This is a genomic window from Flavobacterium psychrotolerans, assembly GCF_003097635.1.
GTDB lineage: Bacteria > Bacteroidota > Bacteroidia > Flavobacteriales > Flavobacteriaceae > Flavobacterium > Flavobacterium psychrotolerans.
In genome coordinates this window covers 1-107,222 of the sequence record NZ_QCZI01000012.1, presented here as the reverse complement: position 1 = coordinate 107,222, position 107,222 = coordinate 1, and the positions used below count along the sequence as shown (strand labels likewise).

89 protein-coding genes and 3 pseudogenes are annotated in these 107,222 nt (G+C 35.5%); 40 read left to right on the top strand and 52 right to left on the bottom strand.

The window, feature by feature from the left end:
* Positions 1-255 precede the first annotated feature (255 nt).
* A complete protein-coding gene (locus tag DB895_RS10445; RefSeq protein ID WP_243694661.1) occupies positions 256-5,265 on the top strand; it encodes a translocation/assembly module TamB domain-containing protein in 5,010 nt (1,669 codons plus the stop codon).
* 4 nt (positions 5,266-5,269) lie between these two features.
* Entirely contained in the window at positions 5,270-7,561 is a 2,292-nt protein-coding gene (tamL, locus tag DB895_RS10440; RefSeq protein ID WP_116725306.1) for a translocation and assembly module lipoprotein TamL, read from the top strand.
* Between the two features lie 49 nt (positions 7,562-7,610).
* Here tamL and DB895_RS10435 read toward each other — a convergent pair.
* Together DB895_RS10435 and DB895_RS10430 are read right to left on the bottom strand one after the other, a co-directional pair.
* Positions 7,611-7,721: pseudogene (locus DB895_RS10435) on the bottom strand (IS1595 family transposase); the annotation flags it as partial.
* Between the two features lie 129 nt (positions 7,722-7,850).
* On the bottom strand, positions 7,851-9,665 hold the full coding sequence (locus DB895_RS10430; RefSeq protein ID WP_116725305.1) for a hypothetical protein: 1,815 nt from the start codon (positions 9,663-9,665) through the stop codon (positions 7,851-7,853).
* A 251-nt stretch (positions 9,666-9,916) separates the two neighbouring features.
* On the opposite strand from DB895_RS10430, the gene nadA reads away from it, so the two are divergent.
* Both nadA and nadB read left to right on the top strand, forming a co-directional pair.
* Positions 9,917-10,846 carry a quinolinate synthase NadA gene (gene nadA, locus DB895_RS10425; RefSeq protein WP_116725304.1) on the top strand — a complete coding sequence of 310 codons (930 nt, stop codon included), beginning with the start codon at positions 9,917-9,919 and terminating at the stop codon, positions 10,844-10,846.
* Entirely contained in the window at positions 10,846-12,381 is a 1,536-nt protein-coding gene (nadB, locus tag DB895_RS10420) for an L-aspartate oxidase (RefSeq protein ID WP_116725303.1), read from the top strand. The genes nadA and nadB overlap by 1 nt, the downstream gene beginning before the upstream one ends.
* Before the next feature lie 77 nt (positions 12,382-12,458).
* On the opposite strand, the gene DB895_RS10415 is transcribed toward nadB, so the two are convergent.
* The 5 genes and pseudogenes from DB895_RS10415 to nirK all read right to left on the bottom strand — a co-directional run bounded on the left by DB895_RS10415 (position 12,459) and on the right by nirK (position 17,031).
* Entirely contained in the window at positions 12,459-13,736 is a 1,278-nt protein-coding gene (locus DB895_RS10415) for an alginate export family protein (RefSeq protein ID WP_166426963.1), read from the bottom strand.
* 12 nt (positions 13,737-13,748) lie between these two features.
* Positions 13,749-14,348 carry an SCO family protein gene (locus DB895_RS10410; protein ID WP_116725302.1) on the bottom strand — a complete coding sequence of 200 codons (600 nt, stop codon included), beginning with the start codon at positions 14,346-14,348 and terminating at the stop codon, positions 13,749-13,751.
* 24 nt (positions 14,349-14,372) lie between these two features.
* Positions 14,373-15,146, bottom strand: coding sequence for a formylglycine-generating enzyme family protein (locus tag DB895_RS10405; RefSeq protein WP_116725301.1), 774 nt, complete (start codon positions 15,144-15,146; stop codon positions 14,373-14,375).
* Between the two features lie 13 nt (positions 15,147-15,159).
* A pseudogene (locus tag DB895_RS10400) lies at positions 15,160-15,483 on the bottom strand (c-type cytochrome); the annotation flags it as partial.
* Positions 15,484-15,555: 72 nt separating this feature from the next.
* On the bottom strand, positions 15,556-17,031 hold the full coding sequence (nirK, locus tag DB895_RS10395; RefSeq protein WP_116725299.1) for a copper-containing nitrite reductase: 1,476 nt from the start codon (positions 17,029-17,031) through the stop codon (positions 15,556-15,558).
* Between the two features lie 992 nt (positions 17,032-18,023).
* On the opposite strand from nirK, the gene DB895_RS10390 reads away from it, so the two are divergent.
* From DB895_RS10390 to lpxD, 5 genes are all read left to right on the top strand, one after another.
* Entirely contained in the window at positions 18,024-18,455 is a 432-nt protein-coding gene (locus DB895_RS10390; RefSeq protein WP_116725298.1) for a hypothetical protein, read from the top strand.
* Between the two features lie 284 nt (positions 18,456-18,739).
* Entirely contained in the window at positions 18,740-19,117 is a 378-nt protein-coding gene (locus DB895_RS10385) for a VOC family protein (RefSeq protein WP_116725312.1), read from the top strand.
* A 37-nt stretch (positions 19,118-19,154) separates the two neighbouring features.
* The gene (locus tag DB895_RS10380; RefSeq protein WP_116725297.1) at positions 19,155-19,547 is read left to right on the top strand and encodes a hypothetical protein; all 393 of its coding nucleotides are present in this window, start codon (positions 19,155-19,157) and stop codon (positions 19,545-19,547) included.
* A gap of 200 nt (positions 19,548-19,747) precedes the next feature.
* Positions 19,748-20,458, top strand: a complete 711-nt coding sequence (locus DB895_RS10375; RefSeq protein ID WP_116725296.1) for a YebC/PmpR family DNA-binding transcriptional regulator — start codon at positions 19,748-19,750, stop codon at positions 20,456-20,458.
* A 308-nt stretch (positions 20,459-20,766) separates the two neighbouring features.
* The gene (lpxD, locus tag DB895_RS10370; protein ID WP_116725295.1) at positions 20,767-21,768 is read left to right on the top strand and encodes a UDP-3-O-(3-hydroxymyristoyl)glucosamine N-acyltransferase; all 1,002 of its coding nucleotides are present in this window, start codon (positions 20,767-20,769) and stop codon (positions 21,766-21,768) included.
* An 8-nt stretch (positions 21,769-21,776) separates the two neighbouring features.
* Here the strand turns inward: lpxD and DB895_RS10365 are convergent, their stop codons facing one another.
* The 3 genes from DB895_RS10365 to DB895_RS10355 all read right to left on the bottom strand — a co-directional run bounded on the left by DB895_RS10365 (position 21,777) and on the right by DB895_RS10355 (position 25,384).
* Entirely contained in the window at positions 21,777-23,216 is a 1,440-nt protein-coding gene (locus tag DB895_RS10365) for a pyruvate kinase (protein WP_116725294.1), read from the bottom strand.
* A gap of 146 nt (positions 23,217-23,362) precedes the next feature.
* Positions 23,363-24,709 (bottom strand): inorganic phosphate transporter, encoded by a 1,347-nt coding sequence (locus DB895_RS10360; protein ID WP_116725293.1) that lies wholly within the window; start codon positions 24,707-24,709, stop codon positions 23,363-23,365.
* A gap of 30 nt (positions 24,710-24,739) precedes the next feature.
* Positions 24,740-25,384, bottom strand: a complete 645-nt coding sequence (locus DB895_RS10355) for a DUF47 domain-containing protein (RefSeq protein ID WP_116725292.1) — start codon at positions 25,382-25,384, stop codon at positions 24,740-24,742.
* Between the two features lie 191 nt (positions 25,385-25,575).
* Here DB895_RS10355 and DB895_RS10350 point away from each other — a divergent pair, with 191 nt between their 5' ends.
* The 3 genes from DB895_RS10350 to DB895_RS10340 all read left to right on the top strand — a co-directional run bounded on the left by DB895_RS10350 (position 25,576) and on the right by DB895_RS10340 (position 29,361).
* Positions 25,576-27,204: an acyl-CoA carboxylase subunit beta gene (locus DB895_RS10350; RefSeq protein WP_116725291.1), complete on the top strand. Its 1,629-nt coding sequence runs from the start codon at positions 25,576-25,578 to the stop codon at positions 27,202-27,204.
* Positions 27,205-27,213: 9 nt separating this feature from the next.
* The gene (locus DB895_RS10345) at positions 27,214-28,842 is read left to right on the top strand and encodes a M1 family metallopeptidase (RefSeq protein WP_116725290.1); all 1,629 of its coding nucleotides are present in this window, start codon (positions 27,214-27,216) and stop codon (positions 28,840-28,842) included.
* A gap of 93 nt (positions 28,843-28,935) precedes the next feature.
* Positions 28,936-29,361 (top strand): DoxX family protein, encoded by a 426-nt coding sequence (locus tag DB895_RS10340; RefSeq protein ID WP_116725289.1) that lies wholly within the window; start codon positions 28,936-28,938, stop codon positions 29,359-29,361.
* Between the two features lie 58 nt (positions 29,362-29,419).
* On the opposite strand, the gene DB895_RS10335 is transcribed toward DB895_RS10340, so the two are convergent.
* Both DB895_RS10335 and DB895_RS10330 read right to left on the bottom strand, forming a co-directional pair.
* The gene (locus DB895_RS10335; protein WP_116725288.1) at positions 29,420-30,466 is read right to left on the bottom strand and encodes an AMP-binding protein; all 1,047 of its coding nucleotides are present in this window, start codon (positions 30,464-30,466) and stop codon (positions 29,420-29,422) included.
* Positions 30,447-31,421, bottom strand: coding sequence for a CPBP family intramembrane glutamic endopeptidase (locus tag DB895_RS10330; protein WP_116725287.1), 975 nt, complete (start codon positions 31,419-31,421; stop codon positions 30,447-30,449). Before DB895_RS10330 ends, DB895_RS10335 begins: the two co-directional genes overlap by 20 nt.
* 91 nt (positions 31,422-31,512) lie before the next feature.
* On the opposite strand from DB895_RS10330, the gene arsC reads away from it, so the two are divergent.
* Positions 31,513-31,854, top strand: a complete 342-nt coding sequence (gene arsC / locus DB895_RS10325) for an arsenate reductase (glutaredoxin) (protein WP_116725286.1) — start codon at positions 31,513-31,515, stop codon at positions 31,852-31,854.
* 93 nt (positions 31,855-31,947) lie between these two features.
* On the top strand, positions 31,948-34,434 hold the full coding sequence (locus DB895_RS10320) for a TonB-dependent receptor domain-containing protein (RefSeq protein ID WP_116725285.1): 2,487 nt from the start codon (positions 31,948-31,950) through the stop codon (positions 34,432-34,434).
* Between the two features lie 28 nt (positions 34,435-34,462).
* Here DB895_RS10320 and DB895_RS10315 read toward each other — a convergent pair whose 3' ends face one another.
* The 4 genes from DB895_RS10315 to DB895_RS10300 form a co-directional block, all read right to left on the bottom strand.
* Positions 34,463-34,831, bottom strand: a complete 369-nt coding sequence (locus DB895_RS10315; RefSeq protein WP_116725284.1) for a VOC family protein — start codon at positions 34,829-34,831, stop codon at positions 34,463-34,465.
* A gap of 51 nt (positions 34,832-34,882) precedes the next feature.
* Complete coding sequence (locus DB895_RS10310; RefSeq protein WP_116725283.1) at positions 34,883-35,314, bottom strand: lysozyme inhibitor LprI family protein; 432 nt, start codon at positions 35,312-35,314, stop codon at positions 34,883-34,885.
* 285 nt (positions 35,315-35,599) lie between these two features.
* Entirely contained in the window at positions 35,600-36,670 is a 1,071-nt protein-coding gene (locus DB895_RS10305; protein WP_116725282.1) for a tetratricopeptide repeat protein, read from the bottom strand.
* 69 nt (positions 36,671-36,739) lie between these two features.
* Positions 36,740-37,225: a transposase gene (locus DB895_RS10300; RefSeq protein WP_262497404.1), complete on the bottom strand. Its 486-nt coding sequence runs from the start codon at positions 37,223-37,225 to the stop codon at positions 36,740-36,742.
* Between the two features lie 225 nt (positions 37,226-37,450).
* On the opposite strand from DB895_RS10300, the gene nirB reads away from it, so the two are divergent.
* The 7 genes and pseudogenes from nirB to DB895_RS14530 all read left to right on the top strand — a co-directional run bounded on the left by nirB (position 37,451) and on the right by DB895_RS14530 (position 46,116).
* Positions 37,451-39,958, top strand: coding sequence for a nitrite reductase large subunit NirB (gene nirB / locus DB895_RS10295; protein ID WP_116725280.1), 2,508 nt, complete (start codon positions 37,451-37,453; stop codon positions 39,956-39,958).
* A 122-nt stretch (positions 39,959-40,080) separates the two neighbouring features.
* A complete protein-coding gene (nirD, locus tag DB895_RS10290; RefSeq protein ID WP_116725279.1) occupies positions 40,081-40,458 on the top strand; it encodes a nitrite reductase small subunit NirD in 378 nt (125 codons plus the stop codon).
* A gap of 29 nt (positions 40,459-40,487) precedes the next feature.
* Complete coding sequence (locus DB895_RS10285) at positions 40,488-41,075, top strand: DUF4202 domain-containing protein (RefSeq protein WP_116725278.1); 588 nt, start codon at positions 40,488-40,490, stop codon at positions 41,073-41,075.
* Positions 41,076-41,086: 11 nt separating this feature from the next.
* Positions 41,087-42,895, top strand: coding sequence for a sensor histidine kinase (locus tag DB895_RS10280; protein ID WP_116725277.1), 1,809 nt, complete (start codon positions 41,087-41,089; stop codon positions 42,893-42,895).
* Positions 42,896-43,025: 130 nt separating this feature from the next.
* Positions 43,026-43,685 (top strand): response regulator, encoded by a 660-nt coding sequence (locus tag DB895_RS10275; protein WP_116725276.1) that lies wholly within the window; start codon positions 43,026-43,028, stop codon positions 43,683-43,685.
* Between the two features lie 142 nt (positions 43,686-43,827).
* Entirely contained in the window at positions 43,828-45,309 is a 1,482-nt protein-coding gene (locus DB895_RS10270; protein WP_116725275.1) for an MFS transporter, read from the top strand.
* Positions 45,310-45,472: 163 nt separating this feature from the next.
* Positions 45,473-46,116: pseudogene (locus DB895_RS14530) on the top strand (Eco47II family restriction endonuclease).
* Here DB895_RS14530 and DB895_RS10260 read toward each other — a convergent pair.
* The 6 genes from DB895_RS10260 to DB895_RS10235 form a co-directional block, all read right to left on the bottom strand.
* Positions 46,097-49,240 (bottom strand): DUF3427 domain-containing protein, encoded by a 3,144-nt coding sequence (locus DB895_RS10260; protein ID WP_243694659.1) that lies wholly within the window; start codon positions 49,238-49,240, stop codon positions 46,097-46,099. The pseudogene DB895_RS14530 and the gene DB895_RS10260 overlap by 20 nt on opposite strands.
* A 276-nt stretch (positions 49,241-49,516) precedes the next feature.
* Positions 49,517-50,323 (bottom strand): ABC transporter ATP-binding protein, encoded by an 807-nt coding sequence (locus tag DB895_RS10255; protein ID WP_116725273.1) that lies wholly within the window; start codon positions 50,321-50,323, stop codon positions 49,517-49,519.
* A gap of 21 nt (positions 50,324-50,344) precedes the next feature.
* Positions 50,345-51,232: a nitrate ABC transporter permease gene (gene ntrB / locus DB895_RS10250; protein ID WP_116725272.1), complete on the bottom strand. Its 888-nt coding sequence runs from the start codon at positions 51,230-51,232 to the stop codon at positions 50,345-50,347.
* Positions 51,233-51,330: 98 nt separating this feature from the next.
* Positions 51,331-52,566 carry a CmpA/NrtA family ABC transporter substrate-binding protein gene (locus DB895_RS10245; protein WP_116725271.1) on the bottom strand — a complete coding sequence of 412 codons (1,236 nt, stop codon included), beginning with the start codon at positions 52,564-52,566 and terminating at the stop codon, positions 51,331-51,333.
* A gap of 20 nt (positions 52,567-52,586) precedes the next feature.
* Positions 52,587-54,038 carry an alginate export family protein gene (locus DB895_RS10240; RefSeq protein ID WP_116725270.1) on the bottom strand — a complete coding sequence of 484 codons (1,452 nt, stop codon included), beginning with the start codon at positions 54,036-54,038 and terminating at the stop codon, positions 52,587-52,589.
* 506 nt (positions 54,039-54,544) lie between these two features.
* Complete coding sequence (locus tag DB895_RS10235; RefSeq protein ID WP_116725269.1) at positions 54,545-55,249, bottom strand: Crp/Fnr family transcriptional regulator; 705 nt, start codon at positions 55,247-55,249, stop codon at positions 54,545-54,547.
* 181 nt (positions 55,250-55,430) lie between these two features.
* On the opposite strand from DB895_RS10235, the gene DB895_RS10230 reads away from it, so the two are divergent.
* From DB895_RS10230 to DB895_RS10220, 3 genes are read left to right on the top strand one after another with little or no spacing between them, the layout of a single operon-like run.
* Positions 55,431-58,946, top strand: coding sequence for a nitrate reductase (locus DB895_RS10230; RefSeq protein ID WP_116725268.1), 3,516 nt, complete (start codon positions 55,431-55,433; stop codon positions 58,944-58,946).
* A 28-nt stretch (positions 58,947-58,974) separates the two neighbouring features.
* The gene (locus tag DB895_RS10225) at positions 58,975-60,414 is read left to right on the top strand and encodes a rubredoxin (RefSeq protein WP_116725267.1); all 1,440 of its coding nucleotides are present in this window, start codon (positions 58,975-58,977) and stop codon (positions 60,412-60,414) included.
* Between the two features lie 44 nt (positions 60,415-60,458).
* Positions 60,459-61,007, top strand: coding sequence for an acyl-CoA thioesterase (locus DB895_RS10220; protein WP_116725266.1), 549 nt, complete (start codon positions 60,459-60,461; stop codon positions 61,005-61,007).
* An 80-nt stretch (positions 61,008-61,087) separates the two neighbouring features.
* On the opposite strand, the gene DB895_RS10215 is transcribed toward DB895_RS10220, so the two are convergent.
* From DB895_RS10215 to DB895_RS10145, 15 genes are all read right to left on the bottom strand, one after another.
* A complete protein-coding gene (locus tag DB895_RS10215) occupies positions 61,088-61,555 on the bottom strand; it encodes a hypothetical protein (RefSeq protein WP_116725265.1) in 468 nt (155 codons plus the stop codon).
* Between the two features lie 63 nt (positions 61,556-61,618).
* Complete coding sequence (moaA, locus tag DB895_RS10210; RefSeq protein ID WP_116725264.1) at positions 61,619-62,626, bottom strand: GTP 3',8-cyclase MoaA; 1,008 nt, start codon at positions 62,624-62,626, stop codon at positions 61,619-61,621.
* A complete protein-coding gene (gene moaCB, locus DB895_RS10205; RefSeq protein WP_116725263.1) occupies positions 62,613-63,527 on the bottom strand; it encodes a bifunctional molybdenum cofactor biosynthesis protein MoaC/MoaB in 915 nt (304 codons plus the stop codon). Before moaCB ends, moaA begins: the two co-directional genes overlap by 14 nt.
* A 141-nt stretch (positions 63,528-63,668) precedes the next feature.
* Positions 63,669-64,106, bottom strand: a complete 438-nt coding sequence (locus DB895_RS10200) for a molybdenum cofactor biosynthesis protein MoaE (protein ID WP_116725262.1) — start codon at positions 64,104-64,106, stop codon at positions 63,669-63,671.
* A 1-nt stretch (position 64,107) separates the two neighbouring features.
* Positions 64,108-65,202 (bottom strand): HesA/MoeB/ThiF family protein, encoded by a 1,095-nt coding sequence (locus tag DB895_RS10195; RefSeq protein WP_116725261.1) that lies wholly within the window; start codon positions 65,200-65,202, stop codon positions 64,108-64,110.
* Between the two features lie 90 nt (positions 65,203-65,292).
* Complete coding sequence (locus tag DB895_RS10190; protein ID WP_116725260.1) at positions 65,293-65,529, bottom strand: MoaD/ThiS family protein; 237 nt, start codon at positions 65,527-65,529, stop codon at positions 65,293-65,295.
* A complete protein-coding gene (gene cobA / locus DB895_RS10185) occupies positions 65,526-66,323 on the bottom strand; it encodes a uroporphyrinogen-III C-methyltransferase (RefSeq protein WP_116725259.1) in 798 nt (265 codons plus the stop codon). The genes DB895_RS10190 and cobA overlap by 4 nt, the downstream gene beginning before the upstream one ends.
* The gene (locus DB895_RS10180) at positions 66,320-66,892 is read right to left on the bottom strand and encodes a molybdenum cofactor guanylyltransferase (protein ID WP_116725258.1); all 573 of its coding nucleotides are present in this window, start codon (positions 66,890-66,892) and stop codon (positions 66,320-66,322) included. Before DB895_RS10180 ends, cobA begins: the two co-directional genes overlap by 4 nt.
* Before the next feature lie 90 nt (positions 66,893-66,982).
* On the bottom strand, positions 66,983-67,723 hold the full coding sequence (locus DB895_RS10175) for a sulfite exporter TauE/SafE family protein (RefSeq protein ID WP_116725311.1): 741 nt from the start codon (positions 67,721-67,723) through the stop codon (positions 66,983-66,985).
* A gap of 6 nt (positions 67,724-67,729) precedes the next feature.
* Complete coding sequence (locus DB895_RS10170; protein ID WP_116725257.1) at positions 67,730-68,902, bottom strand: molybdopterin molybdotransferase MoeA; 1,173 nt, start codon at positions 68,900-68,902, stop codon at positions 67,730-67,732.
* Positions 68,903-69,331: 429 nt separating this feature from the next.
* A complete protein-coding gene (yaaA, locus tag DB895_RS10165; RefSeq protein WP_116725256.1) occupies positions 69,332-70,090 on the bottom strand; it encodes a peroxide stress protein YaaA in 759 nt (252 codons plus the stop codon).
* A gap of 209 nt (positions 70,091-70,299) precedes the next feature.
* Positions 70,300-71,418: a molecular chaperone DnaJ gene (gene dnaJ / locus DB895_RS10160; protein WP_116725255.1), complete on the bottom strand. Its 1,119-nt coding sequence runs from the start codon at positions 71,416-71,418 to the stop codon at positions 70,300-70,302.
* 100 nt (positions 71,419-71,518) lie between these two features.
* Complete coding sequence (locus DB895_RS10155) at positions 71,519-72,097, bottom strand: nucleotide exchange factor GrpE (RefSeq protein WP_116725310.1); 579 nt, start codon at positions 72,095-72,097, stop codon at positions 71,519-71,521.
* A 379-nt stretch (positions 72,098-72,476) separates the two neighbouring features.
* Entirely contained in the window at positions 72,477-73,802 is a 1,326-nt protein-coding gene (locus tag DB895_RS10150) for an ammonium transporter (protein WP_116725254.1), read from the bottom strand.
* 271 nt (positions 73,803-74,073) lie between these two features.
* A complete protein-coding gene (locus tag DB895_RS10145; protein ID WP_116725253.1) occupies positions 74,074-74,451 on the bottom strand; it encodes a PH domain-containing protein in 378 nt (125 codons plus the stop codon).
* 91 nt (positions 74,452-74,542) lie between these two features.
* On the opposite strand from DB895_RS10145, the gene DB895_RS10140 reads away from it, so the two are divergent.
* A complete protein-coding gene (locus DB895_RS10140; RefSeq protein ID WP_116725252.1) occupies positions 74,543-76,078 on the top strand; it encodes a YifB family Mg chelatase-like AAA ATPase in 1,536 nt (511 codons plus the stop codon).
* A gap of 384 nt (positions 76,079-76,462) precedes the next feature.
* On the opposite strand, the gene DB895_RS10130 is transcribed toward DB895_RS10140, so the two are convergent.
* From DB895_RS10130 to DB895_RS10105, 6 genes are all read right to left on the bottom strand, one after another.
* A complete protein-coding gene (locus tag DB895_RS10130) occupies positions 76,463-77,473 on the bottom strand; it encodes a 3-oxoacyl-ACP synthase III family protein (RefSeq protein WP_116725309.1) in 1,011 nt (336 codons plus the stop codon).
* Positions 77,474-77,610: 137 nt separating this feature from the next.
* Positions 77,611-78,885, bottom strand: coding sequence for a YCF48-related protein (locus DB895_RS10125; RefSeq protein ID WP_116725251.1), 1,275 nt, complete (start codon positions 78,883-78,885; stop codon positions 77,611-77,613).
* Positions 78,886-78,975: 90 nt separating this feature from the next.
* Positions 78,976-79,923 carry an ABC transporter ATP-binding protein gene (locus DB895_RS10120; protein WP_116725250.1) on the bottom strand — a complete coding sequence of 316 codons (948 nt, stop codon included), beginning with the start codon at positions 79,921-79,923 and terminating at the stop codon, positions 78,976-78,978.
* A gap of 153 nt (positions 79,924-80,076) precedes the next feature.
* A complete protein-coding gene (locus DB895_RS10115; RefSeq protein WP_116725249.1) occupies positions 80,077-81,396 on the bottom strand; it encodes an ABC1 kinase family protein in 1,320 nt (439 codons plus the stop codon).
* A gap of 53 nt (positions 81,397-81,449) precedes the next feature.
* Positions 81,450-82,121 carry a TetR family transcriptional regulator C-terminal domain-containing protein gene (locus DB895_RS10110; protein ID WP_116725248.1) on the bottom strand — a complete coding sequence of 224 codons (672 nt, stop codon included), beginning with the start codon at positions 82,119-82,121 and terminating at the stop codon, positions 81,450-81,452.
* A gap of 261 nt (positions 82,122-82,382) precedes the next feature.
* Entirely contained in the window at positions 82,383-83,324 is a 942-nt protein-coding gene (locus DB895_RS10105; protein WP_116725247.1) for a LysR family transcriptional regulator, read from the bottom strand.
* Between the two features lie 94 nt (positions 83,325-83,418).
* Between DB895_RS10105 and DB895_RS10100 the strand changes: the two genes are divergently transcribed.
* From DB895_RS10100 to can, 4 genes are all read left to right on the top strand, one after another.
* A complete protein-coding gene (locus DB895_RS10100) occupies positions 83,419-83,898 on the top strand; it encodes a Dps family protein (RefSeq protein ID WP_116725246.1) in 480 nt (159 codons plus the stop codon).
* A gap of 129 nt (positions 83,899-84,027) precedes the next feature.
* Positions 84,028-84,309: a hypothetical protein gene (locus DB895_RS10095; protein ID WP_116725245.1), complete on the top strand. Its 282-nt coding sequence runs from the start codon at positions 84,028-84,030 to the stop codon at positions 84,307-84,309.
* Positions 84,310-84,402: 93 nt separating this feature from the next.
* Positions 84,403-86,055, top strand: a complete 1,653-nt coding sequence (locus tag DB895_RS10090) for a SulP family inorganic anion transporter (protein WP_208012158.1) — start codon at positions 84,403-84,405, stop codon at positions 86,053-86,055.
* 91 nt (positions 86,056-86,146) lie between these two features.
* The gene (gene can, locus DB895_RS10085; protein ID WP_116725243.1) at positions 86,147-86,782 is read left to right on the top strand and encodes a carbonate dehydratase; all 636 of its coding nucleotides are present in this window, start codon (positions 86,147-86,149) and stop codon (positions 86,780-86,782) included.
* A gap of 64 nt (positions 86,783-86,846) precedes the next feature.
* Here the strand turns inward: can and DB895_RS10080 are convergent, their stop codons facing one another.
* The 3 genes from DB895_RS10080 to DB895_RS10070 all read right to left on the bottom strand — a co-directional run bounded on the left by DB895_RS10080 (position 86,847) and on the right by DB895_RS10070 (position 91,592).
* Entirely contained in the window at positions 86,847-88,049 is a 1,203-nt protein-coding gene (locus DB895_RS10080) for an LETM1-related biofilm-associated protein (protein ID WP_116725242.1), read from the bottom strand.
* Between the two features lie 206 nt (positions 88,050-88,255).
* A complete protein-coding gene (locus DB895_RS10075) occupies positions 88,256-89,845 on the bottom strand; it encodes a VWA domain-containing protein (RefSeq protein WP_116725241.1) in 1,590 nt (529 codons plus the stop codon).
* The gene (locus tag DB895_RS10070) at positions 89,838-91,592 is read right to left on the bottom strand and encodes an AAA family ATPase (RefSeq protein ID WP_116725240.1); all 1,755 of its coding nucleotides are present in this window, start codon (positions 91,590-91,592) and stop codon (positions 89,838-89,840) included. The genes DB895_RS10075 and DB895_RS10070 overlap by 8 nt, the downstream gene beginning before the upstream one ends.
* 153 nt (positions 91,593-91,745) lie before the next feature.
* Here DB895_RS10070 and DB895_RS10065 point away from each other — a divergent pair, with 153 nt between their 5' ends.
* Positions 91,746-92,018 carry a transposase gene (locus tag DB895_RS10065; protein WP_243694606.1) on the top strand — a complete coding sequence of 91 codons (273 nt, stop codon included), beginning with the start codon at positions 91,746-91,748 and terminating at the stop codon, positions 92,016-92,018.
* 66 nt (positions 92,019-92,084) lie between these two features.
* On the opposite strand, the gene DB895_RS10060 is transcribed toward DB895_RS10065, so the two are convergent.
* Positions 92,085-94,016, bottom strand: a complete 1,932-nt coding sequence (locus tag DB895_RS10060) for an amino acid permease (RefSeq protein WP_116725239.1) — start codon at positions 94,014-94,016, stop codon at positions 92,085-92,087.
* A gap of 226 nt (positions 94,017-94,242) precedes the next feature.
* Here DB895_RS10060 and DB895_RS10055 point away from each other — a divergent pair, with 226 nt between their 5' ends.
* The 4 genes from DB895_RS10055 to DB895_RS10040 all read left to right on the top strand — a co-directional run bounded on the left by DB895_RS10055 (position 94,243) and on the right by DB895_RS10040 (position 97,193).
* Positions 94,243-95,724, top strand: a complete 1,482-nt coding sequence (locus DB895_RS10055; protein WP_116725238.1) for a catalase — start codon at positions 94,243-94,245, stop codon at positions 95,722-95,724.
* A 180-nt stretch (positions 95,725-95,904) separates the two neighbouring features.
* Positions 95,905-96,543: a peroxiredoxin gene (locus DB895_RS10050; RefSeq protein ID WP_116725237.1), complete on the top strand. Its 639-nt coding sequence runs from the start codon at positions 95,905-95,907 to the stop codon at positions 96,541-96,543.
* An 81-nt stretch (positions 96,544-96,624) separates the two neighbouring features.
* Complete coding sequence (locus DB895_RS10045; RefSeq protein ID WP_116725236.1) at positions 96,625-96,933, top strand: thioredoxin family protein; 309 nt, start codon at positions 96,625-96,627, stop codon at positions 96,931-96,933.
* A 2-nt stretch (positions 96,934-96,935) separates the two neighbouring features.
* On the top strand, positions 96,936-97,193 hold the full coding sequence (locus tag DB895_RS10040) for a DUF6952 family protein (RefSeq protein WP_116725235.1): 258 nt from the start codon (positions 96,936-96,938) through the stop codon (positions 97,191-97,193).
* A 49-nt stretch (positions 97,194-97,242) separates the two neighbouring features.
* Here DB895_RS10040 and arsB read toward each other — a convergent pair whose 3' ends face one another.
* The 5 genes from arsB to DB895_RS10015 form a co-directional block, all read right to left on the bottom strand.
* Positions 97,243-98,274 carry an ACR3 family arsenite efflux transporter gene (gene arsB / locus DB895_RS10035; RefSeq protein WP_116725234.1) on the bottom strand — a complete coding sequence of 344 codons (1,032 nt, stop codon included), beginning with the start codon at positions 98,272-98,274 and terminating at the stop codon, positions 97,243-97,245.
* A 72-nt stretch (positions 98,275-98,346) separates the two neighbouring features.
* The gene (locus DB895_RS10030; protein WP_116725233.1) at positions 98,347-98,958 is read right to left on the bottom strand and encodes a low molecular weight phosphatase family protein; all 612 of its coding nucleotides are present in this window, start codon (positions 98,956-98,958) and stop codon (positions 98,347-98,349) included.
* Positions 98,959-98,961: 3 nt separating this feature from the next.
* Positions 98,962-99,573 carry a class I SAM-dependent methyltransferase gene (locus DB895_RS10025; RefSeq protein ID WP_166426962.1) on the bottom strand — a complete coding sequence of 204 codons (612 nt, stop codon included), beginning with the start codon at positions 99,571-99,573 and terminating at the stop codon, positions 98,962-98,964.
* A 2-nt stretch (positions 99,574-99,575) separates the two neighbouring features.
* On the bottom strand, positions 99,576-100,049 hold the full coding sequence (locus DB895_RS10020) for a DUF6428 family protein (RefSeq protein ID WP_116725232.1): 474 nt from the start codon (positions 100,047-100,049) through the stop codon (positions 99,576-99,578).
* A 17-nt stretch (positions 100,050-100,066) separates the two neighbouring features.
* A complete protein-coding gene (locus DB895_RS10015) occupies positions 100,067-100,390 on the bottom strand; it encodes an ArsR/SmtB family transcription factor (RefSeq protein ID WP_116725231.1) in 324 nt (107 codons plus the stop codon).
* 127 nt (positions 100,391-100,517) lie between these two features.
* Between DB895_RS10015 and tpx the strand changes: the two genes are divergently transcribed.
* The 6 genes from tpx to ribB are packed head-to-tail and all read left to right on the top strand — an operon-like array spanning position 100,518 to position 107,148.
* Positions 100,518-101,015: a thiol peroxidase gene (gene tpx, locus DB895_RS10010; RefSeq protein ID WP_116725307.1), complete on the top strand. Its 498-nt coding sequence runs from the start codon at positions 100,518-100,520 to the stop codon at positions 101,013-101,015.
* A gap of 8 nt (positions 101,016-101,023) precedes the next feature.
* Positions 101,024-101,398, top strand: a complete 375-nt coding sequence (locus DB895_RS10005) for a diacylglycerol kinase (RefSeq protein ID WP_116725230.1) — start codon at positions 101,024-101,026, stop codon at positions 101,396-101,398.
* A 35-nt stretch (positions 101,399-101,433) separates the two neighbouring features.
* Positions 101,434-103,923 carry a DNA translocase FtsK gene (locus DB895_RS10000; protein ID WP_116725229.1) on the top strand — a complete coding sequence of 830 codons (2,490 nt, stop codon included), beginning with the start codon at positions 101,434-101,436 and terminating at the stop codon, positions 103,921-103,923.
* Between the two features lies 1 nt (position 103,924).
* Positions 103,925-104,566: a LolA family protein gene (locus tag DB895_RS09995; protein WP_243694658.1), complete on the top strand. Its 642-nt coding sequence runs from the start codon at positions 103,925-103,927 to the stop codon at positions 104,564-104,566.
* A gap of 6 nt (positions 104,567-104,572) precedes the next feature.
* Positions 104,573-106,006: an LptF/LptG family permease gene (locus DB895_RS09990; protein WP_116725227.1), complete on the top strand. Its 1,434-nt coding sequence runs from the start codon at positions 104,573-104,575 to the stop codon at positions 106,004-106,006.
* Between the two features lie 8 nt (positions 106,007-106,014).
* Complete coding sequence (gene ribB / locus DB895_RS09985) at positions 106,015-107,148, top strand: 3,4-dihydroxy-2-butanone-4-phosphate synthase (RefSeq protein ID WP_116725226.1); 1,134 nt, start codon at positions 106,015-106,017, stop codon at positions 107,146-107,148.
* The last annotated feature ends 74 nt before the right edge of the window (positions 107,149-107,222 follow it).

Here is a 107,222-nt window from a genome sequence, read left to right as displayed (position 1 = left end):
TACATCAATAAATTCATATTTGACAGGCCAATAAACAATATTAAAAATCAAACAATTTAATTACACCCAACGGGTTAGGTTTATAAATTGCGTTGTCTTTTTGTCAATAATCTTGTAACATTTAGATGTAATTATATAATAAAATTATGATATAAATACCCACCTTTACATCCAAATTCCATATACATGATTTATCCAGTAAATTGGAAATTTTATTTACATTAGTTACTTTTAGACCTTAAAAATCTTCGTCGTTTGAATTGGAAAAAGTACATTAAAAAAAGTGCAAAAATTACACTTTGGATTATTGCTACCCTTGTGGCACTATTTCTCTTAGTGGCACTTCTTATTCAAATTCCCTTCGTACAGAATAAAATTAAAGACAAAGCCGTTAGTTATTTAGAAGGAAAAATTCATACTAAGGTAACCATTGGCACCCTAGATGTAGAGTTTCCAAAAAATATTATTCTGGAAAAAGTTTATCTGGAAGGTCAACATAGAGAAACACTTTTGTATGGCGATAAACTGGAAGTTAATATTTCGCTTTTCAAATTAATGAGTAATGAAGTCGAAATTAAGACCATTAATTTGATTGGCATTAAAGCAAATATCAAACGAAATAAAGACTCGGTTTTTAATTTTGATTACATCATCAAAGCCTTTGCATCTAAAGAGAAGACCAAACCCGATGCAAAACCCATGACGATTTCGGTTAAAGAAATCAACTTGAATAAAATCAATGTGAAATTTGAGGATGCCATTACTAAAAATGATTTGAGCGTTTCTTTCAAACATTTTGATACTCAAATCGAAAAATTTGATCTGGACAATATGGCTTTTGAAATTCCAAAAATCAAACTCGATGGCTTAAAACTGAAATTGAAACAGGGATTATTGGTTCAGGAAATTGCTAAAAAAACAATTGAAGTCACCGATTCTCTAGCTAAAAACACCAATCTAAAATTGAAACTCGGCGACATTGCGCTGTCAAAAATAAACATCGGATACGATAATCTCGGAACGCAACTCAACACCGGGATGCTGTTAGAGCAAGCCTTGATTCGAGTGAACAGTTTTGATCTTCAAAACCAAAGCATTGATTTGGAAAGTCTCGACATCAAGACATTGAAGGGGAATTTAGTCATTGGGAAATTACAAACCAAAGCAGTTGACAAGCCAACGAATCCAGAAACAAATTCTTCTAAAAACAACTGGAAATTCAAGTTGAATCAAGCCAATCTAAAAGAGATTGCGTTCCGGTTTGACGATCAAAATGTGGCACCAACAAAAACCGGAATCGACTACTATCATTTGAATTTGAAAAACTTCAATCTCGATGGCGAAAAATTCAGCTATACTTCCAACACTATTTATGGAAAAATTTATGCATTTACGGTTCAGGAAAAAAGTGGACTTAATGTGCAATCCTTAAAAACCGAATTTTACTACGGACAAAAATCGGCCTACCTCAAAAAGTTATACCTCAAAACACCCCAAACGCTTTTAAAAAACAAAGTGATTGTCAATTATCCATCGATTGCATCACTGAGCAAAAACGTTGGTGAACTGGATTTAAATACCACGTTAATTGGAAGCCAAATAGGGTTTAGGGATGTTTTGATTTTCGCTCCTGGTTTAGCCGATACCAACCCTTTCAAAAGCAACCCGAATGCCATTATGAAAATCGATGGTTCCGTTTCCGGAAAAGTAAACAACATCCAAATTCCAAATCTGGAAATCAGCGGAATTGGAACTACCAAAATTGCTGCCAGCGGAAGCATTACCGGTTTGCCCGATATTAAAAAAACCTATTTTGATTTGAACATCAAAAATTTGGAATCCTCGGCAAATGACATCAATCAGTTTGCCCCAAAAGGCAGCATTCCCAATACTATACAGTTGCCTTCTCGGCTTGCCGCCAAAGGAACTTTTAAAGGTACCATTTCTCGTTTTTTCACTAATGTCAATTTGACCAGTAGTTTTGGGCATGCTAAAATTAAAGGGGATTTCATTAAGGAAAGAAAATACCAAGAGCGCTATCAAGCCAATGCCGAACTGGATAATTTTGATTTCGGAAAATTAATTAAAAATTCCGATGTTGGAAAAGTTAGTTTAAACGCCAAAGTAAATGGCAACGGTTTAAACCCAAAAACGGCAACGGCAACAGTGGACGGAAATATAATACGAGCCAATTACAACAAATACACCTATCACAATGCTAATCTTAAAGGGAGCATTAAAAACGGAGCTTTTCAGGCAACCCTAGTGATGAAAGATCCGAATCTGGCCTTTGATTTGGTGACCAATGGCCGTTTTAAAGACAAATATCCTGCAGTCAAACTCAAAATGAATGTAGATATTGCCGATTTGGAAAAACTCAATCTTCATGCTGGACCATTGAAATTAAAAGGACAAATTGATGCCGATGTTCCTACCGCCGACCCCGATTACCTCAACGGAATCCTTCATTTGCACCATTTTAAAATAGAAAATAGTAAAGGTGAATTTACCCTCGATACCATCAATCTTATCGCAACCGCAACACCGGAAAAAAATTTGATAGCCCTCAAATCAGAGTTTTTGGATGCGAATGTTACTGGGAAATACCAATTGACAAAAGTAGCAAACGCCTTAACCAACTCTATTGCGAAATATTATGACATCCATCCTTTATCCCAAAAAACAAAATCAGAACCGCAACAATTGGCCTTTCATTTATCGGTAAAAGACAGTCCAGTAATTTTTAAATTAATTCCGGGATTAAAAAGCATAGATCCCATTTCCGTTTCAGGTCGCTACAATTCCGTGAATGATTCCATTGTTTTGAATGGTTCAATTCCGAAACTCATTTACAACAAAATTTCCATAACCAATGCCATTGTTAAGGTGGACACGCAAAACGACGCATTGGTATACAATCTGGAAGTAAACAACATTCAAAATGCACAATTCAAACTACCACAAACCAATTTATCCGGGACGATCCAAAACAATACGGTTGCGTATGCCTTACAGTTAAAAGACGATAAAGACAAGGAGCAATACCTCATTTCAGGCGATTTAAACTCCAATGGTGGTGATACCGATATGGAACTGAATGATAATCTGGTTTTGAATTATGAAGTATGGAAAATAGATGCCGAAAACCGGATTCGTTTTGGGAAAAGTGGCATATTTGCCAATGCCGTCAACTTGAGCAAAGACGAAACTGCGATAACCATTCAATCAGAATCCGAGAAACCAAATGCTCCTTTAACTGTCGACTTCAAAGATTTCAAAATTGAAACCATCACTAATAGTATTAAGAAGGATTCGATGGCTTTTGGCGGAAAAATTAATGGGAATGCCCGAATTAAAAACAGCAATAAAAGTCCTCTTTTTACGGCCGATTTGGACATTAGCGATTTCAGTTTCAATACCGATACCATTGGAACCATCAACATCAAAGTCAATAACGAAGTCGCAAGTACTTATAACGCAAACATAAGCATCACCGATAAGGGAAATCAGGTCAATTTAGACGGTTTTTACAGATCCGACAACAACAGTTTCGATATGGATTTGGACATGCAACATCTGAATCTAAAAAGCCTTCAAGGCTTTACATTGGGTAATTTAACCCAAAGCAGTGGCTTTCTTTCGGGGAAATTCAAGATAAAAGGAACCGCAAAAGAACCCAAAATAAACGGGGATTTACAATTTAACGACATTGCTTTTAGAGTCACGCAGCTCAACTCTTATTTCAAATCCATGAATGATAAAGTGGTGGTTAACGAGAACGGAATTGTCTTTGACACCTTCACCATCAGTGATGAAGAAAACAATATTCTGGTGGTAGATGGCAAAATGGCAACCACCAATTTCAGGGATTATGGTCTCGATTTAACGGTCAATGCCGACAATTTCCGAGCACTGAATTCGAAAGCCAAAGACAATGAATTGTATTACGGTGAATTGTACTTAGACAGTCGATTGACCGTTAAAGGGGATTTGGAAAAACCAATTGTAGAAGGAAATATCAAAATAAATAAAGACACCAAACTCACGGTCGTGACGCCACAATCCGACCCGTCAATTGCAGACCGCGAAGGCATTGTTGAATTTATTGACCAAGACCATCCGGAATTAATCAAAACCGTCGTCCTAACCGATTCGATAAGCAAAACCAGATTTAAAGGAATCGATGCCTCGGTTAATATTGAAATTGACAAGGAAGCCGAATTGAGTTTGATTATTGACAAAGGAAACGGCGATTATCTGAAACTGAAAGGCGAAGCGCGACTCAACGGAGGCATTGATCCCTCAGGAAAATCAACACTGACCGGACGATATGAATTTACCGAAGGAACCTATGAAATGACCTTCAACCTAATAAAAAGAAAATTCGATATTAAAGCAGGGAGTTCTATTTTATGGACTGGCGAGCCAACCACAGCCGATGTAAATATTACTGCGGTTTATAAAACCAATGCGTCACCAATTGATTTATTGGATGACCAATTGGGTAATTTAACACCCGGACAAAGAAATACTTACAAACAAAAAGTCCCTTTTGAAACTGAATTAATCATGAAAGGCGATTTGATGAAACCCGAAATTTCCTTTGATATCGTGCTTCCGGAAGGCAACAATTCGGTAGCCGCCGAAATCATAAACAGCACACAAACCAAACTGGCACAACTGCGCCAGCAGCCTTCCGAGTTGAACAAACAAGTATTTGCGTTGTTGTTGCTCAATAGATTTATTGGAGAAAATCCTTTTGCCAGTGAAGCCGGCAGCGGTGCTGAGTCGTTAGCCAGACAAAGTGTGAGCAAAATGATGTCGCAACAATTAAACAATTTAGCTGGCGATTTGATTAAAGGCGTTGAAGTCAATTTAGATTTAGAAAGTAGCGATAATTACTCCTCCGGCCAACGGGAAAACAAGACCGATTTGAATGTGGGCCTATCCAAACGATTGTTAAACGACCGATTGAAAGTCACTATTGGCAGTACTTTCGGAATTGAAGGCCAACAACAGGTCAATCAGCAGGCTAATTCTATCGCAGGTGATATTTCTGCCGATTACCAGTTATCAAAAGACGGAAGGTACCGTTTGAGAGCCTACCGAAAAGACCAATACCAAGTGGCTTTGCAAGGTCAGGTAATAGAAACCGGTCTGGCTTTTATCATCACGATGAATTATAATGAATTCAAGGAATTGTTCCGCAAAGCGAAAGAAGAAAAGGCTAGATTAAAACCGAAGAAAACCTTTCAAAAAAAGTAACCACATGAAAGCGAAACCACTATTTTATACGCTCCTCTTACTCTTTTTGGCTTCCTCGTGCAGCAATACCAAATATTTAGCTGACGGGGAATTGCTTTACATTGGCGGAAAAATTAAAGTGGAAGATACTGCAATATCAAGCAAAGAACGCAAGAACCTTAAAAAAGAATTCAAGGCATTATTACGCCCTTTGCCCAACAAGAAAATCTTGGGCTTACGCCCGAAGCTGTATATTTATAATCTGGTGGGGCAACCCAAGAGAGAGAAGGGATTCCGGTATTGGTTAAGAAATAAAGTGGGTGAACCACCAGTTCTTTTCAGCAAAGTGGCTTTAGAATACAACCAAAGCGTGTTGCAAAACCACGCTGAAAATAAAGGGTATTTCAACACAAAAATCGCCAGTGATTCTACCCGAAAAGGCAAAAGAGCCTCTGCCGAATACATCATAAAACCGGGTTCCAATTATAAAATCAAACAGGTTCTTTTTCCGACGGATTCCTCTGAATTGGGAAAGAAAATTGCCGGCACGGGCGACAAATCGTTTCTAAAAATTGGCGAAAGCTATGATTTGGATATGATCAAAGCCGAGAGGATCCGCATAGATTCCTATTTAAAAGAGCAAGGCTATTTCTATTTCAGTGCCGACTATTTGAAAATTCAAGTGGATAGCACCGTGGGCAAATATCAGGTCGATTTGATTGTGAAGGTAAAGAACGAAACACCCGAATTGGCCCGGAAAGTTTACAAAATCAATGACATCATCATTTACCCGAACTATTCCCTGACGGCCGATGCCAAGATAAAAACCTCCGATTCGATACAGAAGTATCACGATTTTACGATTATCGACAGCGCCAATACTTTTAATCCTAGAATATTTGACCGCACCTTGTACTTTAAAAAGAACGATGTGTACAACCGAACCAACCACAATTTGTCACTGAACCGTTTGGTAAATCTCGGTACTTTTAAATTTGTGAAAAATCAATTCAAAGTGGCCGATACACTGGAAAATTATTTAGACGCCTATTATTATCTGACGCCACTGACCCGGAAATCCATTCGTTTGGAAGTCTTGGCCAAAACCAATTCGGCGAATTATACCGGAACCGAATTGAATGTCAACTGGAGCAATAGAAACACCTTCAAAGGAGCCGAATTACTCTCCATAAGTGCGTTTGGAGGATTGGAAGTCCAGATGGCAGGACAAAACAAAGGCTTTAACGTGTACCGTGTAGGAACTGAGGCCAGCTTAATTTGGCCACGCATCATTGCACCCATAAAAACCCATTCTTCAAGTGGCTATGTCCCAAAAACCAAAGTAACTCTGGGATACGAATACCAAAACAGGTCGCAACTATATTCCCTAAATTCCTTTAAAAGCTCATTTGGTTATTTATGGAAAGAAAATATTAGAAAAGAACACCAACTCAACGTGACCGAAATCAGTTTTGTAAGCCCAGCACACGTCTCCAATTTATACTATCAAAAAATCGATTCGAACCCTTCCTTGGCCAAAGTCATAGAAAAACAGCTCATCTTTGGCCCAACCTATTCCTATACCTACACCAACACGATGGAAATCGCCAAGAAGAATACCATTTACTTCAAAGGCGGTTTCGATTTGGCTGGAACCCTTACTGGATTAGCCACGGGTGCCAATGTCAAAAAGGGCGACACGGTTACGGTTTTTAAAGTCCCGTTCAGCCAATTTGCAAAAATGGAAACTGAGTTTCGCCATTATCTAAAACTGGGTGATCGTGCCCAACTTGCCAGCAGATTCCTCGTTGGCGCGGGGTACACTTACGGAAATTCTTCGGAGTTGCCTTTTATCAAACAGTTCTTTATAGGCGGGACTAATAGCATACGGGCGTTTCGAGCGCGATCTATAGGCCCGGGAAGTTTTAAACCTACGGTAGAAACCAACGCCTTTTTGCCCGATCAGTCCGGCGATTTGAAACTGGAATTTAACACCGAATACCGCGCCAAGTTGTTCAGCATTGTTCACGGTGCCCTGTTTATTGATGCAGGAAATATCTGGCTCGTCAATCCCGAAGTCAACAAACCGGGTTCGCAATTCTCGAGTAAATTTCTCCATGAACTGGCAGTAGGAACCGGTGCCGGGCTCCGGTTTGATTTCTCCTTTCTGATTTTGCGCACCGACTTTGCCTTCCCAATTCGCAAACCCTATTTGCCTGACGGACAACGCTGGGTTTTAAACCAAATCAATCTGGGAAATGGCCCTTGGCGGAGTGAAAACTTAGTGTTTAATTTAGCTATTGGCTATCCGTTTTAATACTTAACCCCTAACATGACTAAAATATCATTTGATTGTCCGTTTTCAGTCATAACCTTGTAATACTAGCTATCACTAGCCTGTCAAATAATTTTCCCTCAAAATATCGTCTATTAAGTTTATAAACGAACTCGTTGAGGTATAACTGGAGATATTTTCCTATCTTAAATTATGTGAAATTTTTGTCTGGTTTTTGGGATGCAGCATATTACGGACAATCAAATAAAAACAAGCCTACTTAAAATAAATTAAGTAGGCTTGTTTTTTAAGCAAAAATTGAAACTACGATTTATGCAATTGCTAATTCAGGGATTTTAATTTCAACTATTTTTGCTTTGTAGGATTGAAGTTGGTTTTGAACATCAGTAATATTGTCTTCCAAGAAATGCGAAGAAGCAAACATTGTTTGGTAATAGCCAATTCCTTCTATCAAATTGTTTTTGAATAGATTCCATTTTTTTATTTGTGCCGCGGTCAACTCAGCAGTGATTTCATTAATCTCGTTCTTCAAATAATCAATATACATTTTCAATTCCTTGATAAATAAATTTGGACGATTGGCATTCGTCATCACCGAGGCGTTGCCATAAATGTGCTGCACCATAGTGACAAGTGACAGTTCCTTATCAAAATAAGCCATATTAGGCCCAGGGCAAATAATCACGCCTTGCGATTGTCCTTTTATCTTGATATCATTTTCTAAATAGGATGCATTGGCCAATCCTACGCAAAGACAGGCTTTTTCAGTAATGTTAAATTTCATTTTTTCAAAAGTTGAAGCCGATAAAGTGTCTTTTATAGCTTCTAGTTCCTCTAGTTTTACATCTTGAAATTGTTTGGATGAGGTACATATCCCTTTCGCTCCAAACTCTTTACTTAACGCCAAGAACTTCTTAGGACAAGAACTTCCTGCCTTATTATCATCAATGCGTTTTTGTTTGAACATTTCATTGGTGGTTCCTCTCAATGTGTTAAAAGGGATTCCCAAAGGCGAAATGTGACTCAAATACAAATCTTCTTCTTTAGCCTTTATCAATAATTCACGTGTGGCTTTGTCAACAGATGTGGCTTCTGGAACCAATAAGAAAGGAGTACCCCACCCCACTGAATCTACATGGTAATGATCTAATAGAAAACTGTGTTCTTCGGCAGTTCCTACTCCACCCTGCACGGTAATTTTTAATTCCAATGGTTTTTCGGGAACATGCAATTCCTTTTGACCGAGAGCTTTCACCATTAAATCGTGTGCAGATTGGACTAATTGATCCTTTTTCTGTTTAAATTCCTCCAAAATGGGTCCTAATAAATAACCATCGGTGGCAAAAGCATGTCCGCCACAATTTAACCCAGATTCAATACGGTATTCGGAAACCCAAAGTCCTTTTTTAGCCAAAAAATTTCCTTGTATCATCGCCGAACGGAAATCGCTCACTTTCAGAATAATTTTCTTTTTTAAAGTGTCGTTTAAATCTGGAAAAAAACTGGAGAAATTTTCAAAATAACTGAACAGTCTTGGGTTCATTCCCGCAGAAAGCACTACCGAAGAGGATAAATTACTGTTGGCAAATCCACGAAGTGCAGCGTGTGCATCATTAAACTCAACCGGAAGTTGTTCGTCTTTAAGGAAATTGTCCTTATCTAGTTTGGTCATAATATTCACATCGATATCTCCGGGAGAGAGATTGTTTTCGAGATAATTTTTAATGTTATCTTTAAAAGCAATACCGTCCTCCATCAAACTTTCCAATCCTTTTTTGATTTCGGATTTGTTAGGCAACATGGCGATATAATTTTCCAAAGCCAATCTGCTTTCGGACAATTCTGTTTTGAAATTCACGAATTTTTCTTTGACAATTTTGTCAACCAAATTCAAATAGGAAGTAATTCGTTCTGCCCGATAATCGTGAATTTTTTGAGTGATTTCATGATAGGGAATATCGAATTTTTTGCTGTAAAAAGCATTCATCTTTTCAATAAGCTCATCATCCATAATCGAAATCACCGATGAAATGCCATACTTTGCCACCCGAATTGGACTGTCTATAGTATAAGCAAGACCCATTACAGGAATATGGAACGTATGTAGCGGTTTAGTTGTTGTCATGCATTAACTGTTTTTATTATAAATATGCCACAAATTTCGGGAAAGAAAACGGTAAAAAAACTGATAATTATCATACCCATTTGTCCGATATTTAAATTCTAACCCAGCCTTAAAGTAAATAAATCCACCAAAATGATAGGAAATAAGTGATTTTATATTGTGTTTATCGCATATAAGTGTGTCGTTTAGAAATATCATATTATATTTGTAGTGAAAATATTTAAATGCAAATAATTTTAATTAATTAAGGAATGAAGAGTCTTAAAGAGCGGATATTGGATTTAAAAAAAGAGAAAAATGTGGTGATTTTGGCCCATTATTATCAGGAAGCCGATATTCAGGATATTGCCGATTATGTGGGAGATAGCTTAGGATTATCTCAAGAAGCGGCTAAAACGGACGCTGATATTATTCTTTTTGCAGGAGTCCATTTTATGGCAGAAACTGCAAAAATTTTAAATCCAACAAAAAAAGTAATCCTACCCGATTTAAAAGCAGGATGTTCATTAGCTGAATCTTGTCCGCCTGAAGCCTTCAAGAAATTTACCGAGGCCCATCCCGACCATATCGTTATTACCTATGTAAATTGTTCCGCTGAAATTAAAGCGTTGAGCGATATTGTTTGTACTTCGTCTAATGCAGTAAAAATTGTAGAATCGGTACCAAAAGACACTCCTATTATTTTTGCGCCAGATAAGAATTTAGGGAGATATATCATTAACAAAACTGGGCGAGATATGTTGCTTTGGGATGGATCCTGTGTGGTTCACGAGGCTTTTTCATTGGATAAATTAATTGAACTTTACAAACAACACCCTGATTCCAAAATTATCGCACATCCCGAATCTGAAACTCACATCTTAGAAACGGCCAGTTACATTGGTTCAACCTCTGGAATGATTGATTTTGTAAAAACAAATCCTGGCACCAAATTTATTGTTGCAACTGAAGCTGGAATTTTGCATAAAATGCAGCAAGAAGTTCCTGATAAAATACTGATTCCGGCACCCGCTAAAGAAAACAATACTTGTGCTTGCAGTGAATGTGGCTACATGAAAATGAACACGTTACAAAAAGTATATGATTGTTTACTTAACGAAACCCCAGAAATCACTGTACCAGAACACATTAGAAAAAAAGCATTGATTCCTATTGAACGCATGCTTGAATTATCCAAATAATGATCCCTACAAATTACTTAATCATAGGTTCTGGAGTTGCAGGACTGACTTTTGCCATAAAAATTGCAGATCAATTTCCTGACAAAAAAGTCACCATAATAACCAAATCAAATGCCGACGAGTCAAATACAAAGTATGCGCAAGGCGGCATCGCCATTGTTACAGACGAGACCGGAGATTCCTATCAAAAGCACATTGAGGACACCCTAATTTGCGGTGATGGATTATGTGATGAGGACGTGGTAAAAATGGTCATTACCGAAGGCCCCAAACGATTAAAAGAACTCATAGAATGGGGCGCCAAATTTGATAAAAACGTCAAAGGAACCTTAGATTTGGGCAAAGAAGGTGGTCATTCTGAAAACAGGGTGGTGCATCATAAAGACCAAACGGGGCAAGAAATTCAACGTGCCATTTTAGATCAAGTGAGTCAAAAAGAAAACATTTCCGTTTTAGACCATTATTTTGCACTTGATTTAATAACTAAAAATAATTGTTGTTATGGTGCCTATGCCTTAAATGAAGAAACAAATGAAATTCTTACTTTTCAATCTGATTTTACGTTATTGGCTACTGGCGGAATCGGGCATCTATATGGCCACACCACCAACCCAATCATTGCAACAGGCGACGGTATTGCCATGGCTTATAGGGCTCATGCAGCGATAAAAGATATGGAATTTATTCAATTCCATCCTACGGCGTTATATGAAAATAAGGCTGGATCCTCCTCTTTTTTGATTTCAGAGGCGGTTCGCGGTTTTGGAGCTTATTTGCGCACTAAAAATGGGCATCGGTTTATGCTTGATTATGATTCTCGAGGCGATTTGGCCTCAAGAGACATTGTTTCACAAAGCATCGATTTAGAACTTAAAAAATCAGGTGATGAATGTGTTTATCTGGATTGTACTCATCTGGATTTAGAGGCCTTTACCACACATTTTCCGATGATTTATAAGCGTTGTCAAAGCATTGGGATTGATATAACAAAAGATTGGATTCCGGTAGTTCCTGCACAACATTATTTATGTGGCGGAATTGTAGTAGATAAAAACGGAAAAACATCTGTCAAAAATTTATTTGCTTGCGGGGAATGCTCCCGAACGGGCTTGCATGGTGCCAATAGATTGGCATCAAATTCGTTATTGGAAGCTTTGGTCTATTCCGATAAAATCTATGCCTATTTGGCCCATAATCCCATAACAATGAACGAACTAAACGGAGTGGTTTCAGACTGGAAAATAGTTACAAAACCAGCTTTCGATTCCCGTTACATCTCCGAAATTAAGGCAAAACTTCAACTATTGATGCGCCAAAATGCAGGAATTGTCCGTAACGATGCTGATTTGCTTAAAGCGAAAGAACAACTCATTCATTGGGAAAATGAAATTGACGAAATCACTAAAAACTACCAAATCAATACGGATCTATATGAGCTTAAAAATATGATTGCCATTGGGTATCTAATTGTTCAACAATCTATTGAAAGAAATGAGAATCGTGGTGGTTTCGTGAAACTGGCTTCCATAAAATAACTCCATCTAAATTTCATAAAAAAAGGCTGTGTTTTGATTTACACAGCCTTTTTCAGAACTAAACAAGTTGTAACCATTTATTTTGAAGTAAATATTCTCGGATTGATAGAAACCATCACAAAAACCCAGTTATTAGTATAACTATTATTAATTCCTCCTTTAAGAAATTTCAAGGTGCTTGATGCAAACATTTGAGAATATCCCGCAGTAAAAGTAATGTCTTTTTGAACGGCATAACTAGTTGTAAAATCAAGCTCTGTACCCAAATTACCACTCAATTTATTACCTGCCTTATATACTTTTGCAGGTGCAGAAAACAGGTGAGGCATTAAGTTAAACTGCCATTTGTTGTGAGTATAATTTAATTTCAAAAAAACATCTTGCAATCCTACACTGTTCAAGTGATTTCCAACATAGAAATAATCCATATAGCCGTTAAAACCATGATTCGTACCAAAAATGGGAGTGAAAGATTTGTTATCAGAGCTTGTATCATTTTGGTTTTTCCCAGAAAGTAATTCATATCCCAGCGTTGCTTTAAAATTAGGATTTACGGCATAGCCAAGGTTTAAACCCGCATAATAAGCGTTTAAGGTATTCGTGTCCGTCGATACTGCATTTATTTTTTTACCTGACTGCCCATATAAACCTAAATTAGTATCCCATTTTCCGGTTTTATAAGTAAGGAAAGTTCCGTATGTTTGACTGTTGGCAATGTTTAACTCAGTGGATGTCTTTGCGTATTGATAGCCAGTATTCAACACTAACAAACTCATTCCTAATTTACCGAATTGGGTATGGTACCACGCAAACTGCATTTGCTTGTAGTTTGTGGTGTATGCCGTTGCTGGTTCCAATAAATTTTCGGCATTTGCATTTGATGCAATTCCAAAATCCAGTTGATGATTCGTAGGATGGTACGAAAAAACGGCAGCATCATGGCTTTGCCCTTCCTGCGCCCAGTCTATTTCGCCAAAAATACGTTGGTTGTCATATGAGATAACTTGACGCCCAATACGGGCACTCCATTTGGCATTAAAATCATATTGTGCATAGGCTTCGAACAAACCTATTCCGTTTTTGTCGGCCGTAGTTTTTGTGGCTACATCGCCCCAAGTTCGAACGTTCTGCAGGGTCAATTTTACTTTTAACTTCTCCTGTTTGAAGTTAAAGTTAATACGGGAACGTTGGGAAATGAAAGAAGTGGGCAAATCATTATCTTTAAGCAATGTTTTGAAACCGTTTCGATATTCATAACGTGGCCGCAATTGAATGTTCGCGTCAAATTCTTGGCCATAAGAGCTTAAGCCTACTAATCCCAATAGGGATAGGCTTATTTTTATAATTATTTTCATCTATTATTTAATTTAATTTAGCTTTTCAGCTTCTTCGGTGATTTTTTTAATCGTTTCGTCTGAGTTTACCCCTAATCCTTCCTGTTGGTAGGCCAATTCACCTTCTGCATTAAAAACACTGATAATATTGGAATGTGAAAAATCCATAGGGGAAATTTTTTTGTAGTTTACTGCTAACACAGCCGCAAATTCTCTGGTATTTTCTTCTGTTGAACGCAAGAATACCCATTGGTCTGCATCCATTTTATTTTCAATAGAAAATGCTTTTAAACGTTCTGGAGTATCAACGGTTGGGTCGATGCTTACTAAAACAAGTTTAACGTTCTTCTTAATATTTTCGGGTAAACGACTTTCAATGTTACGCATATCGGCAACCAGTCTCGGACAAGCCGATTTACAGGAGGTGTATATCATTACCATTACCAGCACTTTACCTTTCATTTCTTTCATTTCTAAAGTTTTCCCATCCTGATTGGTCCATTTTGAAGGAAGATTATAGATAGATAAATCAGAAATACCTTTGGCTGTTGAAGAATTATTTACGTTTTTATTAGAATTGCATCCTTGCAATCCCAACAGAATCATCATTAATCCTAAAATTAATTTTTTCATTATTAAATTATTAAATTATTGAATCTATTTAAGATCCTTGGCACAACGAAACCCTAGATTTCGAGTCGTGAATCTTGCTTTTAAGCTGGCGCGGAAACCATAGCGCATAAAAGCGGCATAATTCATTAAATCGGAAGCATTAACGGAACCGCTACCACAAAAAAGATTCTTATCGGTATCCTTGTCTTTTCGAGATTCGCCTGACAAGAAAATACTGTTGAAATCGGAAGTCCATTCCCAAACTAATCCATGCATATCATAGACCCCCCAGTAATTTTTGAACGTTTTACCTACTGGGTTTACAAAGGTTTTAGGCTTTTCATACCAAGATAAAATATAATTGTTGAATTCTTCTTTTGATCGTGCATCAGCTCGTTTTTCATCGGCCATGGCCACATATTCCCACTCGTCCATGGTAGGCAATCTTTTTCCCTGACACTCACAGTATTTTTTGGCAACAAACCAAGAAACATTGGTTATAGGGGCATTACTTAAATTATTTTTGCCATAATTAAACTCACTTTCCCAATGGGATAAGTAACTCTTTTCGGCAAAAATGCCTTTCATTTTAGAGCGACTGAATTCTGGGCGTTTTTTTATGAAAGCTAAAAATTGCGCATTGGTAACAGGATAAACATCCATGCTAAAAGCATCAACTTCTACTGGTTTTTTATCCTTAGTCCCATAAAGGGGAACGTAAGCCCCCCTTTTTATGGCAACCATTTGACTTTCTTGAGCCAAAAGCGATGTTACAATCATTACTAAAAATGTGGATATTATAATTTTCAGTTGTAACATAACTCTTCCAATTTTATTTTCTTTGGGCTTTAACCATAGCTGGTGTTACTTTGGTTTTGTTGTTTCCCCAACTGCTATAAACATAAGTAAATGCATCAGCTATTTCCTGATCTGTCAAAGCAGCTGGTGGCATCGCCCCGTTAAATTTAGCTCCGTTTACAGTGATAGGACCTGTTAACCCCTTTACAACTCCTTTTATTGCCCGATTTACATCTTTATTCAAGTAATCTGATTTGGCTAAAGGTGGAAATGCACCTGGAATTCCAAGACCCGTAGCCTGATGACAAGCAACACACAATTTTCCATAAACCACTTTTCCTTTGTCTACTGATTGACTGAAACCTTGGAATGCAAACCCTAAAAACGCGATACTTAATATGTACTTTTTCATAATTGTTATATTTATAGATTAGTGACTGTTTTGATTTCTTTGAGCCTTAACCATGGCTGCTGTTATTCTTGTTTTGTTATTACCCCAACTATCATAAACAAAGGTTAATGTATTGGCTATTTCCTCATCGGTAAGGTTTTGACTGGTCATAACATTATTATATTTTTTACCGTTTACCGTAACTTCACCTGTTAAACCATGAAGCACTGCATTCATCGCCCTTTTAGAATCAGCGTTTAAATAATCTGATTTTGCCAATGGAGGGAAAACTGTTGGAATACCTTGCCCTTCAGATTGGTGACAAGCGAAACAAACTTTTCCGAAAACATCTTTACCTGCTTGGATTTGTTGTGGTATTGTTTTTGCCACTTTGGATACAGCTACTTCTTTTCCTTTTGGCATAGTTTGAATTGCACCACCTTCAGGTAAATAAATTCCTTCTTGGGTTGTCCCTGAGTAGATTGTTTTATCTTCGGGACCTTCCACTTTTAGCATACCTAATGCCCCTTTATTAAAGGCCCTAAATATGGAGTGATCAACCAAAATTAATGTTCCAGGTACATCTACTTTAAATTCAACTATTGCCGCTCCTCCTGAAGGAATCAATGTGGTCTGAACATTATGGTTAACCATATCACCTCCCTCAATCCGTACATTATCAAATATTTCACCAATAACATGGAAAGATGAAACTAAGTTTGGACCTCCATTACCTACAAACAAACGAACCGTTTCGCCCACTTTTGCCGTAATCGCTTTACTACCAACCAAGGATCCGGTTTTTCCGTTAAAGACAACATAATCTGGTTGTTCTTTAACTGCCTTATCCATATCAAAAGCTTGTAATCCCTGATCTCCATTTTTTCCTTTTGTATAGAAATCACCTTGCATAATGTAGTATTCTTTATCTACTGCTGGCAAACCTCCTTCTGGCTCTACTAATATCAACCCATACATACCGTTTGCAATGTGCATTCCTACGGGAGCCGTTGCGCAATGGTACACATATAAACCTGGATTTAATGTTTTAAAATTAAATACTTTTTCATGTCCCGGAGCCACAAGTGATGAAGCAGCTCCCCCACCTTGTCCTGTTACGGCATGTAAATCAATATTATGAGATAATTTATTGTCTGGATGATTTCTTAAATGGAATTCAACTTCATCCCCAACTCGGGTTCTGATAAAACTGCCCGGAACAGAACCTCCGAATGTCCAATAGGTATATTTTACACCATCGGCCAACTCGCTTTCCATTTCTTTGACTTCCATATTCACAATTAGCTTGGTGGCATCTCTGCTTCCAATTGGTTTTGGAACCAAGGGTGGAGCCGTTAATTCAGCCTCCATTTGGCCTTCTACCTCAATGTACTTGTTTCTGTCTGCTGAGCTAAAATCAGCTAATTGTTTGAATGCAAATAAGCCTAAAGAAAGTGCTAAGCATCCTATTAGCGCAATTTTAATTTGCTTACCATTTTTAAAAGTCGTTTTCATAATAATAAAGTTGTTAAGTTCATCTTAAATAATAAAGCAAATATAAAAGACAATTTTATCCTTTATCATGATAATTATCATGTTTGAAAAAATTGATTAGAAAAATGATTATTTATATTTATGAGTAATATAAATTTATGATTTAAATCATAAATTTAATACATTAATTTATATTACTTTATGACTTTAATCCATTTGCTTCTTTAATCAAATAAAAATACTAAAAAAAAAGGAATCAGTTATACAAATAGATTTATTTTATTTTTAGGTAGCGATGACGGAAAAATAGAAGGAAAAGCACCTATTTTTAACGAAAATGAAGCAGCCCCTTTTTCTATCAAATTCTTGAAGGAAGTGTTAGACTGTATAATTCAAATGATGACGGAAAAGAATTTACTCATGGTATTTTTCACATGAGAGAATGTTTTTGGTGAACCAATATTGTTAATTGAAAAACATAATATTTCTAAATCCATAACAATTCAGGACAGTATCATTATTAAGATGTCAAAAGAAAAATTTTTGAAAATTTTGGATGACTATCCTTTCATCTAAAAAGATTTTATGAATTTATTTACAAAAAAACATTCAAAAGTAAACACCCTTCATTTAACAAAATATTTTCAAAATAACTGTACAATCTAGGCAAATGTTAATCCCAGTTTACCTTGACCACATCAGTAAAAAGATAACTTAATTTCGAATCTATTTTGATTTTATCATAAAAACTTAAATAATTTACTAAACCCGTTACGAAGTCATTACATAATCTGAATTATCTAAAAAAACTATGTGTCTATCCTGGAAAAATTAGAACCTAAAACTACTATGACTTATAAACTTAATATTTACAACAGCAATTTACTAAAAGCTTGAATGGTTTTGTATGACTTTTTAATCATTATAAAGTAAATTGAATAAAATTTTGTTACACATTAAACCTTTCATACCTTTAATAGTCTTATTTCTATAACCCTTAAAATTAAAGTAAAATGAAAAAATTATTTTTAGCAGCATTACTAGTTGTTGGATTAACAACTTTTGCTCAAGAACAAAAAGACAAACCAAAAAGAGCTGGAATGGAAAATCTCACACAAGAGCAAAAAAATCAAATGCATTTGAAAAGGCTGACATCCGAACTAGATTTAAACGCGAAGCAGCAACTAGAAGTGGGAAAAATTATTGCTGAACAAGGAACTAAAAAAGAGGCTATGAAAGCCAAACATGAAGCCATGAAAGCGGAGCAAAAAAGACCTACAGACGAAGAACGAGCTGCTATAAAAAAACAAATGCTTGATGATAAAAATGCGATGAATGATAAAATGAAAGCCGTTTTATCTCCGGAACAATTTGTAAAATGGAATGAAATCCGAGAAAAAAACAAAGCGAAAAGAGGCGAACGAAAAGGAATGAAAAGAGAGTAATTTGAATAGAAAAATCTCATCTCAGCCTACAAACTGCAAGTACATTCTTTAATTGACAAAAATACAAAGTAGCTATTGTCACGAGATGAAAGATAAGCGATTAATGAATAGAGTCAATTCTATTTGTTAATCGCTTGCTTATTAATAGTGTTCATCAAATACATAGTTTGTCCAATGCGGATTTAGAAACCAATTTACTTATTTATTCAAATAACAATATCTCTTTTTATTTGATTAGTTCTAAAAAAATAGTACCTTTAAGTGGCTCATTAATTTTAAATGAAATGAAAATACCAAAGCAATATCTTCCTATAGTACCTTATTTAATTTTGAGCAATTCCAAGGGGTTTTTAGAATTTGTGAAAACCGTTTTTGATGCCAAAGAGCAATATATGGCAAAGCATGAAAATGACGACATACAGCATGGGGAAATAAAAATTCAGGATGCAGTTATTATGTTCTCTCAATCCAATGAAAATTGGGGAAATCGGCCTGCAGGAATGTTTATTTTTGTTGAAGATGTAGATAAAATCTATGACGCCGGATTAAGACACAACTGCATCAGCCTAATGATTCCCCAAAAGAAAGAATATGGCTATACCGCAGGTTTCGAAGACCCTTTTGGCAATCAATGGTGGTTAGTGGAGGGTGGAAAAGAATAGTTTCTTAAATAAATAAAAACAATTAAACACTAAAAAAATGAAAATAAAAACATTCACAATTCTCGCATTCTTATTGGCATTCCATTCCATAACTGCCCAGTCTATTTTCGATAAATGGCAGGCCGTTAAAGAATTTAATGAAGTATTATCACAAACTTATCCTCCCGCAAAAGGAGGAGATTTAGAACCCGTAAAAATTCGTTCTGAAGAAATGATGATAAAAGCTGAAGCTTTATTGAAATTGGATATTCCTGCTGAATATAGAACCAAAAGCATTCTCGCGTTTGCAGAAAAACTGCAACTTAAAAGTAAAATGCTACACAAATTAGTACTTGCTAAAGCTCCAGATGCAGAAATCCTTAAATCAGTAACCGAACTGAACAACACATTTCAGGATATTGTTGGAATTCCACCAGCTGAAAAAAAATAATCATCCCTTTTTTCAATTTATTAAATTCCTTACTTAAAAAAAATCATTTGGGAATATTTATAAAAAATAGCCGTTTTTTATAAATATTTCTATGTTTGCATGTAGTTATGAACTTACGTAACTTTCATATCATTATTAAAATAAAATCATTGGAAAAAATGCAGAATAATACTATTTTTGCATCGTAAAAAAAATCAGAAATGGGAAGAGCGTTTGAGTTCCGAAAAGGGAGAAAAATGAAGCGTTGGTCGGCAATGGCTAAAGCATTTACCAGAATTGGTAAAGATATTGTAATGGCGGTTAAGGAAGGTGGTCCTAATCCAGAAGCGAATTCCAGATTGAGGGCAGTTATCCAGAATTCTAAGGCAGCCAATATGCCCAAAGAAAATGTGGAACGTGCCATCAAAAAAGCAATTGACAAAGATACTGCCAACTATAAGGAAGTTTTGTTTGAAGGCTATGCGCCACACGGAATTGCAATTCTTGTAGAAACGGCTACCGATAATAATAACCGTACAGTTGCTAACGTAAGAAGCTATTTTAACAAATGCAATGGAACGATGGGAACACAAGGTTCTGTTGAATTCATGTTTGACCATACCTGTAATTTCAGAATTCCAAAAGGGGAAATTGACCCAGAGGAATTGGAATTAGAATTAATAGATTTTGGTGCCGAAGAAGTCTTTGAAGATGAAGACGGTATTTTAATTTATGCCCCTTTTGGAAGTTTTGGAACCATCCAAAAAGAATTGGAAAACAGAAAACTGGAAATCCTTTCTTCAGGTTTTGAGCGCATCCCTCAAATCACTAAAAAGTTGTCGGAAGCTGAAATGGCTGATGTAGAAAAACTAATTGAAAAAATGGAAGAAGACGATGACGTGATGAATGTATATCATACCATGGAGGAGTAGTTGATCTTTCTATACTAAAATAAAAACTGTTTGAAATTACTTTTCGAACAGTTTTTTTTATGCAAAATAGAAAAGCTATCACTCTAAATTGAATTACAGCAAACATTCAATTTAACTAGAGGAAAAACAAATTATCGCAACCATAAAACATGCTATATTTTTTTATCTGACAGGTAAAACTATTTTTATTCAAATATCATTAAAGCTTTTTGACTTGTTTTTAAAGCACATAAATCTGAAAATATATTAGGTATTTCAACTCAAATTTACTTTATTTGATATCTATACCACAAATCCAATTCTAAACAATGAAATCCTTTTCCATTCAAGAAATTAATGACATCCTTCAAGGAGTTCTCATAGGAACTACGAATCAAAAAATTACCGCTCCAGAGCAATTGGAAATGGCAAACGATACTGAAATTTCTTTTATTGGAAACAAGAAATACGAAAAATTTTGGGCTACATCAAAAGCATGCGCAGCTGTTGTTAATGATGATATTTCTATAGAACCCGGAGAAAACAGGGTCTTTATAAAAGTTAAGAATGCCGATTTGGCAATGTCGCAAGTATTAGCACTTTTTGCCCCACCTACCCCATTATTTGCAATAGACATCCATCCAACAGCCACAATTGACACTACGGCCAGTATTGGAAACGGAACTCGAATTGGTGCTGGGTGCTATATTGGTCCGAAAGTGCAACTTGGGGAAAACGTGACCATTTATCCTAATGTCACAATTCTTGACGAATGTACTATTGGTAAAAATACGGTGATTTGGCCTGGAGCCGTAATTCGGGAGCGTTGCCATGTGGGAAGCGATTGCATTTTACACCCAAATTCAACTATTGGTGCGGATGGTTTTGGATTCCGTCCTGATCCACAAAGAGGTTTGGTTAAAATTCCGCAAATTGGGAACGTCATCCTTGGAAACGGTGTTGAAATTGGCGCAAATTCTTGTGTGGACAGAGGTAAATTCAGTTCGACAGTATTAGGAGACGGTTGCAAAATTGACAATTTAGTTCAAATTGGGCATAACAGTAAATTAGGTAAATTTTGTATCATGGCTGGACATAGCGGCGTCGCCGGTTCAGTAACATTAGGAAACGGAGTCATCATTGGCGGAAGTGCTTCCATAAAAGACCATACCACTATTGGAGACGGAGCCACTGTAGGTGCAGGATCGGGAGTAACGGGAGATGTCCCCGCAGGAAAAGTAGTATTGGGTTATCCGGCAGTGGAAGCTCGTGATGCGCTGAAACAATGGGCAATTTTGAAAAGATTGGTTCGGGATTCCAACAATAAATAAAGCATCCCCTATTTATTCATGAACCGAGTCGCAATAGCAAGAGGACGGAACGTGAATCGCTTTTTGATATGGTGTCCGCCACTTCTGAACAAAATGTTTTTTAGAGTATCCAATGTTTGAAGCGTGTGTGCACCTTTGTTAATCATAACGCAGTCTGCTTGTGCGGCATGGGCAGCATCGGTGATTTCTGAACGGGTGGCTACTCCCGATTTATTTAGATTTTCCAATACTTGGGTAGCCCATATTACAGGGACATGAGCCGATTCGGATATCCACAGGATTTCTTCCTGAATTTCGCTCATCCGTTCAAAGCCTATTTCAACGGCCAAATCTCCCCTAGCAATCATCACCCCGATATTTTCCTGTTGCATGCCAGATAACAATAAATCGGGCAAATTTTTAACGGCTTGTGGCGTTTCAATTTTTATCACTAAATCCAATTGTTTATTGTTTCCTAACACGTGTTGTAATTGAAGTATGTCATTTGAATTGCGAACAAAAGAATACCCAACCATGTCTGCATGTTGGACAATAAAAGGAATGCACATTACGTCATAGTCCGTTAATGAAGGCGTCATCAAGTTTGAATTCGGAAAATTGACTCCTTTTTCGTTCTTAATGTATGGTTTTTTCGAGGAAACCCTAATTATCTGTAACCGAACTCTTTTTGGTTCAATTTTATCCACTCGAGCCTCGATAAGCCCGTCGTCAAATAAAACAATTTCACCCACATTCAATTGATTAAAAACGCCAACAATGGTACAGCCTACTGTTAGTTTCCTGTCATTAATGTTGTTTTCGTCCGTCAAATAAATCATTTGTCCCTCAACAACTTTAAGCCTCCCGCTCCTTTTTACAATAGTTCTAATCTTTGGCCCCGCAAGATCCATGTAAATTTTACATTGCAATCCAGTCGTTTTTATGGCTTTATCAATATTTTTAATCATTTTATACCAAATGGCCTGATCGTCATGTGCACAATTAATACGGGCAATATTCATTCCCGATTGCAATAAATTTTCAACTTTTAAGTAATCAGTAGCCAAGCTATTGTCAAAAGTTACCATGATGTAAGGAACAGAATCCGTTAGCTTTTTACCAAATAATCCAGTTAATTTTTTTGAAAGAGAAAGTTTACTGGTTTCATAACTAAAAATGTCTTCTGTAATTTTTTTCTTAATACCCAATCGTTCTAAAATAGCCAACAATTGTCCTCGAATGTGACTTTCGGAACTTGCCATAGAGGACAATCCGCAGGTATGCAAGTCATCCTGCAAGTCTCTTATGTCTTGGGACCGAAGGGCCAAATAATGCAGTAAATTTACGGCGCACTTCTTATTTTCCGGATGTATTTTTTCTAAAATATAATCAAAATCTTTCTCTACCTGAATCATAAAATCATTGATTTCATGAAGTCGTTCGGCAATTTTAGCCAAATTTTCAGACATAATTACTACTTTTTACAATTAATAACCCAGATAAATTTACGCATTATAATGGTTCATTTTAACGAAAACGAAACATTTATTTTGAATATAAACAGTCTGTTTTTATTGGCAAAAAGCAATCAAATAAAATATAGAAAATGAAAATATTAAAGGAACAAACTCAAAATATAATAAACAAAAGCCGCTAAAATAGCCGTAATTGGTATTGTAAGTACCCAAGCCCACACTAAACTTACCGTAACTCCCCAGCGTACCGCAGAAATACGCTTGGTTAAACCAACCCCTATTATTGAACCTGTAATGGTATGTGTTGTACTTACTGGTATTTTGAAGTGTTCAGTAATGTATAATGTCAAGGCTCCGGCGGTTTCGGCAGCAACTCCTTCAAAAGAAGTTACTTTAGTGATTTTTGACCCCATCGTCTTTACAATTTTCCATCCACCACTTAATGTTCCAATAGCAATCGAGGTATAGCACGCTAGGGGAATCCAATCTGGCATTGCTCCTTTTATTCCTTTATCATCGTCTGGAAGTATTACTTGTAACCAATCCGGTAGACTGGCAATAGCAACTCCACTTGTATGAATATAAACCGCTACCGCAGCGGCAATGATACCCATTACTTTCTGGGAATCGTTTCCACCATGACCTAAACTAAACGCAGCCGAGGAAACCAATTGCATTTTTTTTAACCAAGCATTCGCTTGATGTAAATTTAAACTGCTAAATATCAAGCAAAAAGAACTTACCGTTAATATAATAAAAGCAACCAAAAACCATTTTATATTATGGGATTCAAAAACGACACTCCAAAAATGAGACTCAAAACGAGGTTTTTCAATAGCTTCAAAATCTACCATTTGACCTTTCACAAACCAAATTGTCAAAACCATTAATCCAAACGTGAACATTTTAGGGTAGATACTTTTTTTAGAGGCATTGAGCAGCCAAATTGATATTATATATGAAATTAAAGCCCCCAGTAATGGCGCCAATACAATAAAAGCAATAATAATCACAACTCCTGAAGGCATTCCACCGTCTTTTCCTGCTTTATACCAACTTACTATATCATACCAATGTTTCGTTTGCGTTACTGCTCCATCAAGTATAGTGTAATCGGAAAATCCATGTATAGCAATGGCATGTGCAATGGCAGCTCCCGCAAAACCACCTATGAGCGTATGTGATGAACTTGAAGGAATCCCTTGCCACCAAGTAATTAAATTCCAAATGATAGCACCAATAACGCCAGCGAGTATAACGACAAGATTGATCTCACTTGTTTCTGCCGTTTTAGCAACGGTATTTGCCACTCCTAAACCAAAAACCCAATACGCTAAAAAGTTAAAGAAAGCTGCCCAAAGTACCGCTTGAAAAGGGGTAAGCACTTTTGTAGCAACTACCGTAGCAATTGCATTAGCGGCATCATGAAAACCATTTATATAATCGAAAATTAATGCCAAAACAATAATAACTATAAGTAGAGTCATAAAAGTAATTTCAAGATGAAAGAGATTGTTTTAAGAATGTTTTACAGAAATTGATTCTAAAACACTTGCTACACTTTTACATTTATCAGCAGCAGATTCTAAAACTGATAATACTTCTTTATATTTAATAATATTTTTAGCATCTGTTTCATTCTCGAATAAATCGGCCACAGCTTTGTCATAAACAGTGTCTGATTTGTTTTCCAATTTATTGATTCTAGCACATGCATCCGTAATGGTCTTGATTTTCTTCAAATTACGTAATTCTCTAATCGCCGCGTCAATATTCTGACAAGCTTCAAGATTAATCTCTGTCAATTTCCTGATCGATTTCGTGATTTTATCCACGTGGTACAATTTCATTCTGCTTGAAGCACCATGAATATTTCCCGCCACATTATCAATTGCCGTAATCAATGAATAAATATCTTCTCTGTCAAAAGGAGTGATAAAATTTCTGCTTAATTCAAGATTAGTCTGACGTGTAATTTCTTCCCCTAGTTGCTCTAACTCGTCTATTTTCAAGAAAAGGGTGTCTCTCTCTTTAATCGGCAAATTAACGGCTTCATGTAAAGTTGAAGCTAATAGAATCAGATTACCACTGGCTTGTTCAAGTAATGGGAAGAATTTTTTATCCTTTGGAACTAAAAACTGAAAAATACTGTTTAGTGACATATATTGAAATTTTATGGTGCAAATATAAACATTTGATAATAAAATTTAACCAATTATTAATACACTTTTACTTAAATCACATAACCACTTGACTCCTTTTTTTATATCAATCGTTTTCGTATTTTCGCAGTATAAAATCACAAAACTAAAACATAGCTTTTAATTTTTGGATGAATCAGAACCTCAACCCTATGGACTTAAACTTCAACAAAAACGAAGACCACAACAAGCTTTTACTCTCAAATTTAAAACAACAGTTTGCCAAAGTAAAACTTGGTGGTGGTGAAAAACGTATCGAGAAATTACATTCTGAGGGCAAAATGACAGCTCGGGAACGTATTGATTATTTGCTTGACGCCAAGGCCAAATGCATCGAAATTGGCGCCTTTGTTGGTGATGGAATGTATGCAGAACACGGCGGATGTCCTTCCGGTGGGGTTGTCGTAAAATTGGGGTATATTAAAGGAAAACAGTGCGTTGTTGTTGCCAATGATGCTACGGTAAAAGCCGGAGCATGGTTTCCTATCACAGCTAAAAAGAATTTGCGAGCACAGGAAATTGCCATGGAAAATCGCCTGCCAATTATTTATTTAGTAGATAGTGCGGGGGTTTTCTTGCCACTGCAAGATGAAATTTTCCCCGATAAAGAACATTTTGGAAGAATCTTTAGAAACAATGCCATCATGAGTAGCATGGGAATCACTCAAATTTCGGCCGTAATGGGCAGCTGCGTTGCCGGTGGCGCCTATTTACCCATCATGAGTGACGAAGCCATGATTGTAGATAAAACGGGAAGCATTTTTCTGGCAGGCAGTTATTTGGTGAAAGCCGCTATTGGTGAAAGCATAGACAATGAAACACTGGGCGGAGCAACAACCCATTGTGAAATTTCAGGTGTTACAGACTATAAAGCGAAAGACGACAAGGACGCACTAGACAGAATAAAAAATATTATAGGCAAAATTGGCGATTACAACAAAGCAGGTTTCAATAGAGAGAAATCAGAAAAACCAGCGTTGGACGAAAATGAAATCTACGGAATTTTACCCAAAGCCAGAAACGAACCCTACGATATGTATGAAATCATCAAGCGGTTAGTTGATAATTCTGAATTTGACGAATACAAAGCGGGTTATGGACAAACCCTAATTACAGCCTATGCCAGAATCGATGGTTGGGCGGTCGGAATTGTGGCCAATCAGAGAAAAATTGTGAAAACCAAAAATGGCGAAATGCAGTTTGGTGGTGTCATCTATTCGGATTCAGCAGACAAGGCAACTCGTTTTATTGCCAATTGCAACCAGAAAAAAATTCCTTTGGTTTTTATTCAGGACGTTACCGGTTTTATGGTAGGGAGCAAATCAGAACACGGCGGAATCATAAAGGACGGGGCGAAAATGGTGAATGCGGTTTCCAATTCGGTCGTGCCGAAATTCACGGTAATCGTAGGGAATTCATACGGTGCGGGAAATTATGCCATGTGCGGAAAAGCCTATGACCCCAGATTGATTTTTGCATGGCCAAGTGCTGAATTGGCTGTAATGGGCGGAACACAAGCCGCAAAAGTATTGGCCCAAATTGAAGCTTCTTCGCTTAAAGCAAAAGGGGAAATTGTTGATGAACAAAAAGAAACCGAATTATTCGATAAAATAAAAGCTCGCTATGATGCGCAAACATCTCCATATTATGCCGCGGCAAGATTGTGGACGGATGCCATTATTGATCCATTGGAAACCCGAACCTGGATTTCTATGGGGATCGAAGCAGCGAACCACTCGCCTATTGAGAAAAAATTTAATTTGGGTGTGATTCAAGTTTAATTTCAGATTATGAAAAAATTAATCATTGCGTCAATTCTTTTTGCGGGAACATCTTTATTCGCCCAAGAAACCTTCACCAGAAAAGATTCCCTTCGCGGTAGTTTGCGCTCGGAACGCACTTGTTTTGATGTTTTGCGCTATGATTTGAATATCAAAATCAATCCTTTAGAAAAATCGATTGTTGGATATAACGATATTACTTTTAAAGTCGTCGAAAACACAAGCAAAATTCAATTGGATTTGTTCGAAAATATGAAAATTGACAGTATTGTTTTGGATGCTAAGAAACTGAATTACAAACGAGAGTTTGGTGCCGTTTTTATCGATTTTCCTTCTCCCTTAATTCAAAATTCCGAACAACGAATTCGATTTTATTATTCTGGGAATCCAATAATTGCCAAAAATGCGCCTTGGGACGGCGGATTTGTTTTCAACAAAGATAGTAACGAAAAAAACTGGATTGGCGTTGCTGTGCAAGGAACCGGAGCTAGTCTTTGGTTTCCGTGCAAAGATTCCCAAACTGACGAACCCGATTGGGGCGCAACACTAAAAGTAGCCGTTCCAAACGGACTGATGGATGTTTCCAATGGAAGGCTCATCGGTTCCGAAGATTTAAAAAACGGATATACCCGCTGGGATTGGGAGGTGAAAAACCCAATTAACAATTATGACATTACGGTGAATATAGGAGATTATGTCCATTTTGGAGAAAACTATAAAGGATTGGATTTAGATTATTATGTTTTACGTGAAAACGAAGCCAAAGCAAAAATTCAATTTGAACAGGTAAAATCCATGATGGATTGTTTTCAATCGAAATTTGGCGCATATCCATTTGCTACCGATGGCTACAAATTAATCGAAACGCCTTATTTGGGAATGGAACATCAAAGTGCTGTGGCTTATGGCAATAAATATAGAAATGGCTATTTAGGAAGTGATTTATCAGGAACGGGAATTGGATTGAATTTTGACTATATCATCATTCACGAAAGTGGCCATGAATGGTTCGGCAACAGCATTACCAGCAAAGATATTGCCGATATGTGGATTCATGAGGCATTTACAATGTACGCTGAAGCTGTATTTATAGAGTGCCAATACGGTTATGAAAAAGCGCAAATTTACATCAATGGTTTAGGAAGAAATATCAGAAACGACAAGCCAATTATTGGGAATTATGGTGTAAACAATGAAGGCTCCGATGACATGTACTATAAAGGGGCACTGTTATTAAATACGTTACGGCATGTTATAAATGACGATGTAAAATGGTGGAAATTACTATTAGACTATTCCAACACCTATCGCCATCAAATTATAGATACTGAAATGGTTATTGCTTTTTTTAATCGGGAAAGCGGTAGAGATCTCACTCCAATTTTCAATCAATATTTAAGACATGCAAAAATCCCGAATTTAGAAGTTCATACAGACGAAAAAAGGTTTCTTTCACTAAAATGGAAAACTGACGAAAAGAATTTTGGAATGCCAATTGAAGTCACCATCAATGGAAAAATGCATCGGATTCTAGTTTCAGACAAATGGACTGAAACTAAAGAAAAAATCAAAGATACATTCGGGAGTAAAAATTTCAATACGAATGCGTTCTTATATGAATTTTCAATACATCCCTAATTCTTTTGTTTTTTAATATTGAAATTTTCAACACTTTTACCCTATATATCATTCACATTTAGTAACTTAGTATAAATTTTAAACTAAGCTATCATGGACACTACTGTAAAAGGGTTGAATAAGTGGGCTAATAAACACACTTCCTATTCGCTAGATATTTTGCGAATTACACTTGGAATATTTTTATTATTTAAAGGGGCTTCTTTTATAACCCACAATAGGGATTTTGAGGATTTGATTGCTCCAATTAGTAATTTTATGGGGGGTATGTTTACCTTTCATTATATTGCTTTTGCTCATATCGTTGGTGGAACAATAATTATTTTCGGTTTGCTGACCCGATGGGCAATTATTGCCCAACTTCCTATTTTATTGGGTGCTGTTCTTATTAATTTCCTTGGGGTAATGCATATCGGTAATTTTATTTTTGCAACAGTAGCACTTATCGTCAGTTTATTTTTCTTGTTTTATGGAAGCGGTAAACATTCTGCGGATTATTATTTCAAAATGGAAAAATAAATAAACACTATAAAAGAAAAACGCACTAAAAGGAAATCCTTAGTGCGTTTTTATATTTTTATAAAATACTTTGACTGGATTCTTTTCTCAAAATTTTCCCGTTTTCTGTTTGTTTGAATTTAGGAACAAAAAGTACTTCTTTTGGTTTTTCATATTTATCCAAAACCTCAAAAACGGTTTCGTCAATCGTTTGCTTTTCGCCTTCAACCACTAAAACTAATTTTTCTCCTAATAGTTCATCTGGTTTTCCAATCACAAAAAATCGAGCAGGTATTTTTCCTGCAAGTTTATCTTCAATTTGTTCTGGTATCAATTTTATTCCGCCACTATTAATCATGTTGTCATATCTTCCGATAAACACAAATTGATTTTCATCAACCAACTCCACAATGTCATTGGTAACAATTAAATCCTCGGAAATTCTTGGAGCATGAATCACCAAACAATTTCTGAAATCTTGAGAAATCGTTATGTTTGGCAAAACGGTAAATGCATGCTCCCCCAACTGTTTTGCAGCAATGTGGGTAATGGTTTCGGTCATCCCGTAGGTTTCATAAACCTTAGTTGGTAATTTTAATAATTTTTTTTCTAATACTTTACTAATCATTGATCCACCAATGATTAGTTTTTTTACATTTTTCAATTCATTCAATGAATTTTTCGCTTGCAAAGGCACCATGGCAACAAAATCATATTTTGTATCATTATTTTCCATGGGATGAGCACTAGGCGCAACAAAATCAATATCTAAGCCCAAAATAAAAGCTCGGATAAACATCAATTTTCCTGCGATATAATGTACTGGCAAACATTGCAATGCTTTATTTCCTGGACGCAGGTCAAAAAAATCTCCTGTAGCGATGGCCGATTCTACAATGGCTTGTTTGGAAGTTCGAATCGTTTTGGGGCCGCCTGTAGTTCCAGAAGTCTGCAAATCGATATAGGCGCGATCATCAAACCAATCCAAAAGAAATTCTCCAATTGGCTTTTGAAAATCTTCACCTTCCTTTATAAAACTATAGGCAACTCGCAATAAATTTTCACGGTCAAAATGGATACCATTTAGTTTAAAACTGTTGTGTACATTATGATAAGTCGGAATCATGTTTGTTTTCGTTTAAGATGTTAATTGTTATGATATTAGGATTCGCAATGGTTCCTGTAAGTTTTTCAACCCAATTGGTCCAATGGTATTTTTTACTAAAGATAAATAAAAGTATAGGATAAACAACAATAACGGGTAGAATTACATCAAAGCCGGCAGTGGGCTCTGAAATGTCTTTCAAAATAGAATTTGTTTGAAAAACGGACCAATCAGCCGTTACCAACAAAGCCCCCACAAGATTGTTGGCAGCATGAAAACCTAAAGAAAGTTCCATTCCTTCATCCATTAGTGTCATAATTCCCATTAAAAAACCGGTGCCAATGTAGTATACCAAAACAATATACCCCATTTTGTTTACCTCAGGATTTAAAATATGCATCGATCCAAAAATAACAGAAGTCATTACTAATGGAAACCATTTATTTAAGGCTAAATTTCCAAATCCTTGCATCAAATACCCTCTAAAAACATATTCTTCAGTGCTGGTTTGAATCGGAATCATTACGACAGCAACAAGTGCCAATATCAAAAATGGAATGGGTTTAAAATTCAATACAAAATTTTCCGGATTGTTATAATACATGATTACCGTAGAAACTATGGTAAACAAACTCCAAATGGAAAAAGAAAAGAGAATCCTGTTCCAATCTACCTTCTTTCTTGAAGTGGTCACTTCTATAAAAGGTTGCTGGTGGACATATTTAACCACTAGAAAAATACCTACGATAGCAAAAACAAAAGAAACCATGACAAGAAATAAGGTCAAATTAGAATCCAATAGGGTCATCCAATCCTCCGTATTTGAAGAAAAACCTTTACCGTCAGAAATATTTTTTATGAAAATGGCCAAAACCAAAGGGATTTGCCCTACCGTTGATGCTAAAATTATTAGTAGAGAACCTAAAATATATTTCCAAAATTTATTTTCTGGCTTCACGCCCTGTTCTATAAACATAGTCTTTTTTGTACATATTTTATAAAGGCCGAATTTAGTCTAATTTTTAAAATTAAAATCAATTCCTTTACAGAAATTTAAAACATAATTTATGATCCAAATCTTTCATAACTCCCGCTGTGGCAAATCTAGAGATTGTATTGCTTTTTTAGAACAATCGGGCAAAGAATTTGAAATTATTAAATACCTGGAAAATAGTCCCACTTTCAATGAATTGACTGAAATCATTCGGAAATTGAATATCCCTCCTTTAGCCTTAGTGCGGCAAAAAGAAAAAATTTGGATGGAAAAATTCAAAAATACCATAATGACTGATGAAGAAATTATTCAAGCGATGATTGAAAATCCAATTTTGATTGAAAGACCAATTGTCATTAGTGGAGAAAATGCAGTTATCGCAAGACCATTTGAAAAAGCAATTCCGCTAATTTAAGATTAAAAATCTTTCATTTAACAAAGCTTTGTGAGTTGATTTTTAAGTCAACACTTACTTTTGTGCTTTATTAGCACCGTAATCCCCCTATTCATGAAATTAATTCAACATTTATTGTCTGTATTGGCATTATTGGTTTCAATTGCCACTTTTTCGCAAAACAATCCAGAAAGAAAAAAAATAAAAATCACAGGTGCCATTACCGAAAAAATAAGTAAACAAGCTCTAGAATATGCCACAATAACGTTTGTAAACACTAAAAATCCCAAAGTGATTTTCGGTGGAATTACCAATGCTAAGGGCGAATTTGATGTAGAGGTTAATCCTGGAATTTATACCATAAAAGCCGAATTCATTTCCTTTAAACCCACCGAAATTAAAGAAAAAAAACTATTTGAAACTACAAACTTGGGCATCATTCTTTTAGACGAAGACGCCACCCAATTGAACCAAGTGGAGGTTCGCGCCGAAAAAAGCACCGTGGAGATTAAACTGGATAAAAAAGTCTATAATGTTGGGAAAGATATGATTGTAAAAGGAGGAACTGCAAGCGATGTTCTTGACAATGTACCCTCGGTAACAGTTGATGGAGACGGAAATGTGAGCCTTCGTGGCAATGAGAATGTCAAGATTTTAATTGACGGAAGACCCTCAAATGCCATAAATATTGCAGATGCCTTGCGAACCATTTCAGCCGACGCGCTGGATAAAGTGGAAGTAATTACAAACCCATCCTCAAGATATGACGCCGAAGGCGGAGCAGGAATTATCAATATCGTCCTTAAAAAAGGAAAAAATCAAGGGGTAAACGGAACCATTATTGCAACCTTGGGTGACCCTAAAAATTATGGTTTGGTTTCTAGCATCAACTACAAAACCGAAAATTTTAATCTTTTTGGATCCTTGGGATACAACGACAGTAAGGCTCCGGGGAAAACATTAACCGATTCAGACTATTTGAATCCCGATGGTTCCATCCAGAAAACAATCAACGAGAGAAGCACCCGCGAAAGAGGTCGAAAAGGATACAATTACAATTTTGGAATGGATTGGTTTTTAGACAAAACCCTGACTTGGACCAATGCATTAAGCTATAGAAAAAATGACGGTTCCAATCCAGACAATGTATTATTATACAATTATGAACCCAACAACATTTTTGTTCGTAACCGATTTAACAACCAATATACCAATACCAATGATGCGGAATACACTACCAATTTCACGAAAAAATTCAAAAAAGATGGTCATAAACTAACCGTAGACGCTTCATTTTCCAGAAATATTGATAACGACTCTTCAATCATTACCGATTTTGTAATTGGGCAAGAAAACAATGCCACCAAAGAATCGTCAAAAAACTTTCAAACCCAAAGTCGAAATTTAATCCAAACCGATTATGTGTTGCCTATAGGGAAAAATGGTCAGTTCGAGGCGGGTTACAAAGGAAATTTCAACGAATTATTGACTGATTACAACGTGGGGAATTTGGATCCTATGGGGAATTACACACCCAATCTCAACTATACCAACGTCTTCGATTACAAAGAAAAAATCAATGCCTTTTATACTCAATTTGGCTCTAAAATCAATTCGTTTTCCTATTTATTAGGCATGCGGTATGAAAATTCGAACATCGATATCAATTTATTGACCACGAATAATTTCACGAATAAAAAATACGACAGTTTTTTTCCAAGTGCTTTTTTGACCTACCAAATTAACGAAGAAAGCTCGCTATCCATCAATTACAGCCGAAGAATATCCAGACCCCGCAACCGATTTATCAATCCATTTTCCAATTATTCCAGCAATGTAAATATTTTTCAGGGAAATCCAGATATCAATCCTTCCTTTACGGATGCCATCGATTTTGGGTATATGACAAAATGGAAAAAAGTCACCTTATCCTCCTCTGCCTACTTCAACCAAACCAAGGATGTTTTTCAATTCATCCGACGACCAAACGGTGAAATCATAACTTCAATTGTAAATGGTGAAACCATAGAAACCCCGGTAATGCTATCTACTCCCATCAATTTATCAAATGAAAATCGCTTCGGTTTTGAATTCAACGTGAATTATTCGCCTTACAAATGGTGGCGATTGAACGGGAATTTCAACTTCTTTCAAAGTTCCATAACGGGCAATTACTCCTACACGCTTGCCAAGACGAATGAAATCGTGAATGAAAATTTTGACAATAAAGCTTTGGGGTGGTTCTCTAAGGTTTCATCAAAAGTAACCCTACCGCTCAAAATAGATTGGCAAACCAATGCCACTTATAATGCCCCTCAAAACAATGCACAAGGCAAAAGTCTGGGTGTTTTTAGCGCCAATTTGGCTTTCAGTAAAGATGTCCTAAAGGACAAAGCGACCGTGGCTCTAAATGTGAATGATGTTTTTAATTCCAGAAAACGAATTAACCAAACAAATTTGCCAACGTTGAATTCCTATTCTGAAATGCAACAACGCCAACGCCAAATAAACCTGTCATTCACTTACCGTTTCAATAAACTAAAAACGGAAAAAGACAAAACGCAAAAAAGAGATACCGAGAACGGCGGGGATGAATTTTAGTAAGAATTAATTCGAAATCTTATTGGGTTTATTTAGAACTAAATTCCCCAAAATGCCATAGAATTCCTGAAGGGTCAATTACAAAACATTCGCTTCCCCAGTCTAGCACTCGGGGAGGCATAAGTTTAACATTTTCATATTTGGAAGTAAGATTTAAGTCCAACAATTCGTTCCAAAACTGGTTCACGTCCTCGACTTCCATAAAAACCATGGTGTTGTCTATCCAATCTTTCACATACGCCTCTTGTAGATAAAAGCCGAAACCGTCCGTGCTGAAATAACTCATGTTAGAGGATAAAATGGCTTCCTGAAATCCAAGGTCCAAATAAAAATGACGCGATACTGTGTAGTCTTTAGCTCCTATGAAAGGCCGAATTGATTTTACTTTATGTTCCATTTTATCTATTAAATTTTCGTTTTTTCAAGGAGATTGTCTAATTTACAATAGTTATTTTCGATATATTTTATCCAATTCAATTATTCTATTTTTAACAAAGATTGCATTTTCATTTGTACAAATCATTTTGTAATCTTGAGATGAATTATCTCCGTCTAATTCTTCCGCGGTTTCTTTTTCCGTTTTCTTGAAATACTCAACTCTTTTTTTAAGCCAAACGATTTGCATTTTTTTTAATTTTTGCTGTTCCGTTTTATTTAATTTAAGCTTAATGCTTTTATAAGTAGTATTCAGCAAATTGTCCATTTTTGTATAAAATTCAAAAGTACAATTTGCCATATTGTTATTTACATTGTCTAAGCATTTTTGGTGCTCAATATCAAGTTTGTTTATAGTTTTAGCAATCTGTGAGAAACAAGTTAAACAATTGAAAAATGTAACTATAAAAATAATTTTTTTATTCATAACCAGTTTATTTTTCATTTTTTTTTAACTTCAATTCGTCTAAAAACCCTTCAGACGTTCTTACTTTTGTTTGATTCGCACGTAAATATAAAAGATTTAAACCCCAATAAAAGTCCTTTAATCAAATGACTTTTTGTCTGTTGCTAAAAATATGGATTCAATAATCCTCTTGGCAAATCCCTCTCTTAAACTTTACGATAACTCCATAGTGTTAACGGACTTGTAATCGGTTCCGTTCAACACGAGTTTTCTTTGTTCGTGCTACGCACGCAACGAAACTCTAGCCGTTATATGCCGTTTTTCTTAATATTGATTTTGATAAAATTTATGAGTTTCGTCCAAAATCAAATAATTATCATTTGACCATTTTCCAAATTTTGTCCAATTGTCACCATGTGTAACTTTCCACTTATCAAATTCAATAGTATCACCTTTTTGTAATAGCCAATAATTATATGCTTCAAGATGTCCGGCTTCTGAGACTTTTTTTAGATAGTCAAACAAAACGTTAGGATGTATCTCATTTCTCTTCATAAAAAAATATTCTTCAATAAATTTTTGTCTAATAGTATTTAATGAACTTAAATCAATTGTAGTAGTTTCAGGCGGAATAGCTAGAAGTAATGTTGATGCATAAGTCATGCAAAATGGAAATTGATTAGGTTGGTCAGCATACATTATCATTTTTGTACAAAAATCCACTTGAGATTTACCCCAACCAGTTATTTTTATTTGGCTTTTATATGTATCAAAAAGTAATTTACTTATTTCGACTGTTCTTCCTGTGTTCGATTCTAAGTTCATAAAAATTTCACCGTATATCATTCCCCAAATTTGTTCAGTTGATTTGAGATAATATAGTGCAGCACGATAATAATTTGAAGAAAAAGTTGGGTCGACTTCAATTCCTTTTTCAAAGTGAGGAATTGCTTTTTCCCCACTTACGCGGTCGTTATAAACATTTCCTTTTTCTAAGTACAAAACTCCAGCTTTTGGATTTAATTTTAATCCTAAATCATATATTTCAAATGCTTTTTTTGGGTTGTCAATAATATCATAAGCATTTCCCCACGTCTGGTATAGTGCAGCGCTTACTTTATTATACTTGTTTGTTTTTTCAAATTCTTTAATTGCTGATTCATAATTTTTAGCTAAATAATATGAATATGCAAATTCATATGAAAAAGTGTATTCTTCAGGATCAAGTTTTTGTGCTTCGAGCAACAACTTTCTACTATCTTCATATTGTCCTTTGTCCATTAGCTTAACAGCTTCTTTTGCTTTCGACCAAGCAATTTCTGAATTTGTTTGAGCGAAAGAAATATTGGTAATAATCAATAAAGAGAATAATATAATTTTGAAAGTTTTTGTCATGAATATCGGGTTTTTAAAATGGCATATAACGTCAGTTCGTCTAAAAACCTCTAGTGGAACTAATCTTTGTTAATCAGGAAGTAAATATAGTGGATTTAAGCCACAATAAAAGTTCCTTTTACAAAAAGACATATTGTTGGTTTCGAAAAACAAGGAGCCGCAAAAAGCTCTAAAAAAGGTTTTTATGATCCAAAAAAGTAAGGACAGTACTTTTAGATACCGTTTCAATTCATTTTGATCAATCAGGTTAAAAATCCGGTGCAGGTTGTAAGCTGTAAAAATCAATCCCACATAGGCCGAAGCGTGTTTTATGGTTCTTTTTGTCATGATATAATAAAAATCCCATTGCCGTTTGATGACGCCGTAAGGATGTTCTACAATGGCTTGTCTCCTGCGGTAAATTTCATAAATATTTTGGATTCTTACTTTGTTCTCGTGGATTAAATCGGCATGTTGGGAATGCTCTAGGAGTCTTCCTTTTTTGTTTTGGGTGCATTGGGAGAAAAATTCGCAAGCCAAACAAGCATTAGTTTTGTAATGCTTCATTTTGGTTATTGATTTTCTGTTGGTCTTGTTGTACTAATTGCCATTGATTATTAGGATGTGAATAAATGGACGCACGTATGAATCCAATATCAAACAACAAATAGGGATTACCGGCACAGCACTCATGATGACAAAATGCACTAATTATTAGGAACGGATAAAAAAAATCAATTTTAAGTACATTAATTAAGTATTAATACTTATATTTGCGTAGTAATACTTAATTTAGAAATCATGATTAGAGTAATAGTAGTCGGAAACGGCATGGTGGGATACAAGTTTTGCGAGAAATTCATCGCGAAATCAGGACAGGAACAATACCAGATTACTGTATTTGGTGAAGAGCCAAGACGTGCTTATGACCGCGTTCACTTGAGCGAATACTTTGCAGGGAAAAGCGCCGACGACTTGTCGTTATCTACCTCTAATTGGTATGAGGAAAATAATATTATCCTAAATACCTCTGAATTAGTTACGGACATCAACAGAGAACAAAAAACAATACATACACATTTAGAAAAAACGCATCCGTACGACTACTTAGTTTTGGCTACGGGTTCTTCGGCTTTTGTCCCTCCCATTGAGGGGGTAGAAAAAGAAGGCGTCTTTGTGTACCGTACCATAGAGGATCTGGATGCGATTATGGCCTATGCCAAAAAGATAAAACAAAATGGGTCAACGGAAGCTGCCGTTCTGGGTGGCGGATTGTTGGGACTAGAAGCCGCAAAAGCGGTATATGATTTAGGATTGAATCCGCACGTGGTGGAATTTGCACCACGATTGATGCCGAGACAACTGGACAAAGGTGCCAGTGACATGCTTCAGGCAAAAATTGAAGAGCTCAACATTGGTATCCACCTCAACAAAGCAACTCAATATATAGATGGCGAAAACCACATCACGGGAATGATGTTTGCCGAAAATGAATTACTGAAAGTGGACATGCTGGTGATTTCTGCGGGGATTAAACCACGCGACGAACTGGGCAGAGTTTCAGGACTGGAAGTGGGCGTTAGAGGCGGCATTGTGGTGAACAACCAAATGCAAACTTCCGATCCTTATATTTATGCCATAGGAGAAGTAGCTCTTTACAGCGGAATGATTTACGGTCTTGTGGCTCCCGGTTATGAAATGGCCGATGTCGCTGCCGAGCAAATCTTGAAAGGCACGAAAACGATGCGGGAAACCATAGACATGTCCACACAATTAAAATTAATTGGAGTTGAAGTGGCTAGTTTTGGGGACCCTTTTATTGAAAACGAGAATGTAACCGCCATTGTTTATGAAAATAAATTCAGCGGAATTTACAAAAGAATCAATGTTACCAAAGACGGGAAAACCCTTTTGGGCGGAATTTTAGTGGGAGATTCCAGTGACTATAATGGGTTGTTCCAAATTTACAGCAACGCTTTAGCGTTACCAATAAATCCGGAAGATTTGATTTTGGGTTCTCGTGGTGGCGAAGGATCTACGCTAGGTAGCGCAGCCGATTTGCCGGATACCGCCGTAATTTGTTCCTGCGAAAACGTGACCAAAGGTGCCATTTGTTGTTCGCTTATTGACGGAACTTCATCTACTTTTGCCGATGTGGTAAAACTGACTAAAGCAACTTCGGGTTGTGGCGGTTGCAAACCAATGGTAGTAGATATCGTAAAAGCCACTCAGAAATCGCTTGGAAAAGAAATAAAAGACACCATTTGTGAGCACTTTCAATACACCAGACAAGAATTATTTGACATTGTAAAAATTAATAAATACACCAACTATTACGAAGTGATTGATCATCATGGTAGTGGTGATGGTTGCGAAGTTTGCAAACCCATAGTGGCTTCCATATTCTCCAGTATCTATAATGACACTGCCAATAAACATGTTACGACCCAAGATACGAATGACCGATTCTTGGCTAATATTCAACGAAATGGAACCTATTCGGTAGTACCAAGAGTGGCCGGTGGTGAAATTACTGCCGAAAAACTGATTGTGATAGGAGAAGTTGCCAAACAATTTGATTTGTACACTAAAATTACTGGAGCGCAACGTGTCGATTTATTTGGAGCACACTTGAGTGATTTGCCTAAAATATGGAAAATATTGATTGATAATGGTTTTGAAAGCGGACACGCTTACGGAAAATCGTTACGGGCTGTAAAAAGTTGTGTGGGGAATGCTTGGTGTCGTTACGGAATGGACGATAGCGCCGGTTTTGCCATCGAATTGGAAGATAGATACAAAGGAATTCGTGCTCCCCATAAAATAAAAGGGGGCGTATCTGCCTGTATTCGAGAATGCGCTGAGGCAAGAGGAAAAGATTTCGGTTTAATCGCTGTTGAAGGGGGGTGGAATCTTTACATCTGCGGTAACGGCGGTGCCAATCCGAAACACGCTGTTTTATTGGCAGAACAAATAGATAAAGCAACCGTTATAAAATATTTAGATCGTTTTTTAATGTATTATATCCGTACTGCGGGACCGTTAGTACGTACGGCAACTTGGCTTGACAAACTGGAAGGCGGAATGGATTATTTAAAAGAAGTGATCATCTTTGACCGTTTAGGGATATGTGAAACCTTAGAAACCGAAATGGAATCTTTGGTAGGTACTTTCGAATGTGAATGGAAACAAGTACTTGAAAAACCAAGATTGATGAAACGTTTCAGCCACTTCGTGAATTCAGATGAGAAAGATGACAATATTGAATTTGTTCCGTTAAGGGATCAAAAAATGCCTAAACCTTGGTAATCAGCCGTTTTTTTTAAATAAAACAACTACTATACTATATTCACAACTCATTAACTATTTTCAACTGCTGATTCCTCTCTTTGGAGAGGGATTAGGAGTGAAAAAATTAAAAGATTATTCAAATGGAAAATATTCTAAATCAATACGAAACCGTAAACTTAAGTGATGTAAAAACGTGGTTCAAAGCCGGAAATATAAAAGACTTCCCTAGTAATCGTGGAGGGTGCATCAAATATAAAAACAAGCAAATTGCGATTTTTAACTTCGAAAGAAGAAATGAATGGTATGCTTGCCAAAATGCTTGTCCCCATAAAATGGAAATGGTGCTCTCAAGAGGCATGACAGGTTCTGTAGATGATGTGCCTAAAATTGCCTGTCCTATGCACAAAAAGACCTTTTCTCTTGTGGATGGAACGAATTTAAATGGTGATGATTTGAAAATTGCCACCTATCCCGTGAAAATTTTGGATGACGAAGTATTTATTGGCTTTTTGGAATAAATATGTATCTTTGAAAATATCCTTTTCAAATGACAATGACATCTTTTCAAAACGCCAGTGCATGGATTGACGCAGAAAATGCGCAAGATCCAAACCTAGAAACAGACCAATCTATTTCTTATCCAAAGGAATTATTGTATTCCAACAGAATGTACGCAAAGCTTATGGATTTTCATCCAAATGCCTCCGAAGCCGTACAGATTGCCTCCAAAGCGCAGCACATTTGCCGATGGAAAATAGCTCGGGAATCCTACCCCATGGATCGTGTAGGCTATTTAAAATGGCGCGAAGATTTGAAAAAATTTCATGCCAAAACTACTGCTGCCATCCTAGAAAAAGCAGGCTATGATGAGGCTTTCATTGCCCGAGTTTCTTTTTTAGTCGAAAAAAAACTACTCAAAAAAGACGAAGAGACACAACTCTTAGAAGATGTGATCTGCTTAGTGTTCTTGGAATTTTATTTTGACCCATTCGTTCATAAACACGATCGTGAAAAAATGAAAACTATCATTGAGAAAACCTGGAATAAAATGTCTGACAAAGGCCATCAGGAAGCCTTAAAAATAAGCTTTAGCCCCGAAAATTTTCAATTGATTAAAGAGGCACTGGGTTTATAATTCGATAAACGATGAAGAACAGTACTAAAGAGTCTGTCGATACCATTTCATTCAAAAATTTACGACGACTGTATCTTTTTGCGCTCTTGACCATTGCCGTAGCGGTAATATTGAGCCAACTGTTGATACAATACAATCTCAAAAGACAGTTGAGCGATTCCCGAATCATAAATATTTCGGGAAAACAAAGAATGCTGAGTCAAAAGCTTGTGAAAGAAATTTTGATTTTAAATTTCTTGACGGATACCACCCAGAAAAAACAAGGAATCTATCGCATCAACGAAACCGCCCAACTTTGGAAATTCACCCACTATGCCTTGGTAAACGGGAACGACAGCCTTGGTTTTCCAAAAGAAAAAAGCAATCTACTTGCCCGACTATATGTTGCTGTAAAGCCTAATTTTGAAAAAATTATTGGCTCCACCACTCTTTTTCTAGAGAACATCAAACAGCATCGAAATCAAAAAGAGAATCAAAAATTGGTTCAAACGATTTTGGACAACCAAGTGGTTTTCCTTTCTAAAATGAACGAAATTGTTGACGAGTATGACAAGGAAGCCCTAGAAAAAGTAACCTTGCAAAGCAAAACCGAATATGCAATTTTAGCATTCACCTTACTCGTTTTGTTGTTGGAATTCCTGTTCATTTTTAAACCTACGAACCATAAAGTAGAAAAATTGATTTCTAAACTTTTGTTCTCCGAAAAGAAGGCATTAAAACTAGCACACGACACCGAAATTCTGAGCGAAATAAAGGAAAATTCCGTCAAAGAACTTAAGTCACTCAATTACGCCATGGAAAACACCTTGCTCTATTGCCGTGTAGCCCCAAATGGTTCCATCATTCATATTGGCGAAAAATTCTCGAAACTGCTTCAGTACAACGCTTTTGTGTCTGATAAAATTTTCTCGCATGCCCTGACTCCAATTGAAAAAGAACAACAAATTATTGACAGAATCCTTCTTGAGAAACAACGTACGGGATGGCAAGGAGAAATCAATATTACCAATAGAAACGAGCAATCCATTTGGCTAGATTTGTCGATGGTACCGGTAACCATAAAAAAAGAGGAATCCGAGTTACTCATTATCTGTTTTGACATTACGGAACGGAAAAATGCCCAGGAGGAAGTCGAACGACTCAATACCGAAAACATCACCGATAAAATAAATCAGCAAAAAGTCATATCGAGTAAAATTGTCGAAAATCAGGAAAAAGAACAAAATAGGATTGCCAGAGAAATCCATGATGGCATAGGTCAAATGCTTACCGGACTAAAATTCAGTTTGGAGAGCATTAATCTGGAAGACAAAGAAAAATCTGCCCTGAAAATTGACTACTTGAGAAAACTTTCCTTAGACATTATCAAAGGTGTCCGCACTGCCACTTTCAACCTGATGCCTCCAGAATTAAGCGATCACGGCATCAATTCTGCACTTGCCAAATTGACCCAAGAATTATCCAAGCTTACGGGCAAAAATATTCTTTTTTACAATAAGACTAACTTCGATCAGCGTTTGGATTCATTAATTGAAGTCAACATCTATCGACTGACCCAAGAAGCGATCAATAATGCCATAAAATATGCTGATTCTTCCCATATTATCGTACAATTGTCGCATAGCAATAATCTTTTAAGCATTACCGTAGACGATAATGGCAAAGGCTTTGATGTCATTGCGTCAGAAAAAATGAGAAACAGCGAATCCGGAATGGGCTTGCTTTTCATGAAAGAAAGGATTCAATACATTAACGGACGCGTGTTTTTTAATTCTATACCCAACGAAGGAACACGCATTACTTTCAATATTCCTATTTAAAAAAGTATGAAAGGATAGAACTACTTTGCTATTTTCTTTTCTCAATTTTCTTTTTCTTTTTTTAATACGTATCTTAGCCGTTCTTTTTAGATGAATATACGTAAAAAATGAATTCAAAATTAAGTAAGTTATGAGTGATACTATTCGAGTAGTTCTGGCAGATGATCATGTATTTGTGAGAGATGGCATAAAATCATTATTAGAAAACGAAGCAAACATTGTCGTGGTTGGAGAAGCCACCGATGGATTGGAAGCCCTAACTATTGTAGATCAATTACACCCCGACTTACTGATTTTAGATATTAGAATGCCCAATTTGACTGGCATTGAAGTGGTTGAAAAATTAAGAAGCCAAAATAATTTGGTTAAAATTGTTATGCTTTCCATGCATGAATCCGAAGAATATGTTTTGAAGTCAATTAAAGCGGGTGCCGACGGCTACTTGTTGAAAGGTTCCAGTAAAGAAGAATTCCTTAAAGCACTTCACACGGTTGCAAATGGCGGAAAATATTTTAGTGGCGATATTTCTTCCATATTGATTGGACAACTAACCCATCCAACACTACCTTTAGAATCGAAACACTCTTTAGAGGAAGAACTGTTAATCACCAAAAGAGAAAAAGAAATCCTCAAACTTCTGTTATCGGGAAAAGGAAACAAGGAAATTGCGGAAGCTTTAGACATCAGCAAACGAACCGCAGAAGTTCATCGTTTTAATTTGATGAAAAAATTAAAAGTCAAAAACCTTATGGAACTTTCTAATAAAGCCAATGAATTTTCTTTGCTGTAACTTTATTTATTCAGCAAATATTTAAATATACGTATATGTACATTAAAATTAAGTATAAATACTTAATTATTATTTAAAAACTGCGAAAACGCAGGTTTATCCTCCACATAACTACTTATTTTTGTGTAAAAATATAAGTATTATGAAAAACCCAAATTCTTTATCCCAATCGCACGGAATTTTATTTTTAAACACACTTGCCTTTACCGTTTGTTTCGCTTGTTGGACATTAAATGGCGTATTGGTCACCTTTTTGGTAGACAATGGCATTTTTCACTGGAGCGTTGTACAAGTAGGCTGGCTTTTAGGTATACCCATTTTAACGGGTTCCATCATGCGATTACCAATCGGCATTTTAACTGACAAATTTGGCGGAAAATACGTATTTTCAACGTTGCTCCTCCTCTGTTCCATCCCTTTGTTTCTGCTTCCATTAGCTAACAGCTTTTTCCTATTCGCCGTGCTGAGCTTTTTATTCGGAATGGTAGGAACTAGTTTCGCCGTTGGTATTGGCTATACCTCCATTTGGTATCCAAAAGAATGGCAAGGAAGGGCATTGGGCATTTTCGGAATGGGAAATGCTGGTGCGGCCATTACCACTTTTATGGCTCCTTCATTACTGAATCATTTCTCTATAGCTGATCCGCAAAATGGCTGGAAAATATTGCCTATTATATATGGTTGCGCCTTAATTGTTATTGGTGTTGCGTTCTTAATTTTTGCCAAAAACAAAAAAATAGAAAACCAATCCAAAACTGTTTCCCAAATGTTAGGCTCATTAAAAAGCGTGAGAGTATGGCGATTTGGGGCGTATTATTTCTTGGTTTTCGGATGTTTTGTTGCCTATTCGCAATGGCTCTTGCCCAATTTCATGAACGTGTACCAAACCAGTCTGGTTATGGGCGGGTTGTTTGCCACCATGTTCAGTTTGCCTTCCGGAGTGATTCGTGCTTTTGGAGGGTATTTGTCGGACAAATTCGGAGCCCGAAAAGTGATGTATTGGGTTTTGTCATCTTCAGTTGTATTAAGTGCCTTGCTCATGGTTCCTAAAATGGATGTCACCACTACCGGACCTGGCGTGTTAGCCACTAAAAAAGGAACAATTACTACGGTTTCTAATACCAACGTAAAAATTGACGATAAGGATTTCCCAATTGTTCAAATGAATGAAAGCCCTCAGGAAAGTTCCATTTTTCCAATACGAACTTCTTGGCAAAAAGTGGTAGTAACCCAAAATCAAGAAGTTAAGAAAAAAGAATTGGTGGCCAAGGGAATTACCCATATTCATTTTGACGCCAACATGTGGGTGTACTTAGTTTTGGTGATTCTGATTGGAATTTCTTGGGGAATAGGAAAAGCGGCCGTTTACAAACACATCCCAGAATATTTCCCTACAGAAGTGGGCGTTGTGGGCGGAATGGTAGGAATGATTGGCGGATTGGGTGGTTTTTTCGGCCCCATTATCTTTAGTTATTTACTGACCGCAACTGGTATTTGGTCCAGTTCTTGGATCTTTATATTGCTGTTTTCTGCCATTTGTTTGATTTGGATGCATATTACGGTGACTAAAATCATGAACGAAAAAGAACCTAGCCTGTCTAGGGAAATGGACAGAAAAAAATAATTCCAATCAAAAAATAGGTTCTATAAAAAGGCTTTTGAATGCGTTCAAAAGCCTTTTTTGTGTATTGAATTTATTATTGGGAGTGTCTAATAATTAAAAACAGGAGTTTAAAAAATGAATGAAAAATCACTACTTTAGCTAAATAATCCTATTGCCAATATTTATGAAGAACAAGTATGTAAATTTTATTTCGGATGAACATTTTTTAAGTTGTGTAGCAAATCTTCACAAAGCATACTTAAAAGCTAAAAATAATATCACGAAGAAGAATTTTTACAGCAATAAAGTTGATACTATTAAGTTAACTTTTGATGCAAAATTTAATGATATCAATGAGGAAACCTTAATACAAGCAGAAGTATTACGTCAAATTGACAAGTCTATAAATAATTCAATCGGAACGTTTCACGAACAAATTTTGGGGGAATTAAGGGTTTTGAAGTTGGAAATTTAAGTGGATTTGATATAAAAGCTAACGATAATACTTTATTTGCTGTTTTTAAATTTAATGAAATTCCTAAAAATATTGAAGACTGTATTTTTGAAAAACTCTCAAAAGATGCTCAAATATTTAAAAAAGCAAAATTCTATTTAATTGATTTCACTATTGATACAAATTATTTTGAAAAATGGGTTATTGGAAATGAAGAGTATAAAGTAAGCCACAAAAATGTATTCAAAATATCTGGTCATAGTTTTTATGATTTGTTGAGTAGTAAAGTGAACTCACTTTCTAAACTCCAAAATAAATTGAAATTTGTAATCCAAGATTATTTAAAATCACATTCTATCCAACAGACATTTTAACTGTCGATTTCCATAAATAAGGAGGCAAAGGTTCGTTTAGTTTCCAATTAATACTCATGGGTTTTGTACCATAATGTTTTTGATAATTTACATCTCCCAAAAAGACATATCCCATTGTATTCCCAAACTGATTGGTATTTTGTTCTCTTACAAAAAGTAATATTTTCTTTTTGTTTTTTTGATGATTGATATATGATAATCCTTTTCCAATTTCTGGTTTTGATGAATTTTGTGATTGCCAGTGAAAAATTTCTTCATTAATGGCATAATCATTATACATTGTTGTTGGCGAATAATTTTTTTCTGCTTTTTCTAACGTTACTAACAGGAGCTCTGTATTCTTATCTTCCAAATTAACAACTCCTTCTCTATTGCTAGATTTTTTCAAAAAGGTACTATCTCCAAAAGCGGCTAAGATTTGTTCTCTAGTATAACGACTGTGTACTTTTAAAGGCTGTGAATAATCAAGTTGAACTTCTTTTTCAATAAAATCTATCCTATCAATTAATAATTCAAGTACTTCTATTATTTCATTTGTCAAGACTTTATTATTACCTATCAACCTAATACTTTCTTCTAGAGAATCTAAAGTTCCTACAGTTTGCCAAACATCATAATGAAGCATCAAACACATTAATTTTTCTTCATCAGAAAGTTTTTCAAAATCAATAATAAAATTGTCTTTAGCCAATTTTATTATAAATTGAAAATAAGAAAATGAATTACAAGAAAACCACTTTTTATTGATCGCTCTGTAAATTTCGGTTTCATTTATGGGTACGTAATTCTCAATTTGTTCAGCTTTCACACACAATCTTTTCCAATTTCCTTTTTTATAAATCAATTGTAATGGAATATGATAAAAATTCGAAAAGTTTTTTAATGTTAGTGGTAAAGTCGTTTGATGTTTATAATTACGGATTTTATTTAAAAGTTGATTGGTATTTAAAGCTGTAGCATTATGAATGTTTTTTAATATATAATCTTTTGCCTTTTTTTCTAAATTAATGGAACAGCCCAATGGCAAATGCGGAAAATTATCTTCCAATTCTTTTTGAATTGAGGTATTTGTTTTCCCTACCAGAGCTCTAAATTTACCTTCATAATCATATTCTGGTCTTGAATTTCCAACAAAATCTAACACTGTTAAACATTCTTTATCTTCTGCTAATCTCAAACCTCTACCAAGTTGTTGAAGAAAAACAGTTAAACTTTCTGTTGGCCTTAGAAATAAAACTGTATCTATTTCTGGAATATCAACTCCTTCATTGAAAATATCTACAACAAAAAGATAATTAATCTGTTTGCTAGAGAATCTTTTTCTAATATCATCTCTTATTTCATTTCTTGAACTCACTAAATAATCAGCCTTCAAACCTGAAAGTAAAAATTTCTCTGCCATAAATTGAGCATGTTCTTGACTGATACAGAAGCAAAGTGCTCTTACGTCTTTTATATTTGTAAGATACTTGTTTAGGTTTGAAATTATTTCACCAATTCTTTTATCACTTCTAGTATAAATATTTGTAAGCTCACTTGGTGAATATCTTCCATTTTGCCAAGTAACATTAGATAAATCAATACTGTCTGTAATTCCAAAATACTGAAAAGGACAAAGTAATTTTCTATTAAGCGCTTCAGGTAATCGTATTTCAGCAGCAATTACATTACAAAAATCCTTAAGAATATCTTCATTATCCATCCTTTCAGGAGTTGCGGTCAAGCCCAAAAGTATTTTAGGTTCAAAATGTTTTAGAATTGATCTGTAACTCGATGCGGCTATATGATGAACTTCATCTACAATAATGAAATCATAAAATGTATTAGAAAGTTGTAAAGAATCTATTCTATTATTCAACGTTTGAACAGACGCAAAAACACAATCATATTTTTCTGGTTCAATTCCATCAACCCATAATTCGCCGTAATTATTATCTTTTAAAACACCTTGGAATGTTGCCTGTGCTTGTTGTAAAATTTCTTTACGATGCGCAACAAACAATAATTTAGCACTTGGATTATTTTTCTTGAAAAATTTAAAATCAAAAGCTGAAATTACTGTTTTTCCTGTCCCGGTTGCTGCAACTATTAAATTTTTATATCGTTTATGTACAATTCTTTCCGTTTCTAATTTTTCTAAAATTTCTTCTTGAAATGGAAAAGGTTTTAAGTCAAAATAAGCTGATGAATTATTTTTTTCATACGATTTTTCCTTTTTTAAAGCGATTCTTAATTTTTCAGTATCTTTCGATTTGTCAAACAATTCAAATTCTTTGTCTTGCCAATAGGTTTCAAATGTTTTTTGAAATTTATCAATTATATGACCCACCTCTTTTGTAGTAACTTTCAAATTCCATTCTAAACCACTCGTTAATGCTGAACGTGAAATATTAGAAGATCCAATATAACCAGTATGAAAACCAGTATTTCTATAAAATAAATACGCTTTTGCGTGAAGTCTTTCATTTTCTGTATTGTATGAAACCTTGATTTCTGTATTTTTTAAAGTTGATAAATATTCTACTGCTTTCAAATCAGTAGCTCCCATATAGGATGTTGTAATGATTTTTAATTCACCTCCTCTTTCGGTAAATTCAGACAATTCTTTTTCAAAAATTCTAATACCTGTCCATTTAATAAATGAAACTAGGAAGTTTATTTTATCAGATGACAAAATTTCTTTTTTAATTTCACTTTCAAGTGAAATTCCAGCATTACTTCCTGTAAATAATTCACTTTGAGACAATCTTGTATATGGAGTAATCTCTTTGAGATGTTTTTCAAAATCAGAAAAATTAGCATTTAATTTTGAGAAAATTGCAGAAAGAATCCGTGCTTCAGTAGCTATTAAATCTTCGTCAAACTCATTATTATTTAATTCCTTCTTTAAAAGATTAATAATTTTGTTAGAAAGTTCAATTTGTTTTTCAACACTATCATCTCCGGAAATTAGGTTCAGAGCAAATCTAATTACTTCTGACAAATATTGTGAAAATAATCTTGCTGCTTCGTTTTTATCAATTTCATTCTGTTTGATATAAAACTTTGCTTTGTCTAAATCATTGATTTTTGAAAATACTAATTTGGTTATTAGTTGCTCATAAATGCCGTTTTGGTACATCATGCAATTTTATATTTTAAACAATAGAAAACATTTTTTATGGGACTAAATTGATACTGCCAATTTGACTTTTTGCTTATATATTCTGAATTACATTCTCAATCATAACCAAATAATTTACCCCTACTCATTAAATATAAATTTAAAAGAAAAAATGAATTAACCAAACAAATTAAAATATTATAAATTATTATTTTATTCGTAACCATTCCAAAACAAAAAAAAATCCCCATAATAGCAACTATTACAGGGATTCCTAACTAAACAAAATTAACCAAACTAATTTTTATACACCATTCCCATATCTTCAATAGAGAATTTATCGGTTAATAGGTGCAATAATTTATCCCTTAATTCAATATATTCAGGCATTTTCACGATTTCAATTTTGTTTCTTGGCCTTGGCAAATGCACCTCAACGATTTCTCGAATAGTAGAAGCGGGACCGTTATTTAACACCACAATTCTGTCTGACAAAAACAAGGCTTCCTCTATATCATGGGTAATCATGACAATCGTTTTATCTCTGTTGTTCAAGTTCCATAATTTCAAAACCTCCAATTGCATGGAGCCTTTAGTAAGGGCATCAAGCGCGCCAAAAGGTTCATCAAGCAATAAAACTCCTGGATTGATGGCAAAGGCTCTGGCAATGGCGACTCTTTGTTTCATCCCACCGGACAATTGTCCTGGTAATTTATCTCGGTGTTCCAATAAATTAACCATTTTAAGATTATTGTCCACGATTTCATGTTTTTCTTTCTTGGAACAATCCATTACTGAATCTACCGCCTGAAAGATATTTTCATGCACTGACATCCAAGGCAAAAGGGAATAATTCTGAAAAACAATTCCTCGATCCGGTCCCGGCCCTTTTATCTTTTTACTGTCTAATTCTACCGTTCCCCCCGTTGGCGTAAGCATCCCTCCTATGGCATTCATGATGGTCGATTTTCCGCAACCTGAATGTCCGATGATGGAGATAATTTCCCCTTTTTTGATGGACAAATTAATGTCTCTTACCGCAACATATTTCCCTTTTGGAGTTGGAAACGAAATTTCCAAATCTTTGATTTCTAAATAACTCATGGTTGTGATTTTTTTATGTTATTAAGCTTTATAAGCTACTTTGTTTTCGATAAAAGTGAAGATTCTGTCAAATAGTAATCCTACAACACCTATAATGATGATGGCTGATATTACTTTTTCTAAGCTCAAGGCATTCCAGCTGTCCCATACAAAGAACCCGATTCCTGCCCCGCCTGACAACATTTCGCCAGCCACAATTACCAACCATGCCACGCTGATGCTCAAACGCAATCCCGTAATGATGTGGGGCAAACTGTATGGAATCAATATTTTTGTTAAATATCTCATTTTTGAAAAACCAAATGCTTTAGCCACATTCTTATGATCTTGCGGAATTGAAGCCACACCAAAAGAGGTATTAATTAAAGTTGACCATAAAGACGTAATAAATACAATAAATATGGTGGCCATTCCCGTATCTTTAAAAACCACCAAACCTATTGGAAACCAGGCCAAGGGAGAAACCGGTTTTAGCAGTTGCACAATTGGATACAAAATTTGTTTACAAATGGCGCTTGCTCCCATCAAAATCCCGATTGGAATTGCAATTAATGACCCTAGCAAAAAGCCAGAAAGTACCGTTTTTATCGAAACGAATAATTGCAATCCGATGCCTTTGTCGTTAGGGCCGTAATCATAAAATGGATCACGCAACATTTCGTATAAAACGGTTAATGTAGCTTTTGGCCCAGGCAATGCCTCTTTAGTATAAATGCTTACCAGACTCCAAAATCCTGCAAAAATCAGTAAACCAAGACAGGGAAAAAGTACCGATTTCGATTTTAAAATTAAAATATTTAATGCTGATTTTAGCTTTTCGTTTTCAGCAAAACTTTCCGTTTTGCTTTCTGTCAAAACACAGATTGTTTGATCTAGTTCGTCGATGGTTAATGTATCTTTATCAGACATGGTAATATAGTTTAGTTTAATTATGTTTTTGTTACGCAATCATTCATTATCCCTCCCTGCAAAAAAGAGGGATAAGAATGCTGTTTAATTCAATCGTTTTATCTTTTTACGACTTTTAAATAGGCTTCGGGATTTGAAGGGTCAAAAACGGTTTTGTCCATGGTGAGAGAAAACGGTTTCATGTCATCATTCGGCACTTTTACCTTCATGCTGGCAGCCACTTCTTTATACAAATCATCCAAAATCAATTTATCTGCAATCGCTTTGTAATTGGGAGCTTCTTTCAAATATCCGAATCGTACATATTGTGCCATTGCCCAAATGGCGTAGGATTTTCGAGGAAAGTTGACCATTCCGCCTTTGTGAAACAACATATAGTCGTTGTCATACACTTCTACCCCTTGGTTGCAACCCAAATTGTAATCTCCCATCAATCGGGCTTCAATCACATCGGCAGGAGCGTTTACGTAAGGTGCTTTTCCGATAATTGCAGCCGCTTTTTTCCGATTTGCAGGGCTGTCAAGCCAAATACAGGCTTCCATAATCGCTTTCATCACTTTTTTAAGATCCTCTCTGCGTTCCTTGCTGAATTCCTTGTTTACGACTAATGCTTTTTCAGGATGGTCTTTCCAGATGTCTTGAGATGCAATTTGGGTAAAACCAATGCCTTGTTTTACGGCAACACCGCCCCATGGTTCTCCTACGCAATAGCCATCCATGTTTCCAACCTTCATGTTGGCCACCATTTGAGGAGGAGGAATCGTAATGATTTTAACTGCTCTTTGATTCAATCCCGCTAATGACATCCAATTGCGCAACCACAAATCGTGAGTCCCCCCAGGGAATGTCATGGCAAAGGTTACTTCTTTTTCTGCCTTTAATTTTGCCGCAACAACCGGAGTTACCTTATTCATTTGCTTAAAACCTACTTTTCCGCAAAAATCATTCGAAAGCGTTATGGCCTGACCGTTTACGTTTAGCATCATGGCAATCATCATTTCTGATCCTGCTTTGCCGCCAACCCCTGTATATACTGAGAATGGCATAGAATACAAACAGTGTGCCCCGTCCAGTTCTCCAGTTAAAATCTTGTCGCGAACATTGGCCCATGAAGTTTCTTTGGTCACTACAACATCAACTCCATATTTTTTGAACAAACCCAATTCTTTTGCCATAACTATAGGAGAACAATCTGTCAGTGGAATAAATCCCAACTTAATCGGTTCTTTAGACTGGGCATTGGTTGTTGTTACCGATAATGAAATGAGCATTGTAACCAAGGCTAACATTGATCTTGTTAAAAGTCTTTTTATTTGTGTATTAAAATTTTTCATCTTGTAGAAGTTAATTGTTATTATTTCTTAGCTAAGAAATTCGGTTTGATGTTTAATGTCACATAGGCAAATTGTGGACTTAAATCCGGAGTTGTAACATTTTTCACCTGCGCTGATGCCATTGAATTTGTGGCTTTCATGATAGAATATCCTGCTTCAAAATTGACCATTTTGGTTAGATTGTATTTTACAATAAAGTCTAATTCTGTCCCTAAATAAGAATCTCTTGTACCTCCAGTTCCATTAGACAGCTTGTTTGCTGCTTCAAAACCATGAACTTCTAATAAAAAAGTCAAATTGTCTTTCATATTATATTTTGCCTTAAAGAAATAGTTCAAGAGACCCTGTTTTCCAAATCCGCTGGCGGCATAAAAATAATCCATACCTCCCCAAAACTTGTGTGGCGTACCATAAAGTGGATCAAAGCGGTTATTGTCTGACGAAGCCGTAACAGTTTTTGTTCCGTCATCTCCGGACAAATAATCAACCCCGGGACCTACAAATAATTTTCTTCCCACTTGTAATGTTGAAGTTATAGATGCTAAATTGGCTTTTATAGACCTTCCATCCTTATCATGCCCACCTTGGTAGTATGCACTTCCTGTTAGGTTTAATTTTCTTTTAATAGTCGTATTAAAGTAAATTCCGGTCGTGTTGCGGCTCCAAACTCCAGTACCAGAGGTAATAGTCGTCACGGCAGGTACTCCGGAAGTCACGCTGGTATATTTGTTAAAATCATCCTTAAAGTACAGAAATGACAGGTCTCCAAAAAAGAATTTCTTGTCTATATAAGCATATTGAAACGATTTGTACATTGTACCAATGCCATTAGTCCCCGCCCCATAAGCCGTAGGTATTCCATTATAAACCGTTCCCGCGGGCAGCTCCTTATTTTGGTTAAAGGCGGCTCCAACATCGGCAATCCATCCTTTATTGGCGAATTTTAAAACAATCGCATCGTGTCTTCGGCCTTGTTGCAACCAGTCTAAGCCCCCTAATACTTTTTGGTCATCGTAGGCAATTTCCTGACGCCCAACCTTTAATGACAGGTTTTGAATACTGCTAATCGTGTCATTTAACATCACTTCCGCCCAAGCTTCATGAAGCATCACACCGTTATTTGCCTCTGTGGTTGTTCTGTTAATGGAAGAAGCATCTTGTCCCCAAACACGAACATCTTGCAATGCCGTAAATACTTTGAATCGGTAACCTGTAAATCCTAAATTTAATCGGCTTCTTTGAGAAGTGAATAGTGCATGGTTATCGCTTAGCTTTTGAAGTGTACCCTGACCCGCTCTCATTTCGGTCCTGGTTCTTATTTGTCCAGTGGCGGTTAATTGCGCATTGGCATTGTTATAACTTATTAATGATAAGGTTATGCCGCAAATTAGTGATTTTGAAATTTTTACTTTTTGGGTTTCTATTTTTCCTAAACCCAAAATATTTAAAAGTGTTGTTTTAATCTTTTCCATTTTATTTGATTTATTGGTTCGGTACAAATATACGTAAGTATTTTTACGTAGAATTATGAGATAAAACAGATAAAAACAGTCTTTTAATACCCAAAACAGGATTATTCTAACAGTTTATTTACTGCTTTTTCGCAGGAAATAGAGCAAAAGCCAAGTATGGCTTGGCCTATGCAACCGTCAAATACGTATTTGCAATTACTTATTTTTATACCTATTTTTTGCAGGGGGACTTTTGGCTTTTCAATTTTTGCAGTCTTATCAATCCATTACCTTAACCAACAAGAATGAAATGGTGTTCTATAAAAGTTACGAAGTGTAAAAATTGGCTGAGAACCAAAACATTGAAGTATTTATGGTAAATATCAAAATATTAATGATAACTATTCAAGAATTAATAAAATCCATTGAAAAAATAATGATAACCATTAAAGAATTAAAACAAAACCTAATTACTAGTGACAATCAGGTTGTTATCAATGTGAATTATATGATGAATCGAATTCCGTTTATAGATACTTATGCTCCCTTATTTCGGACTGTAGTTTGTCTATATTAATTAAGCCTATTTTCTTGCCAACGGATTTTATCAGCAATTCTTTTTTTAGGCTTGAAATGACCCGTATTACTTGCTCTTCAGTAGTTCCTGCAAAATCGGCGATTTCCTTTCTGGACAAATCAAGTTCAATTATGCCGTTAATTTGACCAAATTTTTTGTGAATATATAATAAGGTATCAATTACCCTTTCCCTCACGTTCATTTGGGCAATTTTTCTAATCTTATTTTCACTTTTATTTAACTCGTCTGCATAAAATAACATTAAATCAAAAGTAATCTCAGGAACATTTCGAAGGATGTCTAACATATCTTCGTTGCTGAAATTACACAATAGGGTATCTTCCAGAGCGTAAGCGCCAATAAGGTATCTTTTGCTTGCGCCAAAACCCCTAAAACCAACAGTATCCCCGTCTTTAGTGAATCTCACGATTTGCTCCCTTCCGTTGATTCCTGTCTTAACGGTCTTGACTTTTCCTTTATAAATAAAATACAACCCCTGAATTGGTGCGCCCTCAATGATAAATTGTTGCGATTTTTTACAACCAAAACTGCGCTTTCTATCAATGTAATCTTTCATTTGATCTAAATGAATGTGTTTTTTAATAAAACAATTTACATTTGAGCAGGCATTACAAATTGCTACTTCTTCTTTCATGGGGAAAATTTATAAACGTTCACAAAATAATTCAGCTCTTATTATTTATTTTAAACAAAAATATAAAATAATATTCGTTTTATACGTATTTATACGTAAAAATACTTATTTTTACACTTTCGTTAGATAAAACAGATTACCGTATAAGACTTTCATTATTACTAAAGAAATTCAATCAATAATGCAAAAATCAGAAATCAAAACCACGTGTTCCTATTGTGGAGTGGGATGTGGAATTATAGTAACCAATGATCCTAAAAACGGGGTAAGCGTAAAAGGAGATGTAAACCATCCGGTGAACAAAGGAATGCTCTGCTCTAAAGGCATGAACCTTCATTATGTTGTGAACGACACTTCCGACAGAATACTTTATCCTGAAATGCGTTGGAGCAAATCCCATCCCAAAGAGAGGGTGAGCTGGGATACTGCTTTAGATCGTGCAGCCGCTGTTTTTTCTTCCATAATAAAAAAACATGGGCCAGATAGCGTAGGGTTTTACATCTCGGGACAATGCCTAACCGAAGAATATTACCTCGTAAACAAACTGGTAAAAGGATTTCTAAAAACCAACAATATCGATACCAACTCCCGCTTGTGCATGAGTTCGGCGGTGGCGGGTTACAAAAAAACATTTGGAGAAGATTCCGTACCCATTGCTTATGACGACATCGAATTGGCGGACACTTTCTTGATAACCGGAGCCAATCCTGCTTGGTGTCATCCTATTCTCTTTCGTCGAATTGAACAGCACAAAGAGAAAAATTCGAAAGTAAAAATTATCGTAATCGATCCCAGAAGAACCGATTCGGCAATAGCAGCTGATCTGCATTTACAAATCGTTCCGGGTACCGACATTATTCTGTACCATGCCTTGGGCAAAAGGTTGATCGAAAAAGGATATGCCGACAATGATTTCATTAAAAACCACACCGAAAATTTCAACTTATATAAAGACTTGGTTATGTCCAGTTCGCTGGAGAAAGCCTCAAAACTATGCGGAATATCCGTAAACGACATCAAATTGGCAGCCGACATGATAGGCAAAGCCAAAGGTTTTCTTTCACTTTGGGCAATGGGACTTAATCAGAGTGCCATTGGCGTGGATAAAAATACGGCCTTGCTCAACCTTTCCTTATTAACCGGACACGTGGGGAAACCGGGCTCAGGTCCCTTTTCACTAACGGGACAACCCAACGCCATGGGAGGTCGTGAAGTGGGTGGAATGGCCAATTTACTGGCGGTTCATAAAGAATTGAATAATCCGGTTCATCGCAAGGAAGTGGCTGATTTTTGGGGAATCGAGGATGAGATATCCGAAAAACCTGGGTTGACGGCTACGGAAATGTTTGATGCTTTGGAATCCGGAAAAATGAAGGCAATTTGGATTATTTGCACCAATCCTTTGGTCAGTTTACCCGATTCCCGCAGGGTTGAAAAAGCATTGGCAAATGCCAAATTCGTTGTGGTTCAGGATATTTCTCATAATGCCGATACGTCAAAATTTGCCGATTTATTATTGCCCGCAGCTGGTTGGCTGGAGAAAGAAGGAACCATGACCAATTCCGAAAGGCGTATTTCTTATTTACCGAAAGGCATAAATGCTCCAGGCGAAGCACTTTCGGATGTGGAAATTCTGACTCGTTTTGCGAAAAAAATGAATTTCAGCGGGTTCAATTTCAACACTCCCGAAGATGTTTATAAGGAATATTGTTTGATGACAAAAAACACCACCATCGATATTTCCTTTTTAAATTACAATCGACTCAAAAACGAAGGTACTTTTCAATGGCCGGTTCCAGATTACGGACACCCTGGAACACCCCGTTTATTTGCCGATAAAAAATTCTATACCCCTTCGCAAAAAGCGATTTTCAACATCCCAACGGCCATTGAAAATACTTCGGAACAACCTAATAATCAATTTCCGTATATCCTTACCACGGGGCGCATTAGGGACCAATGGCATACCATGACTAAAACGGGCAAAGTATCCCGATTGATGACGCATATCCCGAGTCCGGTGCTCGAAATAAATCCTATTGATGCTTATAAAGCATCAATAAATAACGGCAATATTGTTGTCGTAACCAGCAAAAACGGAACTGTTCGCGTAAAAGCAAAAGTATCCGACACAATTCGGGAAGGTGTTCTATTCTTGCCGATGCACTGGGGAAAACAATTGGAAAACGATTTGAATCGAACCAATAATTTAACCAATACTCTTGTAGACCCTGTGTCGAAAGAACCCGATTTTAAATATACCACTGTTTCCGTCTCTAAATATGTGAAACCTTTCGAGAAAATAGCAGTTGTGGGTGCCGGTGCCGCTGCATTCCGATTCATACAAAACTACCGGGAAATCAATACTACCGATGAAATTATTGTGTTTTCCAATGAGGAAAATCCTTTTTATAACAGGGTTTTATTACCGGAATACGTAACTGCGGAGCTTTCTTGGGAACAGCTTTTGAAAATAAAAGACGAGGCGTTAAGTAAGCTGAATATCACTATGAAATCGGGTGTTTCAATAGACAATGTAAACACCAAAGAAAACACAATTGTCGATAGTGAAGGTACAATCCATGCTTTTGATTCCTTAATATTAGCTACTGGAAGCCGACCTTTTGTTCCTGAAAACGCGCAATTGCATTTACCGGGTCGATTCACCATTCGGAAAAAAGAGGATGCAGACCGATTGAAAAACTATCTGGACGGCACTAATTTAGTTGCAGAAGAACAACATGTAGTTATCGTAGGTGGTGGATTATTAGGATTGGAATTGGCCGCAGCCCTAAAGCATAAAAAAGTAAAAATAACAATAATTCAAAGAGCCTCCCGGTTAATGGAACGTCAACTGGATCGTATTTCCAGTAAATTACTGGCAGAAGAAGTACAACTTCGAGACATTCAAATTTATTTTGATAACGAAGTTAGTACGGTATTCGAAACAGAAAATCCGAATGAACTAGAAATTGCCCTGAAAAGTGGACGAATTATCACTGCCAATGCCATTGTGTATACGATTGGTACAATTCCAAATATAGAAATAGCCAAAGAATCCGGAATTTCATGCGGACGTGGAGTGAAAGTAAACCAGTACCTGCAATCGTCAATACCAAATGTTTTTGCCATTGGAGAAATAGCCGAATTCAACAACCAATTGTTCGGAATCACCTCTGCGGCAGAAGAACAAGCTGACGTATTAGCTAATTATATGGCCGGCGATATCAGTAGCTTTTATAAAGGCTCCGTTTTGATGAATATCCTGAAATTGGAAGATATCAATCTGTGTAGTATCGGAGAAATTGAAATCCAGGAAAATGATGATTCCTATGAAGAAATCGTGTTTGCCGATTTGGGGAAAAGATATTATAAAAAATGTGTGGTCAAAAACGATTTGTTGGTAGGTGCAATTCTGATGGGCGATAAAAACGAGTTTGCTGAATTTAAAACACTAATTGAAAGCAAGATAGAGTTATCTGATAAAAGAAATACTTTACTAAGAGGAAGTTCGAATGCCAAACCCGTTTTAGGAAAACTCGTTTGTTCTTGCAGCCAAGTAGGACGCGGAAATATTGAAGAGGCCATAAAAGCCGGAACAACCAATTTTACTGAATTATGTAGAACTACGGGGGCTGGATTGGGTTGTGGAAGTTGCAAAACCGAAGTGAAAGAAATTTTATCAAAATGTAAATAAACTGTTTCAAAATTTAAAAGAAACTAATATGGAATTGACAAGATTAATAGTAAAAGGAGGCGTAATTTCACCTGGTGAATTGCGAGAAATTGTAAATATGGGATTAGAGCAAGGGATAAATGCCATCTCTTTTGGTTCTAGGCAAGACATTATATTCCCTAAAGGCTTTACCCCAATTGACAAGACTAAAACAGGGAAAAATCATTTTGTTTATCCCAATGAAAAAAGCGGTAATAACATCGTTTCTTCCTACGTATCCACGGACATTTTCCGAAACACACCTTGGCTTACCGGAAATAAATTTTTATATATATTAGAGCAATTTAAAGAACATCCAAAGTTAAAAGTAAATATAACGGATCCAAAACAACAATTAGTTCCTTTGTTTACGGGGCATATCAACTTTATTGCTTCAGAACATGAAGATTATTGGTTTTTATATATCCGTTTGCCAAAATGGGACAAAATGGAACTGTATCCCGTATTGATTTACAGTTGGAATATAGCTGAAGTCTATTCAGAGATTGAAAAAATACTAATTGAAGAACCTGATTCTGTTGATATGATTTTTCAATTGGTCAGCGATGCTTTAGACACAAACAATCGTACCATCGACAAACCCCTAAACATTCCATTCTACCCTTTCCCTTATTACGAAGGAATGAACAAACTGGGAATTGACCAATATTGGCTGGGATTATACTGGAGAAACAACCTCTATGACTTGGAATTTTTGAAAGAAATGTGCGATTTATGTTTTGATTGCAAAATTGGTAAAATATGTATTACGCCATGGAAATCCTTTATTGTAAAAGGGATTCCGAAAGACCGAAAACTGGACTGGGAAAAATTCCTGGGAAAAAAAGGAATTAATGTGCGTCATTCCCTCTTAGAACTCAACTGGCATTTACCGGTTGCGATGGAATGGGCTTTAAATCTTAAAACTTTTTTGGTTCGAACGCTGGATCAATTTGACATTAGCACATACGGACTTACCTTTGGCATATCCGATTACAATCGGGAGGGACATTATTTCACTTCAATAGTAATCGAAAAAAATGAATTGCCAAAGGACTTAGAATCCATCAAAATTAGGGATACCTATAACGTGTTGTATGCCAAAAATTTTGACCCAAACACCAAGGAATATATCGTTCATACCCAAGATGTTGACAAACTCGAATTACCAACGATTTTGATTGAATTGAGCAGGAAGTATTTTGAAGATTTAGGCAATTTAATTATTGAAGTAAATACAACTTCCATAAAAAAAGAAAAAGCAGCACAAGATATTCACCAATGCCCCGAATGTTTGACGGTATACAATTCTGAATACGGCGATATTATTCAAGGAATTGAAAAAGGGGTTTTGTTTAAGGATTTACCGCAAGATTATTGCTGCTCCTTATGCGAATCTCCAAAAATAAATTTCACACCATTGACAGGGCAAAAAATAGACATTTTATAAAAAATTTTCAGCAGTAAATTCAATACAACTAAAAGTATCTCTAAATGAATCCAAATTTCAAAACGGTAAGTTCATCACACGTCTGTATTTCTCAATTAATGCTTCCCTCCTATACCAATTTTAGCGGAAAAATTCACGGTGGGTACATTTTATCATTACTGGATCAAATCGCTTTTGCCTGTGCTTCCAAATTTTCAGGAAATTACTGCGTAACGGCCTCTGTAGATACCGTTAATTTTTTAAAACCTATTGAAGTTGGCGAATTGGTGACCATGAAAGCATCTGTAAATTACGTAGGAAGCAGCTCCATGATTGTTGGCATTCGGGTTGAGGCAGAAAATATCCAAACGGGAATTATAAAACATTGTAATTCCTCCTATTTTACGATGGTTTCCAAGGATAAAGAAGGAAATAAAGCAGCTGTTCCCGGATTAATTCTCACTAATCTTAAGGAAGTGGGGCGTTTTCAAAACTGTGTCAAACAAATCGCTTTGAAAAAAGAGAAGGAATATCAAAGGAGCATTGCCACTTTTGGATCTATAGAAAGTATTTTGAGTGAAAATCAGTATAATGTTAAGGTAGAATTGCAGTAACTATTAGTTATTAATTTTAAAAAAAACTAATTTCCTATAGAATCTAAAAAGACTGTTTTGCTACGTATTTAAAAAAAAAGTTATTTTTTATGTCTTAATAATTCTAATAATTTATTAAGCACTTCTATGTCTTTTCCGTATTCAAATTCTACTTTATATTTTTTTTTACTAGTTCCTATTTCAATCCATTCTACCCCTCCATCAGCACAGTCTGGGCAGCCAATTGTGTTTGGAAGTTTATTGAATTCGATAAGATTTACATTTTCAACAAGTACTTTCCACTTATTATTATCAATTAATAAAGTGTCTGTTTTGTCAGGATTTGCATTATTTTTACCCTTTCCCCACGATTTGCTGTATGAAGTTATCAAACCACTTTCAAACTTTGTTTCATTAAAACAATATCCACTACACATTCCGAAACTTGTTCCATGCTTAATAAATTTAATTGAATCAATATTAGTTTGCCCAATACAAATCCAAGAACTTATATTTAATACAAAAAATATTGGAATTGTCAGGCTGTTGTATTTTTTTGTAGTTTTCATAATATTATTTACAAAATTGGCATATAGTTCAGTCCATTTAAAGACAAAATAATTTGTAATAAATCACCCCCCAATCGCAATCATGCTGCGGTTATCTTGATTCAAAGCAGGATTATTTACCTCCTCGATAGTAGTCATTCCCGCTCGAACTTTCTTTTTATTTTTAATGGCAAAAGCAATCAACTGGTCTATTGATTCCCCATTTCTAAAAGGAGTCAGCAAATCTGTTTCGGAGTTAGAGAACAGACAGTTTTTTATTTTCCCATTGGCCGTCAGGCGAATTCTGTTGCATCCGTCACAAAAAGGGTTGGTAATGGAACTGATAATACCAAAACTTCCCAAGTAGTTTTTTATTTTGAATTCCCTTGCCGTAAAGTTTTTATCGTCTTCCAATTTCTCTAAATGGGATTCTGAGAAATGATGTTGCACCAGATCGAGAATCTCCTTTTGTGAAACCATTTTGCTTCTGTCCCACTCGTTTCCTGCAAATGGCATGAATTCTATGAATCGGATGGAAAGCGGCAAAAATTCAGTAAGCTTTATAAAATCAATAATTTCGACTTCATTAAACCCTTTAATCAAAACCACGTTAATCTTGATTTTGAAGTCATTATTTAATAATAAATACAAATTACCAAGTACCTTTTCGAACTGATTTCGTAAGGTAATTGTCTGAAATTTGGAAGGAACCAAAGTGTCCAGACTCAGATTGATTTTCGCTACATTAAACTCCTTTAAAACCGCAATATGTTTGTCAATTAAAATTCCATTTGTAGTGATGGAGATTTCGGTTCCCAGCGATGCCAGTTTGGCTATAATCTCGGGAAAATCTTTTCTTAACAACGGTTCTCCTCCGGTAAGTCTTATTTTATCAACACCATTATTGACAAATGTTTGGGCGATGGCATGAATTTCTTCAGCGTTCATTAAGGACGTTTTAGGGCTTAGAACAATTCCGTCAGCAGGCATGCAATAAGTGCAACGCAAATTGCATTTCTCAATTAAAGAAATACGCAAATAGTTGTGTTTGCGTCCAAAATCATCCGTTAAAAGCGTGTTATTCGACATCATGGTTATTGCCCTTTAAAATATGAAAAACATGTAACACGTGAGGAAATACAGCATCCATAGACTCCTTTGCGCCATTTGTCGAACCCGGCAAAGCCAATACCAACGAATTTCCTAAAGTTCCTGCGACTGTTCTAGAAAGCATGGAATACGGCATGCGCTGTTGCCCATAACTACGTATGGCTTCTTCAATTCCCAGAATTCGGGTTTCTAATAATGGCTCCAATGCTTGCGGTGTAACGTCTCTTGGCGAAAGCCCGGTTCCTCCGGTAAAAATGATCAATTGATTTTCTTTTGCGAAAGCTTTAGTTCGCTCTTGAATTACATCAATTTCATCCGGAATTATTTCGTAATGCGTAGTTTCGACTCCGCAACCTTCCAGTTTTTCAACAATTATTTTACCCGAACGATCTTCTTTATCTCCCGCAAAAATAGAATCGGAACAAACGAAAACCGCCGCTTTAATGGCGGATGGAAATCTATTTTTGAAAGACGATTTTCCGCCTTCTTTACTGATTAATTTAATCGTCGAAATCTCTATATTTTTGTCAATAGGTTTGAGCATATCATACATCGTAAGCGCCACAATAGAAGCACCGTGCATCGCCTCGACCTCAACTCCGGTTTTGTAAACCGTTTTCACTTTGAAGATAATATCAATACTTAATTCGTTGATTTCATATTCAACCGATGTAAACTCAATTGGAATAGGATGGCAATCAGGAATGGATAAATGCGTATTTTTCACCGCAAATAAACCTGCCGTTTTAGCCATTTCAAGTACGTTTCCTTTTGGAACCAGATTATTTACAACGGCATCAATTGTGGCTTGAAGACTCACAATTACCGTTGCTTTTGCTGTTGCAGTACGGAGCGTACTTATTTTATGTGTGATATCGACCATTTTTATGTGTCTAAAGTTTTAAAACCTAAAGTTGCAAGGTCAGCCTCTTGAAACTATAAAACTGTTATTTTTAATTCGTTTGGATTATTCTATTTATAGTATTCAAAAAGACTTTCAACCTTCGACTTTATGACATTTAGACTACAAACTATTTTTCTTCCAGGTAAAAGTACTGTTTTCAAATATTTCTTTACCAAAAATAGGTACGTCTGTTTTAATCCAATTCACAATCGTTTCCGTTGCTTCATACACTTGCTTTCTTCTGGTTGCCGAAACAAAGACAAACAAACAGATCTCTCCTGCTTTAACCACGCCCAAACTATGATAAATGTGCATGCAAATCAAATCGAATTGAGCAAAAGCGCGCTCTCTAATGGCGTCCATGGCTTCGTTTGCCATTTCTTCATAAGCCGTGTAATCAATTGCAACAACTGTATTGCCATCAATTTCATCGGCTCTGACTTGTCCCAAAAAAATATTGTGCGCGCCAATAGTCATTTTCGATTGGTGTTTGGCAATCGACTGCCCTATAAATTCCGAAGGAATTGGTCCCTCTATAAAAACAGTTTTCTTACCCATGCTAATTATTTATGCTATTAGAAACTGAAGCAGTTTTGTTATATCCTATTTTATCCATTTTTTTAGCACCACCCGCAATACTCTTAACATTCTCAAAATTATGTTTCATAAGGATTTCAACGGCCTTTTTACTTCTAATTCCGGATTGACAAAAAACATACAGCGTTGCTGTACTGTCCAACCGATGCCATTCCTTTTCCAATTCATCTAATGGAATTTGGACACAGCTATGGATAGCCATTTTTGGATATTCATCGGAATTTCGAACATCCAAAAAAACCACTTTAGGATTATTAATTTGCTTTAAAGCGACAATGGCAGCGATTTCAAAAATAGGATTTTCAGACAAAACATATTTCTTTTCAAAACTCAACTTATCCATAGTAACGGTAGTTGATTTTGAAAATTCAAATTTTTGTTGTTCGTTATTCAAAATATTATAAACCAATAATTTACCATACATTACCTCTCCTATTCCTAGAATAATTTTTAAAACTTCATTTGCTTGAAACATTCCAATAATTCCTACTGAAATACCCAAGACTCCAGCCTCATTACAACCCCTAAAATCACTCGTTTCATCCGGAAATAAACAACGATAGGTTGGTCCACCCTCATAATTAAAAACGGAAACCTGTCCTTCAAATTTATAAATAGATCCGTAAACAAAAGGCTTGTTTGTTACACAACAAGCATCATTAATCAAATATTTTGTATTCAGATTATCGGTAGCATCGACTATAATATCATACTGTTCGAATAACGAAATCGCATTTTTATGATTTAACCTTTCGGTAATTGCATTGATTTTTATTGAAGGATTTAGTTCCAAAGCCATTGCTGTCGCTTCAAGAACTTTACTTTTTCCCACCGAACTGCTTTTATAAATCACTTGACGGTGCAAATTGGTCACATCGATCTTATCATCATCCATAATCCCAATTTCACCTATACCGGCCGCAGTCAAATAAGGCAAAACAGCCACACCTAATCCACCTGCACCAATGATTAAAACTTTGGCTCGTTGCAATTTTTGTTGACCAATAACACCCACTTCTGGAAGTATGATTTGTCGGTTATATCGTGTAGTATTCATAAATTTATGTTTAAAACAAACGTTTTGTTGCCGAATGCCAAACTTTTTTAAATCAAAAATCGTTAATCAAAAATCTTCAATCAGAAATCCTTATCCTCCGGCAAACGGTGGCAATAATGCAATAATATCATTACTTTTCAATTTGTAATCTGCTGTGTCCTGAACTATTTTCTGATTGATTGCTACACTAAAAGACAACTGACCCAATTGATATTTTTGTTCTAATGTCGATAATAAATCAACTAATTGCATCCCTGAAAAAGAGAATTCCTCTCCTTCAGTTTTTGTTTTCTCAGCTATCATACCAAAATACTTTACTGCAATCATGCCGTTAAATTTAAGTTTTGAAAAATAAACTCCTCTTCTAAAAATTCCACTTGAAAATAGTTGGTCAATTTTGAAGCGTGTTTGACAACTTCCCCAATTATAATAATTGCCGGAGAGGAGAGTTGCTGCTCTTCCACGAGTTTCTTAATAGAACTTAACGTGCCCTCCACTTTTTTCTCCGTGTCTTTTGTTCCATTTTGAATGATAGCAACAGGCAAATCATCGGTTCGGTTGCTCTGATAAATAGAAATAATTTCATCCAATTTATTCATTCCCATCAAGATAACTACCGTTGCGGATGATTGTGAAGCCAAAGCCACATCTTTAGACAATTTATGATCTGAGGTGGTTCCGGTAATTACCCAAAAACTCTCAGCAATTCCTCGCTGGGTCAAACTGATTCCGTTAGATGCCGGCACTCCTAAAGCAGATGAGATCCCAGGCACAATAGCTGTTTCCAAATCAAATGTTTCGGCATATTCTATCTCTTCACTTCCTCTTCCAAAAACAAATGGATCTCCGCCTTTCAATCGAACGACGTGACCAAAACGATTTGCCATCGACACAATCAATTCATTAATTTGATCTTGACTATAAGAATGGCACCCAAAACGTTTTCCAACAAAAATGATTTCCGCACGGGTCGCATATTGCAACAATTCTTCATTTACAAGTGCGTCGTATAGAACAACATCGGCGCTTTCCAATGCTTTAATTGCTTTTAAAGTAATCAGCTCTACATCCCCGGGACCTGCACCGACAATCGTCAATTTTGGCGTATTTGAATTTTTCATTTTAACTGGAATAAATTGGCATTCAATTCGTTTAACTCTGTAACAGAATTTATATTTTTAAACAGTTCTCTTTTTTTACCTGCAATCGGTATCAGTTGATGGGTTACTTTTAAAATGAAACGCATCATTTTTAAATCACTTGAATCAATTGCCTTTTTCAAAATTGGCAATATTTCTTTTGAATAAATCCCTACCAAAGGATGAATTCGTTCCGAATCTTCAAAAACGGAAACATCAAAATTTGAATTGTGTTTTTCAACTAATTCCAATAGTATTTCGGTTGAAATTAATGGAATATCACAACTCAATATCAAATTCATGTTAGTTGTCGAATGTACCAGCGCCGAATACAAACCACCCAAAGGTCCTTTATCAAACACTATATCTTTTATTTTTTTGTAAGCTAAATAGTCATAATCATTCGTGTTGGTAACCAATTGTATGTTGCTCGAAATTGGCAAAACCGCTTCAATAATATGCTCGATAAAGGGTTTATTTTGATACAATACCAAACCTTTTTCCGATTGCATTCGACTGCTTTTTCCTCCACAAAGAATTGACACTTGCATAAAAAATAATTTAATTATTTCAAATTTAATTCATAAATACTTATATTTAGAAACATCTACTTCAATCATAGCTTTATTATTTTAAAAAAATTAAACAATAAGCTTCACACTTGCCAAAAGAATTACCGTTGCTAATACATATTTTAACACCTTATTGGAAAAATAGCCACTACCATAATACGCTCCTAATACCCCTCCAAGAATGGCTACCGGAACTAAATAAAAACTTTCTGTAGGAAACGTTTTGTCTCCCATAAAATAACCCGAAAGTCCCGCAACCGAATTGACAAAGATAAACAAACTTGATATTGCAGCCGTTTCTTTTAACGTCGCCCAACCCAATAATAAAAGTATCGGACTCAGGATGACACCTCCACCAATACCTAGCATTCCGGATAATAAACCGATTCCAAAACCTATTCCCATAGCCAATGGAATATTTATTTTAGTGGTTTCTCTTTCTTTAGAATTAAAAAATCCGAACAATCGTAGTGCCGCCAGAATCAACACCATTCCCAATAATATCTTGTAAAAGCTATTATTAGGAATCATTCCTCCAATAAAAGCACCTGGAACCGAAGTAATTGCAAAAGGATAAAACAGTCTGGGCTTGAAAAAATCTTTTTTAAAATAAAAGAAAAAAGAAATTGCCGAAACAAATAAATTCAATAATAAGGCCGAAGGCTTCATCACCGAAATAGGGAATGCAAAAAGCGCCATCAACGCTAAATAACCCGAAGCACCCCCATGTCCTACGCTGGAGTACAAAAACGCAACTACCGCTAATAATACGCCAAATAAAATTAAAAAATCTGTATTTATTATTGACATCTGCATCTAATTAAGTGGTATAACCATTACTTCCAGGTCTTTTTCAATATTTGCCACATCATATGGCAAATAGATTAAGGCATTTGCAACCGCAAAAGTGTTTAACATGGCTGAACTTTGGCTCTCTAAAACCGAAACTTTTTCGTCATCGTAAAACCCTTTCAAAAATAACGTTTTCCCTGATGTATTTTCTATTGCAGAACTTATTTTACGTTTAATTTTCGGCAAATGAATCGCTTCAAATCCCATATTTATTTTTAGTGCGGGATGAACATAAATGTAAAAACTAGTCAATGTTGAAGCCGGATTTCCAGGCAAGGCAAAAACTATGGTTTTATCTTTTTTCCCAAAAAACAAAGGCTTTCCGGGTTTCTGATTGATTTTATAAAACAACTCTTCCACGCCATTAGATAAAAGCGCTTCCTTAACAAAATCATAATCCCCAACCGAAATTCCGCCGGAAACAAGTACAACATCAAAAGCAGAGAGACAGTGTTTCAAAATTTTTTCCGTCGCTTTCAAATTATCTTTTACTCGGAATGCTTCTATTTTCTTAATTCCCACTCCCTGCAAACAAGAATTAAGCATAATGGAATTACTTTCGAAAATTTTCCCTCTAGGCAATTTTTTTCCAGCTTTTACCAATTCGTTACCTGTAACTACAATCGCCACTTTTGGCTTGGCATAAACCCTAATTTCCGTAATTCCTAAACAAGCTAAAAAACCTATAGCCGCAGGAGTTATCAAGGTGTTTTTTTCGAATACCAGTTCGTTTTCTTTTATTTGCTCCCCTTTATTTCTCACATTTGCAAAACGGGATGGCATTTTGGTAATTTCAACCGTTTTATTTTCAACGGTAGTATGTTCCTGCATAACAACTGTATCCAGATGATCTGGAACAAATGCTCCTGTAAATATTCTGACAGCCTGATTTTTCTTTATTTCCTTATTCAAAAAACCACCAGCTTGTAAAGTATTTACCACATCAAACTGTTGCAATTCACTATGCAAAAATGCGTATCCATCCATTGATGACTGTCGAAAAGGTGGCATATCCATTGGAGAAAATATAGTTTCCGCCAAAATAAAACCAAGTGATTTGGCTACCTTAATTTTTCTGATAGGCATCTTGCAACAATTCTCTGCAATAATCGATAAGGCTTGGTCGACTTGTATCATATATATTTCAAAAACTAAGTAAAAATACTTATTGCAAATATAAGTAATTATATTTAGTTGGGACAAAAATTAACTGAATTTATTTGGTATGAATATGTGAATTTAAAACTTATCTGAAGACGTGACCGCAAAAAAGAAGACTTAATTAAACATTTATTGAATAAAATTCATGAATTCATTGGAACAAAAATAAATGATATAATTCCAAAAAAATATAAAAGGAGGATAAAAAGTGTTTTTCACGACTATTAACAAAGAAAAATCGCGTTAAGAATAATAGTCTTTACTCTAACAAATGAAAGTCCCGTTGAAATATTCATCAACAAAATTTATTATTGCTGAGAATTACAACCAATTCATCCCTTTAAACGTTGCTCTAAAACAATCCCAAAACTTTCAAAATCTGTTAAAAAAATTACCAATCTGCTATTAACGTGTAAAAACTAATTTATTCCCACTTGATAAATTGGAGTCAAACTGATAACCTTCATAATTAAACCCTTTTAAATCATCTAGAGTTTCTGCATTAGTATCAATAATATAACGCACCATCAACCCTCTGGCCTTCTTGGCATAAAAGCTTATTATTTTTAATTTACCATCTTTATAGTCCATAAAATTAGGAGTGATTACAGGAACTTTCAAATTTTTAGCATCAATTGCCGAAAAATATTCGTTGCTTGCCAAATTGATAAATAGTTCCTCCTTTTTAAGTTCCTTGTTTAAAGAATCCGTTATTTTTTTTCCCCAAAACTCATACAGATTTTTATAATTCCCAATAGCGATTTTAGTACCCATTTCCAGTCTATACGGTTGTATTAAATCCAAAGGCCTCAACAAACCATACAAACCCGATAAAATTCGCAAGTGATCCTGAAGAATGGGTATTTTCTCTAACGGAATGGTCTGCGCCTGTATTCCAACATATACATCACCTGCAAAAGCATAAACAGCTGGACGGGCATTTACAGGATTAAAAGGTGTTTTCCAGTCTTTATTACGTTGCCAATTTAAATCGGCCAATTTATCTGAAATTGACATCAATTCTGACAATTCTTTGGGTGATTTTAGTTTTATTTCTTTATTAATGATTTTACTTTCTTTGATAAAGCGCGATTCAGAAAATTCTGGCATGGGCAATTGGGTTTCAAAATCTAAAGATTTGGCTGGAGAAATAACTATTTTCATGCAAGATTAAAATTAAAGTGCGGTAACTGTGTTTCAAAAATACGAATTGGCCTGATATTTTTGTATATGAAATTTTTAAAATTTAGGTTACTTCTGAATCGTTCATTAACAAAAAACCACCCTTGTTTGCGTAAGGATGGAAAAAAAATTACATAAAGACGAATTACCCGTTTCCGGAAAAAACTCAAATGTAATATACTGCTTCCAATTTAGGAGAACATGTCTTTGACTTTCTCAAAAAACGATTTGTCACTCTTTTCAGGATTAGGAATGAAATTTTCATCGGACAGATTATTCTCGAAAAATTGTTTTTGTTCCTTATTTAATGTTTTAGGCGTCCAAACATTTACGTGAACTAATAAATCGCCATTTCCATAACCATTAATATTAGGAATCCCTTTTCCTTTCAATCGCAGAATTTTTCCGGATTGAATTCCTTCTTCCAATTTTATTCTTACTTTCCCGTTTACAGCCTCAATATCTTTTGAAATCCCGAGAACGGCTTCTGCAAAACTAATATACAAATCGTAATGTAAATTCTCGCCTTCGCGTTTCAAAAAATCATGTTCTAATTCTTCAATAGCAACGATTAAATCTCCTGGAATACTGTTTCCTGGAGCATCATTTCCTTTATTGGACACTTTAAGTTGCATGCCGTCAACAACTCCAGCCGGGATTTTTATAGAAACCGTTTCGTCCTCTAAAATCATTCCTTGTGAATCTGCATTTGCTGGTTTTTTATCTAAAATTTGCCCCGATCCACCACAAGTAGGACAAGTGGAAGCCGATTGCATTCTGCCTAAAATGGTATTAGTCACGCGCATCACCTGACCTTGACCATTACAAGTAGAACACGTTTTATAAGAAACCCCTTGCGCCTGAACTTTACGTTTTACCTTTACTTTTTTCTCCACGCCATTGGCAATTTCTTCCAATGTCAATTTTACTTTGATACGAAGATTGCTCCCCTTCATTCGACGCTGACCGCCACCGCCACCGAAACCGCCACCGCCGCCAAATGCGCTTCCGAAAATATCTCCAAACTGACTAAAAATGTCATCCATATTCATCCCGCCATGACCGCCATAACCACCGCCGCCGTTGCCATCAAAAGCCTGATGACCGTATTGGTCATACTTCGCTTTTTTGTTAGGATCACTCAAAATTTCATACGCTTCGGCAGCTTTCTTGAAGTTTTCCTCTGCAACAGGATCTCCGGGATTTTTGTCAGGATGAAATTCTATTGCTTTTTTCCTGTAAGCCTTTTTAATTTCAGCTTCATTAGCATTTTTGGTAATGCCTAATATTTCGTAAAAATCTTTTTTCATAATTCGATCGGGATTAAAGAATTTAAATTTAGGATTTTGTCCCACTTTCTAAATTTCTTATTCAATATAAAAATTAGTTCCAGTTTGTAGAAAATGGTATTTAGTTACCTATAACTACCTTTGGGAAACGGATGATTTTATCGCCCAGTTTGTACCCTTTTTCTAAAACATCAACAATTTTTCCCTTAAAATTAGGCGATGGGGCTGGAATTTGAGTAATTGCTTCAGCAAAATCGGCATTAAAAATATCACCCACTTTTATTTCAACCTCTTCTAAACCTTTCGAAATTAAAGTGTTTTTTAATTTCTCGTGAATGAGTTCCACTCCTTTCAACAAAAGATCATCGTCCGACTTCTTTATTTCAGTCAATGCCCTGTCAAAATCATCCATTACGGGCAACATAGCTTGTAAAACTTCCTGATTGGCAGTTTTAAATAAATCCAAACGCTCTTTGGCAGTTCGTCTTTTATAATTTTCGAATTCGGCAAAAAGTCTTAAAAACTTATCTTTTTCCTTAACTAAATCTTGCGCTAATTGCTCTTCCAAAGACAACTCTTCAACGATAAGTTGTTCTCCATTGGCATTTGCTTCTAATGTAGCATCGTCTATTTCCTGATCTCGTTCTGTATTTTCAGTGGTCATCTTGCTTTTATTTTTGAATATATTTTTAAATTTCATTGCAAACTTTATAATCAAAATTACTGCCATTTATAAAAAATTGTCAAATTGTCACTGTTTTAGTCATCATTGGGGATTTAACAGAACTAGCATCTAAATATATTGGGTAAAATGTCTTTAAAAATATAATTAAAATTAATAAAATTTTAAGACTATTTCGTTTTCGTTTTCATTAAGTTTGTCTCAGTAAATTTTAATTTGCTAAAATTGAAACTTAAGGTTAGTGTTAAGCTTCTAAAATATTATTAATTCAAAAAATTTTATAAATAAAAAGCTCCGTTTACATCAAACGGAGCTTTTTTTGTTTTTTATGTATTTAAAATCAAAAACACTCTAAAAACGAATCTCTAGAGTGTTTTGATTTCTTTATTTAAATGACTTACAAATATTCACCATGTTGAGAAATATCTAAACCTAATTCTTCTTTTTCTTCACTTACTCTTAATGGAGTAATTTTGTTCACAATAAAGAATAAAGCGTATGAAACTGCAAAAGCAAATATTGATACCAAAACCAATGCTTTTAATTGGATTAAAAATAAAGTGGCGTCACCAAAAATCAAACCTTGGTTGTCGCCAACAATAGGATTCACTGATTTTGAAGCAAATACACCCGTTAAAAGCATACCAACCATACCACCTACACCGTGACAGGCAAATACATCCAAAGCATCGTCAATTTTTCCTTTAGGGAATTTACTCACTACAAGGTTACTTACAATACTTGCAATTACACCAATGGCAATTGCAGAAGGAATTGAAACGAAACCTGCAGCTGGCGTAATCGCAACCAACCCCACAACAGCTCCTATACAGGCTCCCATTGCTGATAATTTGTGACCCAAAATTTTATCAAGAAATACCCAAGCCATTGCAGCAGCAGCGGCAGCAACAGTTGTAGTTCCTAGTGCTTGAGCAGCAAGACTACTAGCACCTACTGCAGAACCCGCATTGAAACCAAACCAACCGAACCACAACAAACCAGTCCCTAACAACACATATGTAATACGAGCCGGGTTTACTTTTTGAACTTTTCTTTTTCCCAAAAACATTGCTCCTGCAAGAGCTGCCCAACCTGCACTCATGTGTACTACTGTGCCTCCTGCAAAATCAAGAACTCCCATTTTGAAGAACATTCCATCAGGATGCCAAGTCATGTGGCACAAAGGTGCATATACTAATAATATGAATAAAACCATAAATAACAAGTATGCCCAAAAACGGATACGTTCTGCAAAAGCCCCTGTGATTAACGCTGGCGTGATGATAGCAAATTTTGCTTGAAAAAAAGCAAATAAAAGCATTGGAATAGTTGGAGCCAATTCCCAAGCCGTATTAGCGCTTACCCCTTGAAAAAACATATTGAATGTTGGATTACCTATGAAACCACCAATAGTTGGTCCAAAACACAATCCGAATCCAATAACTACCCATAAAACCGTTACAATTACCATTGCCATGAAACTTTGCAACATGGTACTAATTACATTCTTTTTCCCAACCATACCTCCATAAAAGAAACCAAGTCCTGGTGTCATTATCAGTACAAGAGCGGTGGCTACTATCATCCAAGCCGTATCACCAGTGTCTAATTTTAGGGCAACAACGTGCGCTCCTAATGTTGTAACATCCGGAAATAAATAAATGGAGAAAATGGATAATACCAAAATCGTGATTAGAATCACACTTAAAATAATTTTTCGCATTGTTTTTAGTTTTAAAATTTTGATAAAAGTATAAAAACATTTGAAACCCCCATTAAAAACACGTTTTATTATTTAATTTTTATCATTATTTCAAAATATACCACCAAATTTTAGGGGTATATGATAATTCAATACCAATATTTACAATTCAGCAATACTGATTTTAATAAATAATGCCCTTTTCGGAGTGTAAATACATTGTTTACCAATAAAAAATGCACCAAGTGTACTAAAAACAATTGATGCATTTTTTATAGATAATTGTAAGTCTCTATTTTAATGTGTGTTGACTCAAAATCTGATAAACCTCATTGATATTATTGCCTCCTTTTCCGAACTGTTTGGATATTGGAGTATGTTCACTTTTAAGCCAAATTTTCAACTCCGCATCCAAATCGAGTATTCCAGCACTTTCTTTAGAAAACTTTTGGATATTAAAATATGGAATTGACATATAATCCACTTTAGTACCTACCAATTGTTTCTCTACCAAAATTAATCGTTTATTCGTAAAAACAAACATGTCTTTAATCACTTTATAGGCCTTTTCAATAATTTCACCATCAATTAAGATAGGTTCAAATTCTTTTGAAACGTTTTCTATATTTACTTCTGATGCGTTGCCTAAAATAGCATTGAATATTCCCATAATTATTATTTTTTTTTGAATTTCAAAATTATGGTAAATTACTTCTTGTTACAACCAATATTTTATTAATTTAACATGCTAAATTTATGACATGCTAATTAAAGTATTTGGAAGCGCCGTTTTTGGTGTAGAAGCAACGACAATCACCGTAGAAGTAAACATGGATAAAGGAATTGGGTACCACCTTGTTGGCTTACCCGATAATGCGATTAAAGAAAGTAGTTACCGTATTGCCGCTGCACTAAAAAACAACGGATATAACATGCCAGGTAAAAAAATTACCATAAATATGGCTCCAGCCGATTTACGTAAAGAAGGTTCAGCCTATGATTTAACATTGGCTATTGGGATTCTGGTTGCCTCTACCCAAATTAAAGCCGATGAAGTCGACAAATATATCATCATGGGAGAATTGTCTCTGGATGGCAGTCTACAACCCATAAAAGGCGCTCTCCCCATTGCCATAAAGGCCAAAGAAGAGGGGTTTAAAGGGTTCTTCCTCCCCATTCAAAATGTGAAGGAGGCTGCAATCGTAACGGGTTTAGATGTATATGGTGTTGAAAACGTACAAGAGGTTATTGATTTTTTTGAAGGAAAAGGAATACTAGAACCCACAACGATTGATACTCGTGCCGAATTTTATAAAACATTGGATTTTCCCGAACATGATTTTAGTGATGTAAAAGGCCAAGAAAGTATTAAGCGTTGTATGGAAATTGCGGCTGCAGGCGGCCATAACATTATTCTTATTGGCCCTCCTGGGGCTGGAAAAACCATGTTAGCCAAACGTTTGCCAAGCATTTTACCACCTATGACTTTGCGCGAAGCACTCGAAACCACAAAAATCCACAGTGTTGCGGGAAAATTAAAAGAAGTAGGATTGATGAATCAAAGACCGTTTCGAAGCCCACACCATACGATTTCAAATGTAGCACTTGTTGGCGGTGGAAGTTACCCGCAGCCAGGGGAAATTTCAATGGCTCATAATGGCGTTTTGTTTTTGGATGAATTACCAGAATTCAAGCGTGATGTCTTAGAAGTCATGCGTCAACCCTTAGAAGACCGAGAAGTCACAATTTCTAGAGCCAAGTTTACCGTGACCTATCCATCCTCTTTTATGTTAGTGGCAAGTATGAATCCGAGTCCGAGTGGTTTTTTTAATGACCCTGATTCACCACAAACCTCCTCACCTCATGAAATGCAACGGTATTTAAGTAAAATTTCGGGGCCTCTTTTAGACCGAATCGATATTCATATTGAAGTGACCCCAGTTCCTTTCGAAAAATTATCTGATGACAGAAAAGCCGAAAGTAGTGTTGATATACGTGCCAGAGTGACACAAGCCCGAGAAATTCAAACGTCACGCTTTGAATCGAATGAAACCGTAAATTATAATGCACAAATGAATACGAAACACATTCGTGAATTTTGCAAACTTGATGAGACTTCCCTTCAGTTATTGAAAACCGCCATGGAACGTTTGAATTTATCCGCGCGTGCCTATGATCGAATATTAAAAGTTTCCCGGACCATTGCGGACTTGGAAGGAACTAAGGATGTTGGCGCTTCACATATTGCAGAGGCAATACAGTATCGCAGTTTAGATAGGGATGGATGGCTTGGGTAATGAAAAAAGTATGCCGTTTGAAACAAAACCGCACCAATTAATGAAAGGTATTACACTGGAATCATACTGCTCAAAGCCTGTATTTTGAGACTTTTTGATAGAAGTCTTAAAAAAGAATTGGGTCTTTAAAAAAACTCAAAAATAATATTTATCTTTACTTGAATAAATTTTAAAACTAACTTTAAAAAAAATATCATGGCCAAAAGTCAAGACGCAAAGAAAACCGTAAAAAAAGAACCACTTAAAACGGCAAAAGAAAAGAAAGAAGAAAAAAGAGACAAGAAAAATAGTCCTAAAAGAGATTAAAAATTCTAATAAAGATTTTTTCAAAAAAACCGAGATATATGTCTCGGTTTTTTTGATTTCAGCAAATCACAAGTATTTTTACCATTTAATTATGGCACTAGCCCAAGTAAACCCACTTCCAAACGCAGCTAAAACTACCGTATCTCCAGACTTAATTTTTCCTTTTTCCCAAGCTTCAGTCAATGCAATAGGTATAGAAGCTGCCGTGGTATTCCCGAATTTTTGAATGTTATTAAAAACTTGGTCGTCCCTTAAACTAAATTTTTTTTGAATAAATTGTGAAATCCTCAAATTAGCCTGATGAGGAATTAACATATCTATATCAGACACTTGCAAATTATTAGCTTGCAAAGCTTCATTAATCACTTCACTAAAACGAACAACTGCATTTTTAAACACAAATTGCCCGTTCATGTGTGGAAAATAACTTTCGTCATCCAGATTATTATCCGCAAGGATATCCGTAACCCATCTCCCTCCCATTCCTGGCGCTAAAACCGCCAACTCTTTAGCATGTTCCCCTTCGGAATGCAAATGCGTCGATAAAATTCCTTTGGTAAGATCTTCTTCCCTGCTCAATATGGCTGCTCCTGCACCATCGCCAAAAATCACAGAAACCCCACGTCCCCGATTAGTCATGTCTAAACCCAGAGATTGCAATTCAGAACCAACAATCAGAATGTTCTTATACATTCCGGTCTTAATATATTGATCAGCAATAGACAAAGCATAAATAAATCCAGAACATTGGTTTCGAATATCCAAAGCTCCTACTGTTCTTAAGCCCAATTCTTTTTGTAGCATTACACCCGGACCAGGAAAATAATAGTCGGGAGAAATCGTTGCGAAAACGATAAAATCGATAGCCTCTTTTGCCAATCCTGAGCGTTCAATGGCAATTTTAGCCGCTTTTACACCCATCGTTGTTGTAGTTTCTCCGCTTCCTTTTACAACATGTCTTCGCTCTTTAATTCCTGTTCTTTCCTGAATCCATTCGTCGTTAGTGTCTATAATTTTTGCCAAATCATCATTGGTCACAATATTCTCAGGAACAAAGTAGCCTAGTCCTGATATTTTTGAATGGTATATCATGGTATTTTTAGTATTTTATTAAAAAAAGGAAGCCAAATTTAAATAATCCGTACATTATTGAGCCACAAGATACGGTATTTTTATAAATTGACAACCATCAATTATTTACCAAAAAAAATAGATTAATTAAGGACTTATTTCACAAACTTTATCGATTGTCTTCCCGTATTTGTATGCAGATTTATTATGTAAACTCCAGTTGAATATGGAAAATCGAAAGTATACGTTTTTGACGATGCCTTATTAATATCATCTTTCTGAAGCTCTTTAATCCGATGTCCCAAACTGTCATAAAGTTCAATGATGACATGGTCACTTTCAGTAAATCCTATAGTGACATTTAATTTGTCCTTAACTGGATTGGGCTGTACAAATGCTTTTAAAGGCATTCTGGCTTTTTCAACAAAATCAGTAGTTGCTAAATTGGAATCGTTAAATTTATAAATTGTAGTTCCTGATGCGTATGCTAAATTATCATTCAAAATAAATATTCTGTTTAAATTACTCCCAATAGTAGTATTTGTCCAAGTATCTCCACCGTCAGTAGTCTCATAAAAACCTGTCGCATGTCCACCCATCCAACCGTGTTTTTCGGTCAAGAAACCAACAGCCTGAACATTGGTATCAGGAAAAACTTTGCTCGTCCAATTAACACCTGCATCTAATGACTGGATTAGCCTTCCCGTATTGGGAGCTTCAGTTTCAACTGAACCAAATAATACCTTTGAATCTGAGCCAAGAATTTGTAGCTTCCAAACGTATTCTCCAGCAATATTGGTATTGTAAATCTCCGTCCAAGAGTTTCCGCCGTCTGTCGTTTTTAGGACAACCCCACCAGTAGTACTTTTTCCGGAAACATATCCTATATTTTCATCCAAAAATAAAATTTCTACAAGGGCATTTGCATATGCGCTCATGTCGATAAACTGCCATGTTTCACCACTATCGATGGATTTTATGATGTAAGCCGGTGAAAAATAGGCTCCACATCCATAAACCGTAGTAGCTCCAACTGTATCAAGTCCACATATCGCTGGAGGATTAGTTGAAAAATTCGTTACGGTTGTCCAGGTGTTACCTCCATCAACGGTCTTAAAGAAAGCCCCATTTAGAGTGCCTACAAAGCCAACATTTTCATTAAGGAATTCAATATTTCTAAAATAATAATTGCCCGGTAGTGAAGCCGATTTTTCTGATAATTGCTGAGTCCAGGTTGTTCCTCCGTCAGTGGTTTTGAAAACAGCTGCATAGGCACCATTTAATGCCCAACCCAAGTTTTCATTTAGAAAAAAAACATCATCAAAACGTTGGTTATTTCCGTTAGATAAAATTGAAGTTAACGGTCTCCATTGCAATTGTGCAGTCAGGGAAATTGAAAATAAAAGTAACAAATAGTAATACTTTTTCATGTGGGATTATTTTTTGCTAAAATAAAATAAATATCCATACATTCTCTTATTAAGTCCTTTATTTATCTTAAAACAATACGAAATATTTAATTATTTTTTTAATGCCAGAAAAATAAAAATTTCTTTTTCCAGCGCTGTTAAACTCTCAAAATAGAGCCGTTGCTTTTCAAAAACAGCTTCAATTAAATACCCGTTCCCTTTATAAAAAGAATTCTGAATCCGAACTTTCAAATCTGATTTTTCTACCACTTGAAGTTGATACGGATAAACTAAAAGTATAGTTTCTTTATCTGTTGAAGATTGAAGCAAATGTGAAGGAATTTCATTTACCTCATCAAAGAGAGAGGCTATATATTTACTTTTTTGAAGTTCATAAACTTTTTGGGTTTGGTCTTTAACTATAAGATTCCCGTTTTGAATGACAATCGTCTCGTCTGAAAATGCCAGAATATCTTTACTGTCATGTGTGGCAATGATACAAATGATTTGTTTTGCCTTTAAATATTGAAATAGATTTCTTCGAAGAGCACTTTTTCTAAAAGTATCTATTTGGCTAAAAGGTTCATCTAATAACAAGACCTCGGGCTCTAATGCTAAAACTCGGGCTAAGGCCACCCGTTGTTGCTGTCCTCCACTTAAATATTTAGGTTTTATTTTTGCAAATTCCGTCATTTCTACCATTTCCAATAATTCGCGGACACGAGCAGCCTTTTTATCTTTGTTCATATTCGAAAGAAACTTGCCTATATTCTCTTCTACGTTAATATAAGGCATTAAATCGAAATCTTGCGCCAAGTATTTAATGTAATCTTCTCCAGGCACTAGGTTAAATTTAGGCCCTAAAATTTGTTTATTATCATAAACTATTTCCCCTTTATCTAAATCATATAACCCATATATTAATTTTAAAAGCGTGCTTTTCCCACATCCACTTTCCCCAATTATAGCTATATTTTGTCCTTTCTGAATAGTAAAACTGATATTCTGTATGACAGGGGTGTCGTTATAGGAAAAGGAAATATTATTGACGATTAACATAAATTGAAAAAATATTGAAATTAAATTTCAAATTTAAATAAAGAATGGAAGCATGGGACATTCTTTCAGATAAAATTATTTTATACAAAAAAATAAGAGCGAATTTCCCCAAAAAAGACGCTCTTATAATCAACATAATAACCAACAAACTAACTATTTTTCAACACTATTATATATCATATAATTTTTAGTATCAACTCTTGCTTTCAAATCATTCAGGAGATTGTATAATCCAAAAAATGTTCTATTTATATATAAAAAATGTTTGGAACCTCTATTCCCATTCATCTTCCTTAACTGGGTGTCTTTTGTAAATTCTTCTGCCATGGTTGCAATGGCTGCAAAAAAGGCTTCGTCCGAAAAATCAAAATAATCCACATGGAACGGTTTGGTAAACAAACTCAATAGCTTATGAAATATTTCTGTAAAATACGTAATCTCTATTTTAGAATCGTCGGGTCTCAATATTTCTAATTGATATAATTTTTCTTTAAATAGTATTGGATTATTAATAAATTTTGGATTTGCCAATTCAAAATAAGGCACATAAAATTCCTCCGGCACTTTCTTAATACATCCAAAATCAATCGGCATCAAAAGAGACTCTTTGTCGATTAAAAAATTACCGGGATGCGGATCTGCATGTACTTGTCGCAACTCATGCATCTGAAACATATAAAAATCCCAAAGCGCCTGACCGATTTTGTCCCCTTTTGCTCTATCGGTATTATGAGCCACAAATTCAGACAAATGTTCCCCTTCCATCCAATCCATGGTCAAAATCTTTTCTGATGACAATTCGGGGTAATATTTCGGAAATCGTAAATCTTTGATGTTTTTACAGGCTTCAGCCATTTCTATGCTTTGTTGGAGCTCTAAAACATAATTGGTTTCTTCCAATAATTTATGTTCTACTTCTATAAAATATTTCTCAGAATCTTTACCTTTCAGATTGAACATTCTGGTAGCAAAAGGCTTTACCAATGCCAAATCAGAACTTATACTCTCTGCAACTCCAGGATATTGAATTTTAACGGCAAGTTTCTTTCCGTCTTTTGTAGCCGAGTGTACCTGACCGATACTTGCTGCATTTATGGAATCTGGGGTAAACGTATCGAATAGGTCTTCCGGGAATTTACCTAAATATTTTTTAAATGTTTTTCTGACTAATGGCGCCGATAATGGCGGAACGGAAAATTGTGATAACGAAAATTTATCTACATAAGCTTGTGGCATAATACTTTTGTCCATACTCAACATCTGGGCAACCTTCAAGGCACTTCCCTTCAAATTCTGTAAACCGTCATAAATATCTTCCGCATTACTTTCATTCAGCTTTTCCTTGGTCAATGAAGGATTGATTATTTTTTCTCCATAGTATGCCACATAATTTCCTCCAACCTTAAAACCGGTTTTCACCAGTTGACTGGCACGCTCAATTTTTCCTGTCGGAATTTTATCTAATGTTTTCATCTAATATGGTTTAAATGTAAATTCTATGGATTACTGCTAACAATTACTAAATATTACATTTTGCGTTCTTTCCAAAGAAATTTCCCTAAATCAAATAAGCTTTCCAAAGGCTTTGTATCTAATAAATCGACAACGGTATTTACTGATTTTTCAATAACAATATCTGTTTTTTCAAAACTTTTAGACGTATCTTCCATCCAGAATTTCAAAATAAACAAAAACTGTATCCAAGCCCCTTCCGAAAAAAGAGGCTTTTTAATTTTATCCAGATTCACAACACTTTCCGAGGCATTTGTTTCTATAATTTCAACTATAAACGATTTGAAATGATCTCTGAATTGTGTCAAGTCTTTTAAATTTTTCAAGCCTTCCTGATTCTCTTCCAAAGCATAAATAACATAACTTCTGTTGAGCGTCAGTATTTCGAATAATGTAAAATATAACGTCAACATTTTATTCTTATAAGTATAGGATGAAAAACCTTCCTCTTTCTCTATTGTGGATACTGCATTTTCAAAAAACTTTACCCATATTGCTTGTTTTACGCCACGGAACGAACCAAAGAAAGAATAAAAATCGGCTTCATCAATCTTCTTGTCTTTACAAAAAAGAAAGACATTTTTTGGAGCCTGATTATTTTCTAAAACAGAATCCATATAATAGGAAATAATTTGATTATCATCTATTATATCCTTTTTTGTAGTTGCTTTTTTTGCGGTTGCCATAATTTTGATAGTATCATTAAACTCCTGTAAAGATACAATTTGTTTAATGATACAAAAAAATACATAAACAAAATATTGTGTTAAACTTTTAAATCGCTTTAATAGAGGTTAACACATAACACTCATAAAATTTCAATTAAGGCATCAACGCTATATTTTATGCCTTAAGCATCGATAAAACTTCCGTCAAATAAAACGGCATAGGGACTTCTCAAAAATATTGGAGTCCTACAAAAAAAAGGAGCAAATTGCTCCTTTTTATTATTTCTTAGCGATCGGGCTAATGATTTGTACATTTTGAAAAACAATTGCTCCTTTTACAACTCCAGCAATAGTGGTTCGTAGGGCATCTATAATATGTATTTTCAATTCGCTTTTGGGGTAGATTAAACTGACTTCTCGAGCAGGTTTGGGCTCTTTGAAATGCCTTAATTTTAATTTGTCATTTTCCTTTAGGTCTAAGGTGTGTAAATAAGGTAGCAAAGTCATTCCTAAACCTTCATCAGCTAATTTAATTAAGGTTTCAAAACTGCCGCTTTCAATTTGGAACCGGTTGAATTCGTTTTTATGATAGCTTTTGCATAAATTCATGATGCCGTCACGAAAACAATGGCCGTCCTGCAACAATAAAATATCATCCAAGTTTAAATCTGAAACTTCTATTTCCTCTTTCTTAAAAAGGGTATGACTTTCGGGAACATAGGCTACAAATGGCTCGAAATACAATACGATTTCTTTGATCTTTTCTTCAGCTAATGGTGTTGCGGCTATAGCGGCATCAAGGTTACCGTTATTGAGTTTAGCAATGATTTCATCTGTATTTAGCTCTTCAATGATTAATTTTACTTTTGGATATTTTTTAATAAAATTATTCAAAAACATAGGTAATATGGTAGGCATAATTGTTGGGATTATTCCCAATCGAAATTCCCCACCAATAAACCCTTTTTGCTGTTCTACTATATCTTGAATCCTATCGGCTTCATTGACAATATTTTTGGCTTGGGTAACAATTTTTTGCCCTATATCGGTAAGCTGAATGGGCTTTTTGCTTCGGTCAAATATTAAAATACTTAATTCGTCTTCTATTTTTTGAATTTGCATACTCAATGTAGGTTGAGTTACAAAACATTTCTCGGCAGCAAGTGTAAAGTTTTTATACTCTGCAACAGCCAGCACGTATTTTAGTTGGGTAATGGTCATTATATAGTAATTTTTGATGCAAATATAAAAACAATCAATTTAATTTATAATATGTCCGTTCGATTATTCTCTAAATTTGTTCAAAATAAAAACAATGAAAACTAATATCTTAGGATTACCCGTAGAAAAATCAGAATTAATCATAGTAGAATTAAATGTCTTACTGTCCAATTTCCAAGTATATTATCAGAATTTAAGAGGTATTCATTGGAATATCCGTGGCAAGCGTTTTTTTGATTTACATGTTAAATTTGAAGAATTGTACAATGATTCCCAATTAAAAATTGACCTGATAGCCGAGCGCGTGCTCACACTTGGAGGAAGGCCATTGCATACCTTTGAGGATTACATCAAATACAATCAATTGGTTGTTGGCAAAAATGTTTCAAATGATGAAAAAGCGATTCACCTAATTGTAGATTCTGTATCCCATTTGCTAAAAATTGAAAGGGGTATACTTGTCAAAGCATCTCAAATTAATGACGAAGGAACTAATTCTATGATGAGTGATTTTATTGGAGAACAGGAAAAAACCATTTGGATGATGCAGGCATGGCTGGATGAAACGTTATAAGATTTCAACCCTACCGCCAAAGAAAGCCAAAACAAACACCCTAATTTTAGCTTTTTATAGTGTTAAATTTGTTTTAAATTTTAATCTTGTTTTTTAAATTTCATTCCTTTTAATTCTATTTTTGTCGCAATGAAAATAATAGCAGGTATAGTATTGTTTATCTTTGTCACTTTTCTCATCACGCCAACTGTTGTTTGCTTAATCGAGAAAAATACAGACATTTCAGTATTTTACGGTTTTTCTGAAGAAGAACACTCCAGCAAACAAATTAAAGCAATATTTCATTTTGACGTTACCTACGAAACACTCCAATTGTGCGATTTAAATTCCAGTCTAATTCATTCTGAGAATTTGTCGAAACACGATAAAATTGCTTCAAAAATTTTTATCCCCCCACCCGAACACGTTTAATACAACTCTAATTTCAACAGTTTGAAATTATGATTATTTCTCACATTTTTCAATGTGAGATAACTCTTTGTATTCAATTTTAAGTAAGGTATTATGAAAAAAATAAATCTTTTTGCCAGCCTTAAATCCGATTTCGCATCTGGTTTAGTGGTTTTTTTGGTGGCGCTCCCATTGTGTTTAGGTATTGCAATGGCCTCAGGTGCCCCGTTATTTTCCGGAATCATCTCTGGAGTTATTGGAGGAATTGTAGTGGGCTATTTAAGTAAATCCCATATTAGTGTTTCTGGACCCGCAGCTGGTTTGACTGCGATAATTTTAACGGCCATTACCGATTTAGGGGCCTTTGATGTTTTTTTAACAGCTGTTTTCATTGCTGGTTTAATTCAATTGGCGCTTGGATTTGTCAAGGCGGGAAGTATTTCAAATTATTTTCCAACAAATGTTATTGAGGGAATGCTAGCCGGAATCGGGATTATAATAATTTTAAAACAACTGCCCCACGCTTTTGGTTATGATAGCGATTTTGAAGGAGATTTGTCTTTTTCACAATCCGACGGAAGCAATACGTTTTCGGCCTTATTGGGCATTTTAAATTATGTCCAATTGGGATCCATACTCATTAGTTTTGTATCCATCTTTATATTGCTTATTTGGGATAAAGTGTCTTTTTTAAAAAAATTAAAATTAATTCCCGGTGCATTGGTGGCGGTAGTTGTTGGTGTGCTATTAAATGAAATTTTTGTTGCAACCGGAAGTTCCTTGGCTATAATGAAACAACACTTAGTATCCTTACCGGTTCCTACCACTTTAGAGGAATTCAAGCAAATTATTGTGACGCCAAATTTTTCAGGAATAACCAATCCACAGGTTTGGATTGTAGGTTTGACTATTGCCATAGTGGCCTCAATAGAAACATTATTATGTATTGAAGCCTCTGACAGGATGGATATCCATAAACGTTACACCGATACCAATGTAGAGCTGAAAGCCCAAGGAATTGGAAACATTGTCAGTTCGCTTTTAGGCGGATTACCAATGACCTCTGTGGTAGTACGCTCTTCTGCCAATAATAATGCAGGAGCCAAATCTAAAATGTCAACTATCATTCACGGTGTTTTGTTATTGCTAAGTGTCTTAACCATTCCGTTTATTTTGAATAAAATACCGTTGGCTACCTTAGCTGCAATTTTAATTTTAGTGGGATATAAATTGGCAAAACCAGCAACATTCAAGCATTTTTGGGACAACGGGAAATACCAGTTCATCCCTTTTATTGCCACATTATTAGCGGTAGTATTCTTGGATTTACTCAAAGGTGTCGCTTTGGGTATCATCATTAGTATTATTTTCATACTAAAAGGAAATCTTAAAAGAGCCTATAGTTTTAGAAAAGAAAAGTATGAAGATGGTGATGTGATTCATATTGATTTAGCACAAGAAGTTTCCTTTTTAAATAAAGCGGCAATCAAATCTACCCTAAATGATATTCCGGTGAATTCCAAAGTGATTATCAATGCGCATGACACGGTTTATATCGCTCATGATATTTTAGATTTAATTCGTGAATTTAAGAAGACCAGAGCAATAGATGATAACATCAAGGTTAAACTTAAAGGATTTAAAAAAGCGTACCTATTGAAAAACAGTTCCGATACCCTAAATCATGTCACCATAGAGAGCCACTATGACTTTGCAAAAAGGGTAATGGTAAAAAAGGAAATAAAACATGAGGTATTTACTGAATAAGACCTACAACTACATTATATTTGAACCATTAAATTCAATTACATCACAACTTTAATACGGCAGATTTTATACATTACTAAAAACAACAACTATGAACGATTTTTATAAAAAAATATTAGATAATAACAAAAAATGGGTAGAAAAATCTTTAGAGATTGATCCCAATTATTTTCAAGATTTAGCTAAAGGACAAACCCCCCCATTACTTTGGATAGGCTGTTCGGACAGTAGAGTACCTGCAAACGAAATTATTGGAGCAAAGCCAGGAGAAGTTTTTGTTCACAGAAACATCGCCAATATGGTAATCCACTCCGATATGAACATGTTAAGCGTTCTGGATTATGCCGTGAATGTTTTAAAAGTGAAACACGTTCTGGTTTGTGGTCATTATGGCTGCGGTGGGATTAAAGCGGCGATGGGAAATGATTCTATCGGGATTATTGACAACTGGATTCGTCACATTAAAGATATTTATCGTTTGCATCAAACCTATTTAGATTCCATCCCGAATGAAAACGACCGGTTCAATGCTTTTGTGGAAATAAATGTAAAAGAACAGGTTTTTGATTTGGCCAAAACTTCCATTGTACAATCCGCTTGGAGAAACGGTCAGGAATTAACCCTTCACGGTTGGGCTTACGGGCTCAATTCGGGTTTTGTAACCGATTTGGATGTAAATATCAGTTCCGATGTAGATTTGGACGATGTATATCAATTGAAATTTTAATTGAACTCCACTTATGAATATTAAAAACTGCTTTCGGGCAGTTTTTTTATTTTACTACAAAAAGTTAATCTTCGTTTTCAAGATTCTCATTGAAAGCAGAAGGCAGAAGGGTTGGGATAAATTTAATTAAAATAGGCAATAACAAACTGCCACCCGGAAGCAAAAAAATGGTCAACGAAGGAATGGTTTTGCAAATGTCCAGCAACTGCCTTTTCACCTTTTTCTTTTCCTTGTCATTCAAATCTCTTCTAGTGGAATGAGCTAATAGCAGCATCAGTTCTTTACTTTGAACAATTTCCTTTACCAGTCTGTTTTTATTGCGGGAAATTAAAGTCACCACACTTTGAGTGGTATGCTCATAAAAATGTTTGACCGGATTAGGATGGTTAAAATAAGGAATCTCCTTTTTGTATTTTTCAATAAAGTCATTCGTATCAATAATGCTCTGCGTTACAAAATCGTCGGGAATGGCTAAGGCCTTTGCCAAGGAATGCAAAAAATAAGCCTCATTTTTTTCAATTATACCATCGCTCCACAAAGCAATTCCAGCCATATCTATTAAATACTGTTGCTCCAATTCATTGGCAAAATAATCCAATTTTAAGGCATCTAAATTCTGAATCACAACAGTAGAAAATTTGCTATATCGTATGGAAGCTTCAAAAAGCTTAATCAATACATCATCGTGTTGCGATTTATTCGACTTGGTTTTCAGAGCCAGCGTAACCACATTCACCACCGTTTCCTCCATTTTTTTTAGGTACTTCTCCGGAATGGCATCGTGGATTAAATATTGCCGAAAAGCCAAAACATCTATAAACAATAAGGCATTGGTTACCAAATGGGAAAAATTTTTGCTGATGATACTCTCGTTGGTTTGAACGCGTTCGTCAATTATTTTTTCCAAGGTTAGGGATGGAGAATGTTTGGGCAATATGTTTTTGAACAAGCTAAATCCCTGTGGGTTCATCTGATTGTAGAACGACACGGTTTGGGAAATAAAATGCACCGAATCCGCATCTTTAGTGGTCAGGCAAAAAACATCAAACAGGGTATTTAGTAACGCTACTTTAGAGATTTCGGTTTTAAACCATCCTTTGGTTTCGATAGGAATTGCGGTATCAAACGAAACGATATGCCCGTAAATAAAGCCCGTTTTTCTCACTTTCAGATAAAAAGAATCCGTAGTCTTAGAAACCGTATGTTCTGAAAATTTCTGTTTGATAAAAAATTTATCAATCCAACCTGGTGCCGATGGGTTAATCATTGCTTTGTTTTAAAGCAACAAAGCTATCGTTTTTTATGATTTTATTGATATTAAAAAAACTTTAACTTACCGTTGCCGTTTTTGTTTGCTTGTGTTAGCCCATAGTTAACGGACTTGTAATCGGTTCCGTTCAACACGGGTTTCATTGTTCGTGCTGCGCACGCAACGAAATCCTTAGCTGTTGGCGGCTGGCATTCTTTCGGTCGTCATAGGTCGCTTATATTTTTTACAAGTGTCAAAATACTGTTTGGGTTGTTCGTGTCGTAAAACCAATTGTTGTCGAAGTCCGCAATTGTCGCTGGATTTTGACTATTGCCGACTACCAAACTATGAAATTTTGTTTTGTTTTCTTTTGCTTTCAAAATTTGTTCTTGAGTTGTCTTGTCGAACGCTGACATTACAAAGTCGGATAGCATAATTACGTCTGCCTTTTTATAGTCTGCTGTTGTCAGCATACGAAGTGCTTCTCTCATTGCAGGTGTTGCGTCTGTGCCTCCGTTAAAACTCATAGATAAAAATTGAATGATTTTGTCAAGTGAATTTTTAAGGTCAGTTAGGTTTAAAGTTTCAATGCCTGTTGAAAATGAAATAAGATAACATTTTCTATTGTCTCGAATTGCAATTTTTAGGATAGCAAAACAAAGTGTCTTTGCAACTGTTTCGGGTGTTCCGTGCATAGAACCGCTTGTGTCAACGCAAATGATAAAAGGCCCTTGTGCTTCATCTTTTTCCTTTTGTCGTTTGTCTAGAAACACTTCTTCTTTGAAAGATAAAACCTTGGCTTGATATTCAAATGTTTGAAGTTTCTTTTCTGCAAACTTTTTGAAGAAAACTGATTGCATAGTTTCGTCAGAAAGTAAAGCAGTTTCGGAAGGTAACAAGCTACTTAAATCATCACTTTCTCTTATTCCAATTAGGTCTGATTTACTAGCGTGTTCAGCTTTCCATTCTGGTTTTATGGAAATGTTGCTAAAAATATCTTCTTCAAATTCTTTTTCGGCTTGTCGCATTTTACCTAACATTACTGCAAGGTCTTTGAGTGATTTGTCTTTCTTTAAAAGTTCTGCATACCTTTTCAAAATATCCAAATTGACTCTTTGCCAATTTCCTTTACTCATATCCCAAAGTCTGCCTAACTCATTTGTAAAGGGTTCTAAAGCTTCTTGAAGTTTTTTAAGTTCTTCAATTTGCTTGTATAATTCTTTGCAAAATTTCTTTTGTTGTACTTCAATTATTTCAAGTTCCCATTTCGTTTTCTTTTTGAAAAGTAATTCTTCCCACTTTTCTGTGAAATGTTCTTTTACACTTTCAAAACTTGGCTTGTCTTTGTTGTTCTTTAATTTCTCGTCTAAACTCTTATTAAATTCCTTTTTGTAAAAATTGTTGTCCAACTCTTTTCTTTCATAGGTCTGTCCAATAAAAGGATTAACCGTTTTCCAGTCATTTTCAAACTTAGTTCTAGTTGTGTTATCAAAGTCGGTTAATAGCTCTGTTTCCTTTTCAAAAGGGCTATCCACCTTATTAATAAGCTTTTTAGTTTTATTGATAAAATCAAGAATGTCTTGAGTAATTTTTTCAGCAAGTTCTTTGTCCTGCTTACAAAGTTCTTTCATTGTTTCATTAGCAAGAATAATTTTAATAGCATCAGCAAAATTATCAGTATCGGAATTAGCGAAGCCAATTCCATTATTTGTTTCTTTTGTTATTTGCTCATAAATTGTTTGTGCTAATTTTTTTCGTTTAACAGGGTCCGCAATTGTGCCGAAAGTTTCAAACTTGCTAAACTGATTATCCATTTCTCAACTTTGTGTCAATTGCGTTTTTCAAATCATTAAAAGTGTCCTCGTCTATTTGAGTATTTTCTTCGTAATAATTCAAATCTTTAGCAAGAAAATCATTTGATGTAATTATGTCGTAGTTTTCCAATTCATCAAATATCCACTCGTCTAACTCTTCAGATAATTCACGCAAGTCAAAAGCGGTGTTTTGTAAAAGCCCTTGAATAGTACCTTCAATTAGAACATCATTTTCAACATTTTCATAATAGTGTTGAATACGGTTTACTTCCAGTTCTAATTTTTCAATTTCTTTTCCAATTTGAAACAAATTCTCTTCTACAATGTCAGCAAACATTTGATTGACAAATAAATTTACTCTAATGTGTTTCAAGTCATTTGATTTGAAATGTTCAATTTGAGATTTTAAATTACTTGTTGTTGTCAATACAACTTTAACTCTTTTATCCCAATCTTTTTTAACAGCAGGATGTGGTCTTTTAGTTGCTAGCTTTTCAAAATCTTCAACAACCATTTTTTTTAGTTGTCCATCGTGAACGATATGATTTGGTTTGTTGCTTAATTTAATGGAATCGTTTTTATAAGAATAACGATCATTGGGTTTGTAATAAAACGTAATGTTTTTATAATCGTCACCTAATGCGTCATAGTCAGTTATTTTCACTAAAGGATAATCAAAACCTTCAATAGAGTAATAGTCATTGTGATGTTTCTTTATTGTTTTAATTGGCTTCATATGACTTGTTTCGTCTTTAACTTCGTGCCAAAATTCTGATAGCTCTTCTTTAATATCGGTAAGATTTAAAGTTAATAAATAGCCGTGTTTTTTAATTGCATCTTTTACAAACTGCGAAACAGTTTGTATTTGTTCGGTTTCATTCCAAAGACAGTCTTTTATTAAGAAACAGTCCATTAAGTCAACCGCATTGCGGTCATTTAAAAATGCTGATGTTCTTACTAATCTCACCGTTTTTCGCCATCTACGGTCGGAAATGTAAATTTGTTTTTCAATATTTTCCTCTCGGTTGTTGTGCTGGTCTATGTATTTGCGAATGATGTGAATTACATTAAAAACATTTACAGGAATTTCAATATTGTCAATGTCTTTACTCCATTTATCATATTCTTCATTTGAAATTTTTAAAATCTCAGTAACTGTGTCGGAATATGAGTTTAATGATTTTGAAATCATATCATTAAAATTCTGTTTGTCTTGCACACCTTCAACAACAATGCGAACAAGAAACCTGTCCCAAAGTGCTTCAAGTCCTTCACCTTTACTCGGTAGTTCGTTTGATGCAGAAATTAATGCTTTCATTGGAACTGGGTCAATTATTAAATCTCCGTTTCTGTAAATTTTTTCGTTTAGGATTGTAAGTAATGCGTTTTGTATTGAAGGTCCAGCCTTCCAAATTTCGTCAAGAAAAACAACTGTAGCTGTGGGCAAATAATTTTCTACAACCCTTTGATACTTGTCTTCGTCACGAAGTTGTTTAATTGAAACGGGGCCAAAAATTTCGTCTGGTGTGCTGAAACGGTTCATTAAATATTCAAATGAACTGCCGTTTTTGAAAGCATATTTTAGTCGTCTGGCAATTAAACTTTTTGCAACACCTGGAGCACCCAAAAGAAAAATACTTTCTCCTGCAACTGCTGAAAGAAGTGTCAAAGCGATTACATCTTCCTTTTCAAATACTCCGTCATTAAGTCGTTTGAGGAGTTCTGTAATTTTAGGTTTTATTGTCATTCGTCAATATTTTGTTTGTCTGTTTAATGTTTGCACTGTCGGTCGGGTATGCTTGCCCATAACGTCAGTCTGTGAAAAAACCTCCGTTTAGACTGCCCTCAACAAATATAACAAAAACCTTTAATAAAAACAGGATTTTTCGTATTTTTAGGGATGCAACACATCACAGGAACCTCCCGCCATCAAATGCGTATTTCTTCTTTGGAAGACGCTATCTCACCCGATAATCAAGTCCGTTTTATAGATGCTTTTGTAGTGTTTATAGATCTTTGCAAGCTTGGATTTACCATACAGCCCCTCAAGAAAGAAGGGCGTCCGAGTTACAACCCCCAAGTATTTTTAAAAATCTATTTATACGGCTATCTCAACGGAATCCGAAGTTCTAGAAAACTAGAAAAAGAATTAATAACAAAATGTGTCAAGTAATTTTAGGAGGGGTCAACTCCTATGGTTTTGATAGGTTCTCTTATGATTTTAGTAGGTGCTTCTATTTTAAGCCTCTTTGCTATTGAGTTTGCTGTTTTTTCGGCTAAAGCCAAAGTAAATCACCAAGCCTATCAAGAGCCAACAGGTGAAGTAAATCCAGTTCCAAACGCTGAGTTCGGCCATCATGTACAAGCAGCAAATTAGTCCCAAAAGGGGAATTAAGGAGAGGTTTTGCCTGTAGGACCACACCATCAGTCCCATTAAGACCATCAGGAAAATCCACATCGGAATTTTGTGTTTAAAAAGGCCGAAACCACTTTGGTATTTCAGGGAATAATCAATAGGCAAGGCAGTAATTACGGCAGCATACTGGGCTTCATTCTCTTGGTATTTGCTCAATATTTGCTCCAAATCGGGTGTCGTGGTGGTTGCGTTTTCTTTATCGAAATTCGCCAAATAGTCATACACTTTTTCCGATTGGTTTTTGTTTAATGCCGTCACAATCGCTTCGGGCGTGTTGATTTGTTTCTCATTCGTTAGGAAATCCATAGTTGCTTTTTGGTTGTACCCAAAGGCAAAAATCAATCCGATACCCATTAGAACCGGCAAAATAAATTTAGAATTTACATAGGGCGTTTTGAATTTTCCGCGGGGAATATCGGTTTGATTTTGCAACACCAAAACTCCGGCGCAAACCAGCACAAAGGCAAACAAGGTTCCAATGCTGCACAAATCGGTCACCATGGTCAGGTTCAAAAATAAGGCTGGAATGGCCACCACAAATCCGGTCACAATCGTGGCATAAGATGGCGTTTTGAATTTAGGATGCACCTTAGAGAACCGTTTGGGTAACAAACCGTCACGGCTCATGCTCATCCAAATTCGGGGTTGCCCCATTTGAAACACCAACAGCACGCTCGCCATGGCTATAACGGCACTCACGGCGATGATTCCCGACATCCATTTTAAATGCAATTTATCGAATACAAATGCCAACGGATCGCCCACATTCAACTCGCTGTAATGAACCATTCCCGTCAAAACCAAGGCAATTACGATGTACAAAACGGTACAAATAATTATGGCCCACATCATTCCCCGAGGCAAATCCCGTTGCGGATTTTCGCATTCCTCGGCGGTGGTCGATATGGCGTCAAACCCAATATAGGCGAAGAAAACCGCCGAAACCCCCTTTAGGATTCCCCCCACGCCATTAGGCGCAAACGGATGCCAATTGTTAGTGTCCACATAAAATACGCCAACGGCAATAACCAATAAAATGATGCATAATTTCACAATAACCATAAAGTTGCTGGCGTTTCTGGACTCCTTCATACCCCGATAAACCAAGGCGGTGATGATGATGATGATGAACAGCGCGGGCAAGTCGGCAACAAAGTGAAAGGAACCCAAGGTTGGCGAAGTGGTCCAGGCGGTATAGGCACTTTGAAGCCCAGCACTCAGGTTTTCAAATGTTTTCCCGCCTTGCATTAGTGCGGTGGCGTCTTTAAAACCGTTGGACGCCGTGAGATAGTCCATTTGTACGTATTGCGGCAAATGAATTCCCATACTGTCGAGCAATCCGGTAAAATAATCGCTCCAGGATATGGCCACGGTGATATTGCCAATGGCATATTCCATAATTAATGCCCAGCCAATAACCCAGGCAATGATTTCGCCAAAAGCAACATAAGAATAAGTATAGGCACTCCCTGAAACAGGAACCATGGAGGCAAATTCGGCGTAAGCAAAAGCGGCAAAACTACAAGCAATAGCGGTAAATAAGAATAAAAAAATAACTCCTGGACCACCGTCAAAACTGGCTTTCCCTATGGTGCTAAAAATTCCGGCGCCTACAATGGCAGCAATACCGAATGCGGCTAGATCTCTTGTTTTTAAATGCTTCCCTAAAGCTTCATGTCCGTCGGCCTCATTTTTCGCCACTTGGTTTAAAATATCCTGAACGGTTTTTTTTCGAAATAAATTGGAAAAATTCATAAATTATTAGAGTTTGATAAATTATCAATACCGTTATAACACATTCTTAACAGTAAGTGGAAACAAATATAAAAAACCAATATGGAATATAATGGTATCCATGGAATTTTAACTTCTTTGTCATATTGAAAGTCCATTTGAAAACAAAAAATATATAATCAATTATTCTGTCTTAGAATTCATATTTTTTGTAATTTTAGTACACTTAATTAAAAGTCAATTTATTATGAAAAATCACAATAAACTCACCACTGCGTCTGGACGTCCCTTTGTTGAAAATGAAAATTCGCAAACTGTAGGTCCGCGTGGTCCCATCTTATTACAGGATTATATTTTGCATGAAAAAATGGCGCATTTTAACAGGGAACGAATCCCAGAACGTGTGGTTCACGCTAAAGGTTCAGGAGCCTTTGGGACGTTTACGGTAACCCATGACATTGCTAAATATACACGAGCAAAAATATTTGATCAAATAGGTAAAGAGACCAAAATAGTCATGCGTTTTTCCACCGTGGGAGGCGAAAAAGGTTCTGCAGATACTGAACGGGATCCAAGAGGTTTTGCCATGAAGTTTTATACGGAAGACGGCAATTGGGATTTAGTAGGAAATAATACGCCCGTCTTTTTTGTTAAAGATCCAAAGAAATTTGGCGACTTTATCCATACCCAAAAACGTGATCCCTACACCAACATGAAATCCCCTACCATGATGTGGGATTATTGGTCCTTAAATCCTGAAAGTTTGCATCAGGTGCTGATATTGATGTCAGACAGGGGAACGCCTTACGGGTACCGCCACATGCATGGCTTTGGCAGTCATACCTATTCTATGATCAATAAAAGTAATATCCGTCATTATGTAAAATTCCATTTCATAACTGCCCAAGGCATCAAAAATTTTACCAATAGTGAAGCCGTGCAAATGAAGGCACAGGATATGGATTTTTCACAGCGGGATTTGTTAGAAAACATCGATGCAGGAAATTTCCCTAAATGGCATTTAAAAATTCAGGTGATGACAGAAGCCGAAGCCAAAAACTATCACATCAATCCATTCGACTTGACTAAAGTTTGGCCACATGGTGATTATCCGTTGATTGATGTGGGAACGCTGGAGCTCAATCAAAATCCTGAAAACTATTTTCAGGATATCGAGCAAGCCGCTTTTGCTCCCGCCCATGTAGTGGATGGCATCGGATATTCTCCTGATAAAATGTTACAAGGACGCCTATTGTCCTACCCAGATGCCCATCGCTATCGATTGGGAACAAATTATGAGCAAATCCCAGTGAATCGTTGCCCCTTTGCGACAAATAATTACCAGCGGGATGGACAAATGCGAGTGGACAGCAATGGCGGAAGAAGTCCCAATTATTTCCCCAACAGTTTTGACAGTCTGGAAGTTGACCCCTCCTACGAAGAGCCTGCTTGGAATTTTGGCGGTGGAATTGCCGATTGGTATGACCGAAACGGCATAAGTGACAATGATCATTATTCACAACCCGGTAATTTATTTAGACTCATGACTGAGGATCAACAACAAAACACCATCAATAACATCATTGGTGCCATGTCAGGCATCGAGGGATCAAAAAAACTAGAAATCATTAACAGACAAATATGCCATTGGTTTAGGGCCGATCCGAAATTAGGAATGGGCATCTCCAAAGGTTTGGGCGTTGAAGTAGATATGGAAATACTGCGATAAGCCAACTGACAATTTTAAAAAAAGGCGTTTCAATACTCTTGAAACGCCTTTTACATTAACGCACCTTGAATCATAAGATAAAATTATTATAAAATAAGAAAATATAATAAAAACTTATTCTTAGACCACGAATAAATAGTTATTTTTGTCTTGTTCAAAATAACATTAAAATCATAAAATATGTCATTAGTAGGAAAAAAATTCCCAAGCATTGCCGTTGACGCCATTTCTGAAATGGGAGACAATTTGAAAATTAACATTTTTGAAGAAGCTACTTCAAAAAACAAAAAAGTGCTTTTGTTTTGGTATCCAAAAGATTTCACTTTTGTATGTCCAACCGAATTACACGCTTTTCAAACTGCGTTAGGTGAATTCGAAAAAAGAAATACCCTTGTAATTGGCGCTTCATGCGACACTAACGAAGTGCATTTTGCTTGGTTAAATACCCCTAAAGATAACGGTGGAATTGAAGGTGTAACCTATCCAATTCTTGCAGACACTAACAGAAACTTATCAAACATTCTTGGAATCTTAGATATCGAATCTACAAGCTACAGCGAAGATACTGATTCTGTAATTATTGAAGGTTCAAATGTAACGTATAGAGCCACCTATCTAATTGACGAAATGGGTAAAATCTTCCACGAAAGTGTAAACGATATGCCGTTAGGTAGAAATGTAAACGAATATTTACGTTTGATTGATGGGTATACTCATATTCAAGAAAAAGGTGAAGTTTGCCCTGCAAACTGGGAAAAAGGAAAAGATGCGATGCATGCTGACCGAAAAAGCACTGCTGAATATTTAGGTTCTCACTAATTTTCAATATCAATAATAATGGTAATTTCAATATTTAATGTTGATATTGAATTTTGAAATTGCCATTTAAATTTAAAAACTATGTTAATTGAATTAAACGAAGACACTTTACAAGATTTAGTTGCAAAAAACGAAAAAGTTGTAGCTCAATTTTCAGCCTCTTGGTGTGGCAATTGTCGAATTATGAAGCCTAAATTCAAAAAAATGGCTTCGGAAAATGAAAACATTACTTTTGTTTTAGTTGATGCTGAAAATTCGCCAGAATCAAGAAAGTTAGCAAATGTGAGTAACTTACCCACCTTTGCCACTTTTGTAAACGGAAAATTATTGAACGAAACCCAAACGAATAAAGCTGAAGTTTTAGCTGAATTGGTTAACGAAATCAAGTAATCATGAAGTTACCTGTAATTAAACATTTATCTTTATTTATTGAAGAAAATGACCAAGATTATCTTATTGAAACCATCGAAGTTCTTGAAGCTATGACCGAAATCTCTTCCTTAAAAGATGAAGAATTAGACATCATTGGTGAATTAATTTCCAATATGTATGGTGCTCTTGAAGTTCATAAAATGGTAAAAGATGGCATGGATAAAAAAGAAGCTTTGAACACTTTTATGAAACGCGTTTTAGGTTCGATTGACAAGTAGTTTTTTTTATATAATTTCTCGCAACACTAACTTTAGCGTTACGAGATTTTTATTTATAGTACTTCTTCTTTAACCAAAAAGCGACTTTTACCAATAAAATCAATGCTGGAACTTCTACTAAAGGTCCAATTACTCCCGCAAAAGCTTGTCCGCTGTTGATGCCGAAAACACCAATGGAAACAGCAATAGCCAATTCGAAATTATTACCAGAAGCTGTAAATGAAAGTGCAGCATTGTCTCTATAACTTGCACCAATATATTTACCTACAAAGAACATCAAGAAAAACATGATGCCGAAAAAGATAACTAAAGGAAGTGCAATTTTTAGAACATCAAACGGAATTTCAACAATCATCCCGCCTTTTAAACTGAACATTACCACAATCGTAAATAGCAACGCAATAAGAGTGATAGGGGAAATAAAAGGAAGGAATTTTTGGTTGAACCATTTATCACCAATGAATTTTTTAATTACAAATCGGCTGATAACTGCTGCTGCAAAAGGAATACCAAGATAAATCCCGACCGTTTTGGCAATTTCTGCAACCGTAATGTTTATTGCCAATCCTTTAATTCCAAATAAAGGCAACATAATTTCTAAATAAAAATAGGCATACAAACTAAAAAAGAAAACCTGCAACAAGCTATTAATCCCTACTAAACCAGCAGTTAATTCCCGATTGCCTTCGGCCAGTTCGTTCCAAACAATAACCATAGCAATACAAGGAGCGAGTCCAATAATTATAAGCCCTGTCATGTATTCTGGGTTATCTTTTAAAAAGAAAATAGACAAGAGAAACATTAAAAATGGCCCTACAATCCAAGTGATGATAAAAGATGCAATTAATAATTTTGGTTTTTCAAACATAGAAGGAATTTTAGAAAAATCGACTTTTGTCAATGGCGGATACATCATTAAAATTAATCCTATTGCCAAGGGAATATTTGTTGTCCCCGATGAATAGGAATTGATAAAATGAGATGAAGTTTGGATAAAATAACCTATCCCCACTCCTATTGTCATTGCTAAAAAAATCCATAGCGTTAGATAATTATCTAAAAAGGAAAGTCTTTTTTTCATGTTTTTAAAAAATTTAGTTTTTTTGTTTTAAACTATTAAGATTCTTTAAGGTTAAAATTGTCATTGAATTTGTTATTGTTTAATATTTGAAAAAACATAATACATTTCAGAAGCTATTTCTAAACTTCGCTCCGCATATTTGGCATTCATCAAATCAGTTCCGTCAAATGCTTTTGGATCTTCAAAACGAATAGGCAAACGCTTTTCTGCTCCAGCAATAAATGGGCAACCTTCATCAGCAGAGGAACAAGTCATTATGGCTGCAAATTGAGTTGTTGGATTAAAAGAATCATCAAAAATTTTCGAAAAGCAAATTACTGCGGCCTCATTTTCGGCAAATTTTACGGCATAAACCGGATTGTTGGTTTCGCTTAGCTTTTGAATTTGAAACCCTTGATTTGCTAGTGTTTCAACAACTTTTGGAAATACTGCTGTTGCTTCCGTTCCGCCAGAATAACAGAAAACGTTTTTAATATCAAAATGAAAAGCCATGGTTTGTGCCCAAACTTGTGACAAATGACTTCGTCTGGAATTATGGGTACAAATAAAATTCAATCTAATCGTATTTTGATTATCAATGTTACCCTGAATATAATCTACTAAAGGCTGAAGAATTTCTTTTCTTTCTTCTGAAATTGGTATTGTTACAATTGTTGCTAACGTATTTTTTAAGTTAGAATACATGAATTATTTCTTTAAAAATTTACAAAAAATAAAGTTTTGAATCGTGTCAAAAGGGGTTTTATGGTCTTCGGAAAAACAGTTGATTATTTCAAAGTTTTCGTTGAAAATAGCCTTCATTTTACCTTCATTATATTGGGTAATAGCTAAACCGCTGCATTTTTTAGGACCGTTTTCAGAGAAAGTTCCAATCACCATATTACCAGGATTTGCAACCGCTTTCGAAACTATTTCAGCATACTTTTTAATTTGATTGGGCTCCGTCAAAAAATGAAATGAAGCCCTATCATGCCAGAAATCGAAGGTTTCTGTAGGATTAAAATCTAACACATCCGAAACGATAAAATGTACCTTTTGAGCCTTCGTTCCTAATCTGGTTTTTATCCTTTCTATGGCTTTTTCCGAAATATCCAATAGGGTTAAATTTGTATAACCCAAATCTAACAAGGCATCAATAAAATAGCTGTCGCCACCGCCAATATCAATAATTTTAGCACTTAGAGGAAGATATAATTTTTTAACAAAATTGACTGATGTTTGAGGATATCCCTGATACCAACTCACTTCGGTTTCTTTTTTGGCAGCAAATACAGCTTCCCAATGTTCTTTCTTTTCCATGATTAACAACAACCCGAATTTGGAGTACAACAAGAGGTTTGCGCTTGCAGTTCTTTTAAAGTTACTTTCATTTTTTCTGCAGGAATACCACAATGGTCGTTGGCCAAGCAAGTAGTTTCTTTTGGAGTTAAAATAAAATTCCCGTTGTTAAATTCCAAGCCATATTTACCAATAGTATCTTTCCCTTGATATTCAACTTCTATTTCTAAATCGGCATCACCAATAAGATTTTTAGAAGCTTCAATAATTTTGAATACTCTAGATGGTGTCAATCGGTGGTCAAAATCGCCAGCATACCATACCTGAAAAGTCACTACATTTTCTTCTCGGATGGTATTACCGCAATCGATGAATTTTTTGGTTTGCAAACCCATTTCGGTAATATGAAAGTGTACAGGGACTAAAGCTCCGTTAGGAAGTTCGATATTGAAATTTTCAATAGTAGACAAACTGTTTTTAAATTGGGAAAGTTTCATAGTTTCTTATTTTTAAATTAACAACATTTCTCTTTTAATTTTTTAGTAATTGCAAAAAAGTATTCTTCAAATTTCTTGAGCGTTTCGGGATTTAAGCAGTAGCAAATAGCCGTTCCTTCAATATTTCCTTTGATGATTCCGGCATTTTTAAGTTCCTTTAAATGCTGAGAAACTGTAGGTTGTGCTAATGGTAATTCGTTTACAATGTCTCCACAGATGCAAGTATCAACAGTTAATAAATATTCGATAATAGCTACTCGAGCTGGATGAGAAAGCGCTTTAAAAAGAATCGCCAGTTCGTTTTGTTTTTCAGAAAAAGAAGCTGTTTTTGATGTGCCCATGTTTATATATTGTTATATTGCAATATTACGATATATTAATTAAAAAGCATCCTATAAAGTTGTTAAAAATTGTAAAACTTAATCTCAAATAAATTTCATACTTTTGATGCTTAAAAATTTAAAAATTATGGCTTCTATTACTTTGGGAGGAAATCCTATACACACTAATGGTGAATTACCAAAAATTGGTTCTAAAGCAACCGAATTTCAATTGGTAAAAAACGATTTATCAATAGCAACTTTAGCTGATTTTGCCGGAAGTCGTTTGGTTTTAAACATCTTCCCTAGTATCGACACTGGAACATGTGCGACTTCAGTTAGAAAATTCAATGAAAGTGCCAGCAAATTAGAAAACACGAAAGTATTGTGCATTTCCAGAGATTTGCCTTTTGCCCAAAAACGTTTTTGTGGTGCGGAAGGATTAGAAAATGTCATTAACTTATCTGATTTTAAAAACGGTAGTTTTGGAAAAAATTACGGATTGGAAATTACAGACGGACCATTAGCAGGGTTGAATTCAAGAGTGGTTATTGTTTTAGACGAAAACGGAATTGTAAAATATACTGAGCAAGTTCCTGAAATTGCAAACGAACCAAACTACGAAAACGCATTAGCATCACTATAATATAAAGGATGGAATTTCAAAAAGACAATACTTTCTTTACAGGAAGGTTAAAAAGTATGGGGTTTGCTTTAAAGGGCGCCATTAAACTTATTACCACGGAACACAGTGTAATGGTTCAGTTTTCTTTAGCCATTGCATTAGTTTTTGCTGGTTTTTATTTTAATATTACCGCCTCCGAATGGATGTTTCAAACCTTGGCCATCGGATTGGTGTTAAGCATTGAAGGATTGAACACCGCTGTTGAGAAAATTGCAGATTTTATACATCCAGAATACCACGAAAAAATTGGTTTTATCAAAGATATTGCCGCTGGCGCTGTATTTTTTGCAGCAATGACGGCTATCGCAATTGGTTTACTAATCTATATTCCAAAGTTTCTATAGCATACCTTTTTTATAGAACCTATTTAAAAACAAGAATGGCAAAAACAACTAAGACTACGGCACCCGATAAAAAATCTGACAATACTATTGAACAGAAAAAAAGCTGGAAAATGAACCGACAATACAAAATGCTTTTAGGTAGTTTGTTTGTCTTATTTTCCGTTGCACTATTGGTCGCTTTTATTTCCTTTTTCATACACGGACAAGAAGACCAAAGTGCGGTTTTAGAATTGGCTGACAGAAGTCAGACCGTAAACAACTGGCTGGGCAAATTTGGGGCATTTATAGCCGACATATTTGTTTACAGAGGTTTTGGCGTGGCTTCGTTTTTATTTGTAAAATTATTTTTCCTTACCGGATCCTTTTTGGTGTTGGATATTTCATTGAAAAGACTAAAAAATATTTGGTTTTGGGATTTATTTGTTATCATTCTATTCTCAATTTTCTTTGGATTTTCTTTTACCAGATTACCAGAATTAGGAGGAACAATAGGTTATGAAATGAACTTATTTTTGCAAGCCTATATTGGAAAAATTGGAACTTCATTAATTTTAATCTTTGGCATAATTATCTATTTGATTTTTAAAATTAAAATATCCCCCGAGACTGTAAAATCTTTTTTTGAAAGAAGCAAAAAAGAAATTGACGACGATTTTAAAACTTTTAAAACTCCAGCTGCTACCAGCGATTACAACCTTGAAGAATTTGCCGTAAAAGAAGAAGTGGAAATCGAGGAAGAGGAAATTGAAGAAGAACCCGAACTAAAACCTATTTCTAAATTTGAAATCAACAAAGAAAATTTAAGGCCCACGATTCTAAATTCTTCGGAAATACAGTTGGAAACCAGTTCCAAGCAAATGCCTTTGACCATTTCCCCTGCTCCTGCCCATAGTATTAGCGAACCCGAAAAGCAAATCATTCATACCAACGATGAAACATTTGTCATTGAAAAAGCGCCGGAAGAGGAAGTTGTCGAAGAGAATTTAGCTTCCCGATTGGTCGCTGATTTTGGATTATTTGATCCAACTTTAGATTTATCCAATTACAAATTCCCTACAATAGATTTATTGAAAGAATACTCCACGGGGGGAATTACCATTAATCAGGAAGAATTAGAGGAAAATAAGAATCGTATTGTAGAAACGCTCCGCAACTACAAAATCGAAATTGCCCAGATTAAAGCGACCGTTGGGCCATCGGTAACATTGTATGAAATTGTACCCGAAGCAGGAATTCGTATTTCTAAAATTAAAAGCCTGGAAGACGATATTGCACTGTCCCTTTCGGCTTTAGGAATTCGTATCATAGCGCCAATTCCAGGAAAAGGAACTATTGGTATTGAGGTTCCCAACAAAAACCCGACGATGGTTTCAATGAAAAGTGTGATTGGTTCAGCCAAATTTCAAGAAGCGGAAATGGAATTGCCAATTGCTCTGGGAAAAACAATATCAAATGAAACCTTTGTGGTCGATTTAGCTAAAATGCCTCACTTATTGATGGCTGGAGCAACGGGACAAGGAAAATCGGTAGGATTAAATGCCGTATTGACTTCTTTATTGTATAAAAAACATCCCGCGGAAGTGAAGTTTGTTTTGGTTGATCCCAAAAAGGTGGAATTGACCCTTTTTAATAAAATTGAAAGACATTATTTAGCCAAACTGCCGGATTCAGGAGATGCGATAATTACCGACAATACAAAGGTTATCAATACCTTAAATTCTCTTTGTGTGGAAATGGACAATCGGTATTCGCTATTGAAAGATGCAATGGTGCGAAACATTAAGGAATACAATGACAAATTCAAATCCAGAAAATTAAATCCTGAGAACGGACACCGATTTCTGCCATATATCGTTTTGGTGGTGGATGAGTTTGCCGATTTGATTATGACCGCCGGAAAAGAAGTAGAAACCCCAATTGCGAGATTGGCTCAATTGGCTCGTGCTATTGGGATTCACTTGATTATTGCTACTCAAAGACCTTCGGTAAACGTTATTACAGGTTTAATCAAAGCGAATTTTCCAGCAAGAATCGCCTTTAGGGTAACTTCTAAAATTGATTCAAGAACCATTCTGGATACTCAAGGGGCGGATCAGTTAATAGGCCGTGGAGATATGTTATACACAAATGGAAACGATGTGGTTCGGGTGCAATGTGCCTTCATTGACACCCCAGAAGTTGAAAAAATTACGGAATACATAGGCTCCCAAAAAGCATATCCGGACGCTTATTTGCTTCCAGAATTCATTGGAGAAGAAAGTGGCATTAATCTTGATATGGATATTTCCGAAAGAGATTCATTGTTTAGAGAAGCAGCTGAAATTATTGTTACAGCGCAACAGGGTTCGGCTTCATTGTTGCAACGAAAACTGAAACTGGGCTACAACAGAGCGGGAAGATTGATCGATCAATTGGAAGCTGCCGGAATCGTTGGTTCTTTTGAAGGTAGCAAAGCAAGAGCCGTAAACATTTTAGACTTGAGTTCTCTGGATCTGTTTTTTAACAATGAACAAAATAATTCATAAAATGAAAAAAATATTTTCTGTGTTCGCATTACTAATTTTTAGTTTTTCAATTCAAGCACAAGATAAAAAAGCCAAAGACCTTTTAGATCAGGTTACTACAAAAATAAAAACCTACAATAATATTGTGATTGATTTCAAATACACCCTGAATAACTCAAAAGAAAACATCAATCAGGAAAGCAAAGGAAACGTAATGATGAAGGACAATTTATATGTATTGAACCTCATGGGCGTGACAAAACTTTTTGACGGAAAAAAAACTTATACCATAAATCCTGAAGATGAAGAGATTAGTATTTCAAAATTCAACGAAAAGGATGACAATGCCATAACTCCTTCAAAAATGCTGACTTTTTTTAATTCGGGATATAAATTTAGTTGGGATATTTTACAGGATGTTAAAGGGCGAAAAATTCAATACATCAAACTTACTCCCACAAGCCCTAAGGATCAGCGTAAAGAAATACTTTTAGGTATTGATAATCAAACCAAAAACATTTACAATTTAATTGAGATCGGAAAAAATGGGACCAAAACCACATTAACCGTAAATTCTTTTAAAACCAACCAACCATTGTCAAAAAATCAATTTACCTTTGAACCTAGTAAATATCCAAAATACTATATCAATAAGTTAGATTAGTTTTAAGTGAAAATTTTAGACAAATACATTTTAAAAACCTTTGCGATTACATTTACTTCCGTATTTGTAATCCTTTTTTTTATATTTATTCTACAAACGGTTTGGCTGTTCATTTCTGAACTTGCAGGAAAAGATTTAGATGTCGTTTTGATATTTAAATTTTTACTTTTCAAAATGCCCAGTTTATTTCCTTTGGTACTTCCATTATCTGTTTTGTTATCCTCGATAATGACCTTTGGGGATCTGTCTGAAAATTATGAGTTTGCTGCTATGAAATCAGCCGGAATTTCATTGCAAAGAACCATGAAAAGTTTGTTTTTCCTAATTCTGGGTTTAAGTTTGGCAGCCTTCTTTTTTGCCAATAATGTAATTCCTTTTGCAGAGTATAAGTTTATAAATTTCAGAAAAGACATCGCGCAAATGAAACCGGCTATGGCTATTGCCGAAGGACAGTTTAGTGATGTGGGAAATTATAACATTAAAGTTGATAAAAAGTCGGGAGAAAACGGCAATTTATTGAAGGGAATTACTATCCATAAAAAATCGAACAATTTTGATGGGAGCAAAAACGTTATTAAGGCAAAAACAGGGGAATTAATCAGTAATAAAAAATCTAATATTCTAAAATTAGTCTTAAATGACGGGTTTTATTATGAAGATATCGTACCCAAAAAATATGAAGAGAGGAAGAATTTACCCTTTGCCAAAAGTTCATTCAAAAAATACATTATCAATATTGATTTATCAAAATTAAACAATTCTGAAGGTCAGGACTATAAAATTACGAATACGAATACCATGCTTAATTTGAATGAATTAAAGTATACCATCGATTCTCTCAATAAAAGTTATAAAAAAGATATTCTATCCTTTACTGAAAACATTTATCAAAGAACTGGAGTGGCAAATCGTTACGGCTATAATCCCGAAATCAAAAAAACTGTTTTAAAACCCAATTTGCTTTCTAATTTTAATCCGAAGGAACAGTCCGAAATTTTAAACTTTGCCAACAATACTATTGTGAGTTCCAGTTATTCTATTGATGCTTCAAAAACGGAAATGGAAGCAAAACAAAAAGTGATTAATAGCCACTGGATTGCCCTTTACGATAAATTTGTCATTGCATTTGCTTGTATCTTAATGTTTTTTATAGGAGCACCATTAGGGGCAATTATAAGAAAAGGTGGATTGGGACTTCCTATGGTTTTTGCTGTTTTAATATTTATCATTTATCATTTCATCAATACTTTTGGAAAAAAAGTGGCACAAGAAAATGGAATAACGCCATTCTTGGGTTGTTGGATGTCATCTATTGTGCTTACTCCAATTGCAATATTATTAACATATCGAGCAACAAACGATATTGGATTAATCAACATTGATGTTTTACTGTTGCCTTTTCAAAAATTATTGAAAAAAATATTTCCACCACAAAATTAAATTCCCTCATGCAAATCGAAAAAATAAAACTCAATACAATAGAAGAAGCCATTGAGGATATCCGTCAAGGCAAAATCATTATTGTTGTTGATGATGAAGACCGTGAAAATGAAGGTGATTTTCTTGCTGCTGCCGAAAAAGTAACTCCAGAAATGATCAATTTCATGGCAACACACGGAAGAGGATTAATTTGTGCACCATTGACTGAAAGCCGTTGCAAAGAACTCGAATTAAAAGCCATGGTGAGCAACAATACTGATCACATGGAAACGGCCTTTACGGTTTCTGTAGATTTAAAAGGAAATGGAGTCACAACTGGAATCTCAGCTGCCGACCGAGCAAAAACCATCCTTTCTTTAGTAAATCCAAATACCAAACCTTATGATTTGGCTAGGCCGGGACATATTTTTCCATTGGTTGCCAAGCAAGGTGGTGTTTTGAGAAGAACAGGCCATACTGAAGCCGCAATCGATTTTGCAAGACTAGCGGGTTTTAAATCAGCTGGCGTAATTGTAGAAATCATGAATGAAGATGGAACAATGGCACGATTGCCACAATTATCAGAAGTGGCCAAAAAATTCGATTTAAAACTGGTTTCTATCGAAGATTTAGTGGCGTATCGGATGCAACATGACAGCCTAATTGTAAAAAAAGAGGATTTTGAAGTTGAAACTCGATTTGGAACTTTCCGGTTAAGAGCCTATGAACAAACCACAAATAAGCAGGTCCATATTGCCTTGACAAAAGGGACTTGGAATTTGGGAGAATCCGTTTTAACCAGAATAAATTCAACGCAAGTAAATAATGATTTGCTGGGTACATTGACCAATAATGCCGAGCAACAGTTAGATGATATTTTCAAAATTATTAATGATCAAGGACAGGGTGCTATTGTTTTTATCAATCAGGACATGCAATCCGTCAATTTATTGAACCGTATTACTGAACTCAAATTATTACAAACCCAAGGAATCCTAAAGGCACCAAAAATTATTATTGACAGTAAAGATTTCGGAATTGGCGCCCAAATTCTTCATGACTTGGACATTTCAAAAATTAGATTAGTATCCAATGCGGAAAAGACCAAACGAGTTGGAATGATTGGTTATGGACTGGAAATTACCGAATATGTATCGTATTAACCCGTTGGGTGTAATTAAATTGTTTGATTTTTAATATTGTTTATTGGCCTGTCAAATATGAATTTATTGATGTA

Coding starts and splice junctions, on each gene's coding strand:
- tamL (WP_116725306.1), top strand. CDS start 5,270: ATGAAAGCGAAACCACTATTTTATACGCTCCTCTTACTCTTTTTGGCT.
- DB895_RS10430 (WP_116725305.1), bottom strand. CDS start 9,665: ATGACAACAACTAAACCGCTACATACGTTCCATATTCCTGTAATGGGT.
- nadA (WP_116725304.1), top strand. CDS start 9,917: ATGAAGAGTCTTAAAGAGCGGATATTGGATTTAAAAAAAGAGAAAAAT.
- nadB (WP_116725303.1), top strand. CDS start 10,846: ATGATCCCTACAAATTACTTAATCATAGGTTCTGGAGTTGCAGGACTG.
- DB895_RS10415 (WP_166426963.1), bottom strand. CDS start 13,736: ATGAAAATAATTATAAAAATAAGCCTATCCCTATTGGGATTAGTAGGC.
- DB895_RS10410 (WP_116725302.1), bottom strand. CDS start 14,348: ATGAAAAAATTAATTTTAGGATTAATGATGATTCTGTTGGGATTGCAA.
- DB895_RS10405 (WP_116725301.1), bottom strand. CDS start 15,146: ATGTTACAACTGAAAATTATAATATCCACATTTTTAGTAATGATTGTA.
- nirK (WP_116725299.1), bottom strand. CDS start 17,031: ATGAAAACGACTTTTAAAAATGGTAAGCAAATTAAAATTGCGCTAATA.
- DB895_RS10390 (WP_116725298.1), top strand. CDS start 18,024: ATGAAAAAATTATTTTTAGCAGCATTACTAGTTGTTGGATTAACAACT.
- DB895_RS10385 (WP_116725312.1), top strand. CDS start 18,740: ATGAAAATACCAAAGCAATATCTTCCTATAGTACCTTATTTAATTTTG.
- DB895_RS10380 (WP_116725297.1), top strand. CDS start 19,155: ATGAAAATAAAAACATTCACAATTCTCGCATTCTTATTGGCATTCCAT.
- DB895_RS10375 (WP_116725296.1), top strand. CDS start 19,748: ATGGGAAGAGCGTTTGAGTTCCGAAAAGGGAGAAAAATGAAGCGTTGG.
- lpxD (WP_116725295.1), top strand. CDS start 20,767: ATGAAATCCTTTTCCATTCAAGAAATTAATGACATCCTTCAAGGAGTT.
- DB895_RS10365 (WP_116725294.1), bottom strand. CDS start 23,216: ATGTCTGAAAATTTGGCTAAAATTGCCGAACGACTTCATGAAATCAAT.
- DB895_RS10360 (WP_116725293.1), bottom strand. CDS start 24,709: ATGACTCTACTTATAGTTATTATTGTTTTGGCATTAATTTTCGATTAT.
- DB895_RS10355 (WP_116725292.1), bottom strand. CDS start 25,384: ATGTCACTAAACAGTATTTTTCAGTTTTTAGTTCCAAAGGATAAAAAA.
- DB895_RS10350 (WP_116725291.1), top strand. CDS start 25,576: ATGGACTTAAACTTCAACAAAAACGAAGACCACAACAAGCTTTTACTC.
- DB895_RS10345 (WP_116725290.1), top strand. CDS start 27,214: ATGAAAAAATTAATCATTGCGTCAATTCTTTTTGCGGGAACATCTTTA.
- DB895_RS10340 (WP_116725289.1), top strand. CDS start 28,936: ATGGACACTACTGTAAAAGGGTTGAATAAGTGGGCTAATAAACACACT.
- DB895_RS10335 (WP_116725288.1), bottom strand. CDS start 30,466: ATGATTCCGACTTATCATAATGTACACAACAGTTTTAAACTAAATGGT.
- DB895_RS10330 (WP_116725287.1), bottom strand. CDS start 31,421: ATGTTTATAGAACAGGGCGTGAAGCCAGAAAATAAATTTTGGAAATAT.
- arsC (WP_116725286.1), top strand. CDS start 31,513: ATGATCCAAATCTTTCATAACTCCCGCTGTGGCAAATCTAGAGATTGT.
- DB895_RS10320 (WP_116725285.1), top strand. CDS start 31,948: ATGAAATTAATTCAACATTTATTGTCTGTATTGGCATTATTGGTTTCA.
- DB895_RS10315 (WP_116725284.1), bottom strand. CDS start 34,831: ATGGAACATAAAGTAAAATCAATTCGGCCTTTCATAGGAGCTAAAGAC.
- DB895_RS10310 (WP_116725283.1), bottom strand. CDS start 35,314: ATGAAAAATAAACTGGTTATGAATAAAAAAATTATTTTTATAGTTACA.
- DB895_RS10305 (WP_116725282.1), bottom strand. CDS start 36,670: ATGACAAAAACTTTCAAAATTATATTATTCTCTTTATTGATTATTACC.
- nirB (WP_116725280.1), top strand. CDS start 37,451: ATGATTAGAGTAATAGTAGTCGGAAACGGCATGGTGGGATACAAGTTT.
- nirD (WP_116725279.1), top strand. CDS start 40,081: ATGGAAAATATTCTAAATCAATACGAAACCGTAAACTTAAGTGATGTA.
- DB895_RS10285 (WP_116725278.1), top strand. CDS start 40,488: ATGACAATGACATCTTTTCAAAACGCCAGTGCATGGATTGACGCAGAA.
- DB895_RS10280 (WP_116725277.1), top strand. CDS start 41,087: ATGAAGAACAGTACTAAAGAGTCTGTCGATACCATTTCATTCAAAAAT.
- DB895_RS10275 (WP_116725276.1), top strand. CDS start 43,026: ATGAGTGATACTATTCGAGTAGTTCTGGCAGATGATCATGTATTTGTG.
- DB895_RS10270 (WP_116725275.1), top strand. CDS start 43,828: ATGAAAAACCCAAATTCTTTATCCCAATCGCACGGAATTTTATTTTTA.
- DB895_RS10260 (WP_243694659.1), bottom strand. CDS start 49,240: ATGATGTACCAAAACGGCATTTATGAGCAACTAATAACCAAATTAGTA.
- DB895_RS10255 (WP_116725273.1), bottom strand. CDS start 50,323: ATGAGTTATTTAGAAATCAAAGATTTGGAAATTTCGTTTCCAACTCCA.
- ntrB (WP_116725272.1), bottom strand. CDS start 51,232: ATGTCTGATAAAGATACATTAACCATCGACGAACTAGATCAAACAATC.
- DB895_RS10245 (WP_116725271.1), bottom strand. CDS start 52,566: ATGAAAAATTTTAATACACAAATAAAAAGACTTTTAACAAGATCAATG.
- DB895_RS10240 (WP_116725270.1), bottom strand. CDS start 54,038: ATGGAAAAGATTAAAACAACACTTTTAAATATTTTGGGTTTAGGAAAA.
- DB895_RS10235 (WP_116725269.1), bottom strand. CDS start 55,249: ATGAAAGAAGAAGTAGCAATTTGTAATGCCTGCTCAAATGTAAATTGT.
- DB895_RS10230 (WP_116725268.1), top strand. CDS start 55,431: ATGCAAAAATCAGAAATCAAAACCACGTGTTCCTATTGTGGAGTGGGA.
- DB895_RS10225 (WP_116725267.1), top strand. CDS start 58,975: ATGGAATTGACAAGATTAATAGTAAAAGGAGGCGTAATTTCACCTGGT.
- DB895_RS10220 (WP_116725266.1), top strand. CDS start 60,459: ATGAATCCAAATTTCAAAACGGTAAGTTCATCACACGTCTGTATTTCT.
- DB895_RS10215 (WP_116725265.1), bottom strand. CDS start 61,555: ATGAAAACTACAAAAAAATACAACAGCCTGACAATTCCAATATTTTTT.
- moaA (WP_116725264.1), bottom strand. CDS start 62,626: ATGATGTCGAATAACACGCTTTTAACGGATGATTTTGGACGCAAACAC.
- moaCB (WP_116725263.1), bottom strand. CDS start 63,527: ATGGTCGATATCACACATAAAATAAGTACGCTCCGTACTGCAACAGCA.
- DB895_RS10200 (WP_116725262.1), bottom strand. CDS start 64,106: ATGGGTAAGAAAACTGTTTTTATAGAGGGACCAATTCCTTCGGAATTT.
- DB895_RS10195 (WP_116725261.1), bottom strand. CDS start 65,202: ATGAATACTACACGATATAACCGACAAATCATACTTCCAGAAGTGGGT.
- DB895_RS10190 (WP_116725260.1), bottom strand. CDS start 65,529: ATGATTGCAGTAAAGTATTTTGGTATGATAGCTGAGAAAACAAAAACT.
- cobA (WP_116725259.1), bottom strand. CDS start 66,323: ATGAAAAATTCAAATACGCCAAAATTGACGATTGTCGGTGCAGGTCCC.
- DB895_RS10180 (WP_116725258.1), bottom strand. CDS start 66,892: ATGCAAGTGTCAATTCTTTGTGGAGGAAAAAGCAGTCGAATGCAATCG.
- DB895_RS10175 (WP_116725311.1), bottom strand. CDS start 67,723: ATGTCAATAATAAATACAGATTTTTTAATTTTATTTGGCGTATTATTA.
- DB895_RS10170 (WP_116725257.1), bottom strand. CDS start 68,902: ATGATACAAGTCGACCAAGCCTTATCGATTATTGCAGAGAATTGTTGC.
- yaaA (WP_116725256.1), bottom strand. CDS start 70,090: ATGAAAATAGTTATTTCTCCAGCCAAATCTTTAGATTTTGAAACCCAA.
- dnaJ (WP_116725255.1), bottom strand. CDS start 71,418: ATGAAAAAAGATTTTTACGAAATATTAGGCATTACCAAAAATGCTAAT.
- DB895_RS10155 (WP_116725310.1), bottom strand. CDS start 72,097: ATGAAATTTAAAAATATATTCAAAAATAAAAGCAAGATGACCACTGAA.
- DB895_RS10150 (WP_116725254.1), bottom strand. CDS start 73,802: ATGCGAAAAATTATTTTAAGTGTGATTCTAATCACGATTTTGGTATTA.
- DB895_RS10145 (WP_116725253.1), bottom strand. CDS start 74,451: ATGGGAATATTCAATGCTATTTTAGGCAACGCATCAGAAGTAAATATA.
- DB895_RS10140 (WP_116725252.1), top strand. CDS start 74,543: ATGCTAATTAAAGTATTTGGAAGCGCCGTTTTTGGTGTAGAAGCAACG.
- DB895_RS10125 (WP_116725251.1), bottom strand. CDS start 78,885: ATGAAAAAGTATTACTATTTGTTACTTTTATTTTCAATTTCCCTGACT.
- DB895_RS10120 (WP_116725250.1), bottom strand. CDS start 79,923: ATGTTAATCGTCAATAATATTTCCTTTTCCTATAACGACACCCCTGTC.
- DB895_RS10115 (WP_116725249.1), bottom strand. CDS start 81,396: ATGAAAACATTAGATAAAATTCCGACAGGAAAAATTGAGCGTGCCAGT.
- DB895_RS10110 (WP_116725248.1), bottom strand. CDS start 82,121: ATGGCAACCGCAAAAAAAGCAACTACAAAAAAGGATATAATAGATGAT.
- DB895_RS10105 (WP_116725247.1), bottom strand. CDS start 83,324: ATGACCATTACCCAACTAAAATACGTGCTGGCTGTTGCAGAGTATAAA.
- DB895_RS10100 (WP_116725246.1), top strand. CDS start 83,419: ATGAAAACTAATATCTTAGGATTACCCGTAGAAAAATCAGAATTAATC.
- DB895_RS10095 (WP_116725245.1), top strand. CDS start 84,028: ATGAAAATAATAGCAGGTATAGTATTGTTTATCTTTGTCACTTTTCTC.
- DB895_RS10090 (WP_208012158.1), top strand. CDS start 84,403: ATGAAAAAAATAAATCTTTTTGCCAGCCTTAAATCCGATTTCGCATCT.
- can (WP_116725243.1), top strand. CDS start 86,147: ATGAACGATTTTTATAAAAAAATATTAGATAATAACAAAAAATGGGTA.
- DB895_RS10080 (WP_116725242.1), bottom strand. CDS start 88,049: ATGATTAACCCATCGGCACCAGGTTGGATTGATAAATTTTTTATCAAA.
- DB895_RS10075 (WP_116725241.1), bottom strand. CDS start 89,845: ATGGATAATCAGTTTAGCAAGTTTGAAACTTTCGGCACAATTGCGGAC.
- DB895_RS10070 (WP_116725240.1), bottom strand. CDS start 91,592: ATGACAATAAAACCTAAAATTACAGAACTCCTCAAACGACTTAATGAC.
- DB895_RS10065 (WP_243694606.1), top strand. CDS start 91,746: ATGCAACACATCACAGGAACCTCCCGCCATCAAATGCGTATTTCTTCT.
- DB895_RS10060 (WP_116725239.1), bottom strand. CDS start 94,016: ATGAATTTTTCCAATTTATTTCGAAAAAAAACCGTTCAGGATATTTTA.
- DB895_RS10055 (WP_116725238.1), top strand. CDS start 94,243: ATGAAAAATCACAATAAACTCACCACTGCGTCTGGACGTCCCTTTGTT.
- DB895_RS10050 (WP_116725237.1), top strand. CDS start 95,905: ATGTCATTAGTAGGAAAAAAATTCCCAAGCATTGCCGTTGACGCCATT.
- DB895_RS10045 (WP_116725236.1), top strand. CDS start 96,625: ATGTTAATTGAATTAAACGAAGACACTTTACAAGATTTAGTTGCAAAA.
- DB895_RS10040 (WP_116725235.1), top strand. CDS start 96,936: ATGAAGTTACCTGTAATTAAACATTTATCTTTATTTATTGAAGAAAAT.
- arsB (WP_116725234.1), bottom strand. CDS start 98,274: ATGAAAAAAAGACTTTCCTTTTTAGATAATTATCTAACGCTATGGATT.
- DB895_RS10030 (WP_116725233.1), bottom strand. CDS start 98,958: ATGTATTCTAACTTAAAAAATACGTTAGCAACAATTGTAACAATACCA.
- DB895_RS10025 (WP_166426962.1), bottom strand. CDS start 99,573: ATGGAAAAGAAAGAACATTGGGAAGCTGTATTTGCTGCCAAAAAAGAA.
- DB895_RS10020 (WP_116725232.1), bottom strand. CDS start 100,049: ATGAAACTTTCCCAATTTAAAAACAGTTTGTCTACTATTGAAAATTTC.
- DB895_RS10015 (WP_116725231.1), bottom strand. CDS start 100,390: ATGGGCACATCAAAAACAGCTTCTTTTTCTGAAAAACAAAACGAACTG.
- tpx (WP_116725307.1), top strand. CDS start 100,518: ATGGCTTCTATTACTTTGGGAGGAAATCCTATACACACTAATGGTGAA.
- DB895_RS10005 (WP_116725230.1), top strand. CDS start 101,024: ATGGAATTTCAAAAAGACAATACTTTCTTTACAGGAAGGTTAAAAAGT.
- DB895_RS10000 (WP_116725229.1), top strand. CDS start 101,434: ATGGCAAAAACAACTAAGACTACGGCACCCGATAAAAAATCTGACAAT.
- DB895_RS09995 (WP_243694658.1), top strand. CDS start 103,925: ATGAAAAAAATATTTTCTGTGTTCGCATTACTAATTTTTAGTTTTTCA.
- ribB (WP_116725226.1), top strand. CDS start 106,015: ATGCAAATCGAAAAAATAAAACTCAATACAATAGAAGAAGCCATTGAG.